The organism is Kitasatospora sp. Root107 (assembly GCF_001424875.1).
GTDB lineage: Bacteria > Actinomycetota > Actinomycetes > Streptomycetales > Streptomycetaceae > Kitasatospora.
The window spans coordinates 56,957-172,299 of sequence record NZ_LMCT01000001.1 but is presented as its reverse complement, the minus strand read 5'-3'; the positions used below and the strand labels follow the sequence as shown (position 1 = coordinate 172,299).

At 71.1% G+C, this 115,343-nt stretch carries 97 protein-coding genes and 1 tRNA gene (1 of these 98 cut by a window edge); 58 read left to right on the top strand and 40 right to left on the bottom strand.

Going from position 1 to position 115,343, the window contains the following annotated elements; all coding sequences use genetic code 11:
* From mctP to ASC99_RS00730, 3 genes are all read right to left on the bottom strand, one after another.
* A protein-coding gene (gene mctP, locus ASC99_RS00740; RefSeq protein WP_057227005.1) for a monocarboxylate uptake permease MctP crosses the window boundary here: on the bottom strand, positions 1–996 show its 5' portion. The gene continues 636 nt to the left of window position 1, outside the view; only the first 996 of its 1,632 coding nucleotides appear in the window; its start codon is at positions 994–996; its stop codon lies off the left edge, out of view.
* On the bottom strand, positions 993–1,262 hold the full coding sequence (locus ASC99_RS00735) for a DUF3311 domain-containing protein (protein WP_057227003.1): 270 nt from the start codon (positions 1,260–1,262) through the stop codon (positions 993–995). The genes mctP and ASC99_RS00735 overlap by 4 nt, the downstream gene beginning before the upstream one ends.
* Before the next feature lie 176 nt (positions 1,263–1,438).
* A complete protein-coding gene (locus ASC99_RS00730; RefSeq protein ID WP_057227001.1) occupies positions 1,439–2,233 on the bottom strand; it encodes a GntR family transcriptional regulator in 795 nt (264 codons plus the stop codon).
* Positions 2,234–2,566: 333 nt separating this feature from the next.
* On the opposite strand from ASC99_RS00730, the gene ASC99_RS00725 reads away from it, so the two are divergent.
* From ASC99_RS00725 to ASC99_RS00695, 7 genes are all read left to right on the top strand, one after another.
* Positions 2,567–3,853 carry an extracellular solute-binding protein gene (locus ASC99_RS00725; protein ID WP_057226999.1) on the top strand — a complete coding sequence of 429 codons (1,287 nt, stop codon included), beginning with the start codon at positions 2,567–2,569 and terminating at the stop codon, positions 3,851–3,853.
* A gap of 102 nt (positions 3,854–3,955) precedes the next feature.
* Entirely contained in the window at positions 3,956–4,951 is a 996-nt protein-coding gene (locus ASC99_RS00720) for a carbohydrate ABC transporter permease (protein ID WP_057226997.1), read from the top strand.
* A 2-nt stretch (positions 4,952–4,953) separates the two neighbouring features.
* A complete protein-coding gene (locus ASC99_RS00715; RefSeq protein WP_082597976.1) occupies positions 4,954–5,862 on the top strand; it encodes a carbohydrate ABC transporter permease in 909 nt (302 codons plus the stop codon).
* 7 nt (positions 5,863–5,869) lie between these two features.
* A complete protein-coding gene (locus ASC99_RS00710; protein ID WP_057226995.1) occupies positions 5,870–7,393 on the top strand; it encodes a glycoside hydrolase family 3 protein in 1,524 nt (507 codons plus the stop codon).
* Positions 7,394–7,758: 365 nt separating this feature from the next.
* Positions 7,759–9,072 (top strand): extracellular solute-binding protein, encoded by a 1,314-nt coding sequence (locus ASC99_RS00705; protein ID WP_057226993.1) that lies wholly within the window; start codon positions 7,759–7,761, stop codon positions 9,070–9,072.
* 129 nt (positions 9,073–9,201) lie between these two features.
* Positions 9,202–10,260, top strand: a complete 1,059-nt coding sequence (locus ASC99_RS00700; RefSeq protein WP_057226992.1) for an SIS domain-containing protein — start codon at positions 9,202–9,204, stop codon at positions 10,258–10,260.
* A gap of 475 nt (positions 10,261–10,735) precedes the next feature.
* A complete protein-coding gene (locus ASC99_RS00695) occupies positions 10,736–12,256 on the top strand; it encodes a sensor histidine kinase (protein WP_235502754.1) in 1,521 nt (506 codons plus the stop codon).
* Positions 12,257–12,524: 268 nt separating this feature from the next.
* On the opposite strand, the gene ASC99_RS00690 is transcribed toward ASC99_RS00695, so the two are convergent.
* Positions 12,525–12,776, bottom strand: coding sequence for a WhiB family transcriptional regulator (locus ASC99_RS00690; RefSeq protein ID WP_014138019.1), 252 nt, complete (start codon positions 12,774–12,776; stop codon positions 12,525–12,527).
* Positions 12,777–13,126: 350 nt separating this feature from the next.
* On the bottom strand, positions 13,127–14,095 hold the full coding sequence (locus ASC99_RS00685) for a diacylglycerol kinase family protein (protein ID WP_057226990.1): 969 nt from the start codon (positions 14,093–14,095) through the stop codon (positions 13,127–13,129).
* 51 nt (positions 14,096–14,146) lie between these two features.
* Between ASC99_RS00685 and ASC99_RS00680 the strand changes: the two genes are divergently transcribed.
* A complete protein-coding gene (locus ASC99_RS00680) occupies positions 14,147–14,563 on the top strand; it encodes a hypothetical protein (protein ID WP_057226989.1) in 417 nt (138 codons plus the stop codon).
* A 72-nt stretch (positions 14,564–14,635) separates the two neighbouring features.
* Here the strand turns inward: ASC99_RS00680 and ASC99_RS00675 are convergent, their stop codons facing one another.
* From ASC99_RS00675 to sodN, 4 genes are all read right to left on the bottom strand, one after another.
* Positions 14,636–15,508 carry an RNA polymerase sigma factor SigF gene (locus ASC99_RS00675; protein WP_063856958.1) on the bottom strand — a complete coding sequence of 291 codons (873 nt, stop codon included), beginning with the start codon at positions 15,506–15,508 and terminating at the stop codon, positions 14,636–14,638.
* A gap of 271 nt (positions 15,509–15,779) precedes the next feature.
* Entirely contained in the window at positions 15,780–16,193 is a 414-nt protein-coding gene (locus ASC99_RS00670; protein ID WP_057226987.1) for an anti-sigma regulatory factor, read from the bottom strand.
* A 248-nt stretch (positions 16,194–16,441) separates the two neighbouring features.
* The gene (locus tag ASC99_RS00665; protein ID WP_057226986.1) at positions 16,442–16,918 is read right to left on the bottom strand and encodes a GNAT family N-acetyltransferase; all 477 of its coding nucleotides are present in this window, start codon (positions 16,916–16,918) and stop codon (positions 16,442–16,444) included.
* Positions 16,919–17,015: 97 nt separating this feature from the next.
* Positions 17,016–17,411: a superoxide dismutase, Ni gene (gene sodN, locus ASC99_RS00660; protein ID WP_057226984.1), complete on the bottom strand. Its 396-nt coding sequence runs from the start codon at positions 17,409–17,411 to the stop codon at positions 17,016–17,018.
* Between the two features lie 83 nt (positions 17,412–17,494).
* On the opposite strand from sodN, the gene sodX reads away from it, so the two are divergent.
* Complete coding sequence (sodX, locus tag ASC99_RS00655; protein WP_063856946.1) at positions 17,495–17,857, top strand: nickel-type superoxide dismutase maturation protease; 363 nt, start codon at positions 17,495–17,497, stop codon at positions 17,855–17,857.
* A gap of 43 nt (positions 17,858–17,900) precedes the next feature.
* Here the strand turns inward: sodX and ASC99_RS00650 are convergent, their stop codons facing one another.
* The 5 genes from ASC99_RS00650 to ASC99_RS00630 form a co-directional block, all read right to left on the bottom strand.
* Positions 17,901–18,485, bottom strand: coding sequence for a CGNR zinc finger domain-containing protein (locus ASC99_RS00650; protein WP_057226982.1), 585 nt, complete (start codon positions 18,483–18,485; stop codon positions 17,901–17,903).
* 121 nt (positions 18,486–18,606) lie between these two features.
* Positions 18,607–19,359 carry an amino acid ABC transporter ATP-binding protein gene (locus ASC99_RS00645; RefSeq protein WP_057227943.1) on the bottom strand — a complete coding sequence of 251 codons (753 nt, stop codon included), beginning with the start codon at positions 19,357–19,359 and terminating at the stop codon, positions 18,607–18,609.
* A gap of 35 nt (positions 19,360–19,394) precedes the next feature.
* The gene (locus ASC99_RS00640) at positions 19,395–20,375 is read right to left on the bottom strand and encodes an amino acid ABC transporter permease (protein WP_057226980.1); all 981 of its coding nucleotides are present in this window, start codon (positions 20,373–20,375) and stop codon (positions 19,395–19,397) included.
* 34 nt (positions 20,376–20,409) lie between these two features.
* Positions 20,410–21,339: an ABC transporter substrate-binding protein gene (locus tag ASC99_RS00635; RefSeq protein ID WP_057226978.1), complete on the bottom strand. Its 930-nt coding sequence runs from the start codon at positions 21,337–21,339 to the stop codon at positions 20,410–20,412.
* 261 nt (positions 21,340–21,600) lie between these two features.
* Complete coding sequence (locus ASC99_RS00630) at positions 21,601–22,521, bottom strand: ABC transporter substrate-binding protein (RefSeq protein WP_057226976.1); 921 nt, start codon at positions 22,519–22,521, stop codon at positions 21,601–21,603.
* A 660-nt stretch (positions 22,522–23,181) separates the two neighbouring features.
* On the opposite strand from ASC99_RS00630, the gene ASC99_RS00625 reads away from it, so the two are divergent.
* Entirely contained in the window at positions 23,182–24,378 is a 1,197-nt protein-coding gene (locus ASC99_RS00625) for an NADP-dependent malic enzyme (protein ID WP_057227941.1), read from the top strand.
* Between the two features lie 105 nt (positions 24,379–24,483).
* On the top strand, positions 24,484–25,446 hold the full coding sequence (locus tag ASC99_RS00620; protein WP_057226974.1) for a zinc-binding dehydrogenase: 963 nt from the start codon (positions 24,484–24,486) through the stop codon (positions 25,444–25,446).
* 49 nt (positions 25,447–25,495) lie between these two features.
* On the opposite strand, the gene ASC99_RS00615 is transcribed toward ASC99_RS00620, so the two are convergent.
* The 7 genes from ASC99_RS00615 to ASC99_RS00585 form a co-directional block, all read right to left on the bottom strand.
* Complete coding sequence (locus ASC99_RS00615; protein WP_057226971.1) at positions 25,496–26,530, bottom strand: PadR family transcriptional regulator; 1,035 nt, start codon at positions 26,528–26,530, stop codon at positions 25,496–25,498.
* 1 nt (position 26,531) lies between these two features.
* Complete coding sequence (locus ASC99_RS00610; protein WP_057226969.1) at positions 26,532–27,440, bottom strand: DUF4097 family beta strand repeat-containing protein; 909 nt, start codon at positions 27,438–27,440, stop codon at positions 26,532–26,534.
* Between the two features lie 136 nt (positions 27,441–27,576).
* Complete coding sequence (locus tag ASC99_RS00605; RefSeq protein WP_057226968.1) at positions 27,577–27,756, bottom strand: DUF6104 family protein; 180 nt, start codon at positions 27,754–27,756, stop codon at positions 27,577–27,579.
* A gap of 53 nt (positions 27,757–27,809) precedes the next feature.
* Positions 27,810–29,363: a serine/threonine-protein kinase gene (locus tag ASC99_RS00600; RefSeq protein ID WP_057226965.1), complete on the bottom strand. Its 1,554-nt coding sequence runs from the start codon at positions 29,361–29,363 to the stop codon at positions 27,810–27,812.
* A 291-nt stretch (positions 29,364–29,654) separates the two neighbouring features.
* Positions 29,655–33,404, bottom strand: a complete 3,750-nt coding sequence (locus ASC99_RS00595) for a multifunctional oxoglutarate decarboxylase/oxoglutarate dehydrogenase thiamine pyrophosphate-binding subunit/dihydrolipoyllysine-residue succinyltransferase subunit (RefSeq protein WP_057226964.1) — start codon at positions 33,402–33,404, stop codon at positions 29,655–29,657.
* Positions 33,405–33,627: 223 nt separating this feature from the next.
* On the bottom strand, positions 33,628–34,842 hold the full coding sequence (locus tag ASC99_RS00590; RefSeq protein WP_082597974.1) for a cell wall metabolism sensor histidine kinase WalK: 1,215 nt from the start codon (positions 34,840–34,842) through the stop codon (positions 33,628–33,630).
* Positions 34,843–34,926: 84 nt separating this feature from the next.
* Positions 34,927–35,664 carry a response regulator transcription factor gene (locus ASC99_RS00585; RefSeq protein ID WP_057227938.1) on the bottom strand — a complete coding sequence of 246 codons (738 nt, stop codon included), beginning with the start codon at positions 35,662–35,664 and terminating at the stop codon, positions 34,927–34,929.
* 540 nt (positions 35,665–36,204) lie between these two features.
* Here ASC99_RS00585 and ASC99_RS00580 point away from each other — a divergent pair.
* From ASC99_RS00580 to ASC99_RS00565, 4 genes are all read left to right on the top strand, one after another.
* Positions 36,205–36,843, top strand: coding sequence for a rhomboid-like protein (locus ASC99_RS00580; protein WP_057226962.1), 639 nt, complete (start codon positions 36,205–36,207; stop codon positions 36,841–36,843).
* A 128-nt stretch (positions 36,844–36,971) separates the two neighbouring features.
* Positions 36,972–39,365, top strand: a complete 2,394-nt coding sequence (lon, locus tag ASC99_RS00575) for an endopeptidase La (protein WP_057226960.1) — start codon at positions 36,972–36,974, stop codon at positions 39,363–39,365.
* Positions 39,366–39,748: 383 nt separating this feature from the next.
* Complete coding sequence (locus ASC99_RS00570) at positions 39,749–41,182, top strand: hypothetical protein (protein ID WP_057226957.1); 1,434 nt, start codon at positions 39,749–39,751, stop codon at positions 41,180–41,182.
* A gap of 46 nt (positions 41,183–41,228) precedes the next feature.
* On the top strand, positions 41,229–41,741 hold the full coding sequence (locus ASC99_RS00565) for a GtrA family protein (protein ID WP_057226955.1): 513 nt from the start codon (positions 41,229–41,231) through the stop codon (positions 41,739–41,741).
* A 105-nt stretch (positions 41,742–41,846) separates the two neighbouring features.
* Here ASC99_RS00565 and xylA read toward each other — a convergent pair whose 3' ends face one another.
* The gene (xylA, locus tag ASC99_RS00560) at positions 41,847–43,004 is read right to left on the bottom strand and encodes a xylose isomerase (protein ID WP_235502777.1); all 1,158 of its coding nucleotides are present in this window, start codon (positions 43,002–43,004) and stop codon (positions 41,847–41,849) included.
* A gap of 104 nt (positions 43,005–43,108) precedes the next feature.
* Here xylA and xylB point away from each other — a divergent pair, with 104 nt between their 5' ends.
* Together xylB and ASC99_RS00550 are read left to right on the top strand one after the other, a co-directional pair.
* A complete protein-coding gene (gene xylB / locus ASC99_RS00555) occupies positions 43,109–44,530 on the top strand; it encodes a xylulokinase (RefSeq protein WP_057226952.1) in 1,422 nt (473 codons plus the stop codon).
* 91 nt (positions 44,531–44,621) lie between these two features.
* The gene (locus ASC99_RS00550; protein WP_082598045.1) at positions 44,622–45,791 is read left to right on the top strand and encodes an ROK family protein; all 1,170 of its coding nucleotides are present in this window, start codon (positions 44,622–44,624) and stop codon (positions 45,789–45,791) included.
* A gap of 167 nt (positions 45,792–45,958) precedes the next feature.
* On the opposite strand, the gene ASC99_RS00545 is transcribed toward ASC99_RS00550, so the two are convergent.
* A complete protein-coding gene (locus ASC99_RS00545; protein WP_057226949.1) occupies positions 45,959–46,993 on the bottom strand; it encodes a hypothetical protein in 1,035 nt (344 codons plus the stop codon).
* Positions 46,994–47,091: 98 nt separating this feature from the next.
* On the opposite strand from ASC99_RS00545, the gene ASC99_RS00540 reads away from it, so the two are divergent.
* Both ASC99_RS00540 and ASC99_RS00535 read left to right on the top strand, forming a co-directional pair.
* Positions 47,092–47,565 (top strand): MarR family winged helix-turn-helix transcriptional regulator, encoded by a 474-nt coding sequence (locus tag ASC99_RS00540; RefSeq protein ID WP_057226947.1) that lies wholly within the window; start codon positions 47,092–47,094, stop codon positions 47,563–47,565.
* 83 nt (positions 47,566–47,648) lie between these two features.
* Entirely contained in the window at positions 47,649–49,202 is a 1,554-nt protein-coding gene (locus tag ASC99_RS00535; RefSeq protein ID WP_235502755.1) for an MDR family MFS transporter, read from the top strand.
* Positions 49,203–49,267: 65 nt separating this feature from the next.
* Here ASC99_RS00535 and ASC99_RS00530 read toward each other — a convergent pair whose 3' ends face one another.
* Both ASC99_RS00530 and ASC99_RS00525 read right to left on the bottom strand, forming a co-directional pair.
* Positions 49,268–49,516, bottom strand: coding sequence for a hypothetical protein (locus ASC99_RS00530; RefSeq protein ID WP_369824294.1), 249 nt, complete (start codon positions 49,514–49,516; stop codon positions 49,268–49,270).
* A gap of 19 nt (positions 49,517–49,535) precedes the next feature.
* Positions 49,536–50,705 carry an inorganic phosphate transporter gene (locus ASC99_RS00525; RefSeq protein WP_082597972.1) on the bottom strand — a complete coding sequence of 390 codons (1,170 nt, stop codon included), beginning with the start codon at positions 50,703–50,705 and terminating at the stop codon, positions 49,536–49,538.
* A gap of 361 nt (positions 50,706–51,066) precedes the next feature.
* Between ASC99_RS00525 and ASC99_RS00520 the strand changes: the two genes are divergently transcribed.
* Positions 51,067–52,542 (top strand): C40 family peptidase, encoded by a 1,476-nt coding sequence (locus ASC99_RS00520; protein ID WP_235502756.1) that lies wholly within the window; start codon positions 51,067–51,069, stop codon positions 52,540–52,542.
* A 27-nt stretch (positions 52,543–52,569) separates the two neighbouring features.
* On the opposite strand, the gene ASC99_RS00515 is transcribed toward ASC99_RS00520, so the two are convergent.
* The 4 genes from ASC99_RS00515 to ASC99_RS00500 all read right to left on the bottom strand — a co-directional run bounded on the left by ASC99_RS00515 (position 52,570) and on the right by ASC99_RS00500 (position 59,152).
* Complete coding sequence (locus tag ASC99_RS00515; RefSeq protein ID WP_082597971.1) at positions 52,570–53,883, bottom strand: ion channel protein; 1,314 nt, start codon at positions 53,881–53,883, stop codon at positions 52,570–52,572.
* 105 nt (positions 53,884–53,988) lie between these two features.
* Positions 53,989–56,280 carry an FdhF/YdeP family oxidoreductase gene (locus ASC99_RS00510; RefSeq protein ID WP_057226942.1) on the bottom strand — a complete coding sequence of 764 codons (2,292 nt, stop codon included), beginning with the start codon at positions 56,278–56,280 and terminating at the stop codon, positions 53,989–53,991.
* Positions 56,281–56,312: 32 nt separating this feature from the next.
* Positions 56,313–58,226 carry an FAD/NAD(P)-binding domain-containing protein gene (locus ASC99_RS00505; RefSeq protein ID WP_057226940.1) on the bottom strand — a complete coding sequence of 638 codons (1,914 nt, stop codon included), beginning with the start codon at positions 58,224–58,226 and terminating at the stop codon, positions 56,313–56,315.
* Positions 58,223–59,152: an amino acid ABC transporter permease gene (locus ASC99_RS00500; protein WP_057226938.1), complete on the bottom strand. Its 930-nt coding sequence runs from the start codon at positions 59,150–59,152 to the stop codon at positions 58,223–58,225. The genes ASC99_RS00505 and ASC99_RS00500 overlap by 4 nt, the downstream gene beginning before the upstream one ends.
* 453 nt (positions 59,153–59,605) lie before the next feature.
* On the opposite strand from ASC99_RS00500, the gene ASC99_RS00495 reads away from it, so the two are divergent.
* From ASC99_RS00495 to ASC99_RS00465, 7 genes are read left to right on the top strand one after another with little or no spacing between them, the layout of a single operon-like run.
* Positions 59,606–60,757 carry an LLM class flavin-dependent oxidoreductase gene (locus ASC99_RS00495; RefSeq protein ID WP_057226936.1) on the top strand — a complete coding sequence of 384 codons (1,152 nt, stop codon included), beginning with the start codon at positions 59,606–59,608 and terminating at the stop codon, positions 60,755–60,757.
* Positions 60,754–61,260: a GNAT family N-acetyltransferase gene (locus tag ASC99_RS00490; protein ID WP_057226934.1), complete on the top strand. Its 507-nt coding sequence runs from the start codon at positions 60,754–60,756 to the stop codon at positions 61,258–61,260. The genes ASC99_RS00495 and ASC99_RS00490 overlap by 4 nt, the downstream gene beginning before the upstream one ends.
* A complete protein-coding gene (locus tag ASC99_RS00485) occupies positions 61,257–62,186 on the top strand; it encodes an ABC transporter substrate-binding protein (protein ID WP_057226932.1) in 930 nt (309 codons plus the stop codon). Before ASC99_RS00490 ends, ASC99_RS00485 begins: the two co-directional genes overlap by 4 nt.
* A gap of 8 nt (positions 62,187–62,194) precedes the next feature.
* The gene (locus ASC99_RS00480; RefSeq protein ID WP_057226930.1) at positions 62,195–63,163 is read left to right on the top strand and encodes an amino acid ABC transporter permease; all 969 of its coding nucleotides are present in this window, start codon (positions 62,195–62,197) and stop codon (positions 63,161–63,163) included.
* Between the two features lie 11 nt (positions 63,164–63,174).
* Positions 63,175–63,927: an amino acid ABC transporter ATP-binding protein gene (locus ASC99_RS00475; RefSeq protein ID WP_057227931.1), complete on the top strand. Its 753-nt coding sequence runs from the start codon at positions 63,175–63,177 to the stop codon at positions 63,925–63,927.
* A 32-nt stretch (positions 63,928–63,959) separates the two neighbouring features.
* Entirely contained in the window at positions 63,960–64,943 is a 984-nt protein-coding gene (locus tag ASC99_RS00470; RefSeq protein ID WP_057226928.1) for an ABC transporter substrate-binding protein, read from the top strand.
* A gap of 48 nt (positions 64,944–64,991) precedes the next feature.
* Positions 64,992–66,182: a serine/threonine-protein kinase gene (locus ASC99_RS00465; protein WP_082597970.1), complete on the top strand. Its 1,191-nt coding sequence runs from the start codon at positions 64,992–64,994 to the stop codon at positions 66,180–66,182.
* On the opposite strand, the gene ASC99_RS00460 is transcribed toward ASC99_RS00465, so the two are convergent.
* The 5 genes from ASC99_RS00460 to ASC99_RS00440 are packed head-to-tail and all read right to left on the bottom strand — an operon-like array spanning position 66,151 to position 71,252.
* Positions 66,151–67,080 (bottom strand): STM4011 family radical SAM protein, encoded by a 930-nt coding sequence (locus ASC99_RS00460; RefSeq protein ID WP_057226924.1) that lies wholly within the window; start codon positions 67,078–67,080, stop codon positions 66,151–66,153. The two genes, ASC99_RS00465 and ASC99_RS00460, sit on opposite strands and share 32 nt — an antisense overlap.
* The gene (locus tag ASC99_RS00455) at positions 67,077–68,393 is read right to left on the bottom strand and encodes an STM4012 family radical SAM protein (RefSeq protein WP_057226922.1); all 1,317 of its coding nucleotides are present in this window, start codon (positions 68,391–68,393) and stop codon (positions 67,077–67,079) included. The genes ASC99_RS00460 and ASC99_RS00455 overlap by 4 nt, the downstream gene beginning before the upstream one ends.
* Positions 68,390–69,214, bottom strand: coding sequence for an STM4013/SEN3800 family hydrolase (locus ASC99_RS00450; protein WP_057227929.1), 825 nt, complete (start codon positions 69,212–69,214; stop codon positions 68,390–68,392). The genes ASC99_RS00455 and ASC99_RS00450 overlap by 4 nt, the downstream gene beginning before the upstream one ends.
* Positions 69,215–69,228: 14 nt before the next feature.
* The gene (locus tag ASC99_RS00445) at positions 69,229–70,311 is read right to left on the bottom strand and encodes an STM4014 family protein (protein WP_235502758.1); all 1,083 of its coding nucleotides are present in this window, start codon (positions 70,309–70,311) and stop codon (positions 69,229–69,231) included.
* The gene (locus ASC99_RS00440; RefSeq protein WP_057226918.1) at positions 70,308–71,252 is read right to left on the bottom strand and encodes an STM4015 family protein; all 945 of its coding nucleotides are present in this window, start codon (positions 71,250–71,252) and stop codon (positions 70,308–70,310) included. Before ASC99_RS00440 ends, ASC99_RS00445 begins: the two co-directional genes overlap by 4 nt.
* A 223-nt stretch (positions 71,253–71,475) precedes the next feature.
* Between ASC99_RS00440 and ASC99_RS00435 the strand changes: the two genes are divergently transcribed.
* Entirely contained in the window at positions 71,476–72,327 is an 852-nt protein-coding gene (locus ASC99_RS00435) for a fumarylacetoacetate hydrolase family protein (RefSeq protein WP_057226916.1), read from the top strand.
* 165 nt (positions 72,328–72,492) lie between these two features.
* Here the strand turns inward: ASC99_RS00435 and ASC99_RS00430 are convergent, their stop codons facing one another.
* Positions 72,493–73,182, bottom strand: a complete 690-nt coding sequence (locus tag ASC99_RS00430; RefSeq protein WP_057226914.1) for a DJ-1/PfpI family protein — start codon at positions 73,180–73,182, stop codon at positions 72,493–72,495.
* A gap of 99 nt (positions 73,183–73,281) precedes the next feature.
* Between ASC99_RS00430 and ASC99_RS00425 the strand changes: the two genes are divergently transcribed.
* On the top strand, positions 73,282–74,238 hold the full coding sequence (locus ASC99_RS00425) for a GlxA family transcriptional regulator (RefSeq protein WP_057226912.1): 957 nt from the start codon (positions 73,282–73,284) through the stop codon (positions 74,236–74,238).
* 117 nt (positions 74,239–74,355) lie between these two features.
* On the opposite strand, the gene ASC99_RS00420 is transcribed toward ASC99_RS00425, so the two are convergent.
* Positions 74,356–75,099, bottom strand: a complete 744-nt coding sequence (locus tag ASC99_RS00420) for a TetR/AcrR family transcriptional regulator (RefSeq protein ID WP_057227927.1) — start codon at positions 75,097–75,099, stop codon at positions 74,356–74,358.
* Positions 75,100–75,215: 116 nt separating this feature from the next.
* Between ASC99_RS00420 and ASC99_RS00415 the strand changes: the two genes are divergently transcribed.
* From ASC99_RS00415 to ASC99_RS00400, 4 genes are all read left to right on the top strand, one after another.
* Complete coding sequence (locus ASC99_RS00415) at positions 75,216–75,911, top strand: rhomboid-like protein (protein ID WP_057226910.1); 696 nt, start codon at positions 75,216–75,218, stop codon at positions 75,909–75,911.
* 66 nt (positions 75,912–75,977) lie between these two features.
* On the top strand, positions 75,978–77,693 hold the full coding sequence (locus ASC99_RS00410; protein WP_057226908.1) for a DUF885 domain-containing protein: 1,716 nt from the start codon (positions 75,978–75,980) through the stop codon (positions 77,691–77,693).
* Between the two features lie 120 nt (positions 77,694–77,813).
* Positions 77,814–79,304, top strand: coding sequence for an MFS transporter (locus ASC99_RS00405; RefSeq protein WP_255359216.1), 1,491 nt, complete (start codon positions 77,814–77,816; stop codon positions 79,302–79,304).
* A gap of 72 nt (positions 79,305–79,376) precedes the next feature.
* Positions 79,377–80,276 carry a carbohydrate kinase family protein gene (locus ASC99_RS00400; protein ID WP_057226906.1) on the top strand — a complete coding sequence of 300 codons (900 nt, stop codon included), beginning with the start codon at positions 79,377–79,379 and terminating at the stop codon, positions 80,274–80,276.
* Here ASC99_RS00400 and ASC99_RS00395 read toward each other — a convergent pair whose 3' ends face one another.
* The 3 genes from ASC99_RS00395 to ASC99_RS00385 are packed head-to-tail and all read right to left on the bottom strand — an operon-like array spanning position 80,277 to position 87,156.
* The gene (locus tag ASC99_RS00395) at positions 80,277–81,227 is read right to left on the bottom strand and encodes an ABC transporter ATP-binding protein (RefSeq protein ID WP_057226904.1); all 951 of its coding nucleotides are present in this window, start codon (positions 81,225–81,227) and stop codon (positions 80,277–80,279) included.
* The gene (locus ASC99_RS00390) at positions 81,224–83,938 is read right to left on the bottom strand and encodes a hypothetical protein (protein WP_057226902.1); all 2,715 of its coding nucleotides are present in this window, start codon (positions 83,936–83,938) and stop codon (positions 81,224–81,226) included. Before ASC99_RS00390 ends, ASC99_RS00395 begins: the two co-directional genes overlap by 4 nt.
* Entirely contained in the window at positions 83,935–87,156 is a 3,222-nt protein-coding gene (locus ASC99_RS00385; RefSeq protein ID WP_057226900.1) for an FtsX-like permease family protein, read from the bottom strand. The genes ASC99_RS00390 and ASC99_RS00385 overlap by 4 nt, the downstream gene beginning before the upstream one ends.
* A gap of 150 nt (positions 87,157–87,306) precedes the next feature.
* On the opposite strand from ASC99_RS00385, the gene ASC99_RS00380 reads away from it, so the two are divergent.
* Both ASC99_RS00380 and ASC99_RS00375 read left to right on the top strand, forming a co-directional pair.
* Positions 87,307–87,999: an ABC transporter ATP-binding protein gene (locus tag ASC99_RS00380; RefSeq protein ID WP_057226899.1), complete on the top strand. Its 693-nt coding sequence runs from the start codon at positions 87,307–87,309 to the stop codon at positions 87,997–87,999.
* A 153-nt stretch (positions 88,000–88,152) separates the two neighbouring features.
* A complete protein-coding gene (locus tag ASC99_RS00375; protein WP_057226896.1) occupies positions 88,153–89,166 on the top strand; it encodes a serine protease in 1,014 nt (337 codons plus the stop codon).
* Between the two features lie 121 nt (positions 89,167–89,287).
* Here the strand turns inward: ASC99_RS00375 and ASC99_RS00370 are convergent.
* Positions 89,288–89,359 (bottom strand) — tRNA-Arg (locus ASC99_RS00370).
* Positions 89,360–89,508: 149 nt separating this feature from the next.
* Here ASC99_RS00370 and ASC99_RS00365 point away from each other — a divergent pair.
* From ASC99_RS00365 to atpD, 23 genes are all read left to right on the top strand, one after another.
* The gene (locus tag ASC99_RS00365) at positions 89,509–89,997 is read left to right on the top strand and encodes a response regulator (RefSeq protein WP_057226894.1); all 489 of its coding nucleotides are present in this window, start codon (positions 89,509–89,511) and stop codon (positions 89,995–89,997) included.
* A gap of 103 nt (positions 89,998–90,100) precedes the next feature.
* A complete protein-coding gene (gene argS / locus ASC99_RS00360; protein WP_057226891.1) occupies positions 90,101–91,756 on the top strand; it encodes an arginine--tRNA ligase in 1,656 nt (551 codons plus the stop codon).
* A 78-nt stretch (positions 91,757–91,834) separates the two neighbouring features.
* On the top strand, positions 91,835–93,226 hold the full coding sequence (gene lysA, locus ASC99_RS00355; protein ID WP_057226889.1) for a diaminopimelate decarboxylase: 1,392 nt from the start codon (positions 91,835–91,837) through the stop codon (positions 93,224–93,226).
* A gap of 143 nt (positions 93,227–93,369) precedes the next feature.
* Positions 93,370–94,662, top strand: coding sequence for a homoserine dehydrogenase (locus ASC99_RS00350; protein WP_057226887.1), 1,293 nt, complete (start codon positions 93,370–93,372; stop codon positions 94,660–94,662).
* 8 nt (positions 94,663–94,670) lie between these two features.
* The gene (gene thrC, locus ASC99_RS00345; RefSeq protein ID WP_369824295.1) at positions 94,671–95,756 is read left to right on the top strand and encodes a threonine synthase; all 1,086 of its coding nucleotides are present in this window, start codon (positions 94,671–94,673) and stop codon (positions 95,754–95,756) included.
* A 333-nt stretch (positions 95,757–96,089) separates the two neighbouring features.
* Positions 96,090–97,007, top strand: coding sequence for a homoserine kinase (gene thrB / locus ASC99_RS00340; protein ID WP_057226885.1), 918 nt, complete (start codon positions 96,090–96,092; stop codon positions 97,005–97,007).
* 533 nt (positions 97,008–97,540) lie between these two features.
* Complete coding sequence (gene rho, locus ASC99_RS00335) at positions 97,541–99,643, top strand: transcription termination factor Rho (protein ID WP_057226883.1); 2,103 nt, start codon at positions 97,541–97,543, stop codon at positions 99,641–99,643.
* A gap of 161 nt (positions 99,644–99,804) precedes the next feature.
* Positions 99,805–100,920, top strand: coding sequence for an LCP family protein (locus ASC99_RS00330; RefSeq protein WP_057226881.1), 1,116 nt, complete (start codon positions 99,805–99,807; stop codon positions 100,918–100,920).
* Between the two features lie 130 nt (positions 100,921–101,050).
* A complete protein-coding gene (rpmE, locus tag ASC99_RS00325; RefSeq protein ID WP_057226879.1) occupies positions 101,051–101,275 on the top strand; it encodes a 50S ribosomal protein L31 in 225 nt (74 codons plus the stop codon).
* Positions 101,276–101,402: 127 nt separating this feature from the next.
* The gene (prfA, locus tag ASC99_RS00320) at positions 101,403–102,482 is read left to right on the top strand and encodes a peptide chain release factor 1 (RefSeq protein WP_057226877.1); all 1,080 of its coding nucleotides are present in this window, start codon (positions 101,403–101,405) and stop codon (positions 102,480–102,482) included.
* A gap of 20 nt (positions 102,483–102,502) precedes the next feature.
* Positions 102,503–103,369 (top strand): peptide chain release factor N(5)-glutamine methyltransferase, encoded by an 867-nt coding sequence (gene prmC / locus ASC99_RS00315; protein WP_057226874.1) that lies wholly within the window; start codon positions 102,503–102,505, stop codon positions 103,367–103,369.
* A gap of 156 nt (positions 103,370–103,525) precedes the next feature.
* Entirely contained in the window at positions 103,526–104,173 is a 648-nt protein-coding gene (locus ASC99_RS00310) for an L-threonylcarbamoyladenylate synthase (protein ID WP_057226870.1), read from the top strand.
* 38 nt (positions 104,174–104,211) lie between these two features.
* On the top strand, positions 104,212–104,844 hold the full coding sequence (locus ASC99_RS00305; RefSeq protein WP_057227921.1) for a protein-tyrosine-phosphatase: 633 nt from the start codon (positions 104,212–104,214) through the stop codon (positions 104,842–104,844).
* Between the two features lie 101 nt (positions 104,845–104,945).
* On the top strand, positions 104,946–106,205 hold the full coding sequence (glyA, locus tag ASC99_RS00300; protein ID WP_057226869.1) for a serine hydroxymethyltransferase: 1,260 nt from the start codon (positions 104,946–104,948) through the stop codon (positions 106,203–106,205).
* Positions 106,206–106,357: 152 nt separating this feature from the next.
* Positions 106,358–107,656: an MraY family glycosyltransferase gene (locus ASC99_RS00295; RefSeq protein ID WP_057226866.1), complete on the top strand. Its 1,299-nt coding sequence runs from the start codon at positions 106,358–106,360 to the stop codon at positions 107,654–107,656.
* A 286-nt stretch (positions 107,657–107,942) separates the two neighbouring features.
* Complete coding sequence (locus tag ASC99_RS00290) at positions 107,943–108,368, top strand: hypothetical protein (protein WP_057226862.1); 426 nt, start codon at positions 107,943–107,945, stop codon at positions 108,366–108,368.
* Between the two features lie 264 nt (positions 108,369–108,632).
* Complete coding sequence (atpB, locus tag ASC99_RS00285) at positions 108,633–109,463, top strand: F0F1 ATP synthase subunit A (protein WP_057226859.1); 831 nt, start codon at positions 108,633–108,635, stop codon at positions 109,461–109,463.
* Between the two features lie 83 nt (positions 109,464–109,546).
* The gene (atpE, locus tag ASC99_RS00280; protein WP_057226856.1) at positions 109,547–109,780 is read left to right on the top strand and encodes an ATP synthase F0 subunit C; all 234 of its coding nucleotides are present in this window, start codon (positions 109,547–109,549) and stop codon (positions 109,778–109,780) included.
* Positions 109,781–109,817: 37 nt separating this feature from the next.
* A complete protein-coding gene (locus tag ASC99_RS00275) occupies positions 109,818–110,384 on the top strand; it encodes a F0F1 ATP synthase subunit B (RefSeq protein ID WP_057226853.1) in 567 nt (188 codons plus the stop codon).
* Positions 110,381–111,196: a F0F1 ATP synthase subunit delta gene (locus ASC99_RS00270; protein ID WP_057226850.1), complete on the top strand. Its 816-nt coding sequence runs from the start codon at positions 110,381–110,383 to the stop codon at positions 111,194–111,196. The genes ASC99_RS00275 and ASC99_RS00270 overlap by 4 nt, the downstream gene beginning before the upstream one ends.
* Positions 111,197–111,373: 177 nt before the next feature.
* The gene (atpA, locus tag ASC99_RS00265; RefSeq protein ID WP_057226847.1) at positions 111,374–112,948 is read left to right on the top strand and encodes a F0F1 ATP synthase subunit alpha; all 1,575 of its coding nucleotides are present in this window, start codon (positions 111,374–111,376) and stop codon (positions 112,946–112,948) included.
* A gap of 32 nt (positions 112,949–112,980) precedes the next feature.
* Positions 112,981–113,895: a F0F1 ATP synthase subunit gamma gene (locus ASC99_RS00260; protein ID WP_057226844.1), complete on the top strand. Its 915-nt coding sequence runs from the start codon at positions 112,981–112,983 to the stop codon at positions 113,893–113,895.
* Between the two features lie 2 nt (positions 113,896–113,897).
* Positions 113,898–115,343, top strand: coding sequence for a F0F1 ATP synthase subunit beta (gene atpD / locus ASC99_RS00255; RefSeq protein WP_057226842.1), 1,446 nt, complete (start codon positions 113,898–113,900; stop codon positions 115,341–115,343).

Genomic DNA, 115,343 nt, shown 5'->3' with positions numbered 1-115,343 from the left:
GTTCTCGAACAGCTGGGGCACCGAGAGCTGCGGGTTGAAGCCCTTCACGCCGGTGCCGACACCGGCCGCGATGGCCATGAAGCCGAGCAGCGCGAGCAGACCGAGCATCAGCGAGTACGCGGGCATGATGGCCATGTTCCGGCGCACCGTGTTGCGGGACCTGGAGGCCAGTACGCCGGTCACCGAGTGCGGGTACATGAAGAGCGCCAGCGCCGAGCCGAACGCCAGCGTGGCGTACCCCCACTGCGCCTTCGGACCGGTGATCAGCGACCCCTTGGAGCCCGGGGCGCTGAACTTCTGCGCGGCCGAGTCGAAGATCGCGCCGTAGCCGCCGAGCCGCATCGGGATGTAGATCACCGCGACGATGATCACCAGGTACACCAGGGTGTCCTTGACGAAGGCGATCAGCGCCGGGGCCCGCAGGCCGGAGGAGTAGGTGTAGGCGGCCAGCACCGCGAAGGCCAGGAACAGCGGCAGGTCCTTGACGAACCAGTTGCTGTCCGCGCTGCCGCCGACCCCGAGCACGTCCAGCACGGCCTGGATGCCGACCAGTTGGAGCGCGATGTACGGCATGGTGGCCAGGATGCCGGTGAGCGCGACCACCAGCGCGAGCGGCCTGGAGCCGTACCGCCCGCGGACGAAGTCGGCCGGGGTGACGTAGCCGTGCACCCGGGAGACCGACCACAGGCGCGGCAGGAAGAGGAAGACCAGCGGGTACGCGATGATCGTGTACGGCACCGCGAAGAAGCCCGCCGCGCCCGCCCCGTAGACCAGGGCCGGGACGGCGACGAAGGTGTACGCGGTGTAGAGGTCGCCGCCGAGCAGGAACCAGGTGACCCAGGTGCCGAAGCTGCGGCCGCCGAGGCCCCACTCGTCCAGGTGCTGGGCGTTGTCCGCCCGGCGCCAGCGCGAGGCCAGGAAGCCCATCACGGTGACCAGGACGAAGAACACCAGGAAGACCGTCAGCGCGGTCCAGTTGACGCCGGAGTGGCTCATGCGGACGCACCGCCCGCCGCGGCCTTGCGGGCCTGCTCGTCCCGGCGCAGCAGCAGGTACGCCGCCACCGTGAAGATCGCCGAGGCCGGCACCCAGGCCAGCTGGTACCAGTAGAAGAAGGGCAGTCCGCCCAGTTCGGGGGTGGCCTTGGTGTACGAGGACACCCAGAGCATCGCGACGACCGGGAGCAGCAGACTCAGCCCGGCGAGCACCCGCGCGGGGGTGACCACCGGGAGCTGCGCTCCGGCCGGGGTTTCTGACGACATGTGAACGGCTCCGCTGGTGAGGGCTCACCTCAACGCGCCGCAACGCACAGGATCGTGCGTCCGCCGAGCAGCACCCGTGGTGATCGACTTGTCACTACGGCAGCGAAATCTAGGTCACCTGGTGACCTGTGTCACTACTCCGTGCAGAACTTCCCGGATAGCGGACTATCGCCTCGTCAGGAGGCGGGCCGCTGCAGGCGGGTGATGAACTTGTAGCGGTCGCCCCGGTAGATCGAGCGGACCCACTCGACCGGTGTGTCGTCGGCGTCGAAGGAGTGCCGGGAGAGCTGGAGCATCGGCAGCCCGAGGTCGGAGCCGAGCAGCCCGGCCTCGCGCGGGTTGGCCAGCGTGGTCTCGATGGTCTCCTCGGCCTCCGCCACGGTCACCCCGTACACCTCGCGCAGCGCGGTGTAGAGGGAGTTGTGCTTGACCAGGTTGCGGCGCAGCGCGGGGAAGCGCTTGGCGGAGAGGTGCGCGACCTCGATCGCCATCGGGTCGCCGTTGGCGAGCCGCAGCCGCTCGATCCGGAGCACCCGGCCGCCGGGCTTGATGTCCAGCAGCGGGGCCAGCCGGTCGTCGGCGGTGATGTAGCCGACCTCGATCAGCCGGGAGGTGGGCTCCAGGCCCTGCGCCCTCATGTCCTCGGTGTAGGAGGTGAGTTGGAGCGCCTGGGCGACCTTGGGCTTGGCCACGAAGGTGCCCTTGCCCTGGATCCGCTCCAGCCGGCCCTCGACCACCAGCTCCTGCAACGCCTGCCGGACGGTGGTCCGGGAGGTGTCGAACTGGGCGGCCAGCGCCCGCTCCGGCGGCACCGGAGTGCCGGCCGGCTGGGTCTCGGTGAGCTGGAGCAGGTGGCGCTTCAGTCCGTAGTACTTAGGCACACGGGCGGTCGGGTCGGCCGCGCTCTGTGTCGGCAGGTTCTTGGCCTGGGGGTGGTTCACCTGGGCAGTGGTGCCCCCGTCGCTGCTCATCCGCCGCATCTCCCGGTGCTCGCGAAGCCTTCCGGGGCCCCGCTTCATCGTTAACGGCACACATCGTTGCACGTATGAGCCGTGAACGGGGCCCTCATCACGCGATGAACGATGAGCGGTGTCGGCTTGATAACGGGTGGTCCTGATTGGTTCTGGAGCCGTTGACACACCCATTGGTCTAGGCCAAGCTCCAGGCATCTGGTCTACACCACTGCAGACCAAACATGAATTTCCCAACCCCGTTCCAAGGGTTCGCGACAGGCTTTCCACCGATATATGTCGGTACGTCGCTGCCCAGGTGGGGGCAACCCGGGCATCCCTCAGGAGGATGGCGTGAAGCGTCAGCTCATCGCGGCGGTCGGCGTCGCAGCAATGGTCGTCGGTCTTGCCGCTTGTGGTTCGGACGCGAAGAGCGGCGGTGACGCGAAGGAGGCCGCCCCCACCGCCCTCACCGTGTGGCTGACCGTCGACGCCCAGCAGAACTGGCCGGACCTGGTGAAGTCGGCGGACGACGCCATCACCGCCAAGTACCCGGGCATCAAGATCAACCACGAGTACTACGGCTGGAAGGACAAGAACACCAAGCTCGACTCCGTTCTTGCCACCGACGCCGTGCCGGACGTGGTCGAGATGGGCAACACGGAGATGCTGCCCTACATGATCAAGGGTGCGCTGGCCCCGCTGGACACCGCGAAGTTCGAGAACAGCAGTGCGTGGCTGGACGGCCTCAAGGCCTCCGCCACCTACAACGGCAAGACCTACGGTGTCCCCTACTACGCCGGTGCCCGCGTGGCCACCTGGCGCAAGGACATCGCCGCGGGCGCCGGCGTCACCGCCGTGCCGACCACCTACGCCGACCTGACCGCTGCCCTGGACAAGATCCAGGCCAAGCAGGGCGACAAGTTCTCGGCCTGGTACCAGCCGTCGCGTGACTGGTACACCGCGATGTCCTTCGTCACCGACGCGGGCGGCTCGATCGCCAAGCAGGACGGCGACAAGTGGAAGGCCTCGCTCTCCACCCCGGAGTCCATCAAGGGCCTGACCGCCTGGAAGGACGCCCTCGGCAAGTACATGAAGGGTGACCTGACCAAGGACGACGCGGACCGCTACATCGTCTACGGCCTGGGCAGCTCCAACATGATCTACGGCTCGGGCTGGGAGGGTGGCTCCGCCGCCGACCCGAAGTTCGACAAGACCGGTGGCACGCTCAAGGACAACCTCGTGTCCTTCGTGATGCCCGGCCCGTCCGGCAAGAACCTCTCCACCTTCCTCGGTGGTTCGGACCTCGCCGTGCCGGTGAAGTCGAAGGCCAAGACCGCCGCTTCCGAGTGGATCAACGCCTTCACCAACACCAAGGCCCAGGAAGTCCTGATCAAGGCGGGCAACCTGCCGAACAACAAGACCCAGCTGGCCCCGCTCAAGGCGGACCCGAAGACCGCGCCCACCGCGACCGCGGCCGAGATCAGCTGGTTCGTCCCGACCGCGCCGGGCTGGCTGCAGGTCGAGAAGGCGAACATCCTGCAGAACGCCCTGCAGGACATCGCCCAGGGCAAGAAGACGGTCGAGGAGGCCGCCAAGGCCGCCGACACCGCCATCGACGCCGTGATCAACAAGGCCTGATCAACCGTCAGCCCGTCGGCCCCCTCGCTGTGAGAGGGGGCCGGCGGGCCCCGGTCGTGAGGCCCCTGAAGTATGCAAGCGCCAGGCGTAGCTGAGGAGCACGTGATGAGTGCCGACACATCCACCGCGAAGGTGCCGCCGCAGCGGCCCTCATCATCTGCGGCAGCCCCCGCTCCAGGCAGAGCGCCCCGCCGTTCGCTGGGCAACCGGCTGTCCGGCACAGCCACCCCGTGGCTGCTGCTGGCGCCGACCATGGTCGTGCTGGCCGTGGTGCTCGGCTACCCGCTGGTCCGCCTGGCCACGCTGTCGTTCCAGAACTTCGGCCAGTCCCAGCTGTGGGGCTTCCAGCCCACCGAGTGGCTCGGCTTCGACAACTTCTCCGCGGTGCTGAGCGACAGCGTCTTCTGGGACGTGGTCGTCCGCACCATCATCTTCACCCTCGGTGCCGTGGCCTTCACCATGGTGCTGGGCCTGTTGATCGCGATGCTGCTGATCCGGGTCTCCAGCTGGGTGAAGACGCTGATGAACATCGCCCTGGTGGCGAGCTGGGCGATGCCGATCGTGGTCGCCGTCACCGTCTTCAAGTGGATGTTCGACACCGACTACGGCGTCATCAACTGGCTGCTGACCAAGGTCGGTCTGGACTTCGACCGGCACAACTGGTTCATCGACTCCACCCAGGGCTTCGCCATCATCATGGTGCTGGTGGTCTGGGGTGCGGTCCCGTTCGTGGCGATCACCCTGCACGCCGGTCTGACCCAGGTCCCCAAGGAGCTGGAGGAGGCGGCCCGGATGGACGGGGCCGGCGCCTTCAAGGTCTTCCGCTACGTCACCATCCCGGTGCTGAAGCCGATCATCGTCATGCTGGCCACCCTCTCGGTGATCTGGGACATGGGTGTCTTCGCCCAGGTCTTCCTGATGCGCGGCGGCCACCCCGAGCCCGAGTACCAGTTGCTCACCACGTACTCGTACGACAAGGCGTTCGTGGTGAACGACTACTCCATGGGTTCGGCCATCGCCCTGCTGACCGTTCTGCTGCTGCTCGGCGTGATCGCCGTCTACATGCGCCAGATGCTGAAGATTGGAGAGGTGGAGTGACGATGACCGACTCGGCCGCACCTCGCGAGACCGCCGTGACCGAGCTGCCGGCGAAGGCCGCTCCCGCTCCGAAGATCAAGGCCAAGGCACCGCGCCCGAAGGGCCGCAGCCTCTACAACCTGATCGGTGTCGCGGTCGCCGCGATCCTCGGCTTCCCGGTGTACTGGATGGTCAACACCGCGCTGAAGCCCGACAAGTACGCGATCTCGAACGACCCGAAGTTCCTGCCGTTCCCGATCACGCTGGACAACTTCAAGCGCGCGCTCGAGGTCTCCGACTTCTGGGGTCCGGTGTTCCGCAGCCTGATCATCGCGGGCACCACGGTGGCGATCGGCCTGGTGGTCGGCCTGCTGGCCGCGCTGGCGATCTCCCGGTTCGCGTTCCGCGGCCGCAAGGTGGTCATCGTCGGCATCCTGACGGTGCAGATGGTCCCGCTGGTCGCGATGATCATCCCGGTCTTCCTGCTGCTGAACGACCTGGGCCAGTACAACAAGCTCTCCGGCATCATCCTGACCTACCTCACCTTCGTGCTGCCGTTCACGGTGTGGACCCTGCGCGGCTTCATCGTGAACATCCCGAAGGAGCTCGAGGAGTCGGCCATGGTCGACGGCTGCACCAGGACCGGGGCGTTCGTCCGGGTGGTCTTCCCGCTGCTCGCGCCCGGCATGGTGGCCACCGCGATCTACGGCTTCATCCAGGCCTGGAACGAGTACCTGTACGCCCTGCAGCTGCTCAGCCAGACCAACACCACCGCGACCGTGTGGCTCGGCAACTTCACCACGACGCGTGGCACCGAGTACGCGCCGATGATGGCCGGCTCCACGATGATGGCCATCCCCGTGGTGATCTTCTTCCTGCTCGTCCAGCGCCGTATCGCCTCCGGTCTCACCGCCGGTGCCGTGAAGGGATGACCCGATCATGAGCATCCTCACCCCCGCCGTGACCGACAGCGACCAGCTGCACCGCGATGCGCTGACGGTCCTTCAGCCCGGGTTCGTCGGCACCACCATGCCGGAGTGGGTCCGCCGTCACCTGGCCGCCGGGCTCGGGTCGGTCGCGCTGTTCGCCCGCAACGTGGTGAACCCGGAGCAGCTGGCGGCGCTCACCGCCGAGCTGCGTTCGGAGAACCCCGACCTGCTGATCGCGATCGACGAGGAGGGCGGCGACGTCACCCGCCTGGAGGTCGGCTCCGGCTCCTCCTGGCCGGGCAACCTCGCGCTCGGCGCGGTGGACGACACCACGCTCACCCGGGACGTGGCCCGCGAGCTCGGCCGGGCGCTGGCCACCTGCGGCATCAACTACAACTGGGCGCCCGCGGCGGACGTCAACTCCAACCCGCGCAACCCGGTGATCGGCGTCCGCTCGTTCGGCGCCGACCCCGAGCTGTGCGCCCGGCACACCGCCGCCTGGGTGGAGGGCCTGCAGCAGGTCGGCGTCGCCGCCTGCGCCAAGCACTTCCCCGGCCACGGCGACACCGCGGTCGACTCGCACCTCGGCCTGCCGATGGTGGACGTGGACGTCGACCTGCTCCGCTCGCGCGACCTGGTGCCGTTCCTGGCGGCGATCGAGGCCGGCGCCAAGGCCGTGATGACCGCTCACATCATGGTCCCGGTGCTGGACCCGAAGCTGCCCGCGACGCTCAGCCGCGCGGTGCTCACCGACCTGCTCCGGGATCAGCTGGGCTACCAGGGCCTGATCGTCACCGACGGCATCGAGATGGGCGCCATCGCGGACACCTACGGCATGGGCCCGGGCACCGTGATGGCGCTGGCCGCCGGTGCCGACGCGATCTGTGTCGGCGGCGGCTCCACCGAGGAGGAGACCGTCCTGGAGCTCCGGGACGCCATCGTCGAGGGCGTCCGCTCCGGCGCGCTCCCGGCGGAGCGGCTGGCCGACGCGGCCCAGCGGGTCCGCACCCTCGGCAGCTGGGCCCGGATCGAGTCGCAGGCCCAGCTGGGCGAGCCGGACCTGGCGATCGGCCTGCGGGCCGCCCGCCGCGCGCTGCGCGTGGTCCGCGCCCCGGGCCGGGCCTTCCCACCGGTGACCGAGCGCCCGTACGTGGTCTCGCTCTCCGACCAGCCCAACTTCGCGGTCGGCGACGACACCCCCTGGGGCCTCTCCGGCCTGCTGGCGGCCCGGTTCCCGGGCACCCGGACGGCCAAGGTCGACTCGGCGGAGGCCGCCCCCGGGACGCTGGACGCCACGGTGGCCCGGCTGCTGGCCGAGGCCGAGGGCCGCAGCCTGGTCCTGGTGGTCCGTGACGCGCACCGCTACGAGTGGATGACGGCAGTCCTGGAGCGGGTCCTGACGGCCCGTCCGGACGGCGCCGTGGTCGAGATGGGGGTCCCGCAGGCCGCGCCCGCCGGAGCCCTGTACATCGCCACCCACGGGGCCGCACGGGTCCTCGGGCTCGCCGCCGTCGAGGTGCTCACCGGCCAGTAGGCCGAGCACGCTCCGAGCAACCCGGAAGCCCACCTGCGCCGGCAGGTGGGCTTCCGGGTTTTCCGGGGTCAATTCCGTCCCGCTGCAGCTGAATGACGGTGCGCCAGTCATGTCATGTCCCGGCATTTTCCGGACTCGAACAATTCCGGACCGGAAATGACGATGCTCTCTCAAGCAGAGCTTAAGAGAGCCTTAACAGAACCCTTAGTGCCGGAACGGCCACAGGGCGCACACAACTCACAACGGGTCTGCAACGTCCGGCACTTGATGCACGCGAATCGTTGACACCAGCTTTGGTCTAGGCCAGTCTCCAGCAATCCGGTCTAAACCACAGTTGGACCGGACCAAGCAACCGGGAGGATGGCGTGAACCGTCGGCTCATAGCGACGTTCGGCGTCGCGGCACTGCTCGCCAGCACAGCGGCCTGCGGGGGCAGCGCCGGCCCCGGCAGCGCGGGCAGCGGTCCGAGCACCACCGACCCGAAGACGCTCACCGGCTCGGTCACCATCTGGCTGATGAACGAGGCCCAGGCGAACTGGCCCGAACTGGTCCAGCAGGTCAATGACGAATTCGCGGCGAAGTACCCGAAGGTCGACCTCAAACTCAGCTACCAGACCTGGGCCGACAAGATCGCCAAGCTGGACGCGGCACTGGCCGGCGGCTCGGCGCCCGACGTGGTCGAACTCGGCAACACCGAGACCATGAAGTACATCCTGAACGGTTCGCTGGCACCGGTCGACAAGGCCGGCTTCGAGAATTCGGACAGCTGGATCCAGGGCCTGGTCAACACCTGCAAGTACCAGGACAAGCTCTACTGCGTGCCGTACTACGCGGGCGCCCGGGTCGGCCTCTACAACGCCGCGGCCTTCCAGGAGGCCACCGGCAGCGCCGAGTTCCCGAAGAACGAGGACGAGCTGCGCGCCGCGCTCGACAAGGTGGCAGCCAAGCACAAGGGCGACAAGAGCTACTCCGCGCTCTACCTCCCGGGCCCGTACTGGTACGCCGCGATGTCCTACGTGACCGCGTACGGCGGCAGCATCGCCCGGTTCGACAGCGCCGGCAAGTGGCACGGCACGCTGCACGACGCCAAGTCCCAGCAGGGCATCCAGCACTTCGTCGACCTGGTGAAGACGTACAACAAGGGTGACCTGGCTGTGAACGAGCTCAACCAGGCCACCGTGCTGGGCCGTTCGAAGACCGCGATGCTCTACGGCAACGGCTGGGAGACCTCCGTCGCCACCGCGCCGGTCGGCGGCGACCCCAAGCTCAAGGACGTCCTCAAAGTGGCCGGTATGCCGGGCCCGAACGGCAAGCCGCTGCCCTCCTTCATCGGCGGCTCCGACCTCGCGGTGACCGCCAAGTCGCAGTCCCAGGAGGCGGCCAAGGACTGGATCCGGATGTTCACCAGCGCAAAGTCGCAGCAGGTGCTGGTCGACAAGGACACCCTGCCGAACAACCTGACCCAGCTCAGCCCGCTGAAGTCCAAGCCCGCCACCGCCGCCGCGGCGAACGCGGTACCCGACGCCTGGTTCACCCCGATCGCCCCCGGCTGGGGCGCGATCGAGAAGCAGAACGTCCTGGTGAACCTGCTGAACGAGATCCTCAAGGGGAAGTCGGTCGACCAGGCCACCCAGGAGGCCGACGCGAAGATCGACGAGTTGATCAACAATCCGTCCTGACGCTCCGTCCACTCCCCGGCGCCGCGGTGCGCCGTCCCGCTCGGACGGCGCACCGCGGGGTGCCCGGGGGCGGCCGCGCTCGTAGCATCACGGATGGAGAGCGACCGTCCCGAGCGGAGGCACCGTCAGATGACCGACCCGCAGAACCCGCCCGCCCCCGGCCGGATCATGGCGGCGGAGATGGCCGAGCAGCCCGCCGTCCTGCGGCGCATCCTCGACCAGGGCGGCCCGAAGATCCGTGAGGTCGCCGCCGGGATCGCCGCCCGCAAGCCGCGCTTCGTGCTGCTGACCGCACGCGGCACCTCGGACAACGCGGCGCTCTACGCCAAGTACCTGATCGAGATCCTGCTCGGCAAGCCGGCCGGTCTCACCTCGATGTCCACCACCACCGCGTACGGGGCCAGGCCCGACCTGACCGACGTGCTGGTGGTCACGGTCAGCCAGTCCGGCGGCTCACCCGACCTGGTGGCCTCGACCAAGGCCGCCCGGGAGGCCGGCGCGACCACCCTGTCGGTCACCAACAACGCCGACTCGCCGCTGGCCGAGGTCTCCGAGTTCCACATCGACCTGCTGGCCGGTCCGGAGAAGGCACTGCCCGCCACCAAGACCTACACCGCCGAGCTGCTCGCCCTCTACCTGCTGGTCGAGGGCCTGCGCGGCGGGGACGGCTCGGCCGCCGAGGTGCTGCCCGAGCTGGCCGAGGAGGTGCTCGGACGGCAGGCCGAGGTCAAGGCGCTGGCCGAGCGGTACCGGTTCGCCCAGCGGCTGGTGCTCACCTCGCGCGGCTACGGCTACCCGACCGCGCGGGAGGCCGCGCTCAAGCTGATGGAGACCACCTACATCCCGGCCTCGCCGTTCTCCGGGGCGGATCTGCTGCACGGGCCGCTGGCGATGGTCGACAACGTCTCGCCGGTGATCGCGGTGGTGCCGGACGGCAAGGGCGGGGAGGCCCTCCAGCCGGTGCTGGACCGGCTGCGGGGGCGCGGTGCGGACCTGGTGGTGATCGGGCAGCAGGAGCAGGTGGACGCCGCCTCCGCGGGCTTCGCGCTGCCGCCCGGGGTTCCCGAGGAGATCCAGCCCGTCCTGGAGATCCTGCCGCTCCAGCAACTCGCCTACGAGGTCGCCATCGCCCGCGGCCAGGACCCGGACGCACCTCGCGCCCTCGCCAAGATCACCGAGACGCACTGATTTCGCGGTCGGGCAAGATGGCACACGCCAGGGGCTCGGGGAACTGCGAGGAGATCTGGCGCCGGGGTCACTGCGAAAGTGCCTGACCATCTACGCAGGTGCAACGCTCCACAGGTCGGCGTCGCAGTTCCCCGAGCCCCTGGTGGTGCATGGCTGAGCGCCTGCAAGAGGCTGAGCGCAGCGGGGAAAGCACTACGGGCCACGGCGCCGACACAGGACCCTCAGCCTGTGCGGCACCGCAGCCCGGAGCTGTCGTCGGGCGCCTCTACCGGCCGTCGGCTGTGCGGGGCCGACGGGGTGTGGGGCGTCCGACCGAGGAGCTGCCTCGCGCGGTCAGGGCAGTTGCGCGGGGGGCGGCTCCTTGGTGCTCTTTCATTGTGGACTAGACCAATCCGGCTTGTCCAGAGAGCTTCCGAGATTGGTCCGGGCCACAGTGGAGAAGCAGTCCGGGGCCTGCTGCGGATACCCTCGCCCTGTGCCCTCGCTGAACGAACTCGTCCGCCGCCACACCACCCTGACCGGTGCCGATGTGGATTGGCTGCACATGCTGGTCTCGGAGTGGCAGCTGCTCTCCGACCTGTCCTTCGCCGACCTGGTGCTGTGGATCCCCACCTGGGACGGCATCCGGTACGTCTCGGTGGCCCAGATGCGGCCCAACACGGGCCCTACGTCGTACCAGGACGACATGGTCGGCCACCTGGTGCCGCGCGGCCGCCGCCCGCTGCTGGACGCCGCTTACGACGAGGGGCGGATCGTCCGGGAGGGTGATCCGGAGTGGCGGGAGGAGGTGCCGGTCCGGGTCGAGTCGATCCCGGTCCGGCGCGAGGGCAAGGTGCTCGGGGTGATCGCCAGGAACACCAACCTGCTCACCGTCCGGACCCCGAGCCGGCTGGAGCTCACGTACCTGCAGAGCGCCTCCGACCTGGCCCAGATGATCGCCGCAGGAACGTTCCCGTACCACGGGGTCGAGCAGACCGACATGGATGCGGCACCCCGGGTCGGCGACGGGCTGATCAGGCTCGACGCGGACGGCGTCGTCACCTACGCCAGCCCGAACGCGCTCTCGGCGTACCACCGGATCGGGCTCAGTACCGATCTGGTGGGCAGTCACCTCGGCCGCACCACCGCCGAGTTGGCGCCCCCGGCGCGGGCCGCGGTGCACGAGGCGCTGGTCAAGCTGGCCAGCGGCTGGGCGCCCCGGCAGACCGAGGTGGAGGCGCAGGGCGGGGTGGTGACCCTGCGGGCGATCCCGCTGAAGCCCAAGGGGGTCCTGACCGGTTCGCTGGTGCTGGCCCGGGACGTCACCGAACTGCGCCGTCGTGACCGTGAGTTGATGACCAAGGACGCGACCATCCGGGAGATCCACCACCGGGTGAAGAACAACCTGCAGACGGTAGCGGCGCTGCTCCGGCTGCAGGCCCGCCGGATGGACTCGGAGACCGGCCGGGCCGCGCTGGACGAGGCGGTCCGCCGGGTCGGCTCGATCGCGATCGTGCACGAGACGCTCTCGCAGACCCTGGACGAGCGGGTCGCCTTCGACGAGATCGCCGACCGGGTGCTGGCGATGGTGATGGAGCTGTCCCAGGACGGCAAGGTCGCCACTCGGCGGACCGGCAGCTTCGGCATCCTGTCGGCCGAGGTGGCCACCCCGCTGGCGATGGTGCTGACCGAGGTGCTGCAGAACGCGCTGGAGCACGCCTTCGGCCCGAAGGACGGCGGAAACGTCGAGGTCAGCGCCCTGCGCGGGCGCGCGCCCGCCACCGGTACGGGCTGGTCGGAGAGCTGGAACGGCGGTGCCAAGCCGGAGGAGTACCTGCTGATCACGGTGCAGGACAACGGCAAGGGCATGCCGGAGGGCTTCGACCCGCAGACGGCGGGCAACCTGGGTCTGCAGATCGTCCGGACCCTGGCCACCAACGAACTCGGCGGTAGCTTCGACATGGTGGCCAACCCCGAGGGCGGCACCAAGGTGGTCCTGGAGATCCCCGTCCCGTAGGCGCGGGAGGAAAGCAACGAGGCCCTGTCGACCGGGGGGGTGGGTCGACAGGGCCTCTCAACCCGTTCCGGCCGTCGGGGGGAGTCGGCCGGAACGGGGGCTCTGTGGTGTTGCTCGACGCTCGCCTCACGTGTTGCACACGGTGAGCGTCACAGCTCCACGGTATTGCTCTCAGTGAACACTATCAAGTGTCCGTGCCGTGGAAGGCTCGGCCGAAAGTGCGGCCAAGCCCTTGATCATGTGTTGATCAGGCGGTGCTGACGGAATGTCAGGCGGTGCGGGCCCGGTTGCGGGCGGCGCGGCGCTTCATCGCACGACGCTCGTCCTCGCTCATGCCGCCCCAGACGCCGGCGTCCTGGCCGGTCTCCAGTGCCCACTGCAGGCACTGCTCCATGACGGGGCAGCGGCGGCACACGGCCTTGGCTTCCTCGATCTGCAGCAGAGCAGGACCGGTGTTCCCGATCGGGAAGAACAGCTCCGGGTCCTCTTCGCGACAGACAGCGCGGTGGCGCCAGTCCATGTTCGTCCAACTCCTCCGGTCGGCGGACTGTGGTCCGGCCGACGCAATCGTGGTGGCTTGTGAATGTGAACGCTTTCACGAATCCCGCAACAGCAAAAGGGACCAAAGGCCCATGAGGCCCGGGTGGTCTGTGCAGAAGTGGGGTTCGGGCGGATCAAGGGAACTGTCGCGGTATGTCCCGCTGCGACGTGTCCCGATCGCCATGTAGAGGTTCGCAAACCTCGGGCTCGGATACAACCCCCTTCGGCTAGGAATTTTTGATTCTTCGGTGTCGCCTAGCTCACAGCCCGTACTTCTATGGGGTGAAGGGGGCTTGTGCGTTCGAGAAGAAGGGTAAGGGGCCCTTCTGGTCACACAATCACACGCAGTGCCCGCCGAACGCCTGTGAAACTGACGCGACTCCTGTCTCCAAGGTGGTCCCCATCGACCTGAAACGGGGCCGGTTCCTGGGAAACCAAGGTGAAGTGCCGGACGTCGTGATAGGAGACGAGGTGCTTCCCGGTAGGGCCGACCGGCCCTGTGGCACTGTCCGCAGGCATGTGCGAACGCAGAATCTGACGCACCGTTCGAGCCGTGCCGAACGCGGTCATTCGAGTGATGCCGAAGATGTCGAGGTCGCTGTCGAAGGACGCGGAGGGGGACGGGAAGACCGGCCGGTTGCCCAGAAAGGTCCACGGCGAGGTGTTGGAGATTATCGCCAGCACCAGTCCCGGCACGGATTCCTGGCCGTTCAGCTCCAGGGTGATGGGGCCGTTTCTGCGGTGCTCACGCTCTGTCACGTAGTGCCGGAGGGCCTGGCTCACGTAGAGCCCGTGGGTGGACTTCCGCCCGGCCCGGCGCTGGGCCTCCACCCGGCCGACCACCCCCGCGTCGAAGCCCAGGCCGGCCGTGAAGGTGAACCAGCGGTCCGGCAGGCCCTCGGTCATCGCCTTGCCCAGGCTGACCGCCCGCTCGCGCCGGTGCTCCAAGGCGTCCAGAAGTGCGCCGGTCGCCTCCACCGGGTCGTTCGGCAGGCCGAGGGTGCGGGCGAACACGTTGGTCGAGCCGCCGGGGACGACGGCCAGCCGGGGCACCCGGTCGGACGGGCCGTGCGTGAGCAGCCCGTTGACGATCTCGTTCACCGTGCCGTCGCCGCCGAGCGAGACCACCAGGTCGAGACCCCGCTCGGCCGCGTCACGGGCCAGGTCACGGGCGTGGCCGCGGTACTCGGTGTGCGCGACTTCCAGGGCCAGGTCACTGCGCAGGGCGTGGGTCAGCACGTCGCGGGTGCGTCCACTCGTGGTGGTCGCCTTCGGGTTCACGACCAGGAGAGCGCGCATGGCGCTCAGCCTACGGGTCGGTGATCCAAGCACGGCGGCTACCCTGCTGGAGTGACCGCAGAATCCATCACCCCAAGCCCTGCCCGGCCCACCGCGCTGCTCGTCGGTGCCGCCATCACCGCGCTGCAGGGCACTGCGCTGGCCGGCTGGGGCCTCTACGACATCGTGGCCGGCTTCCTCTGGGACGCCCCGGCGCAGGGCCGCAGCGAGCTCGGCGGCGTGATCCTGTTGCTGATGGGGGCGCTTCCGATCCTTGCGGGGCGCGCGCTGCTCAAGGCGCGCCGGTGGGGGCGCAGCCCGGCGGTGCTGACCAACTCGATCTGCCTGCCGGTGGCCTACTACATGTGGCAGAACGGCGGCGCGATGCAGGCCGCCGGGGTGGCCGTCGGGCTGCTCGGCCTGGTCGGGATCGGCTCGCTGCTGACCCCGAAGGTGACCGAGGCGCTCTACGGGACCACCGCCGACTAGCTGGCGGAGACAGCACGGCCCGGTCCGGATACCCCGTCGAAGCGGGGCGCCCGGACCGGGCCGTGGTCGTTCCTACTCCTCGACCAGCAGCTTCTCCCGGAGCTGGGCCAGCGTCCGGGCCAGCAGCCGGGAGACGTGCATCTGGGAGATGCCCACCTCGGCCGCGATCTGCGACTGGGTCATGTTCCGGAAGAACCGGAGCACCAGGATCTTCTGCTCCCGGGGCGGGAGTTGGGCCAGCAGCGGCTTCAGCGACTCCCGGTACTCGACGCCCTCCAGCGCCAGGTCGGTGGAGCCAAGGGTGTCCGCGACGGCGGGCGACTCGTCGTCGCTGTCCGGGACGTCCAGGGAGAGGGTGGAGTAGGCGTTGGCCGACTCCAGGCCCTCCAGCACGTCCTCCTCGGAGATGCCGAGATGCTCGGCCAGCTCGTGCACGGTGGGGGAGCGGCCGTGCCGCTGGGAGAGCTCGCTGGTCGCCGTGGTGAGCGAGAGCCGCAGTTCCTGGAGGCGGCGGGGCACCCGGACCGCCCAGCCCTTGTCCCGGAAGTGCCGCTTGATCTCACCGACGATGGTCGGGGTCGCGTAGGTGGAGAACTCGACCCCGCGCTCGTGGTCGAAGCGGTCCACCGACTTGATCAGGCCGATGGTGGCGACCTGGGTCAGGTCGTCCAGCGGCTCACCACGGTTGCGGAACCGCCGGGCCAGGTGCTCGACCAGCGGGATGTGCATCCGGACCAGCTGGTTGCGCAGCTCGACCCGCTCGGGCGAACCCTCCGGCAGCCCGGCCAGCTTGACGAACAGCGCCCGCGCGGCCTCCCGGTCCGGCGCGCCTGAGCGGTGCACCTGGACGGGGACCGCGGGGCGCACCTCCTCGGCACCGGCCGCAGCCGGCTGCTGCTCCGGAGTCGGCGACGGATCGGTCGGCGGATCGGTCGGCTGGCTCATCCGATGGGTGTCCTTCGGGTGCACGTCGGCGGTGTCGGTTCGGGCAAGGTGCGGGGAGGTGACGCCCGCCTGGGGCGGCAGCGTCACGTCGGCGGTGGCGGCCGGGCTTCCGGCAACGCCTGTGCGGTCGAGATCACTCACGGCGGTCACCCGTTCCGTTCCGGGAGCACTTCACATGGGGTGTACCGCGGTGCGGTACGGGGGAGCCGTACGCGCGGCACGTGAGGTGCCGGGCGTACGGCTGCGCGGGTGGGTCTCACACCGACGGCTGTCACACCGGTGCCGGTGCTCCGCCGCGCTTCTTGTGCAGACTGATGGTCACCGTGTTGTCGGCACCCACCGAGGACTCCACCTCGCCGGCCAGTGCGGAGAGCACCGTCCAGGCGAAGGTGTCCCGCTCGGGTGCCCGGCCGTCCGTGGTGGGGGCCGCGACGGTGACCCGCAGCGAGTCGCCCACCAGCCGGAACTCGCAGGTCAGTACGGAGCCCGGGACCGCCTGCTGGAGCAGGATGGCGCAGGCCTCGTCCACCGCGATCCGAAGGTCCTCGATCTCGTCCAGGGTGAAGTCCAACCGGGCCGCGAGACCGGCGGTCGCCGTTCGCAGTACCGAGAGGTACGCCCCTGCCGCGGGCAGCCGGACTTCGACGAAGTCCTTCACGCCGGGATCGCCGTCGATCTGGGACACCCTCACCTCCTGGGTGACGCAAGGTGCTTGCGGCTCGAAAGCCGCGGCACTTCCTGTTGCTCGGTTCAACTGCTTCGCCCCAACTGTCCAGAGGGGTGGTGCGGTACGTACCGGTCATACCCATACCGGAGAGGTCGGAACGCCGCGCATCCGCCCGTGACGTTACCGCTATCGACCGACGCTTGTCGCGATCCAGGACCGTCGTCACGGGAACGAGCTAACCTGTTCGAACTCCGGTGGGCGGTGCGCTACTCGGAGCCGAGCGCGGTCAGGGCCGCGTCGGTCAGCCGGTAGACCGACCAGCCGTCCATCGGGACGGCGCCGAGCGAGCGGTAGAAACCGATCGAAGGCTCGTTCCAGTCCAGCACCGACCACTCCAGTCTGGAGTAGCCGTTGCGCACGCAGACCCTGGCCAGCTCGGTCAGCAGCGCCTTGCCGTGGCCGCCGCCGCGCGCGCTCGGGCGGACGTACAGGTCCTCCAGGTAGACCCCGTGGGTGCCGCGCCAGGTGGAGAAGTTCCGGAACCAGAGCGCGAAGCCGACCGCCTCGCCGCTCTCGTCGTCCTCGGCGATCAGACCGAAGACGGCCGGGTTAGCCCCGAACAGCACCTCGTTCAGCTGTTCCAGAGTGGCCACGGCCTCCTGCGGGGCCTTCTCGTAGTCCGCGAGCTCGCGGATCAGGTCGAGGATCAGGGGGACGTCGCTGGCTTCGGCGGTGCGGATCATACGGCGAGCCTACTCGGGCGCCCCGTCGAACCGGCGGGGAAGCACGCGTGCCCGGCCGCTCGGGGAGCGGCCGGGCACAGGAGCGTGGGCTCCGGGATCAGGCAGCGGCCTTCTTGGTCTCCCAGAAGATGCTGTCGATCTCGGCGATCAGGTCGAGCAGCGCCTGGCCGGAAGCCGGGTCGGTGGACGCCTTGGCGGCCGAGGCGGCCTTGCCCGCGTTGTTGAACAGCACGTGCAGCTGCGGGTACTTCTCGAAGTGCGGGGCCTTGAAGTAGTCGGTGTGCAGCACCGAGAGGTGGTGCTTGACCAGCTCGGCCCGCTCCTCCTTGATGACGATGGCCCGGGCCCGGAAGACCGGGTCCTCGTTGGCCTGGTACTTCTCCTGAGTGGCCTTCACCGACTCGGCCTCGATGCGGGCCTGGGCCGGGTCGTACACGCCGCAGGGCAGGTCGCAGTGAGCGTGCGCGGTGACGCGCGAAGCAAACAGACGCATTGGGAGTCCTTCCTTAGATCGTCTTCCCGCGCCTGAGATTACCCTCAGAGAGTTGGTTTGGGTGTGCGGAGGGGGGAGTCGGGGTGACGGGGCGACAGCAGGGCGGTGGGCTGCTGCCGTTCGGGGTGGTCACGGTGGCCGGGCCCTCGATGCGGCCGAGGCTGCGCGACGGCGATCGGGTGCTGGTCCGGTACGGGGGGCGGCTGCGGCCGGAGGCGGTGGCGCTGTTCCGGCATCCCCGCCGGCCGGAGCTGCTGGTGCTCAAGCGGGCGGCCGAGCGGCGTCCGGCCGGGTGGTGGATGCTCTCCGACAACCAGGGTGTGCGCAGCGACAGCCGCGAGTACGGGCCGGTGGCCGAGGAGTTGGTGCTCGGTCAGGTCGTGTGCAGACTGTGGCCCCGGCAGGGGCGGCTCGGCCCGTACCGCCCGATCGACCTGGAGCTGTGACGGTCGGTCAGCCGGGTCAGCCGGGTCAGCCGGGTCAGCCGGGTCAGGCCGCGGCAGCCGCCCGGCGGGCCTCCTCGCGCTTGCGGGCGCGGTAGGCCGCGACGTTGGCGCGGGTGGCACAGCGGTCGGAGCAGTAGCGGCGGGAGCGGTTGGTGGAGGTGTCCAGGTAGGCGTTCCGGCAGGGGGCGGCCTGGCAGATGCCGAGCCGGTCGGCGCCCAGCTCGGTGAGGTGGATGGCCAGGCCCATGCAGGCGACCGCGGTGAAGTTGGCGGCGGCGGTGGGGGCGTTGTCGGCCAGGTGCAGGTGCCAGCGCGGCCGGCCGGCGTCGTCCAGGTAGTCGTGCCCGGAGACCAGCGGGCTGACCGGGTACTCGATCATCAGGCTGTTCAGCAGGTCGACGCCACGGACCTCGTCGCCCTCGGCGGCGGCCTCGAACACGCCGCGCAGCCTGGTCCTGACCGCCCGCAGTCGGGGCAGGTCGGCCTCGTCGGCCAGCCCGGCGGCCCGGCCCGAGGGCCCGAACAGCGCCCGCACCGCCTCGACCGAGGTGAGCGAGTCGGTGCCTCGCTCGGGCTCCTCGCTGTTCACCAGCCGAACGGCGAAGTTGGCGTATGCGGCGAGCTCCACGGGGGTCCTTCCAGGGGCGTAACGGGTGAGCTGCCCCCAGGGTATTACCTTCGGCGGAAACGCGGCAGGCGCCCGTGCGATCCGGGGATCGTACGGGCGCCTGCGCGGTGAAGCGCGGGGGTCAGAGCACCTTGGAGAGGAAGGCCCTGGTCCGCTCGTGCTGCGGGTTGGTGAGCACCTCGCGCGGGTGGCCGGACTCGACCACCACGCCGCCGTCCATGAAGACCAGCGCGTCACCGACCTCGCGGGCGAAGCCCATCTCGTGGGTGACCACGATCATCGTCATGCCCTCCCGGGCCAGGTCGCGCATGACGTCGAGGACGTCACCGACCAGCTCCGGGTCGAGTGCCGAGGTGGGCTCGTCGAAGAGCATCAGCTTGGGCTTCATGGCGAGCGCCCGGGCGATCGCCACCCGCTGCTGCTGGCCGCCGGAGAGCTGCGAGGGGTAGCTGTCGGCCTTGTCGGCCAGCCCCACCCGCTCCAGCAGGGCCATACCGCGCTGCTTGGCCTCGGCCCGGCTCTCGCCCTTGACCTGGACCGGCGCCTCGACGATGTTCTGCAGCGCGGTCATGTGCGGGAAGAGGTTGAAGCGCTGGAACACCATGCCGATGTCCTGGCGCTTGACCGCGACCTCACGGTCCTTCAGCTCGTAGAGCCGGTCGCCCTTCTGGCGGTAGCCGACGAGTTCGCCGTCCACCGACAGGAAGCCACCGTTGATCTTCTCCAGGTGGTTGATGCAGCGCAGGAAGGTGGACTTGCCCGAGCCGGACGGACCGATCAGGCAGAACACCTCGCCCTGCCTGACCTCCAGGTCGATGCCCTTGAGCACCTCGACCTGCCCGTACGACTTCCGGACGCCCTCGGCCTTGACCATCGGGTGGCCGGGCCGGTCCTGCTTGGTCAGCTCGGTCATGAGAAGTTACCTCCGCCGTGCACCCCGGGGTTGACCACCGGCGGGGCCGGCGGGGTGTGCCGACCCTGGAACAGTGCCCTGATCCGCTGGATCGGGGTCGGCGGCAGGGCCCGGTTGCTGCCCCGCGCGTAGTACCGCTCGACGTAGTACTGACCGATGGTCAGCACCGAGGTCAGGAAGAGGTACCAGAGGCTGACGGTGATCAGCAGCGGGATGGTCTCGAAGGTCCGCGAGTAGATGTTCTGGCCGGCCCGGAAGAGCTCCTCCAGCGCGATCACCGAGACCAGCGAGGTGGTCTTGAGCATCGAGATGGTCTCGTTGCCGGTCGGCGGGATGATCACCCGCATCGCCTGCGGCAGCACGATCCGGCGCATGGTGGTGAACCGGCTCATACCCAGCGCGTGCGAGGCCTCGGACTGGCCCTCGTCCACCGACTGGATGCCGCCGCGGACGATCTCCGCCATGTAGGCGGCCTCGTTCAGGCCGAGCCCGAGCAGGGCCGCGGTGAAGACCGGGATCAGCGTGTTGGTCGACTCGGACCAGAACTCCGGGCCGAACGGGATGCCGATCGACAGCGTCGGCCAGAGCGCGCCGAGGAAGTTCCAGAACACCAGCTGGACCAGGACCGGGGTGCCCCGGAAGATCCAGATGTAGAGCCATGCGGTGCCGGAGAGCAGCGGGTTGGGCGAGAGCCGCATGACGGCCAGCAGCACCCCGCCGACCAGGCCCATCACCATCGAGAGCGCGGTCAGCTCCAGCGTCACGACCAGGCCGTGCGTGATGCTGGAGTCGAAGAGGTACTTGCCGACGACATCCCATTGGAATGCCTTGTTGTAGAACAGGGCGTGGAGCAGCATCGCCAGCAGTACCGCGATGACGACTGCTCCGGCCCAGCGTCCGGGGTGGCGGACCGGCACGGCCTTGATGTTCTCGGGCCGGGCCGGCTGCTCCACCACCCCTTGGTCGGGAGAATTCACAGGGGACCTTCGGTGGGTGAGGTCAGACGACAGGTCAGCTGGTGGCGCCGTTGGTCACGGCCTTGTCGATCGCACCGGCCTCGACGCCCCACTTCGTCAGGATCGCCTTGTAGGTACCGTCCGCGATCAGCGCCTGGATCGCGCCCTGCACGGCCTTGGTCAGCTCGGAACCCTTTGCCACCACGACGCCGTACGGCGCGCTGTCGGTGGTGCCGCCGAGCTTCTCCAGCTGGCCGTTGGTCTGCTTGATCGCGTAGTCGATGACCGGCGAGTCGGCCATCATGACCTGGTCGCGGCCGGAGACCAGCGCGGTGGTCACGTCGGTCTGCAGGTCGAACTTGTCGCCGTCGTTCGGGACGGCGGGCTTGCCGGCCTTGGCGCAGGCCGGGTTGATGACGTCCTTGATCGCGTCGGCCTGGGTGGTGCCGGTCTGCACGGCGATCTTCTTGCCGCACAGGTCGTCGGCGCTGACCTTCTCCGGGTTGCCCTTCTTCACGGCGGACGAGGTGCCCGCGGTGAAGTAGGTGACCATGTCGACGGTCTGCTCGCGCTCCTTGGTGTCCGTGAAGGAGCTCATGCCGAGCTGGAACTTCTTCGCGGTGATGCCCGGGATGATCGCGGTGAACGGGGAGTTCTGGACGTCGGCGGTCAGGCCGAGCTTCTGCGCGATGGCGTTGGCCAGGTCGACGTCCATGCCGACGATGTTGCCCTTGTCGTCCTTGAACTCGTTCGGCGCGTAGGAGGCGTCGGCCCCGACCACCAGCTTGCCGGAGGACTTCACGTCGGCCGGGACGAGCGCGGCCAGCGAGGCGTCGGCGGTGACGGCCTTGACGGATGCACTCGGGGTCGCGGCGCCGCTCGGCGAGGAGCTGGTGCTGCTGCCGCAGGCGGTGAGCAGCAGCGAACCGGTCGCGAGGACGGCACCGGCGGCGAAGAGGCGGGTACGCGGGTTACGGACGGTCATGGGGGGAGTCTCCTCCTGTGGGAGAGGCTGGGCGGAGCGCGCCGCGGGGGCGGCGTACGGGTGCCGGGGCTTGTCGCCACCCTCCGCCGAGGTGGGCTGAAGCGATCCGAGTTGGTGGGAATCCTGCCATCAGGGGTCAGGGATCGGGTCACTATTCAGATCAAAATCGGATAACGAGGGGCCGGAGTGTCCGCTATCCGGACTAATTCCGTTCCCCTGTCACTCCGCGTATAAGTATGCAGACCAGAGGGCCGTAGGCGGTCAGAACCCGCCGTTGGCGACCGCGTTCTGCACGGCGCCGTCCGTGACGTTCCACTTCGCCAGGATCTTGTCGTACTCGCCGCTGCGGATGATCCGGTTGAGCGCCTTCAGCAGGACGTCCCGCAGGGCGGTGCTCTCCTTGGTCAGCGCGATCCCGTACGGGCCGGGCTGCAGTTGGGCGCCGGCGATCTGGAAGGTCTTGCCGCCGTCCCGCTGCTGCGCCACGTAGGCGGCCACCGGGTAGTCGTTCAGGTCGGCGTCCGCCCGGCCGGCGGCCAGCTCGGCGAGGGCCAGGTCGTCGTTCTCGAAGAGCTTCACCTTGAGCGGCTTGCCGGCCTTGGTGCAGGCGACGGTCTGCCGGTCGATCACGGTCGCCTGGGTGGTGCCGCGCTGCAGGGCGACGGTGTGCCCGCACAGGTCGTCCAGGCCGGCGATCGCCTTCGGGTTGCCCTTGCGCACCAGGATCGAGGTCCCGGCGATGAAGTAGTCGGCGAAGTCCAGGCCGGGCCCGGCCGGGCCGTCCGCGTCGTCGGTGCCCTCGCGGCGCTGACGGTTGTCGCTCATCGCGGACATCACCACGTCGTACTGCTTCGCGTGCAGGCCGGGGATCAGCTTGTCGAAGGCGGTGTCGATGAACTCGACCCGCAGACCGAGCTCCCGGCCGACCGCCTCGGCGATCTCCGGGTCGAGGCCGACCGCCTGCTGGTCGGGTCCCTTGAACTCGACCGGTGCGTAGTTCAGGTCGGAGCCGATTCGGAGCACACCGGCGGCCTTCACCCCGGCCGGGACCAGCGTGCTCAGGTCATCGGTGGAGTGCTTCTGCTCCGGCTTGCCGCCGCACGCGGTGAGCAGCAGGGCCCCCGCCGCCACGGCCGCTCCGCAGCGGCCGATCTGACGAGGTATGAGGGTGGTTCGCTGCATGGTGGAGCTCCTCCTGTGGGAGAGGGTGGTGCCCGGGCCACCGAGCCGAGCGCGGGTCTGCGACGGACCGGAGGGGTCGCGCTCACGTGGTGCGCGGACGGTCCTGGTCGGTGGCCGGAACTGGGATCCTGCCATCCGCCCTGCCGAATCGGGTCTCGGGTATGTCAGAATCGGGTATCGGGTGACCCCCGATCAGAACTCAGACCGCCAGGTCGCGACAGGCCTGGGGCGCGCAGAACCGGAAGTCAAGACGCCGACTCCGGATTCGAGGCGCCAACTCCCCTCCGTGTCTGGTGTTCACTCCTGCGGGTGTGCGTGCATGTCTGCCGTTGTCGGTGCAGGACCCCCGGAACTTCCGAAATTCAGGGGTCGTCAACTGCCCCTACCGGCGAGTGACATGCGCGTTAAAAGGACAAGAAGGCATAGGTGCGATGCCTGAGTCCGACCTAGGCTCAAGATCCGGTACCGACCGGACGAGCCTCGGCAGACCGGAAGCACAGCGCAGAGACACCCAAAAACCCTCATACGAGGGCGTTGCCCGACGGCAGTGCCCCGACCCCGTTCCGGGTCCGCCTTCGGCGGTCCCGGGATTTTCGGTATCCCCGAGCGGGTCGGATGTCCGTCGGTCCCGCCCTCGCTGATCATGACGAAGAGGTCATCGTGGCAGCGGAGATCATCCACACCAGCACACAAGACACAGACGACCCGGTCGACGCCGTTTTCGCGCTCCACCGCGGCGGCAAGATGGAGATCCGGGCGACCGTGCCGGTGCGCGATGCGGACGACCTGTCCCTCGCCTACACCCCCGGTGTCGCCAAGGTCTGTACGGCCATCGCCGAGCAGCCCGAGCTGGTGAACGACTACACCTGGAAGTCCAACGTGGTCGCGGTCGTCACCGACGGCACCGCGGTGCTCGGACTCGGCGACATCGGCCCGGAGGCCTCGCTGCCCGTCATGGAGGGCAAGGCGATCCTGTTCAAGCAGTTCGGCGGCGTGGACGCGGTGCCGATCGCGCTGGCCTGCACCGGGGTGGACGAGATCGTCGAGACCGTGGTCCGGATGGCGCCCTCCTTCGGTGGCGTCAACCTGGAGGACATCTCCGCCCCGCGCTGCTTCGAGATCGAGCGCCGGCTCCAGGAGGCCCTGGACATCCCGATCTTCCACGACGACCAGCACGGCACCGCGATCGTCTCCACGGCCGCGCTGTGGAATGCCGCCAAGGTGACCGGCCGGGAGATCGGCGAGTTCCGCGCGGTCATCTCCGGCGCCGGTGCGGCCGGCATCGCGATCGCCAAGATGCTGGTCGCGGCCGGCATCGGCGACGTGGCCGTCTGCGACCGTCGCGGCGTGGTGTACGAGGGCCGGGGCGACCTGACCGACGTCAAGGCGGAGATCGCCGCCGTCACCAACAGGACCGGGCAGAAGGGCTCGCTGGCCGACGCTCTGGCCGGGGCGGACGTCTTCATCGGCGTCTCCGGCGGTACCGTCCCCGAGGACGTCGTCGCCACCATGGCGGAGGGCTGCTTCATCTTCGCGATGGCCAACCCCACCCCGGAGATCCACCCCGAGGTCGCGCACCGCTACGCCGCGGTCGTCGCCACCGGGCGCTCCGACTTCCCGAACCAGATCAACAACGTGCTGGCCTTCCCGGGGATCTTCGCCGGTGCCCTTCAGGTCCGGGCCACCCGGATCACCGAGGGCATGAAGCTGGCTGCCGCGAAGGCGCTGGCCGCGGTGGTCGCCGACGAGCTGACGCCGCAGAAGGTGATCCCCTCGCCGTTCGACGAGCGGGTCGCGCCGGCGGTCACCAAGGCGGTCGCGGAGGCTGCCCGCCGTGAGGGCGTTGCCCGGCTGTAGCGCTTCGAGGACCGTTCGGGCCACGGGTGTGACGGTGGGTTGGTTACCGCCGTCACACCCGTGTCCCGTTCCGGTCGGTGGGCGTTCACCGCTATCGTCCGGGGCATGTTCGCCGCCTACGCAGCCCGTATCGACGCCGATGATCCGCTCAGTGCACTGGAGTTGGGCGAGCTGCCCGAGCCGGAGGACAGGCCGGGGTGGAGTGTGGTGACGGTGAAGGCCGCCACGCTCAACCACCATGACCTGTGGTCGCTGCGCGGGGTGGGGCTGCCCGCCGAGCGGCTGCCGATGATCCTCGGTTGCGACGCGGCCGGGGTCGACGAGCACGGCAACGAGGTGGTCATCCACTCGGTGATCGGCCAGAGCGGGCACGGGGTCGGCCCGGACGAGCCGCGGTCGATCCTGACCGAGCGCTACCAGGGGACGTTCGCCGAGCGGGTCGCCGTCCCGACCTGGAACCTGCTGCCCAAGCCCGCCGAGCTCTCGTTCGCCGAGGCAGCCTGCCTGCCCACCGCGTGGCTGACGGCCTATCGGATGCTGTTCACCAAGGCGGCCGCCCGGCCCGGCCAGACCGTACTGATCCAGGGGGCCGGCGGTGGGGTGGCCACCGCGCTGATCGTCCTCGGCAAGGCGGCCGGTCTGCGGGTCTGGGTCACCGGCCGGGACGAGGCCAAGCGGGCCCGGGCTCTCGAACTCGGCGCCGACGCCGCCTTCGAGAGCGGCGCCAGGCTGCCCGAGCGGGTCGACGCGGTGATGGAGACGGTCGGCGCCGCCACCTGGTCCCACTCGGTCAAGGCACTGCGGCCCGGCGGCACCATCGTGATCTCCGGGGCCACCTCGGGCCCGAGCCCGAAGGCCGCCGAGCTGAACCGGATCTTCTTCCTCGAACTCAACGTCCAGGGCTCCACGATGGGGACCAAGGACGAACTGGCCGCGCTGTTGGCCCTCTGCGCCAACTCCGGCGTCCGCCCGGTGGTCGACACCGTGCTGCCGCTCACCGAGGCCAGGGACGCGTTCGCCCGGCTCGCCAAGGGGGACGTCTTCGGCAAGCTGGTCCTGACGCCCTGACACGTCGGAGGGGTCGGTACCCGGTTCGGGTACCGACCCCTCCGTCCGGCTAGCGGCTCAGCGCGCGGCGGAGCTGCTCGGCCGCCGCGGCCAGCACCTGCTGGGCGGAGCCGAGTTGAGCGGGCGTCACGCCGGTGTCCCGGGCGGTGTCGCGGACCTGGTCGCGGAGGCGGTCGAGCAGACGCTCCAGCTCGCGGGCCGGGTCGGCGTCGGGGTCGACGGCGGCCCAGGCCGGGAGGTCGGCCGGGGGCTGGTCCAGGTCGATCTTCTCGAGGTCGATGTCGATCCGGTCGAGGGTGATCTCCTCGGCCGGGGCGTCGGGCGCATGGCCCCACTTCGCGGCGTCGGCCAGGCCCGCCAGCGAGCGGGTGAGCTCGGAGATGCCCTCGGCGAGTCCGGCGGACCAGTCGCCGCCGGCCGCGGCGTCCTTGACCTGCTGCTCGATCCGGCGCTTGATCCGCAGGGCCTCCTGCTGGGCGGCCGTCCGGGAGGCCTTGGCCTCCGCCCGCAGCCGGCGGGCCTCGTCCTCGGCGGTCTTGGCCTTCTGCTTGGCCGCCCGCTCCTGCTCCTTGGCCCGCTTGGCCTGCTCCTTGGCCTGCGCCTTGAACTGGGTGAACTCGTCCTTGGCGCGCTGCCAGGACTCCTTGTCGCCCCACGGCCCGGCCCACGGGTCGCCGCCGCTGCCGCCCGCGGGGCGCGGCGCCTCCTTGGCGGCGCCCCAGAGCTCGGCCCGCAGGTCCTTGGCGCTGTCCCGGACGTCCTCCCGGATCGCGCCGGCGAGCTGCGCCAGCGACTCCCGGATCTCCACCTCCAGCTCGGCCAACTCGCTCTGTCGGGACGCGAGTTCCGTACGGCCGGCGTCGGTGAGCCGGTAGACCTTGCGCCCGCCCTCGGTGCTGTGTGCGACCAGGCCCTCCTGCTCCAGCTTGGCCAGCCGCGGGTACACGGTGCCGGCCGAGGGGGCGTACAGGCCCTGGAAGCGCTCCTCCAGCAGGCGGATCACCTCGTAGCCGTGCCGGGGGGACTCGTCCAGCAGCTTGAGCAGGTACAGGCGGAGTCGGCCGTGGCCGAAGACGGGGGTCATGTCAGCTCTCCTGGGTGGTGGTGTCGGTGGGGGCGGCCGGAAGCTCCTTGACCAGGTCGATCCGCTCGGCCTCGGCCTCCGGGCGGCGCTGCACGGTCACCGCACCGGAGACGGTGGAGACCTGGAGCCGGCCGGTGCCGGAGCCCAGCTGGCCGGAGAGCTTCCTGGTGCCCCAGCCGCCGCTGACCGTCAACTCCTCGAAGGTGCTGGAGAGCTCGCCGCCGGTGCTGCCCAGCTCGACCTTGGCGTCGGCCTGCGAGGGCAGCCGGACGGCGACCGGGCCGCTGACCGTGTTCACGTGCAGGTCGGTGGGCGTGGCGGTGTCCACATCGAGGGTGACCGAGCCGCTGACCGACTTGGCGACCAGCTTGTCGCCCGTACCGGCGACCACGGTGAGGTGGCCGGAGACCGTGTTGACCCGGAGCTCCCCGGCCACCGACTGGGCGTTCACGTCGCCGGACACGGTCTTCACCTCGGTGCGGCCGGTCAGGCCGACCAGGGTGGTCTCGCCGCTCGCGCCGTACACCGTGACCTGGCCGGTGACGCCGGAGACGGTGGTGTCGGCGGAGGCCGAGCCGATCTTGACCTCGGAGCCGGCCGGCACGGTCAGCGAGACCTCGGCCACCGCCTCGCGCTTGCGGCGCAGCCCGCTGAAGAAGCTCTTCACGGTCTCCAAGGACTTGATGGAGTCGGTGAGTTCGCTCCAGGCGAGGTCCGGGTAGGTCACGGTCAGGACGCCGTTCTCCAGGGTGACCTGGAGCGGGTCGCCCTTGAGCTCGCTGATCTCCAGCCGGGCCGGCCCCTCGGCGGTGACGACGTTGACCGCACCCGCGATCACCCGCACGTTCAGGGTGCCGACCGGCTCGTCGAAGGTGATGCTGTCAGGCTCGCTGACCGTCCACTTGCCCATGATCTGTCCCGCCTCCCGTTCGTCGGATCGCGATGTATCGCGTCCCCCTGAACAACACGATATATCGCGTGACGGCGAAGTCAAGGTGCCCTCGGGGGAACCTCAGGGTCGTCTCAGGGAAAGCCGAGGGCTGAGCTCAGTCCTCGTCCTCGTCGTCGAGCCGGGCCAGCCAGGTGGCCAGCCGCTCGACCGGGATCTCGAAGTCCGGGTTCAGGTCGACGAACTCGCGCAGGCGCTCGGCCAGCCACTCGAAGGTGACCTCCTCGTCGCCGCGCCGGCTCGCCAGCTCCTCGATGCCGCGGTCGGTGAAGTACACGGTGTGCTCCGGTCGGTTGGGGTGTGACCGGCCCAGGATAGTCGGGGCGGCGGTCAGCCCTGGTAGCGGTAGTAGCTCAGCGAGCAGGTCGCCCGGCCGTCGCTGTCGCCCAGCTTCACCACCCGCAGCACCGCCACCGAACCGGTGCCCCGGGACCGTACGCAGAACGACCGCCCGGGCGGCACCTGGTCGAACTTGACCGAGCCGGAGGCGGGTTCGCTCTCCACCCCGAGGGCGCAGGCAAGCGGGCTCAGCCGGCCCCCGTCCTTGCCCACGAAGACGTCCGAGTCGCCGCGCACCCGGAACTCGGGGCCCAGGGTGGTGACGTTCCAGGACGACTCGCCGCTCGGCACCACCTTGCCGTCGTCCAGATCGAAGTCGTACTCGGCGGCGGCCGGGATGGTCAGCTCCCGGTCGAGGTAGACCGCGGCGTACGGGCCGTCGTCCTCCGACTCCGGCCAGAGTGCCACGCCGGCGGTGACGACGGCGGCCAGTGCCAGCCCGCCTGCCAGCAGCGGGCGGCTCCACCGCCGGGCAGCCGGCGGGGTGGCCGGCGGCGACGGTGGCGGCCCGTACCCGGGCGGCGGTGGTGCGACGGGCCGGGGCGGGGCGGCGGCGGGCGCCGTGGCCGGAGCGGTCGGCGTTGGGGCGGGTGCGGCCGGCGGGGCCTGCGGCCGGGGTGGGGTGGTCGGCGGCGGGGGCTTCAGCAGCGCGGACCGGCGGGCGATCTCCAGCGTCACCGGATCCGGCAGCCAGTGCTCGGTGAACCTCAACTCGCCGCCCACCAGCGGGTGTTCGCGAGCGGCCCGGATCAGCTCGGCCGGGAGCGGCCGGTTCTCCGGCCGCTTGGCCAGGCAGGCGGCCAGCAACGGCCGCAGGCTCTCCGGCAGTTGGCCGAGCTCGGGCTCCTCGTGCACCACCCGGTAGAGCACCGCGGTGTCAGGCCCCTCGCCGAACGGCAGTGCGCCGCTCAGCACGTACGCCGCCAGTGCGCCCAGCGCGAAGACGTCGGTGGCGGGGGTCACCGGCAGGCCGCGGACCTGTTCCGGGGCCATGAACGGCGGCGAGCCGATCATCGACCCGGAGTCGGTCAGCACGGTGGAGTCGGCGGCCCTGGCGATCCCGAAGTCGATCACCCGGGGCCCGTCCGAGGCCATCAGCACATTGGCCGGCTTGAGGTCCCGGTGCACCACCTCGACGCCGTGGATCGCCTGCAGCGCCTCGGCGATCCCGCCGATCAGCAGCAGCACGGTGCGCAGCGGCAGCGGTCCGTGCTCCCGCACCACCTGCTGGAGCGAGGGCCCCGGCACGTACGCGGTGGCCAGCCAGGGGGTCGGGTCGTCCGGCCCGGCGTCGATCACCAGCGCGGTGTACAGGCCGTGGATCCGCCGGGCGTTGGCCACCTCGTGCCGGAACCGGCGGCGGAACTCCGGGTCGGCGGCGAACTTCCGCCGGACCACCTTCACCGCCACCGGCCGCCCGCCCGGCGTGTACGACAGGTAGACCCGCCCCATCCCGCCGGCGCCGAGCCGGGCCGCCAGCCGGTACCCGCCGACCTCGCGCGGGTCGTCCGCGGAGAGCGGCTGGAACACCGAATCCGTGGTCATGCGAAGGCTCCCCCGAAGAATCGCTCAGCAGTGTCACGAACATACGGCAGCGGCAGGCGACTTAGGGCCTCTCTTCCGGATCACGCCGGGCGGTCGCCGCCGGGGCACGCACCTCGACGGCTTCTCGTCGGTCGCCGATGCTCCGCATGGACTCCCTCCTCGGCGCCGCCGAGGCACGCACTCCAACGGCGCCCACTATCCGACGTGACCCGGAAGAGAGGCCCCGGAAACGACCATGGGCCCCGCCCGCCGCCGAAGCGGAGAACGGGGCCCATGGCCACCGACGGAGCGTCAGATGGTGAAGATCTCGTCCAGCAGGCCCTGCTGCTCGGCAGCGTGCCGCTTGGCCGAACCGACCGCCGGGGCGGACGAGGCGTTCCGGGCGACCCGACGCAGTCGGGCGGCGTTGGCGCTGCGGCCCACGACGACCTGGAGGTGGTCCACCAGGTTCATCGCGATGAACGGCCAGGCACCCTGGTTGGCCGGCTCCTCCTGCGCCCAGACGAACTGGACGTCCTCGCCGTACTTGGCCAGCTCCTCCTGGAGCTCGGCCACCGGCAGCGGGTAGAGCCGCTCGACCCGGACGATCGCGGTGTCGGTGACCCCGCGCTCGGTACGGGCCGCCTCGACGTCGTAGTAGAACTTGCCCGCGGTGATGACCACCTTGCGGACGTTCGCCGGGTCGACGGTGGTGTCACCGATGACCGGGCGGAACGAGCCGGAGGTGAACTCCGCCGCCGCACTCGCCGCCGCCTTCAGACGCAGCATCGACTTCGGGGTGAAGACGATCAGCGGCTTGTGGTGCGGGTTGTGCGCCTGCCAGCGCAGCAGGTGGAAGTAGTTCGACGGCAGGGTCGGCATCGCGACCGTCATGTTGTCCTGCGCGCACATCTGCAGGAAACGCTCCGGACGCGCGGACGAGTGGTCCGGGCCCTGGCCCTCGTAGCCGTGCGGCAGCAGCAGGGTGACGCCGGAGTGCTGGCCCCACTTCTGCTCGGCGGAGGCGATGTACTCGTCCACCATGGTCTGCGCGCCGTTGACGAAGTCGCCGAACTGCGCCTCCCACATGACCAGCGCGTTCGGGCGGGTCAGCGAGTAGCCATACTCGAAGCCCATCGCCGCGTACTCGCTGAGCAGCGAGTCGTAGACGGTGTAACGGGCCTGGTCCTCGGTCAGGTACAGCAGCGGGGTGTAGTCCTCGCCGGTGACCCGGTCGATCAGCACCGCGTGGCGCTGGCCGAAGGTGCCACGACGGCTGTCCTGGCCGGCCAGGCGGACGGGGTGACCCTCCATCAGCAGCGAGCCGATGGCGAGCGTCTCGCCCATCGCCCAGTCGATGGTGTTGTCCTCGACCGAGGCAGTGCGGCGCTGCAGCTGCGGCAGCAGGCGCGGGTGCACCGTCAGCCACTCCGGCAGGTTGCTCTGCGAGGCGGCGATCCGCTTGACCATCTCGGCGGAGATGCCGGTCTGGATGTTGACCGGGAAGTCCGCCTGCGGCTTGCCGCCCGAGGTCGGGGCCTGCGCCGAGGCGGCGTCCCTGACCTCGGAGAACACCTTCTCCAGCTGACCCTGGAAGTCCTGGAGCGCCTGCTCCGCCTCTTCCATGGTGATGTCGCCGCGACCGATCAGACCCTCGGTGTAGAGCTTGCGCACCGAGCGCTTCTTGTCGATCAGGTCGTACATCAGCGGCTGGGTGAACGACGGGTTGTCGGCCTCGTTGTGACCGCGACGGCGGTAGCAGATGAGGTCGATCACGACGTCCTTGTGGAACTCCTGACGGAACTCGAAGGCCAGCCGCGCGACGCGGACCACGGCCTCCGGGTCGTCGCCGTTCACGTGGAAGATCGGCGCCTCGATCATCCGCGCCACGTCGGTGCAGTACATCGACGAGCGGCTGCTGGCCGGGGCGGCGGTGAAGCCGACCTGGTTGTTGACCACCAGGTGGATGGTGCCACCGGTGCGGTAGCCGCGCAGCTGCGACATGTTCAGGGTCTCCGCGACGACGCCCTGGCCGGCGAAGGCCGCGTCACCGTGGATCTGGATCGGCAGCACCGGGAAGGTGGTGCCGCCCTGGTCCAGCACGTCCTGCTTGGCGCGGACGATGCCCTCGACCACCGGGTCGACGGCCTCCAGGTGCGAGGGGTTGGCGGCCAGCGAGACCTTGATGGTCTCCCCGTCCAGACCGGTGAAGGTCCCCTCGGAGCCCAGGTGGTACTTCACGTCGCCGGAGCCGTGCATCGACTTCGGGTCGAGGTTGCCCTCGAACTCGCCGAAGATCTTGCCGTACGGCTTGCCGACGATGTTCGCCAGCACGTTCAGCCGGCCGCGGTGGGCCATGCCGATCACGGCCTCGTCGAGACGGTGCTCGGCCGCCGCGTCGATGGTCGCGTCCAGCAGCGGGATGAGCGACTCGCCGCCCTCCAGCGAGAAGCGCTTCTGGCCGACGTACTTGGTCTGCAGGAAGGTCTCGAAGGCCTCGGCCGAGTTCAGCCGGCGCAGGATGCGCAGCTGCTCCTCGCGCTCCGGCTTCGCGTACGGCTTCTCCAGGCGCTCCTGGATCCACTTGCGCTGCTTCGGGTCCTGGATGTGCATGTACTCGATGCCGACGGTGCGGCAGTACGAGTTGCGCAGCAGGCCGAGGATGTCGCGGAGCTTCATCATCTTCTGGCCGCCGAAGCCGCCGACCGCGAACTCGCGCTCCAGGTCCCACAGCGTCAGCCCGTGCTGGACCACGTCCAGGTCGGGGTGCTTGCGCTGCTTGTACTCCAGCGGGTCGGTGTCGGCCATCAGGTGACCGCGGACCCGGTAGGAGTGGATCAGCTCCATGACGCGCGCGGTCTTGTTGACCTCGTCGTCGTGGGTGGTGGCGACGTCGGTGGCCCAGCGGACCGGCTCGTACGGGATCCGGAGCGACTCGAAGACGTCGTCGTAGAAGTTGTGCTCACCGAGCAGCAGCTGGTGGATGGTGCGCAGGAACTCGCCCGAGGCCGCGCCCTGGATGACCCGGTGGTCATAGGTCGAGGTCAGGGTCATGATCTTGGAGATGCCCAGCTTGGCCAGGGTGTCCGGGGACGAGCCCTGGAACTCGGCCGGGTACTCCATCGCGCCGACGCCGACGATGGTGCCCTGGTTCTGCATCAGGCGCGGCACGGAGTGCACGGTGCCGATGCCGCCCGGGTTGGTCAGCGAGACGGTGACGCCGGTGAAGTCGTCCATCGTCAGCTTGTTGGCACGGGCCCGGCGGACGATGTCCTCGTAGGCCATCCAGAAGCCGAGGAAGTCGAGCGTCTCGGCCTTCTTGATGGCCGCGACGACCAGCTGGCGGTCGCCGTTCGGCTTCACCAGGTCGATGGCCAGGCCGAGGTTCACGTGCGCGGGCTTGACCAGGTAGGACTTGCCGTCCTCCACCTTGTAGCTGTAGTTCATGCCCGGGCTGGCCTTGATGGCCTGGACCAGGGCGTAACCGATCAGGTGGGTGAAGGAGACCTTGCCGCCACGGGCGCGCTGCAGGTGGTTGTTGATGACGATGCGGTTGTCGATCAACAGCTTGGCCGGCACGGCACGCACCGACGTCGCCGTCGGGACCTCCAGGGAGGCGTCCATGTTGGTGGCCACGGCCTTGGAGGGGCCGCGCAGCGGGATCAGCTCAGGGCCCGACCCTGCGGCCGGCGCGGCAGCGGCCGGGGCCGCCTTCGGCGCGGGCGGCGCGGCCGGAGCTGCGGCCAGTGGCGCGGGCGCCGGCGCGGCGACCGGCGCGGCCACGGGGGCAGCAGCCGGTGCAGCGGGGGCGGGCGCCGCCTGAACAGCAGCAGGGGCAGGGGCGGCAACGGCGGTCGGCGTGGGGCCGACCTGGGTCGCGGCCTGGGTCACTGGAGTCACCTCGGTACCGGGCTTGTAGTCGGCGAAAAAGTCCCACCAGGCTCGGTCAACCGAGTTCGGGTCCTGGAGGTACTGCTGGTAGATCTCGTCGACGAGCCACTCGTTGGGGCCGAAGCCAGTGGAGCTTGCCGAGCTGACGGGGGTTTCAGGGTGTGGCGACACGGGGCAAACCGCCCTCTTCCGCTTCCTTTTTGGATGGTGGACAGCGGGGATTAAGGCTACGCCTACGATCACTGATCGCGCAGTCCCCCTGGGCCAGGCGTCGCCCAGATCACATGCAGACCCGTAATTTGGCCGAAACTGTGCGTTAGAAAGTTCCAACGGCGGGGAAGCGATCGCCTCCCAGAACGGTGAAAATCCCCTCAAGTAAGGACATTACCGCAGGTCAGTGCAGGCGCGCCGGATCTGCTGGAGTCCCCGCCGCGGGAATGTCCCAGTTCGGTGACAACTCCTGCTCGGACGGTACCCCGCCGGGCAGCGCGACCACGATCCGGCAGCCCCTGGCGGTCTCGGCCACCCCGATCCGGCCGCCGTGCAGATCGACCGCCCAGCGGGCGATGGCCAGGCCGAGACCGGTGCCGCCGTCGCTGCCCGGGCCCAGCGCGGTGGCGGTGCCGCTGCGGCCGAACCGCTCGAAGACCCGCCCGCGGTCCTGCTCGGGGATGCCGGGGCCCTCGTCCTCCACCTCCAGCAGCAGGGCGCCCGGCCCCTCGCCGGCCGTCGCCCGGACGGTCACCGTGCCACCGGTGGGGGAGTGCTTGCAGGCGTTGTCGACCAGGTTGGCCACCACCTGGTGCAGCCGCTCCGGGTCGGCCACGGCGGCCAGTGCGGGCGGGCGGACCTCCAGGGCCAGTCGTACGTCCTCCCGGCGCCCGTACGCGCCGCCGGCCGTCGCGCCGTCCACGGTGAGACCGCGCAGCACGCCGTCCAGGAACGGCCTGACCTCGAAGAGGCGGGCGTCCAGCGGCACCACGCCGTCGTCCAGCTTGGACAGGTCGAGCAGGTGGCTGACCAGGCGGCCGAGCCGCTCGGTCTGCTCCAGCGCGGCGCCGAGGGTTCTCGGGTCGGGCTGGACCACGCCGTCCACGACGTTCTCCAGGACGGCGCGCAGGGCGGCGATCGGCGTCCGCAGTTCGTGCGAGACGTTGGCGATCAGCTCTCTGCGGTGGCGGTCGGCGGCCTCCAGGTCGCCGGCCATCTTGTTGAAGGTGGCGGCCAGCTCGCCGATCTCGTCGCGGGAGTTGACGTCGACCCGGCTGCTGTAGTCGCCCTCGGCCATCGCCCTGGCCGCGGCGGTCATGTCGCGCAGTGGCGCGGTCAGGCCGTGGGCGAGGAACTGCATGAAGAGCAGGGAGGCGATCATCGAGAAGATCATGATGATCCGGATCTGGGTCTCGGACCGGATCGCGACCACCACCATCAGGCTGGCCAGGAAGACCGAGACGATCACCAGCAGGGTCAGCTTGCCCTTGATCGACCGGACCGGGTCCAGCGGTCTGATGTCGGCCCAGAGCCGACTGCCGGCCCGGCTCAGAAGGCCGCGGCGGGCCGGATCGCCGGTACCGCGCGGTGCGCCGTTGCGTTGCTGTGGAAAGGTCATGTCGCCTCTGCGTCGTCCCCCCGCGAGACTCGCCGGCCGAGCTGACGAAGCGTGGGCCCCCCGGAGGCCCGGCTTCGTACTCGACTAGGAGAGCGGTGCTTCCAGGGCGTACCCGACGCCGTGGACGGTGCGGATCCAGCTGGCGCCGATCTTCCGGCGCAGCGCCTTCACGTGGCTGTCCACCGTGCGGGTGCCGGACGCGTCGGTCCAGTCCCAGACCTCGGCGAGCAGCTGCTCGCGGGTGAGCACCGCACGCGGCTGGGCGGCCAGGCAGGCCAGCAGGTCGAACTCGGTCGGCGTCAGGTGGACGTCACCACTGCCGATCCGGACCCGGCGCTGGACGTGGTCGATCTCCAGCTCGCCGAACCGCAGGCTGCCCAGAGCCGGCGTACGGGCGGCCTGTTGGGCCCGCTCGACCCGGCGCAGCAGCACGTTCACTCTCGCCGCGAGCTCGCGCATCGAGAACGGCTTGGTCATGTAGTCGTCGGCACCGACCCCGAGGCCGACCAGCAGGTCGGTCTCGTCGTCCCGGGCCGTCAGCATCAGTACCGGCACCGGGCGCTGGGCCTGGATCCGACGGCAGACCTCCAGGCCGTCGAAGCCGGGCAGCATCACGTCCAGCACCACCAGGTCGGGCTGCCAGGTGTGGAAGCCGTCGACCGCGCCGGGGCCGTCGTGCGCCACCGCCACCTTGAATCCCTCGGCACCGAGCCGGGCCGCGATGGACTCCGCGATGGTGGGTTCGTCCTCGACGACGAGCACTCGTCGCTGAGTGCTCACCGCAGTGCTGCTGTTGATGGTCTCTTGCTGAATGTCAGTCACGGTCACGCCACCGCCCCCAGGGCTGCGGCCCGGCTGCCTGTGGGGACAGCGGGGTCCGCTCGTAGTCGTCTTGTTTCCGTCGTGACGGACCTGTGTCAGGCCCGTCGAGGTCACCCGGACCGTCCGCCGAGGTCTCGGGTTCCGAAGGGGCACACGGGTGTGGTCCGTGTACCGCTCGGCTCTGTTCGCAGCGTACGGACACCGCGAGCAACCCGGCAGGTGAACCGGTCACAACCGGCCGGTGGGCCGGTGCCGACCCTGCCGGGGTGAGGCACGGGGCGATACCTTACCCGGCGAAAATATCGCCCGTAACGGTGCGTATGCCGTCGAAGGGATGGCAGACTCCTCAGCACAACGGCTACTTGTCCGTAAACAAAGGGATGGTCCGGACCAACGGGTGTGCTGGTTCGAACCAAGTTCACAGAGGATTCACAGCGGGCTCCCAGGACTGCGAAGTACCGTGAGCACGACAAGTCACATGGTGGCATGGATCAGGTGGTGGGTGGAATGGCAGATCTCCGTTCGCGGTTGCGGAGATTCGTGCCCACGCCCCGCCGCAACCCCCTCGCACTCGGCTACCTCGCCGTGCTGCTGGCCACCACGCTGTTCGCGCGCTTCGGGGATGCCGACTTGGTCGACCGCCTGCAGGCGTTCTCCAGCTCGGACGGTCACAACCTGCTGGACCATCCCGTCCAGGCGCTGGTGCTGAGCGGGCTCTGGGTGGCCGGGCCGATCTGGATGCCGTACTTCTGGGCCTTCGCCCTCACCGTCGCGCCGTTGGAGCGCCGGATCGGCGCCCGGCGCACGATCGGCGTACTGGCCGCCGGGCACGTGCTGGCCACCCTGCTCTCGCAGGCGGCGGTCGGCCTCGAGGTCTCCACCGGCCGGCTCGCCCCCGAGGCGCTGGACAGCGTCGACATCGGTGTCAGCTACGGAGTGCTGGCCAGTTTGGGCGCGCTGGCGGCGGTGCTCCCCGGGCGTGGGCGCCCGGTGTTGCTGGCCGGTGCGGTCGCGATGACGGGCTATCAGTTCCTCTCCGAGTCCGAGCTCGTCAGCCGGGTCGGCCACCCGTCCGCGCTGCTGGTCGGGGTGGCCGTCGGCCACTGGCTGCGCGGGGGCTCCGGCGGGGGTCTGCCGGTGCGGCGCCTGGCCGAGCGGCTGGTCCCGTCGCGGGTCTGATCGCAGGTCAGGGCCCTGGCTGGGGTGGCCTCGGCGGCGATCGCTCAGAGCGAACAGGGCCCGGGGAACAATCGGCCTCCGCCAATCCTTAGTCAGGTCGACTCAACTTCACTGACTGGGGAGAGATCATGGCATCGACGTCCACACCGCTCACTCTGCCCGTGCTGCCGCTCGACGACGAGGTGGTCCTGCCCGGCATGGTGGTCCCGCTGGACCTGTCGGACACCGAGGTGCGAGCCGCCGTCGAGGCGGCCAGGTCCGGTGTCGGCGGCGGGGCCAAGCCCCAGGTCCTGCTGGTGCCGAGGCTGGACGGCTCGTACGCCGCCGTCGGCACGCTGGCCACCGTCGAACAGGTCGGCCGGCTGGCCGACGGCGACCCGGCCGCGCTGGTCCGGGCGGTCCGCCGGGTGCGGATCGGCGCCGGGACGACCGGCCCCGGCGCGGCGCTCTGGGTGGAGACCAGCCCGTTCCGGGAGTCCGACCCCGGGCTGCCGGTGGCCGGGCGGGCCGCCGAGCTGGTGAAGGAGTACAAGGCGCTCTCCACCCAGTGGCTGCGCAAGCGCGGCGCCTGGCAGATCGTCGACCGGGTGGCCCAGATCGAGGGCGTCGGCGAGCTCGCCGACAACATCGGCTACGCCCCGTTCGCCACTGCCGAGCAGAAGCTCAAGGTGCTGCTGGAGGCCGACCAGCTGGCCCGGCTCGAGTACGCGCTCACCCTGCTCCGCGACCACCTGGCCGAGGAGGAGGTCAACGACACCATCCGCAAGGACGTCGAGGAGGGCGTGGCCAAGCAGCAGAAGGAGTTCCTGCTGCGCCGTCAGCTGGACGCCGTCCGCAAGGAGCTGGCCGAGCTGAACGGCGACCCGGCCGACGAGGAGGGCGACTACCGGGCCCGGGTCGAGGCGGCCGAGCTGCCCGAGAAGGTCCGCGAGGCGGCGCTCAAGGAGGTCGACAAGCTGGAGCGGTCCTCCGACCAGTCGCCCGAGGGTTCCTGGATCCGCACCTGGCTGGACACCGTGCTCGAACTGCCGTGGAACGAGCGGACCGAGGACGCGTACGACATCGCGGGCGCGCGGGCGGTGCTGGACGCCGACCATGCCGGTCTGAGCGACGTGAAGGACCGGATCGTCGAGTACCTGGCGGTCCGGAAGCGGCGGGCCGACCAGGGCTTGGGGTCGGTGGGCGGCCGTCGTGGCGGTGCGGTGCTGGCGCTGGTCGGCCCGCCCGGGGTGGGCAAGACCTCGCTCGGCGAGTCGGTGGCGCGGGCGATGGGGCGCGAGTTCGTCCGGGTGGCGCTCGGCGGCGTGCGGGACGAGGCCGAGATCCGTGGGCACCGGCGCACGTACGTCGGGGCGCTCCCGGGGCGGATCGTCCGGGCGATCAAGGAAGCCGGTTCGATGAACCCGGTGGTGCTGCTGGACGAGATCGACAAGGTCGGCTCCGACTACCGGGGCGACCCGGCGGCCGCCCTGCTCGAGGTGCTCGACCCGGCGCAGAACCACACCTTCCGGGACCACTACCTGGAGGTCGAACTCGACCTCTCCGACGTGGTCTTCCTCGCCACGGCGAACGTGCTGGAGTCCATCCCCGAGCCGTTGCTCGACCGGATGGAGCTGGTCCGGCTGGACGGTTACACCGAGGACGAGAAGGTCGTCATCGCCCGGGACCACCTGCTGCCGCGTCAGCTGGAGCGGGCCGGGCTGACGGTGGGTGAGGTGTCGGTCGAGGAGAGCGCGCTGCGGCTGCTCGCGGGGGAGTACACCCGGGAGGCCGGCGTCCGGAACCTGGAGCGGTCGATCGCCCGGGTGCTGCGGAAGGTAGCGGCGCAGAGCGAACTCGGGGAGCGCGAGCTGCCCGCCGCGATCGGTCCGGACGAGCTGCGCGCGCTGATCGGGCGCCCGCACCACACCCCCGAGTCGGCCCAGGAGCCCGGCGAGCGCCGCACCGCGGTGCCCGGCGTGGCGACGGGGCTGGCCGTGACCGGTGCCGGCGGGGACGTGCTCTACATCGAGGCCTCGCTGGCGGACGCGGAGACCGGTTCCACCGGGCTGACGCTGACCGGGCAGCTGGGTGACGTGATGAAGGAGTCGGCGCACATCGCGCTCTCCTACCTGCGGTCGCGCGGCGCGGAGTTGGAGCTGCCGGTGACCGGGCTGCGGGAGCGCGGCATCCACCTGCACGTCCCGGCCGGGGCCGTGCCCAAGGACGGGCCGAGCGCGGGCATCACCATGACCACCGCACTGGCCTCGCTGCTCTCCGGCCGGAAGGTGCGGACGGATGTCGCGATGACGGGTGAGGTGTCGCTGACCGGGCGGGTGCTGCCGATCGGTGGCGTGAAGCAGAAGCTGCTCGCGGCCGACCGGGCCGGGGTCACCACGGTGATCATCCCCAAGCGCAACGAACCCGACCTGGACGATGTGCCGGCGGAGGTGCTGGCGCGGCTCACGGTGCACCCGGTGGCGGATGTCCGGGAGGTGCTGCGGCTGGCGTTGGAGCCGGCGGAGGTGCTGGTGGCTGCGTAGGCGCACCCATAGGGGCTCGGGGAACGGCGACGAGATCTGGCGTGCGGGTCACTGCGAAAGTGCCTGACCATGCACGTGGGTGAGACCTTGTACGAGGTCGGCGTCGCAGTTCCCCGAGCCCCTGGTGGTGCAGCCTGGGGCAGCTGCCTTCCGTACCGTGAGACGGTGGTTGTGTGACGGGCTGTCAGGGCGGGAGCATGGGGTCATGACCCGTCACGCACACCTGAGCCGTCGACTTGATGTCGACCTGGCCCGTGCGTGTTCGGCGATCTGTTGCCGCGCCTGTTGAGCGCGGTGCCTCCTGCCCGGGTGTTTGCCGGGCTGTTTCTCGTCCTGCCGGGCGGAGTGCACCTCTGTGTCCACACTCCTCCGACGGGACTCCCATGCGCCTGCGCACTCGCGCTGCCGTGCTCTCCACGGCTGCCCTCCTGCTGACCGCCCTGACCCCGGCGCATGCCGCCGACTCGTACGCCCCGCTGCCGCCCGCCAACCCGTTCGCGGGCCCGGTCGGTACGGCCACCATGCACGGGGACACCGGTTCGTCCGACGCGACCCCGCTGCCGGGGCCGGGTGTGGGCAGCATCCGTTCGCACCGGACGGCGTTGGCCTCCGCCTGCCCGACCGTGCTGGTCGGGGCCGACGGCTATCCGGTCGCGCTCTGCACGGAGATCTTCGGGCTGGCCCCGACCGTGCATCTGCTCGATCCGGCGACCGGTGAATCGGTGGCCGAACTGACCCTGGCCAAGGGCTCGTTGCTCGGCGGGGTGTACGCCTACCTGGACCACCGGGACCGGCTGGTCGCGGTGGACGGCAACCGGGAGCTGCTGCGGATCGGGCACCGGCGTACCGCCGCCGGCGGCTGGGAGCTGTACGTCGACTCCCGGCTGCCGCTCGCGGGGGCGGTCCCGGACGGGGACGCCGTCACGGGGCTGTCGCCCGACTGGCAGGGCCGGGTCTGGTTCGCCACCGGTGCCGGGGTGGTCGGCACCGCCGACGACCGGACCGGCGTGGTCCGGACGCTCGCGCTGCCGGCCGGTGAGCGGGTGGCCAACTCGATCTCCACCGCCCCGGCGGGGACGGCCGTCGCCACCACGCACGCCACCTACCTGCTGACCGCCGGAGCGGACGGCACACCGCAGGTGAGCTGGCGTCAGCCGTACGACCGGGGCCCGGGCCGGAAGCCGGGGCAGCTGAGCTGGGGGACCGGCTCGACCCCCACCTTCTTCGGGCCCGGCACCGGCACCGACTACCTGACGGTGGTGGACAACGCCGCGCCCACGGTGAACCTGCTGGTCTACCGGACCGGCAGCGGGGAGCGGGTCTGCTCGGTGCCGGTGCTCAGGGCGGGCGGCAGCGGCAGCGAGAACTCGCCGGTGGCGGTCGGCAACGCGGTCTTCGTGGCCAGTACCTACGGCTACCCGTACCCGAAGCTGCCGGAGGACGCGGGGCCGAGCGTGCCCTCCTCGGACAGCTACCGGGGCGGGCTGAGTCGGGTGGACGTCAGGGCGGACGGGTCGGGCTGCGACCTGAAGTGGGACAACCGGACCAGGTCGGCCGCGGTGCCGAGGCTGTCCACCGCGGACGGGTTGCTCCGGACGGTGCTGCGCAACCCGGTGATCCCGGGCACCGACAGCACCTCGGCGGTGGACCCGTACTCGTACGCCGAGATCGACCCGGCCACCGGACGGACGGTGCGGACGGCCTATCTCGGGGCCGGCTTCATCTTCGACACGCTGCAGATGGTGGGCAGCATCGCGTCCGGCCGGGTGGTGCTGCAGGGCACCACGACGGGCGTGCTGCGGATCACGGCGGGCTAGGGTCTGTCGGGCGTCGAATCAGAAATACCCGTGCGAAACTGCCGAAATGCCGTCACCTACTCAACGGGTGCTGTCCCGAGTCCCGCATCGGCTTCGGCCGTTCCTGGTCCGGCACCGCAGGCCGGTGAAGTTCCTGCTGGTGGGCGGGACGTGTTTCCTGCTCACGACGGTCCTCAACTTCGGGTTGCGGCACACCGTCTTCGCGGCGAAGCCGGTGGTCGCGCTGACCGTCGCGACCGTGCTGGCGACGGCGGTCTCGTACGTGCTGAACCGGCAGTGGTCGTTCCGGGCGCACGGGCGGCAGCGTGAGGCGGTGCTGTACCTGGTGGTCAGCGGGCTGGCCGTGCTGGTGAACGATGCGCCGCTGGTGGTCTCCCGCTACCTGCTGGACCTGCGGGAGCCGCATGTCACCGCGTTCGCCGAGGAGGCCGCCGACTTCTTCAGCGGGATGATCGTCGGGACGTTCCTGGCGATGCTCTTCCGGTACTGGGCGATGAACCGGTGGGTCTTCACCCACCGGGCCGACCCGGCACGCACGCTCGCCGCACGGCCGCCGTGACACCAGCGGCTCCGCCGCGGGGCCCAAGTAGCTCCGCTACGAGGGCGCCCCGGCCGCACGCCGATCGCACGCACCGAACGACCCGGCCTGATCCGACGCGAATGGTCAGACAGACCCCATCAGGTGGTCCAGCGCGAGCTGGTCGAGCAGCTCGAAGCCCATGCCCCGGCGGCCCGCCGCCGCCGGGTCGAAGTCCTCGAAGGCGGCCCGGTCGGCGAGCAGTCCGGCCAGGCCGTCCTCGGCGGTCGGCCGGGCCAGCTGGTCCAGCCGGGATGCGGTCAGGGCGGCCCGGACGGCGGGGTCGGCCCGGAAGGCCAGGGCCTTCTGCTTGAGCGCGAGGTAGTTGCGCATGCAGGCGGCGGCCGAGACCCAGACGCCGTCGAAGTCCTCGGTGCGCGGCGGCTTGAAGTCGAAGTGCCGGGGGCCGTCGTAGCCCGCGCTCTCCAGCAGGTCCACCAGCCAGAACGCCTGGCGCAGGTCGCCCGCGCCGAAGCGGAGGTCCTGGTCGTACTTGATGCCGGACTGGCCGTTCAGGTCGATGTGGAAGAGCTTGCCGTGCCACAGCGCCTGGGCGATGCCGTGGGGGAAGTTGAGCCCGGCCATCTGCTCGTGGCCGACCTCGGGGTTGAGGCCGACGAGGTCCGCGTACTGCAGTTCGTTGATGAAGGCCAGCGCATGGCCGATGGTGGGCAGCAGGATGTCGCCGCGCGGCTCGTTCGGCTTGGGCTCGATCGCGAACCGAATGTCGTACCCCTGCTCGGTGACGTACTCGCCGAGCAGGTCGAACGCCTCCTTCAGTCGGTCCAGCGCGACCCGGACGTCCTTGGCGGCGCCGTGCTCGGAGCCCTCGCGGCCGCCCCAGGCGACATAGGTGGTGGCGCCGAGCTCGGCCGCGAGGTCGATGTTGCGGAGGGTCTTGCGCAGCGCGTACCGGCGCACGTCGCGGTCGTTGGCGGTGAAGGCGCCGTCCTTGAAGACCGGGTGCGAGAACAGGTTGGTGGTGGCCATCGGGACCTTCAGCCCGGTGGCGTCCAGCGCCTGCCGGAACCGCTTCACCGCCGTGTCCCGCTCGCCCTCGGCCGCGCCGAACGGGATCAGGTCGTCGTCGTGGAAGGTCACGCCGTACGCGCCCAGTTCGGCCAGGCGGTGGACGGTCTCCACCGGGTCCAGGGCCGGGCGGGTGGCGTCGCCGAACGGGTCGCGGCCCTGCCAGCCGACGGTCCACAGTCCGAAGGTGAACTTGTCCGAGGGGGTGGGGGTCAGAGTGCTCAAGGCGGCCTCTCCTCTATTCGTCATGGCAGAAAACAAACTAGTATCCGGGCGCGCCGCCGGGAAGAGGTGGCGGAGGACGAAGAAGGGCGGGCGGCATGGCGGCACGGCAGATCGTGATCGGAATCGACAGCTCCACCCAGGCGACCAAGGCGCTGGCCGTGGATGTCGGGACCGGTGAGGTGCTGGGCGAGGGCCGGGCCCCGCACACCGTCCGGGGCACCGGCGGCGCCCGGGAGAGCGATCCGGAGCAGTGGTGGCAGGCCCTGTGCGCGGCGGTGGCCGCAACCGGCCAGGCGGACCGGGCCGACGCCGTCTCGGTGGCGGGGCAGCAGCACGGGCTGGTCGCTCTCGACGGTGCGGGCTCCGCCGTGCATCCCGCGCTGCTCTGGAACGACACCCGGTCGGCGCCCGAAGTGGCCGCACTGGTCCGGGAGTTGGGGCGGGAGGAGTGGGCCCGGCGGGTCGGCAGTGTGCCCGGTGCCTCCTTCACCGTTGCGAAGTGGGCCTGGCTGCACGGGCGGGGGCTGGCCTCCCGGGTCGCGGCGGTGCGGCTGCCGCACGAGTACCTCACGGAACGGCTCACGGGGCAGGCTGTGTCGGAGCCTTCGGACGCCTCGGGGACGGGGTGGTGGGGGCCGTCAGGGTACGACGCCGAGATCCTCGAACTTGTCGGGCTGCCGGTTGAGTTCCTGCCGCCGGCCGCACTGTTCAGGGAGGCGGGGAAGGGCGCGGAGATCTCGAAGTCCCTGGCGGGGGTGCGGCCGGGCACGTTGGTAGCGGTGGGGGCCGGGGACAATGCCGCCGCTGCGCTCGGGCTCGGGCTGATGCCCGGTCAGCCGGTGGTCTCGCTCGGGACCTCCGGGACCGCCTATGCGCTCACCCGGGGCCGCCCCGCCGACCCGACCGGCGTGGTCGCGGGGTTCGCGGCGGCGGACGGCACCCACTGGCTGCCGCTCGCCTGCACGCTCAACTGCACCCTGGCCGTGGACCGCCTGGCCACCCTGCTCGGCCGGGACCGGGAGGCCGTCGAACCCGGCGGCAGCGCCGTCGTCCTGCCGTTCCTGGACGGTGAGCGCACGCCCGATCTCCCGTACGCCTCCGGCCTGTTGCACGGTCTGCGCCACGACACCACCGCCGGCCAACTGCTCCAGGCCGGGTACGACGGCGCCGCGTACGCCCTGCTGGCCGCACTCGACCAGGTCCTGGCGGCCGGGGCCGAACCGCCCTCCGACGCGCCCCTGTTGCTGATCGGCGGTGGCGCGCGGGGCCGGGCCTGGCAGCAGACCGTCCGCCGCCTCTCCGGCCGGCCGGTCCAACTCCCCGCCACCACCGAGCTGGTGGCGCTCGGCGCCGCCGCCCAGGCCGCCGCCCTGCTGACCGGCGAGGAGCCGGCCGCCGTCGCCCGCCGCTGGCGGACTTCGGCCGGCCCGGTGCTCGACCCCGTCCCGCGGGACCAGGCCACGCTCGACCGGATCGGTGCGACCCTGGCGGCCGCCGGGGGGTTGCTCGGGGCGTGAGCGCCCGGGCCGTTACGCTGCCGGGACTGGCGCGGGGCCAGCACGAACAGGAGGTGAGCCGGTGCGGGCCGGACCGGCGAGTCAGCAGGGGATGCGGTGGGCCAACCTGGCCCTGGTGCTCGGGGAGATCGCGGCCGGGCCGTGCTCCCGTGCGGCGGTGGCCGGTGCCACCGGGCTGACCAGGGCGGCGGTCTCCTCGTTGGTCGAGGAGCTGTTGGCAGCCGGGCTGCTGGCCGAGGCCGGGCCGACCGCGCCGAACGGCCGGGTCGGGCGGCCCGGCAGCGAGCTGACGCTCAGTCCGGACGGGCCGGCCGGGATCGGTGGCGAGATCGGAGTCGAGCACCTGGCCGCGTGCGTGGTCGATCTCCGTGGCGAGGTGCGGAGTTGGCACCGGCTGGAGATCGGCAACCGGGGCCGTACCCCGGCCGCCGTGCTGGCCGACCTGGCCGAACTGCTCCGCCGGGCCGCCGCCGAGGCCGGACTGCGGCCCGCCGGACTCACGCTGGCGGTGCCCGGCCTGGTCGGTGCGGCGAGCGGGGTGATCGCGGGCGCGGCCAACCTGGGGTGGAGCGATGTGTCCGCCGCTGCCGAACTGCGCTCCGCACTCCGGGCGGCCGGGGCCGCCGAGCTGGCGGCCCTGCCGATCGGGGTCGACAACGAGGCCAACCTGGGCGGCCTGGCCGAACTCTGGCTGGCGGGCCGTCCCGACGACTTCTGCCACCTCTCGGCCGAGGCCGGGATCGGCTCGGCGATCGTGATCGGCGGTCAACTGCTGCGCGGCGCCCGGGGCTTCGCGGGCGAACTGGGCCACCTGACCGTCTGGCCGGACGGCCCGCCCTGCGCCTGCGGCTCCCGGGGCTGCCTGGAGCAGTACGCCGGTGAGACCGCTGTCCTGCGGGCGGCCGGTCTGGAGGGCATCCGGGGCGACTGGGTCGCCCTGCTCGCCGAACGGGCGGCCGCCGGGGATCCGAAGGTGCTGGCCGCCCTGGCGGGCGCCGGATCGGCGCTCGGCATCGCGGCGGCGGGGGCGGTGAACCTGCTCGACCCGCAGGCCGTGGTGCTCGGTGGGGGCTACGCCGAGCTGGGCGACTGGCTGCTCCCCAGCATGCGAGCCGAACTCACCGCCCGGGTCACCGTCCGCCCCTGGAACGAGAGTTGGCTCTCCGTCTCCCCACTCGGCCGCCGGGGCCCGCTGCTCGGTGCCGCAGTCGGCGTGGTCCGCCGCATCATCGCCGACCCGGGTGCGTACGCGGGCTCTTGACGCGACGCAAGGTTGCACCACCAGGGGCTCGGGGAACTGCGACGCCGACCTCGAAAAAGGTGATCCGTACGTAGGCGGCCAGGCACTTTCGCAGGTGACCCCGGCGCCAGATCTCCTCGCAGTTCCCCGAGCCCCTGGGTAGTAGACGGCTGAGCGCCTGCCAAAGGTCAAGCCTTCACGTGCTCGCGCCCGTAGCGGGGCCGTCGGATCACCGCTGCCATGGTGACGCCGACGCCGATGACCGCCCAGACGGCCAGTACGAGCAGCGGGACCAGGATGTTTGTTGCCCCGAAGTACGCGATGGAGCGGGCCACTTCGGTGCCGGCCCCGTTCGGGATCCAGGAGCCGATCGCGCGCCAGAACGCGGGCATCATCGGCGGCGGGAACACCCCACCCGCACTCGGATTGCCGAGCACCACGAAGATCAGCACCGCCAGCCCGATCCCGACCACGTCGAAGAGGCACTGCAGTGCCATGGTGATCGCCCCGACCGCGAACACCACCAGACTGCCGAGTGCGATCAGCCCCCAGCTGGAACCGGGCAGCGCGCCCAGGACGGGACCGATGATGATCGCGCCGCCGATCCCCGCCGCGACGGAGTAGAGCGCCAGCGCGCCGAGCCGGATCACGGCGCGGCTCGGGTTGGCGGGCCGGGAGCCGGCGCTGATGCCGAGGATGGAGGCGACCAGGTAGCCGCCGACGCACCAGCCGACCACCAGGTAGAAGGAGGACAGGCCCTCCGCGTCGCCCTTGGCGAGCGGTACGACGTCCTCGACCACGACCGTCCGACCCTGGCTCCGGTCGACGGCGGTGACGATGGTCTCAGCGGCCGTCGCGGCGGCCGGGCCACGGGCGTCGGCGACCAGCAGGGTGTCCTGGGTGCCCGTCGGGTCGAACAGCCAGGCGGCGTAGATCTTCTGGTCCTTGATCCTGGCGACGGCGTCCTCGCGGTCGGTCGCGGTGGTGGCGCGGACCGCGTCGTCCGGTACGGACTCCAGGGCGCCGACCAGCTTGGGGCTCACCTGGGGTGGGGCGACCACGGCGATCGACAGCTCGTGCGGGGTCGGGTGGTGCAGGGCGCCCACGTACGAGGTGATGAATCCGAGCTGCAGCAGCAGCACCGCGATCACCAACAGGGCGGCGCGCGGGGTGACCGCGTCCTTGAGTTCCGCGAGGAATCCCTGGCGGCCCGGGTCGGCCATCGAAGCTCTCCTTAGAACACAAACAAGGGCAAAACGGATACTTCATATCATGAAACAGTTGTCGATCACCGAAGGCTCGGCTGCGGGATACTGGCGCCATGACTGAGCGGGCAGCTGACCACCGGACCGCCGAGCAGGCGTTGATCGCCGTGGAGCGCGAGGTCTCGGTGCTGTTCCGGCGCGGGCGGGCCCGGGCGGCCGAGATGTCCCGGCAGGTGCACCCGGCGCTGGAGGGTGTGGCCTACAGCATGCTGGGCTTCATCCAGGAGCGCGGGCAGGTCCGGCTGACCGACATCGGCCTGCACTTCGGGGTGGGCAAGGCCACCATCAGCCGGCAGGTGAAGGTGCTGGAGGAGCTGGAGCTGGTCACCCGGGAGACCGATCCGCTGGACCGGCGCTCCTCGCTGGTCTCGCTCACCCCGGACGGCGAGGCCCGCTACCTGGCCGCCCGGAGCGGCCGGCTGGGCCGGTTTCGGGACATGCTGGGCGGCTGGGACAGTGCCGATGTGGCCCAACTTGCCGATCTTCTCCAGCGGTTCAACGACGCGATCGGTGAGCCCAAGCCGAGCTGAGGCCTCGCCCTGATTGTTGCCTATGTCAACCATCTCGTCTTATGGTTGCTGAAGGCAACAAAAATCCAGGCCGAAGGACCCGCATGACCACAACTTCAGACCCCGCCCCGATGACCCACCGTCAGGTCCTCGAAGCCCTCTCCGGGCTGCTGCTCGGCCTCTTCGTGGCGGTGCTCTCCTCGACCGTCGTCGCCAACGCGCTGCCGCACATCCTGACCGACCTGCACGGCGGCCAGACCGCGTACACCTGGGTGGTCACCGCCGCGCTGCTCTCGCTCACCGCGGCCACCCCGATCTGGGGCAAGCTCTCGGACCTGGTCAGCAAGAAGCTGCTGGTGCAGATCGCCCTGGTGATCTACATCGTCTCCTCCGCGCTGGCCGGGCTCTCCCAGAACACCGGCCAGCTGATCGCCTGCCGGGTGCTCCAGGGCATCGGGGCGGGCGGCGTCACCGCGCTCGCGCAGATCTGCCTGGCCGCGATGGTGCCGCCACGCGAACGCGGCCGGTACAGCGGCTACTTCGGGGCGGTCTTCGCGCTGGCCACCATCGGCGGGCCGCTGATCGGCGGGGTGGTGGTGGACACCAGTTGGCTCGGCTGGCGGTGGTGTTTCTACCTCGGCATCCCGTTCTCGCTGGTCGCCATCGTGGTGCTGCAGCGGACCCTGCGGCTGCCAGTGGTGCGCCGCAAGGTGGAGATCGACTACCTCGGCGCGGTGCTGATCACCGCCTCGGTCAGCCTGCTGATGATCTGGATCTCACTGGCCGGCGACAGCTACCCGTGGCTCTCCTGGCAGACCGCGGTGATGGTCGGCGGCGGGCTCGCGCTGGCCGTGCTCTTCGTGCTCGCCGAGCGCCGGGCGGCCGAACCGATCGTCCCGCTCGACCTGTTCCGCCACCGCACCGTGACGCTGGCCGCGATCGCCAGCGTGCTGGTCGGCGTCGGGATGTACGGCGCGACCACCTTCCTCAGCCAGTACTTCCAGCTGGCCCGGCGGGAGTCGCCGACCATGGCCGGGCTGCTCACCCTGCCGATGATCATCGGCCTGGCGGTCTCCTCCACCGTCGCGGGCCGGCTGATCACCCGGTACGGCCGCTGGAAGGCGTACCTGGTGGCCGGTACGGGCCTGCTCGCGGTCGGCTTCACCCTGCTCGGCACGGTCAGGGACGACACCCCGTACGGGCTGCTGGCGGTGGCCATGGCGGTCACCGGCGTCGGCCTCGGGCTGACCATGCAGAACCTGGTGCTGGCCGTGCAGAACACCGTGCCCCGGCACGAACTCGGCACCGCCAGCTCGACGGTGACCTTCTTCCGCACGATGGGCGGGGCGATGGGCGTCTCCGCGCTCGGCGCGCTGCTCTCGCACCAGGTCACCCGGCACCTGACGGACAGTCTGGCCGCCGCCCACCTGCCGACCGCCGCAGCTGGTGGGGGCATCCCGGACCTGAAGACGCTGCCCGCCCAGGTGGTCCCGATGGTCACCGACGCCTTCGGCCACGGCGTCGCCACGGTCTTCCTGATCGCCGCGCCGCTCGCGCTGCTGGCCTTCCTGGTGGTGCTGCTGATCCGCGAGGTGCCGTTGCGCACCACCCAGGACGACGCTCAGGCCGAGCAGCCGCGCGAACTCGCGCTGGACTGAGAGCAGAGACGCCGCTGCCCTCCCCGTTGGCGGACGGGGAGGGCAGCGGTATGTCCGGGTGGGTGCTAGCCGGCGATCAGGAAGAGGCCGTAGCCGACCACCGAGGCGCAGGCGGCGAAACAGACCGAGGCCCCGGCGAGCGCGAGGTTGGCGGTACCCGATCCGGTGGTGCCGGTCGCGGCGGCCTCCTGGGCGGCCTCGCGGCGCGACAGGGCCAGGATGCCGAGCGCGAAGACGGCGACGGTGGCGACGGTGACCACGAAGCTGACGCCGGCGGTCTCGGCCAGCGCGGCCCACTTGATGCTCATGCTCATGAGAGGAAGCCTTCCGGGATCAGGCCGCGACCGTGGTCGTGGCGGGGGTGGGGATCGGGGCCTGCGGGACCTCGACCGGGGTGACGTCGGTGTCGTTGACGTTGTCGGCGTGCACCGGCTGGCGGCGGGACAGCATCCACATCGCGCCGGAACCGATCACCAGCGCGGCGCCGACCAGCACCACGCCCCAGGTGCCCTGGTCCGCGACGAAGGCGGCCAGACCGGCCACGGTGGCGGCGGCGGGCAGCGTCAGGCCCCAGGTGTAGAGCATCCGGCGGGCCATGCTCCAGTGCACCTTGGCCTTCGGGCCGCCGAGGCCGGCGCCCATGATGCCGCCCGAGCAGACCTGGGTGGTCGACAGGCCGTAGCCCATGTGCGAGGAGGTGAGGATCACGGTGGCGGCCGCGGCCTCGGAGGAGAAGCCCTGCGGGGGCTGGATGTCGGTGAGGCCCTTGCCCATCGAGCGGATGATCCGCCAGCCGCCCATGTAGGTGCCGATCGCGATCGCCGCACCGGCGCTGACGATGACCCAGGTGGGGGGCAGCGCGCCCTTGGGCAGGGCGCCGACCGAGACCAGGGTCAGAGTGATGATGCCCATCGTCTTCTGGGCGTCGTTGGTGCCGTGGGCGAGCGAGATCAGGGAGGCCGAGAAGATCTGGCCGGTCTTGAACCCCTTGTTGGTGGTGGTCTCGCGGCCGCCGCGGGTGATCCGGTACGCCAGCTTGGTGGCGCCCCAGGCGGCCAGGCCGGCCACGATCGGGGAGGCGACGGCCGGGATGAGGATCTTGGAGACGACGACGCCGAAGTTCACGCCGTTCAGGCCGACGCCGACGATGGTGGCGCCGATCAGGCCGCCGTACAGCGCGTGGGAGGAGCTGGAGGGCAGACCCCTCAGCCAGGTCAGCAGGTTCCACAGGATCGCGCCGACCAGGGCGGCGAAGATGATCGAGGGCTGGAGGCCGACCTTCTCGTTGACGATGCCGCCGGAGATCGTGGTGGCGACCTTCACGGAGAGGAAGGCACCGGCGAAGTTGAGGACCGCAGCGATGGTGACCGCGACCTTCGGGCGGAGGGCTCCCGTGGCGATGGAGGTGGCCATCGCGTTGGCGGTGTCGTGGAAGCCGTTGGTGAAGTCGAAGGCGAGCGCCGTGATGATCACAACGGCCACCAGGAACGTGATGTGTTCCATAACCCAAACAATCGTCGTAGTTGTCGGACTGACGCTGGTGTCATCGGCGACGGTAGGGAGGGTTGGTGAACGGAAGGTGAACTGGAGCGGGAGCTGTGGTTCCGAGAGTGTCGCCAAGGTTGCCGGTACGCTTCAGAATCATGGAGCGGGCGCCGCTGACCAGGCGATTTGATGGGTAAGGTCCGGTTTGGTGGTGGTTTGTTGAGAGCTGTCTCACATCCAACCTGAACCGGAGCTGAGAATTCATCAGGGTGCCCGGTAACCCTCTGTCTTGAGCCGGGGGGCGCGTGGCAGGATCGAGGACGAATTGCCAGGCCGAACGGCCTGGCAGGGGCCGGGGACTACGGGGAGGGGCGAGCTGATGCGCGCTGGGGTGCGGACGACGGAGAACGGCGTGCGGCCCTGGGTGCGAGCCGCCCTGCGCTGCGGGGCGGTGCTGGCGCTGGCCTCGCTCGCGTTCGGCACGGCGGGCACGGCGTTCGCCGCTCCCTCGCCGCCCGTCACGGTCGCCCCCGCGGCGGACCCGCTGGCCCAGGCCAAGGCCACTCTCGGCCCGATGCTGGACCGGCTGCACGAGCTGTACCGGGAGGCCGAGGCGGCCACCGAGCAGTACAACGGGACGGTCGCCAAGCTCGCCACCCAGCAGACCACCGTCACCGACCTGAAGGCCCGGCTGGAGCGTCAGCAGACCGCCGTGGACGCCGGCAGTGACCTGGCCTCCCAGCTGGCCGCCGCCCAGTACCGGAACGGCAACACGTCCGACCTCGCCGAGCTGCTGCTCACCGACTCTCCGTACGAAGCGGTGGTGGTGGCTGAGCTGCTGAACGCCGCGAGCCACTCGCAGAGCGAGTTCCTGGACCGGCTGAAGGGCGACCGGGCCACCCTGACGGTGCTTCAGCAGCTGGCCGAGGCGACCCTCGTACAGGCCCAGGCGCTGGCCGTCCAGCAGGAGGCCGCCAAGGCCGACGTGGCGCGGCGGCTGACCGAGGTCGAGCAGATGGTCAGCTCGCTCACCGGGGCCCAGCGCAGTGAGCTGGAGCAGCTGGAGAAGACCCGGGCGAACGAGGCGCAGCTGGCCTTCCTCGCCTCGGGTGCGCTGGGCAAGGGGGAGCGCACGCCCTCGCAGGCCGGGCGCAGGGCGGTCGCCTTCGCGCTGGCCCAGCTCGGCAAGGACTACCTCTGGGGCGGCACCGGGCCGGACAAGTTCGACTGCTCCGGGCTCACCTCGCAGGCCTGGCTGGCCGCCGGGGTGAACATCCCCCGGGTCAGCCAGGACCAGTGGTCCGAGCTGGCCAAGGTGCCGCTGAACCAGCTCCGCCCCGGCGACCTGGTGGTCTACTACGCCGGTGCGACCCACATCGCGATGTACATCGGCGGCGGCCTGGTGGTGCAGGCGCCGCGTACCGGTGCGGTGATCAAGGTCTCGCCGATCGGCGCGATGCCGATCCTCGGCGCGGTCCGGCCCGACCCGCAGTCGGTGTCGGACGAGCCGGGCGGCAGCTGGACGGTGCCCGAGCTGCCCAAGGGCGCGGACGCGGCGACGCCGATTCAGCCGGCCAAGCCGGAGAACCTGCCGACGCCGCCGGTCACCGCCCCGCCGACCACCCCGACCGCGCCGCCGGTCACCACCTCGCCCACCGGCACGCCGCCGGTCACCCCGTCGCCCACCGACACGCCGTCCGGTACGTCCTCCCCGAGCACGGGGACGGGGACGCCCTCGGGCTCCACCTCGCCGACCGGGACGCCGAGCGGTACGGAGTCGGCCTCCGCGTCCGCCTCCGTCTCCGCGTCGACGAACCCGAAGGACAACGAGGGCTCTCCGAGCACGACCGGATGACCGGGGCGCCCGGCGGGGCCGCAGCGGTCACGCCGGTGCGGCCCCGGCCTCTGGCTCGGTGGGCTTGATCAGCATCTCGGGGCGGCCGGTGACGATCAGCCAGGCCGGCAGGGCCGCGACACAGAGCAGCGGCAGCAGTGTCAGGTCGGGCACGATGACCGCGGCGGTGAACAGGCTGAGCCAGCCCTGCCGGGTGACCGCGAGCAGTACGCCCAGGATGGCGCAGGCCACCGCGAGCGCTGGTGGCACCGAGGGGATCAGCGTGCTGACCGCGAAGCCGAGCGCCGCCCCGGCGAAGACGGACGGGAAGATCCGGCCGCCCCGGAAGCCGGAGCCGGCCGCGATCACCACCGCGACCAGCTTCAGCACCGCCATCCCGAGCAGCTCCCAGAACCCGTAGCGCGTGTAGTCCAGGGCCAGGTCCTTGACCTGGTCCAGGCCCTTGAACAGGGTGAGCTCGCCACCGAGGGCACCCAGGGCGCCGAGCACCAGCCCGCCGACGGTGAGCATCGCGACCGGGTGCGGGATCTGCTGGAACGTCCGGTACACCAGGGGGAAGGCGTACACCGCCGCCAGGCCGATCAGGGCTCCGACGGCACCGACCAGCAGCGCCCACACCACGTCGACCACCCGGGCGCCCGGGAAGCCGGGCACCTTGACCACGAAGTCGTTGCCGACCAGCAGCAGTGTGGTCATCGAGCCGGTGACGGCGGCGGTCAGCGGGGCGAACAGCCGGTCCCAGAGCGCACCGGGCCCGGGCATCTCGGAGAGGATCAGCGCCGCCGCGAGCGGGGTGCCGAAGAGCGCGCCGATGGTGCCGGCGGCGGCCAGTGCGATCCAGAGCACCGGGCCGGCCGAGGGCATGAAACGCCGTCCGAGCCAGTACGCCAGTGCGATGTTGACCATCGTGATCGGATTCTCCGGCCCCAGGCTGACACCCCCGGCCAGCGCGAGGATGCTGGCCACGATCAGCCCGGGCAGCACGTACGGCGACACCGGCGGGCCGACCAGGTCGGTGGTGGCCGGGTCGGGCCCGGCGTGGCCGGGCGCCTGCCACACCGTGAGGCCGACGGCGGCGCCGGTGACGGTGAGGACCAGGATGATCCACCAGGGGTTGAATCCGTCGATGTCCAGGCCGTCCGGGATGATCTCCCAGAGCAGGTTCTCCAGTCGCCCGGCCACCGAGCTGATCGCGATCAGCGTGAGGCTGGCACCGAAGCCGGTGAGGATCGCCGGAGCGATCAGCGGAATCAGCCGGGCGGCCGGAGCGGGCGGTCCCTTGGTGAGGTCGCCCGGGGCCCCCGGGTCGGCACTGTCGGGCTGCGGGACGGTGTCGGCCATGGCGCGGGTTACCTCCGGCAGTGGGGGTGAGCTGATGTCAGATTAGGTGCGAATCAGACAAATCAGTCACTCGTGGGCCGGAGTGTCGGCCGACGGACCTGACGGTCAGTCGGTGCTGTCGGTGCTGTCGGGCTCGAACCGGATCAGCACCGCCTTGGAGGTCGGGGTGTTGCTGATCTCGGCGGTGGAGTCCAGCGGCACCAGCACGTTGGTCTCCGGGTAGTACGCGGCCGCCCCGCCCCGGGCCACCGGGTAGTGCACCACCTGGAAGTGCGGCGCCCGGCGTTCGCTGCCGTCCACCCACTCGCTGACCAGGTCGACGTAGCCGCCCTCGGTCAGGCCCAGTTCGGCGGCGTCGGCCGGGTTGACCATGACCACCCGGCGGCCGCCGGTGATGCCCCGGTAGCGGTCGTCCAGGCCGTAGATGGTGGTGTTGTACTGGTCGTGCGAGCGCAGCGTCTGGAGCAGCAGCCGCCCGGCGGGGACCTCCGGGGCGGTCAGCGGGTTGACCGTGAAGTTGGCCTTGCCGGTGCTGGTCGGGAAGGTCCGGCTGTCGCGCGGACCGTGCGGCAGGGCGAAGCCGCCGGGGCGGCGGACCTTGGCGTTGAAGTCCTCGAAGCCCGGCACCACCCGGGAGATCCGGTCGCGGACGGTGTCGTACGACTCGGCGAACTGCTCCCACGGCACGTCGTTCGCCTCGCCGAGGGCGGCCCGGGCCAGCCGGCAGACGATGGCCACCTCGGAGAGCAGCTGCTCGGACGGGGGCTGCAGGCCGCCGCGCGAGGAGTGCACGATGCCCATCGAGTCCTCGACGCTGACGAACTGGGCGCCGGCTGCGGTCCAGTCCCGGTCGGTCCGGCCCAAGGTGGGCAGGATCAGCGCCCGGGCGCCGGTGATCACGTGCGAGCGGTTCAGCTTGGTGGAGACGTGCACGGTCAGCGCGCAGCGGCGCATCGCGGCCTCGGTCACCTCGGTGTCCGGGGTGGCCGCGACGAAGTTGCCGCCCATCGCGAAGAAGACCTTCACCTTGCCGTCGCGCATCGCCCGGATGGTGTCGACCGAGTCCAGCCCGTGGTCACGCGGCGGCTCGAAGCCGAACTCCCTGCCCAGTGCCTCCAGGAAGGCCGGTGCGGGGCGCTCGAAGATGCCCATCGTGCGGTCGCCCTGCACGTTGCTGTGCCCGCGCACCGGGCAGACACCCGCGCCCGGGCGGCCGACGTTGCCGCGCAGCAGCAGGAAGTTGACCACCTCGCGGATGGTCGGCACCGAGTGCCTGTGCTGGGTCAGGCCCATCGCCCAACAGACGATCACCTTCTGCGAGGAGAGGGTGAGTTCGGCCAGCTGCTCGATCTGCTCCCACGGCAGGCCGGTGGCGGCGAGCACCTCCGCCCGGCTGGTGGCGGCCGCCTCGGCGGCGAACTCCTCGAAGCCCAGGCAGTGTTCGGCGACGAACTCGTGGTCGACGCCGTCCTTCGCGTTCAGGATCAGCTGGTTCAGCGCCCGGAACAGCGCGAGGTCGCCACCGAGCCTGATCTGCAGGAACAGGTCGGTCAGCTTGGTGCCGACCCCGGCCAGGCCACGGGCGTTCTGCGGGTTCTTGAACCGCTCGAGACCGGCCTCGGGCAGCGGGTTGACGCTGACGATCTTCGCGCCCGCCCGCTTGGCCCGCTCCAGCGCGGAGAGCATCCGGGGGTGGTTGGTGCCCGGGTTCTGTCCGGCCACGATGATCAGGTCGGCCTGGTACAGGTCCTTCAGGCTGACGCTGCCCTTGCCGACCCCGAGGGTCTCCACCAGCGCCGAGCCGGAGGACTCGTGGCACATGTTGGAGCAGTCCGGCAGGTTGTTGGTGCCGAGCTGACGGGCGAACAGCTGGTAGGCGAAGGCGGCCTCGTTGCTGGTCCGGCCCGAGGTGTAGAAGGCGGCGGCGTCGGGGGTGGGGAGCGCGGCCAGCTCCTCGGCGACGATCGCGAAGGCACGCTCCCAGGAGACCGGGGTGTAGTGCGTCGCGCCCGCTTCGAGCAGCATCGGCTCGGTGAGGCGGCCCTGCTGGCCCAGCCAGTACCCGGACCGCTCGGCGAGCTCGGCGACCGGGTGCTCGGCGAAGAACGCGGAGGTGATCCGCCGCTCGGTGGCCTCCTCGGCGACGGCCTTGGCGCCGTTCTCGCAGAATTCGGCGGTGTGCGTCTTCCCCGGCTCGGGCCAGGCGCAGCCGGGGCAGTCGAATCCGTCCGGCTGGTTCACCTTCAGCAGGGTGGCCAGCGCCCGCTTGGGGCTCATCTGGTCGTTCGCCATCCGCAGGCTGTGGGCCACGGCCGGGAGGCCGGCCGCCGCGTGCTGCGGCTCGGTGACCTTGGCCCGGTCCTGCGCCGGATCGCTCTGCGGCGCCTGCTTCGCCATGACAGCCCTACTTCCTTGTACGGGGTGTGGCCTCACCTTACGCAGGGGTCGGGGCTCGGCTCTGGCAGGGCGCAAGGTTGCACAGGTCTGCTCTGGCTGAGTCGTGTGAGCAGGCTGCGGGCCGCCGCGTCGTTCTGGCGGAAGCCGGGGGCGTTGGTGCGGGGGCGGGCGAAGGCTGTGTAGGCGCGGCCGTTGGTGTGCGGGCCGAGAGCGGTGCGGCGCGGGTGCGGGGCGTTGGCGAGGGTCGGGTCGAGGAGGCGGCCGTCGTCCAGGGACACGGTCAGCAGGCCGGACTCCTCCAGCAACTCGCCGTTGCGGGCGAGGCCGCGCAGGACGGGGTCCTCGGTGCGGGAGAGCACGTGCTTGGGCAGGTAGGCCTCGATCAGGGCGGTGGCGTGCACCCGGTGGCCAGGGGTGGTCGGGCTGGTGGCGACGAAGGTGCCGGTGCGCTCGTCCGGTTCGATCCGCAGGTCGGCGCCGAGGAAGCGGACGACCCCGGCCTCGGAGAGGGCGAGCAGTTGGCGCAGCCGGAAGCCGGGCGGCCCTGAGGCGAGGAAGCTGAAGAAGCCGAACCACCAGCCGTCGAGTTCGGTGGCGACCGAGCGGGCGGTGAGCCGGCCGGTGGCCATGATCCGGGGCAGCTGGCCGAAGAGCGAGAGCAGGGCGAGGAAGGCGCCGAGGTCGGCGCTGTGCGCCGGGTCGGCGCGGCGGTCGTGGTCCGCCCCGATGTGGTCGCGCAGGTGCTGCTGGAGCTGGTCGGGGGTGAGCCGGAGGCCGGTGAGCGGGTGGTCGAGGGCCTCGAAGTCGAGCCGGTCGGCCGGGTCGGGGACGGCCCGTGCCACCAGGGCGGCCAGCTCCGGTGCGTACCAGTCCAGCCGGTCGTAGTGGTCCAGGAACTCGGACCAGGGCAGGGACACCCGTTCGCGGTGCGCGTGGAACAGCTCGTGGTAGTGCCCGAAGCCGATCTCCTTGGCCATCAACGGCCAGAAGTCCCGGCGCAGTTCGAGCGGACCGGGGTCGGCCAGCACCCGGTCGACGGCGGCGGCATCGAAGTACCGGGGCAGTGGGGCGGGCGGCCCCTGCAGTCGGTAGCCGGTCTTGGAGTGGTACGGAACGCCTCGCCGGGACCCGACGTGGATCACCGGTTCGCGGCCGGACGGCTGGTAGGTCAGTCCGCCCGGGGTCGGTACGAACCGCCCGCCCCGGCCTTCGGTGAGCATCGCGACCAGGTCCACGAAGGCCAGCCCGAAGCCGCGCAGCACCAGCTGCTCGCCCGGGGCGACGCCGGAGAGGTCGACGTCCGAGGAGAACGCGGGGGGCAGGTGGAACCGGCCGTGCCGGGCGGCGAAGCCGGCCAGTTCGCGTTGGCAGGGGTCGGGGGAGGAGCCGAGGTGACCGAGGGTCAGTACCACCTGGTCGGCGATCAGGACGCCGTCGGAGAGCTGGACCAGCTGTGCCCCGTCCGGCGAGCCGCTGACCGAGCGGGCGGTGTCCCGGTGCACGGTGACCGTGACGTGCGCCGGCAGGTCGGCGACCGCGCGGCGGAACACCCAGTCCAGGTAGGCGCTCTGGGCCCGGCGGGTGGGGAAGTCGGTCGGGGCGAGAGAGGCCAGCTCGGCCTGTACGGCGGGGTCGGCGACCGGCCGGTACGGGGCGAACTCCTCGGGGTGGGTGGCCCATTCGGCGAGCGAGGGGCCGGGGCGGACCGGTCCCTCGATGGTGGCGGAGGCGTCGGTGAACATCGTCACGTCCTCCGCCATCGAGTTCATCCGCAGCAGCGGGGACTGGTCGTACCGCCAGATCCGGCCGCCGCCCGGCGGGTGGGGGTCGACCAGGTGGATCTCCAACGGCCGGTCGGATGGCAGCAGTTCGGCCGCATTGGCGGCGATCCGCTCCAGCAGTCCGGTGCCGCGCGGCCCGGCTCCGACGATCGCCAGGGTGCTCAACCCGCCACCGCCGTACGGGAGAGGAGGCCCCGGGCGCGCTGCAGCGGGGTGGGCGGCAGCGGGCCCCGGGTGGCACCCCTGGCGTAGTACCGCTCCAGGTAGTACTGGCCGACCGAGAGCACGCTGGTCACCGCGATGTACCAGACGGTGGCGACCAGCAGCAGCGGGATCACCTGATAGGTCTGGTTGTAGATCAACTGGGCCGAGTACAGCAGGTCCTGGACGGCCAGCACGCTGACGATGCTGGTGCCCTTGAGGGTGCCGATCAGCATGTTCCCCGCCGTCGGCACGATCGAGCGCATCGCCTGCGGCACCACGATCCGGCGCAGCACCCGGGCCCGGCCGAGGCCGAGCGACTGGGCCGCCTCCAGCTGGCCCTGGTCCACCGAGAGGATGCCGCCGCGGACCACCTCGGCGGCGTACGCGGCCTCGTGCAGGGTGAGGCCGATCACGGCGGTCAGAGTCGGGCCGAACAGGTCGACCGTCCGGACGGTCAGGAACTCCGGGCCGAACGGGAGGCCCAGGCCGAGGGTCGGGTAGAGCGCGCCGATGTTGAACCAGAACAGCAGCTGGACCAGCAGCGGGGTGGACCGGAAGATCCAGACGAAACCCCAACTGATGCTCCGCAGCACCGGGTTGTCGGAGAGCCTGCAGACCGCGAAAACGGTGCCGAGGGCGAAGCCGAGCACCATCACGGCGGCGGTCAGCCAGAGCGTGAGCAGCAGGCCCTGCACGATCGCGGTGGTGGTGAAGTACTGCGCGACCACGTCCCACTCGAAGGCCCGGTTGCGCAGGACGGAGTTGAGCACCATCGCCAGGGCCAGCAGGGCGAGCACCGAGGCGATCACCCGGCCGGGCCGACGGCGGGCCACGATCGGTGCCTCGTCGGTCTGTGGGGGTGCGGGGGCGGACAGGACAGTGGCCATTGGCCGGCTCCAGACGTGGCTGGGCCGTCACGGCGGGCGGCGCCCCTCAACGCGCCCTGACCCGATCGTAGGCGTGAACGAACAGCACCTGTCAAGAGCGGTCCGTTCCTACTGATAACAGAACATGAAGGAATCCCGGAGAGGTTGACGCCCCGTGAGATCCGCTGTTCAACTTCCTCCATGGACCCCGAGCAGCAGCGCCTGGTGACGCGCGGCCACATCGACTTCGGTCGAGTGTGGTCGGCGGCGTGTTGCGCCTGACCCGGTAGTCGCGGCCGGCCGACCGGCCCCCCGTCCTGCTCTCGTTCCCCCTTCGCGCCGTCACGCGCCCAGCGCCCCTCGCGCTTCTCTCGTACTCCCTCACCCCGCCGCACCCTCCGCGCCCCGCCGCTCCGTCGGCCTGCCCCGGCGCCGCCACCCCTTGCTTTCCGCACGACCGAAAGGCCCTTCGCCATGCCCGTCGAATTCCTCGGCATCGCCGCCACCGGTGACGGTTCGGAGACCACGCCCCGGAGCACCGCCGCCTTCGACCGCGACTACACCCTGCGGCTGGCCCGCGCCCACGAGGAGCACGGCTGGGACCGGGTGCTGTTCGCCTACGGCTCCGGCTCGCCCGACCCGGCGCCCGCCGCCGCGTTCCTGGCGAGCAGGCTGGACACCCTGCAGATCCTGCTGGCCCACCGGCCGAACGTCTCCTACCCGACCTTCGCCGCCAAGACCTTCGCCACCCTGGACCAGATCAGCGACGGCCGGCTGACCGTGCACTTCATCACCGGCGGCAGCGACCAGGAGCAGGGCAGGGAGGGCGACTTCCTGACCAAGGACCAGCGCTACGCCCGCACCCGGGAGTACATCGCGCTGGTGAAGAAGATCTGGACCACCCGGGAGCGGTTCGACCACGAGGGCGAGTACTACCGCTTCCAGGACTTCGTCTCGGACGTCTTCCCGGTCCAGCAGCCGCGCCCGGACGTCTCGTTCGGCGGCTCCTCGCCCGCCGCCTACGCGGCGGGCGGCGCCGAGGCGGACATCTACTGCCTCTGGGGCGAGCCGCTGGCCCGGACCGCCGAGCAGATCGAGCGGGTCCGGCAGGCGGCCAGGGACGCCGGGCGGACCGACACCCCGCGGATCCAGGTGGCGTTCCGGCCGATCATCGCGGCCACCGAGGAGCTGGCCTGGGAGAAGGCGCACCGCACCGTGGACCTGATCAAGTCCCGTACGGCGGCAGGCTCGTTGCTGCCCCGGGCGAAGGGCGCGGACGGCGGCTGGGCGCCCGAGAACACCGGCTCGCAGCGGCTGCTGGAGATCGCCGCCGCCGGGGAGCGCTACGACCGCGCGCTGTGGACCCCGACCGCCGCCGCGACCGGCGGCGCGGGCAACTCCAACGCGCTGGTCGGTACGCCGGAGACGGTGGCCCAGGCACTGCTGGACTACTACGACCTCGGCGTCGACATCCTCTCCGCCCGGGGCTACCACCTGCTGGACGACGCCATCGACTTCGGCCGCTACGTGATCCCGATCGTCCGCGAGGAGGTCGCCAAGCGGGACGCCGCCAAGGCGGCCGCCCGGGAGCGGGACCGGCACCAGCTGATCGCGCTGCAGGCATGAGCTCGCTGCTGGAGGTCCGTCGGGTCACCCTGGCCGACCCGCTGACGGAGCCGCTGGTGCGGGAGCTCACCCACGAGTACGTCACCCGCTACGGCCCGGGCGGCCACCAGGAGATGAGCCGGTTCCCGGACAGCGAGTTCGAGGCTCCGGACGGTGCGCTGCTGCTCCTGCTGGCGGACGGCGAGCCGGTGGCGGGCGGCGCGTACCGCAGGTACGACGGGCGGACCGCCGAGCTCAAGCGGATGTGGACGCACTCGGCACACCGCCGGCGCGGCCTGGCCCGCCGGGTGCTGGCCGAGCTGGAGCTCGCCGCCGAGGCGGCCGGCTACCGGCGGATCTTCCTCACCACGGGTCCGCGCCAGCCCGAGGCCAAGGGGCTCTACCTGGCCACCGGTTACACCCCGCTGTTCGACCTCGACCGTGACCCGGCGGTCTTCGCCCCGCTCCCGTTCGAGAAGCACCTCCCGTTCCTGCACCTCCCCCGAAAGGCCCCGACCCCGTGAGACGCGCATCCGTCACGCTGACCGCCACCGCCCTGCTGGTGCTCACCGCCTGCGGCTCCGGCGCGGGCAAGTCGCCGGCCCCGGCCGGGAGTTCCGCACTGGCGGCGGCGGCCAAGGACGTCGTCTCGACGGTCGCCAAGGTGGACCGGGTGGCCGCACTGCTGCCCGAGGAGACCCGGAAGGCCGGTGCGTTGAAGCTCGGCGGCTCCTCCGGCACCCCGCCGAGCGCCTTCTACCCGGACCCGGCGGTGAAGAGGGCGGCCGGGATCGACGTGGACTTCACCGACGCGGTGGCCAAGGTGCTCGGCCTCACCATCGAGCGCGAGGAGGCCGCCTTCGAGACCATCCTGCCCGCACTCGGCAGCGGCAAGTACGACCTCGGCACCGGCAACTTCGGGGTCACCACCGCCCGGTTGAAGACCATCGACTTCGTCACCTACATCAACGACGGCCAGGGCTTCGCGGTGAAGCAGGACAACACCGCCCAGCAGCCGGTCAAGGAGATCGCCCAGCTCTGTGGCCTGACCATCGGCACCGGGGTCGGCACCACCTTCGAGACCACCCTGAACTCGAAGAAGAGCGTCTGCACCGACGCCGGGAAGAAGCCGTACGAGGTGCGGGCCTTCTCGGACACAGGGGCCACCCTGACCAGCCTTCAGCAGGGCAAGGTCGATCTGGTGATGTCCACCATCAACGGCCTGCGGTACCAGGAGTCGCAGCCGGCCTCCGGCACCCGCTTCCTGAGCGAGTTCCGCCGGCTGGACGTGGGCTTCGCGTTCAAGAAGGGCTCGCCGCTCACCCCGGCCTTCCAGGCGGCGGTCAACCAGCTGATCCAGGACGGTACCTATCGGAAGATCCTGGAGAAGTGGGGCACCACCGGGTCGGCCCTGACCACGTCCGAGATCAGTCCGCCCGAGCGTCCGTGAGGTCCGTCATGAGCACCGTCGCCACCGAGAGACCCGTGGCCGCCGCCGGGGCGGACGACCTGGCCGCCCTGCCGGTGGTCCCGGCCCGGCACCCCTGGCGCTGGCTGGCCGGAGCGGCCGCCGTCGTCGTGGTGGCCCAGTTCCTGCACGGGCTGGCCACCAACCCGGGCTGGGACTGGCCCACCTTCCGGGCCTTCCTGACCACCGAGACGATCCTGCGTTCGGTCGGGGTCACCCTCCAACTCACCCTGTACGGAACCGTGCTGGGATTCGCCGTGGGCGCGGTGGTGGCCTTCCTGCGGCTGTCCAGGAGCCCGATCCTGCAGACCATCGCCTGGGTCTACGTCTGGGCCTTCCGGTCGATCCCACTGATCGTCCAGCTGGTCTTCTGGTTCAACCTCTCCTATCTCTACAAGCGCTTCGGGATCGGGATCCCGTTCGGTCCGACGGTGCTGAGTTTCGAGACCATGGACCTGCTCGGGGCGCTCGGCGCCGCCGTGCTCGGGCTGGCGCTGCACCAGGCCGCGTACGCCGCCGAGATCATCCGGGCCGGGGTGATCTCGGTGGACGCCGGCCAGCTGGAGGCGGCCGCCGCACTCGGCATCCCCCGGCTGCGGCAGATCCGCCGGATCGTGCTGCCGCAGGCGATGCGCTCGATCCTGCCGAACGCGGGCAACGAGGTGATCTCGCTGTTCAAGGGCTCCTCGATCGTCTACGTGATGGCGATCGGCGAACTCTTCTACCAGGTCCAGGTGATCTACGGCCGGACCGGCCGGGTGGTGCCGCTGCTGATGGTGGCCACCGTCTGGTACGTGGTGCTCACCACGCTGCTCTCGTTCGGCCAGTACTACCTGGAGCGGTACTTCGCCCGCGGCTCGCAGCGCACCCCGCCGCCGACCCCGCTGCAACGGGCCCGCGGCCTGGTCCGGCAGATCCAGGCCACCCGACTCACCGCGCCCACAGGAGGCACCAGTTGACCGGCACGACGATGGTGGAGATCCGGGGCCTGCACAAGAGCTTCGGTCAGCTGGAGGTGCTGCGCGGGGTGGATCTGCAGGTCGCCGCCGGGGCGGTGACGGTGGTGCTCGGCCCTTCGGGGTCCGGCAAGTCCACCCTGCTGCGGGCGATCAACCATCTGGAGAAGCTCGACCGGGGCTACGTCTCGATCGACGGCGAGCTGATCGGCTACCGCCGCTCCGGCGGCAGGCTCCACGAACTGACGGAGCGTGAGGTGCTGCGCCAGCGCACCCACATCGGCTTCGTGTTCCAGAACTTCAACCTCTTCCCGCACCTCACCGTGCTGGAGAACGTCACCGAGGCACCGATCAGCGCGCTCCGCCGGCCCAAGACCGTCGCCCGGAAGCAGGCGCTGGAGCTGCTGGACCGGGTCGGTCTGGCCGACAAGGCCGAGGTCTACCCGCGGCAGCTCTCCGGCGGCCAGCAGCAACGGGTGGCGATCGCCCGGGCGCTCGCGCTGGAGCCCAAGGTGCTGCTCTTCGACGAGCCGACCTCGGCCCTGGACCCGGAGCTGGTCGGCGAGGTGCTGGACGTCATCAAGGACCTGGCCCGCGCCGGCACCACGATGATCGTGGTCACCCACGAGATCGGCTTCGCCCGCGAGGTGGCCGACACGGTGGTCTTCATGGACGGCGGTGTGGTGGTCGAACAGGGCCCACCGGACGCCGTGCTGGACGCACCGCAGCACGAGCGCACCCGCGCCTTCCTCTCCAAGGTCCTCTGACCCTCTCCCTTCCACACCCCTGGAGCAACGCCATGTCCCTACCCCGTCGCGCCCTCGTCGCCGCTGCCGCCGGTCTGACCGCCACCCTGCTGCTCACCGCCTGCGGCGGCGAGGCCGCCGCCGACCTGGCCGCCGGGAAGGGCAACACCGCGCCGGACGGGACCAGGGTGAACCTGACGGCCGACCAGAAGCGGGTGACCACCGCCAAGGTGGACGCGATCGCCGCACTGGTGCCGGAGGAGATCCGCAGGCGCGGCACGTTGCGGGTGGTCGACTCGCTCGGCACCACCCCGCCGCTGGACTTCTACGCCGACGACAACAAGACCGTCATCGGCGCCGAGCCGGACATCGCGTACCTGGTCGGCAACGTGCTCGGGCTCAAGGTCGAGCTCAACCCGGTCTCCTGGGAGAACATCTTCGTCGGCCTGGACTCCGACAAGTACGACGTGGGTTTCTCCAACATCACCGTGACGGAGGCGCGGAAGGAGAAGTACGACTTCGCCACCTACCGGCTGGACATCCTCGGCTTCGAGGCGAAGAAGGGGACCGACTGGAAGGTCACCGGGCCCAAGGACGTGGCCGGGCACACCATCGCGGTGGCCTCCGGCACCAACCAGGAGAAGCTGCTGATCGCCTGGAACGAGGAGAACCTGAAGAACGGGCTGAAGCCGGTCGACATCAAGTACTTCCAGAACTCCGCCGACTACTACCTGGCGCTCGGCTCGGGCCGGATCGACGCCTACCTCGGCCCCAACCCGACCGCCGCCTTCCACGTCGCGCAGACCGGCGAGACCCGGATCATCGGCACCTACTCGGGCGCCGGAGCGGAGGTGCTCGGCAAGATCGCGGCCACCACGAAGAAGGACAACGGACTGGCCAGGGCGGTGCACGAGGCGATCGGCGAGATCGTCAAGAACGGTACGTACGGTCAGGTGCTCAAGCGCTGGGGGCTGGAGAACGAGGCCGTGCAGAGCTCCGAGCTGAACCCGCCCGGCCTGCCGAAGACCAAGCCGTAGCCCACCGTTCCCCTCCCGGTTGCCGCCGTGTGGTGAACTCTCCCCGACATGGCGGTACTCGGGGGGAGCGGGCAGATGCGGGCCGGGGACATTTTGGACGGCAAGTACCAGCTGGTCGAGGAGATCGGCCGGGGTGGCTTCGGGGTGGTCTGGCGATCCGTCGACACCCGGCTCGGCCGGGAGATCGCGGTCAAGGTGATCTCCGACTCGGCGGAGCTCGGGGCCGGGGACATCGCCCGGTTCAGCCATGAGGCGCGGGCGGTGGCCAAGTTGAACCACCCGCACATCGTCACCCTGCACGACATCGGCGAGACCGCGACCGGCCGCCCCTACCTGGTGATGGAGCTGGTGCCGGGCCGCTCGCTGGCGGCGGTGGCCAAGCAGGCCAGGCCCGGGCTGCCGCAGGTGCTGGACTGGCTGGGCCAGGTCTGCGTGGCGCTGGCCGCCGCCCACCGGGCCGACGTGGTGCACCGGGACATCAAGCCCGAGAACATCATGATCACCGACGCCGGCAGCGCCAAGGTGCTGGACTTCGGCATCGCCCGGCTGGACGGCCGCCCGGGCGGCCTGACCACCGTCGGGTCGGTGATCGGCAGCCCGATCTACCTGGCGCCCGAGCGCTGGGCGGACGGGCCGGTGGACGGACGGGTCGACCTGTACGCGGTCGGCTGCATGCTCTACGAACTGTGCGTCGGACAGCGGCCGTTCAACGCCGGGACGGTGGTCGGGCTGATGCGCCAGCACGTCGACGTCCAGCCGCCGAGGCCCCGTCAGCTCGCCCCGGAGCTGCCGCTGCTGCTGGAGCGGCTGATCCTCGACCTGCTCGCCAAGGACCCGGCGCACCGCCCGGCCGACGGGCTCGAGGTGGCCCGTCGGCTGGCCGAGATCAAGCCGGGCCGGGGCGACGAACTCCGGGCCGGGGCCGACGCCGCCTGGGCCCTCGGGGCGGCCGGTTCACCCGCGGAGGCGGCCCGTCGGCTCTGGCCGCTGATCGGCGAGTTCGCCCGCGAGTGCGGCCCCCACGACCCGCGCACCCTGCGGACCTGCCACGACCTGGCGATCTGGTTCGCCGCCGACGGACGGGTGCCCGAGGCGGTCGGGCTGCTCGGCGAGGTGCTGGGCACCGGCATCGGCGGCCGGCAGGCCGAGGACGCCGCCCGCGACCTGGCCCGGCTGACCGCACAGCTGCCGCCGAGGACCGCCCCGGTCACCGGCCAACTGGCGCTGCTGGTCGGCTGATCCCGTACGGATCGAGCCCGTACGGAATGCGCTCCAGCACTCCTTCGGTGAACACGTCGTACAGCGGCAGCGTCTCCAGGTGCACATAGCCGATGTGGCAGTCGCAGACCGGCAGCGGGCACGGCCGCTCGGCCAGGCCGGTGCGGTACGAGCCGTCGTAGATGTTGCCGAGCGGGGCCCGGACGAAGTGGCAGCGCTGGACCGAGCCGTCGCCGAAGACCGAGATCACCGAGGAGCCCGTCCGGCAGCGGCGGCCCTCGCTCGGGTGCGGCTCGCGGCTCCAGCCGAACAGCGGGTCCAGTGCCGTCCACTCGGCGGCCTCGGTGTCGGTGTAGCGGCGGCCCTCGGCGGCGTTGACCCAGAGGTAGACCTCGGGGCGCAGCGCGGCCCGGAACTCCCGGGCCGCCGCCAGGTGTTCGGGCTGCCCGACCACACCGACGCTGTACCGGACGCCGAGCGCGTCCAGCTCCTGGCACTTGGTCAGCAGCCGGTGCCGGGCGACCTGGCCCGGGTGGTACGTCACCCAGAGCGCGAGGCTCGCCGGGTCGCCCTCGGCCAGCCAGTCGGTGCGGCAACTCAGGTTGGTCTGGATCGCCACCCGGCGGACGTTCGGCAGCAGGCTGAGCCGCACCATCGCCCGGCGGTACCAGGACCGCACCAGCCCCTCGCCCCAGGGTGTGAACAGGACGGAGACGGCGGGCTGTTCGGCCACCCAGTCGCAGAACCGCTCCAGCGCGGCCCGGTCCTCCCGCAGGGTGGCCGGGCTGTCCCGGCGCTTGGCGAACGGGCAGTAGGGGCAGTCGTAGTCGCAGGAGGCCAGCGGGCCCCGGTAGAGGACGGTCAACTCCTGTGGCTCACGCGGTGGTTCGAGTCCGGGAAGTCCGAGGAAGGTGGTCATCGGGCCTGGTGCCCGGCCATCCGGTGCCGCACGGCAGGGGAGAACAGCGCCGGTCCGACCGCGTCCGAGTACGCCAGCCCCTCGGCCGTCAGTGCCAGCCGGCCGGGGCCGTCCGCCAGCCAGCCGCGCTCGGCGAAGCCGGCCAGTTCGGCCGGGAAGTCCTCGGCCGGGGTGGAGTGGAACCGGCGGTGGTAGTCGGCGAGTTCGAGTCCGTCGGCCTGCAGCAGCGACTGCAGCAGGTGCCGTCGGCGGGCCTCGTCCTGGTCCATCGGCCAGCCCCGCTCGGCGTGCCCGAAGTCGGTGGTGGCCACGTAGTCGTCGATGATGCCGCGCACCTCGGTGGCGTTCACCGCGTAGTCGAAGGAGTAGTGCAGTCCGGCGGTGTACGAGCGGGCGCCGCAGCCCAGGCCGACCATGCCGTCGGTCTGGCAGCTGTACTCGCCCGCCACCTCGGCCGCCGCGTCGGCCCGGCGGAACATCCGCATCGACACCTGCCGGTAGCCGTGCGCCAGCAGGTGGTCCCGGCCGGAGCGGTAGAGCGCCAGCCGCTGGGTGTCCCAGTCCTGCGGCATGGACCGGTCCGGTGGGTCGGAGCGGCGGGCCAGCCCGGTCAGCGGGCGGACGTAGAGCGGGTAGAGGTAGAGCTCCTCCGGCCGCCAGGCCAGCGCGGCGTCGAGCGAGCGCAGCCAGCTCGCCCCGGTCTGCCCGTCGATGCCGTAGATCAGGTCGATGTTCAGCACCGGGAAGCCGGCCGCCCTGATCCGACCGAGCGCCGCCTCCACCGCCGCCCGCTTCTGCGGGCGGACGGCCGACTTGGCCTCCTCGTCCAGGAAGGACTGCACCCCGAGGCTGAGCCGGGTGGTGCCCCGGTCCGCCAGCACCTCCAGCCGGTCGGCGGTGGCGGTGTCCGGGGACGCCTCGACCGAGAGCGGCACGGCTCGCAGGTCCACCCCCATCCGCTGCTCCGTCAGATCGCAGAGCCGCTCCAGCTCCCGCGCCGTCAGATAGGTGGGTGTGCCGCCGCCGAAGGCCGCCACCTCGAACCGGGCCCCCTCGTCCAGCGCCGCCCGGACGGCGACGGCCTGCCGCTCCAGCGCGTCCAGGTAGGCGGTGGTCAGCCCGTCCGGGCTGCCGATCCGGGTGAACAGGTTGCAGAAACCGCAGCGCACCTCGCAGAACGGGATGTGCAGGTAGAGCGAGAGGGCGTCCTGTGGCTCGCCCGCCCAGAGCTCCGCCAGCTGCGGCCGGGGCTCCAACTGCCGGTACGCCGTCTTGTGCGGGTAGGCGTAGACGTAGGACTGATAGGGCCTCATGAGTCGTTCCCATGGCTTCCGGTCGGCAGGGTGAAGTGGGCGTACGGGACCGTCCAGACCACCTCGTGGCCGATCCGGTGCCCGGTCCAGCCGTCCTCGCCGTAGGCGGTGCCGTGGTCGGAGCAGACGATCGCGAAGCACGGCCGGCGGCGGCTCATCGCCGCGAACAGCCGCCCGATGTGCGCGTCCACGTACTCCAGTGCGGCGGCGTGGCTGGCCCGGGTGTCGCCGTCGGCCCGGGTGGCGCCCGGCAGGTGGAACCAGTTCGGCTGGTGCAGCGCGGAGACGTTCAGCAGCAGGAACAGCGGCTGCCCGGGCGGCTGTTCGGCCGTCACCTGCTCGACCCTGGCCACCTGCGCCTCGAAGGAGGTGGGCGAGGGGACGCCGAACTCCGGCTCCCAGTGGCTCTGCTGGAACATGCCCGGCAGTACCGAGCCGAGCGGGCCCTGCTTGTTGAAGAAGCCGACCCCGCCGACGCAGACCGTCCGGTACCCGGCGGCGGCCAGCGCGGAGGGCAGGTCGGGGGTGTCGAAGACCCAGGTCCGGGCCTCGGTGGTCTCCGAGCCGCCGAACCGGGCCGCGAACAGCCTCGGATGCGGCCCGTCCGGCGTGGCGGGGGTGGGCAGGAACCCGGCCAGGATCGCCTGGTGGGCGGCGTACGTGAAGCTGCCGGGGGAGTGCCGGCGCTCCCACCGGCCGCCGGGCAGGACGGCGGCGAGGTTGGGCAGCCGCCCGGCGGCGGCCAGCTCCTCGGCCACGTCGAAGCGGAGGGTGTCCAGGGTGACCAGCAGCAGGTCGTGGCTGCCGATGACTTGATGCATGTCGGGAATCGCGGTCATCGTTCCGTTCCGAGTTCCGTTCCGAGCAGGGCTTGGACCTGTGCGCCGTAGGTGTCCAGGCCGGCGGCCGGACCCTCGGGCAGGCCGGGGAGCTTGGGGAGCAGGTCGCCGAAGGCGTTCACCTCGCCGACGTACCAGCGGCGCCAGCCGGCGCCGGGCAGCACGTCGATGCCCACCATCGGGGAGCCGGGGAAGCAGGCGGCCACTCGCTCGCCCAGCTCCAGCAGCCCGGCCCAGTGCGGACCGGCCGCCGCCCGGACCAGCGCCAGATCGCCTCGGGCGCCGCCCAGATGAAGATTGGTCAGTGGGCCCGCGCCGGTGCGGACCACCGCGTGGGTGACCCTGCCGTGCACCGCGACCACCCGCAGGTCGGCCGAGCGGCCGTGCTGGGACGCCTTCGGAATCCACTGCTCCACGTGCAGCCCGTCGGGGGCCAGTGCGTCCACGACGGCGGCGATCTCCGGTTCGGTGGTGTAGCTGCGGACCCGGAGCGAGTTGTGCAGGCCGGTGGGGGTCAGCTCGACCGAGGTGGTCGCCCGGAGCCTGCCGTCGGGGCCGAACTCCAGCGCCAGCACCCCGGACGCCGAGGAGGCGTGCGCGGGTTTGACGAACACCCGGCGCAGCCCGGCGGCGGCCAGCAGCTCACGCAACTCCGGCCAGCTGCCGACCGGTTGACCGAGCGCCGTCGGTACGGGGAGCCCGGCGGCGGTGAGCCGGGCGTGGGTGCGGCGCTTGTCGAACATCACCGCGGTCTCCGCCGGATCGGCCAACAGCCGGGCGTCGGGGGCCTGTCCGACCGCCGCCGCCAGGGTGGCGAGCCCGCCGAGCAGCCCGGCGTACCAGACGGCCGAGCCCTCCACCCGGGTCGGCTGACAGTCAGGACCGCGCAGCAGCGTGTCCACGGCCGGGTCCTCGCCGGGGGAGTCCACCCGGACCAGCGCACCGGCCGGGACGGTGACCTGGCCGCGCAGCACCTCCGCCCAGGGCAGCACGGTCGGCTCCGGCAGCCCGAACGACCGCACCGCCGCCGCGAACAGCTCCACCCGGCGGTGGCCCGGGTGACCGACGACGGCGATCACTCGCCGTTCGCCACGTAACGCCAGTTATCGTCGGGCTTCTCCGCGTCCGAGAGGTCCAGCTCCACCCCGGCCGCGCCCAGGGTGTCGCGCAGGCGCTGCTGCATCGCGTCGGTGAGGTAGTGGTGGTGCAGGTCCAGCCGGCGGAGGTGGGTCAGGCCGAGCAGGGCCTCCGCACCGGCGTCGGTGAGGGCGCCGAGCGCCAGGCTCAGGCTCTCCAGCTGCCCGACCACGACGGATTCGGCCGCCGCCTTGGCCAGCTCGTCCTGCAGCGCGCTGTTCTCCAGGCCGAGGCGGCGCAGCGCGGGCAGCCGCTCGCCGCTCAGCACCGGCGCCAGGTCGGCCACCCCGGCGTCGCCGCCGTACTCGTCCACCCCGAGCCACAGTTCCAGGCTCTCCAGGGCAGGGAAGTCGGACTCGCCGACCGCCCGGACCACCGCGACCGGCAGGCCGCCGGCCTCGAACCGGAGCGCCCGCAGGTTCTCGTGGCGCACGGCCCGCAGGGCGAGCCCACCCTTGCCGTCGTAGTCGGCGGAGGCGCCGCGCACCACCAGCTCCTCCAGCTCGGGGAAGGACTCCAGCAGCGGGGTCACGTCGTCGAGCTGGAGCCAGGAGAGCTCGCACTCCTCGTAGACGACCTCACCGAGGAACAGTGCCCGCAGGCCGCCGAGCCGGGTGGCACTGCCGGTCAGCGCGGCGATGACGGGCCCGACCAGCTCGTAGTCCTCCTCCCACCACGGCCCGATCACCAGGGCCCGGACCTGCTCGACCGCCACCCCGGCCAGGAACTCGGCCCAGACCGCGGCGAAGTCGCTGCCGCCGTCGTACTCGACCTGCACCCGCCAGGCCACCGACTCCGGGGCAGGCAGCTCGGTGCCCTCCGGGCCAGGGAAGTCGAAGACGGGGAGGCCGTGGAATTCCTCGATGTGCTCGCTGATCGCCATGCCGGACTGTCTATCAGTTCGACCCGACAACAGCTGACGGCCGGGGTGTCAACCGTGCGGGACGCTGATTCGGGCCTTCGGCGGGTTGGAGGAATTGATAGGAACTGGCCGAGCTGTCCCCTCTGGTTCGCAGGCCCGACCGGTTGATATACCTCGGATGCATAGGACGGGAGAGGTGTGCGGCCTCCTCGATGGCATGCGACGAACCAGGTGGTGATGGGCAGTGAAGCTCCTCCGTGTCGGCCCTCAGGGCGCCGAACGCCCCGTGGTGCTGGGTCAGGACGGCACCGCTTTCGACCTCTCCGGCCGGACCCCGGACATCGACGGGGCCTTCCTGGCCGCGCTCGACCCGGCCGAGCTGGCCCGCGCGGTGGCGGCCGGTGAACTCCCGGAGACCGACCTCGCCGGGGAGCGGATCGGCGCGCCCGTCGTGCGCCCGGGCAAGGTGGTCGGGATCGGTCTCAACTACCGGGACCACGCCGAGGAGGCGGGCGCCGCGATCCCGGCCGAGCCGGTGGTCTTCCTCAAGCCCAGCAACACCGTGGTCGGCCCGTACGACGAGGTGCTGATCCCGCGCGGCGGCGAGAAGACCGACTACGAGGTCGAGCTGGCCATCGTGATCGGGCGGACCGCCCGCTACCTGGAGAGCGAGGCCGAGGCGGCGGCGGTGATCGCCGGGTACGCCACGGTCAACGACGTGACCGAGCGGGCCTTCCAGTTCGAGCGCGGCGGGCAGTGGGACAAGGGCAAGTCGGCGGAGACCTTCACCCCGCTCGGCCCCTGGCTGGTGACGCCCGACGAGGTCGGCGACCCGCAGCGGCTCGGGCTCCGGCTCTGGGTCAACGGCGAGCTCCGGCAGGACGGCAGCACCGCGGCGATGATCTTCCCGGTGTACGAGGTGGTCCGCTACCTCAGCCAGTTCATGGTGCTCGAACCGGGCGACGTGATCGTCACCGGCACCCCCGCCGGCGTCACCCTCGGCCGACCGGGCACGCCGTTCCTGCGGCCCAACGACCTGGTCGAGCTGGAGGTCGACGGGCTCGGGCGGCAGCGCCAGGTGCTGGGCAAGGCCTGACCCTTTCGCAGGTCCCCGAGCATCTACGGTCAGGGGCTCGGGGACCTGCGAGGAGATCTGGCGCCGGGGTCACTGCGAAAGTGCCTGACCCTCTATGTACGGATCACCTTGTACGAGGTCGGCGTCGCAGTTCCCCGGGCCCCTGGTGGCTGATGTCGGGAGGGGTCAGCTGAGCAGGCGGGCGAGCAGGTCCGGATGGTCGGCCAGGCCGGTGGTGAGCATGCGGCGGGCGTGCGGTTCGAAGGCCGGGTAGTCCACCGACCCCCAGTCGATGCCACCGAGCGGCGGCTGGGGGTCGTACTCGATGAACAGCTGGACGGTGCGGGCGAGTTCGGCGCCCACCAGCTGCTCGACCAGGTGCAGGGCCAGGTCGATCCCGGCCGAGACCCCGGCTCCGGTGAGGAACGGCCCGTCCGAGACCCAGCGTTCGGCCACCGGGATCGCGCCGAACTTGGGGAGCAGCCCGCGCATGCCCCAGTGCGTGGTGGCCCGCCGTCCCTCCAGCAGGCCCGCCGCGCCGAGCAGCAGTGAGCCGGTGCAGACCGAGGCGACCGTTTCGGCGGTGGTGGCCGCCTGCCGCAGCCAGTCCAGCAGGTGCTGGTCCGTCAGCGCGGTCATCGTGGGTGCGGCGCCGCCCGGGACCAGCACCACGTCCGGTGCCGTCACCTGGGCGAAGGTGTGACTCGGGGCCAGCCGCAGCGGGGTGTCCGTCCCGACCGGGGAGAGGTCGCGGCCGACCACCACCACCCGGTAGGACGGGTCGAGCGAGGCCAGCGCCGAGAGCACCTGGAGCGGTCCGACCAGGTCGAGCGGAGTGAGGCCGGGGTAGACGACGAAAGCGATGGTCTTGGTCATGCCGTCACCCTCCGCCGGACCCGGGCGGTCGGGCCAGCACCGGTCGGCGGCAGGTCCGGAATCCTGGGGTGCAGGTCGGTCCGCCATAGGGTGGGCGCCATGACGGAGCGACAGATCGTGGTGGTCGGCTACGACGCGGCGGAGCTGCTGGACATCGCCTGCGTCACGACCACCCTCGCGACGGCCAACCGCCTTGGCGCGGAACCGCGTTACGCGATCGCGGTGGCCACCCCCGGCGGTCGTCCGATCGGCTGCGGCTCCGGGCTCTCGCTGGACGGTGGCCACAGTCTGGAGCGACTCCGGGGGCCGCTGGACACCCTGGTGGTCACCGGCGGGTTCGGCCACGAGGCGGCCGCAGCCAACCCGTTGATCGTCGGCCACGTCCGCAGGCTGGCCAGGGAGAGCCGCCGGGTGGCCTCGGTCTGCACCGGCGCCAGTGTGCTGGCGGCCGCCGGGCTGCTGGACGGCAGGCGGGCCACCACGCACTGGAGCTACGCGGCCCAACTCGCCGCCGGCTACCCGGCGGTGGAGGTCGACCCGGCGCCGATCTTCATCCGGGACGGCGAGGTCGCGACGGCGGCGGGCGTCACCAGCGCGCTCGACCTGACGCTCGCCTTCGTCGCCGAGGATCACGGCCCCGGGTTGGCCAGGTCGGTGGCCCGGGCCCTGGTCACCTATCTGCAACGGCCGGGCAACCAGGCGCAGATGAGCATGTACGTGAGCACCGGCGCGCCCTGGCACGACGCGGTCCGCCGGGCGGTCGACCACGTCGCGGGCCATCTGACGGCGGACCTCGGTTCGGCAGCGCTGGCCGAAGTCGCGGGGATCGGCGAGCGGCAGCTGACCCGGCTGTTCGCCGAGCAGCTCGGCCGGACGCCGGGACGGTTTGTCCGGGACGCCCGGCTGGAGGCGGCGGCGCAGCTGCTGACCACCACCTCGCTGCCGGTCGCCAGGGTGGCGGCGCACTGCGGCTTCCGCTCCGCGGAGGCGCTTCGGCAGGCGTTCACCGCCCGCTACGGCGTGCCGCCCTCGCGCTTCCGCCAATCCATGGCGTAGCCAGGGGCTCGGGGAACGGCGACGGTTCGTGGCGACTGGGGCAAAATGCGAAAGTCCTGACCTGGTACGCACGTCGAACGCTTCTGAGGCCGGCGTCGCAGTTCCCCGAGCCCCTGGTCAGCTCTGGTTGAGCGTGAGCATCGTCCGGAGCCTCGCCGCCAAGGCGGTGGCGCGGCCGGTGGGGCCCTCCTGTCCGAGGAGGCGGGTGAGGACCTCGGCGGTCTGGGGATCGTGCAGGGCGGTGGCGGCGGTCATCACGACGAACTCGTCGAGCAGCCACTCGCGGAGCGACTCGGGCGGGATCTGCCGGCCCTCGTCGAGCCAGCTGAGGGCGGAGGCCTCGACCACCGAGATCCAGGAGCGGACCAGCAGGGTCAGCCGGGGCCCGGCGGCCTCCCGGACGCCGAGGTGACGGACCGTCCGGCGGAGGGCGGCTCGCCGGACCTCGTCCACGATCGCCCCGGTCCGGGCGGTCTCGACCACCGAGCCGCCGCGGAGCAGTGCGCCGTAGCCGGTGTGGTGCTCGGAGACGAAGTCGAAGTAGCGGTCCAGGACCGCCGAGAGCTGTTCGGTGGGGGTGCCGTCCGGCGGGACGGTGAACCGGCTCGCGAGCTCCTCGGCGGCGCTGCGCAGGGCGGCCTCGTACAGCTGCTGCTTCCCGGCGAAGTAGCGGTAGACCAGCGGACGGGAGGCGCCGGCCGCCTCGGCCACGTCGTCCAGGCTCACCTCCTCCGGCGGGCGGGAGGCGAAGAGCTCCAGGGCGACGGCGATCAGCTGCTCGCGCCGTTGCTGCACCGGAAGTCGCCGGTAGCCGGGCCGCCGGGCTGCCGGATCGGACGAGGTCGTTGCGCTGACTGCCATGGCGGCCAGGGTAGCCGTCCGGTCGCCGTTTGCCGCCGTGCTCGGCGGGTCCATCCGTCGAATCGGGCATATCAGACCATCATGTGACCAGATGTCAGCGGCATTCGGGAGCACAGATGCAGGAGACCGTGCAGGAGCCGGTGGCCACGAGCCTTCCGGTCAGGGCGCTGCGGGCGGTCTGGAAGTACGTCCGGGCGGCGCCGGGTACGTACTGCTGGCTGCTGCTGCTGGCCTTCACCAGCTTCGTGGTGGCCAGGATCGACCCGGCCAACCTGGACTGGTTCCTGGGCAAGCGCAGCACCAACATCGACCAGCTCCGCTCGCACCCCGTGCACGCGCTGCTGGCCAGCGCGATCTGGACCGAGCAGTCGGCGTTCTTCTTCTACTTCGTGATCTTCAACATCTTCCACGTGCCGGTCGAACGCTGGCTGGGCACCTGGCGCTGGCTCACGGTCGCGCTCACCGCCCACGTGCTGGCCACCTTCGTCAGCGAGGGCCTCGTCGCCTGGGGCGTGGACGCGGGGCGGCTGCCGGAGAACATGGCGAACACCGTGGACGTCGGCGTCAGTTACGCGCTGGCCGGGGTGGAGGGCGTGCTGACCTACCGGTTCGCCGGGCGCTGGCGCTGGCTCTACGGCGGCGGGCTGCTGTTCTTCTACCTGCTGCCGCTGGTCACCTCGCACACCTTCACCGACCTCGGGCACTTCTGCTCGGTGCTGATCGGCCTGAGCTTCTACCGGTTCGCCCGGGGGCGGCCGACCTGGGACCCGGTGGCCGCCTGGCGGAGCAGGCCGTGGCGGCAGGCGATCTGACGGTACATCGGCACAAGCCTAGGCAAAGGGGCTTGCAAACCCGGCCGCCTGCGGAAGGATGGCCGAATGGTTGAAGCACTGATCAACTCCCCTGCCGACGGCACCACCCCCCGCCGTATCGCCGATGCTTACGTCCACGCGCTGGCCGCCCTCGACCCGGTGACCGCGGTCTACCTGGGTCTCGGTCCGGACGACGACGACCGACTGCCCGACCTCTCGCCGACCGGCATCGAGGCGGTGGCCGAGCTGGCCCGCCGCACCCTGGCCGAGCTGGACGCGGCCGAGGCGGCCGGGGCCGCGGCGGACGACGCCGAGCTGCGCTGTGCCCGGCTGCTCCGCGAGCGCCTGACCGCCGAACTCGCCGTGCACGACGCGGGCGAGAACTTCCGGGCGGTCCGCAACCTGGGCTCGCCGCTGCACGGTGTGCGCGAGGTCTTCACCATCGTGCCCACCGAGACGCCGGAGCACTGGACGCTGATCGGCCGCCGGATGGGCCGGCTGCCGGTCGCGGTGGCCCAGTACCGTGAGCTGCTCACCGAGGGCATCGAGCGCGGACTGCTCTCGGGCCCGCGCCAGGTGGTCACGGTGGTCGGCCAGATCGAGGAGTGGCTGACCGGCGATCAGCCGGGGGGCTGGTTCGGTGAGTTCGTTCAGGACGCGCCCCAGGACCAGCGCGCGGAGCTGACCGCGATCGCGGTCACGGCGGCCGAGTCGTTCGGCGAGCTGCGGGACTGGCTGCGGGACGTCTACGGTGCGGCGGCCGCCGGGCAGCCCGACACCACGGGCCGGGAGCGGTACGCCCGCTGGGTGCGCTACTGGACCGGCTCCGACCTGGATCTGGATGAGGCGTACGGCTGGGCGTGGGAGCAGTTCCACGAGCTGGACGCGCAGATGCGGGCCGAGGCCGGGAAGGTGCTCCCCGGCAGCACGCCGATGGCGGCGATGGCCTGGCTGGAGAGCGACGGCCCGGCGATCAAGGGCGAGGAGAACGTCCGCGCCTACCTGCAGAACCTGATGGACACCGCGATCGCCGACCTCCAGGGCGTGCACTTCGACCTCGCGGACCCACTGCTCAACGTGGAGTCCAAAATCGCCCCGAGCGGCAGCGCCGCGGCCCCCTACTACACCGCCCCTTCACTGGACTTCTCCCGCCCCGGCCGGACCTGGCTGCCGGTGCTCGGACGGGAGAGCTTCCCGGTCTGGGACCTGGTCTCCACCTGGTACCACGAGGGCGTGCCCGGCCACCATCTCCAGCTGGCCCAGTGGACGTACGTCGCGGACCGGCTCTCCACCTACCAGGTCACCCTCGGCGGGGTCAGCGCCAACCTGGAGGGCTGGGCGCTGTACGCCGAGCGCCTGATGGACGAGCTGGGCTACCTGACCGACCCCGGGCAGCGGCTCGGCTACCTGAACGCCCAGATGATGCGGGCGCTGCGGGTGATCGTGGACATCGGCATGCACGTCGGCCTGGAGTTCCCGGCCGACTCCCCGTTCATGCCCGGCGAGCCGATGCTGCCGGACGACGCCAGGGAGTTCTTCGGCCGGTACTGCGGGCTGTCGGCCGACTTCCTGGACAGCGAGCTGATCCGCTACCTCGGGCTGCCCGGCCAGGCGATCGGCTACAAGCTCGGCGAGCGGGCCTGGCTGCGCGGCCGGGCGGCGGCCCGGGCGGCGGCCGAGGCCAGGGGCGAGGTCTTCGACCAGAAGGCCTGGCACATGGCGGCACTGTCCCAGGGATCGCTGGGACTGGACGACCTGGTCGAGGTGCTGGCCGCGCTCTGATCTGTCCAAATCTGGACATAAACCACTAAAAGCTGTTGCTTGTCGCCCTTTCGAGGGATCTCCTGGAGAGAGTGTTGCCCCAAACAGCTCTCCCGGAGTCTCTCGGAAGGCGGCAAAACGGTGTCCCAGCAACCCGCTCCCGCAGACCAGACGGTGGATCCCCGGCGCTGGTGGGCGCTGGCCGTGATCGCCATCGCCCAGCTGATGATCGTGCTGGACGCGACCATCGTGAACATCGCCCTCCCCTCCGCCCAGAAGGCACTGGGGATCTCGGACGCCAACCGGCAGTGGGTGATCACCGCCTACACGCTGGCGTTCGGCGGTCTGCTGCTGCTCGGCGGCCGGATCGGCGACCTGTTCGGCCGCAAGCGCACCTTCACCGTCGGCCTGCTCGGCTTCGCGGTCGCCTCCGCCATCGGCGGGTTCGCCACCGAGGGCTGGATGCTGTTCGCGGCCCGCGCGCTCCAGGGGGCCTTCGGCGCGCTGCTCGCCCCCTCGGCCCTGTCGCTGCTCTCCAACACCTTCACCGATGCCAAGGAGCGGGCCACCGCCTTCGGCATCTTCGGCGCCATCGCGGGCGGCGGCGCCGCGATCGGGCTGATCTCCGGTGGGCTGCTCACCGAGTACCTGAACTGGCGCTGGTGCCTGTTCGTCAACATCCCGATCGCCATCGGTGCGGCGATCGGCGCGTACTACCTGCTCGCGCGCGACCACATCGAGAAGGGTCACCGGGTCAAGCTCGACCTGCCCGGCGCGGTGCTCGGCTGCGGCGGCCTGCTCGCCATCGTGTTCGGCACCTCGCAGGCGACCAGCCGGGGCTGGGACGACTGGGTGGTGATCGGCTGCCTGCTGCTCGGCGCCGCCCTGCTGGCGGCCTTCGCCCTGTTCGAGCGCCGGACCACGCACCCGCTGATGCCGCCGCACATCGTCGGCGACCGGAACCGGGGCGGCGCCGCGATCGCGGTCGGCATGGCGATGATCGGGATGTTCGGCCTGTTCCTCTTCCTCACCTACTACCTCCAGGCCGTCAAGGGCTACTCCCCGGTGATGGCCGGTGTCGCCTTCCTGCCGATGACCGCCGCGATCATCATCAGCGCGACCGGTATCGCCGCCCGGCTGATGACCCGGGTGCCGTCCCGAAACCTGGTGGTGCCCGGCCTGCTGCTGGCCGCCGCCGGTATGGCCTGGCTGATCCAGATGAAGGTCGACAGCTCCTACGCGACCGTGGTGCTGCCCAGTGAGCTCCTGCTCGGCTTCGGCATGGGCATGGTCTTCATGCCGACCATGAGCCTGGCCACCCTCGGGGTGGCACCGTACGAGACCGGCGCGGCCTCCGCCATCATCAACACCGCCCAGCAGGTGGGCGGTTCGATCGGCACCGCGCTGCTCAACACCATCGCGGCCAGCGTCACGGCCACCTACCTGGCGACCCGGAACGCGAGCAGTCCGGAGGTCCGGTCGGCCGGCGCGGTGCACGGCTACGTGGTGGCGACCGTGGTGGCGATGTGCATCCTGCTGACGGCGGCGCTGATCACCTTCCTGATGATCGACCACAAGCCGAAGCAGGGTGAGTCGGAGTCCGCCGAGGCCACGGCGCAGATGCTGGCCTGAGCGTCTGCAATCCCTTGCGGAATCTTTCCGCAAGGGATTGCCCATGCCCCGGCACCCTGGTTGACTCCGGCCATGACCGACTACGACCTGCTGGTGGCCGGCGGCACCGGCGTGGACACCATCGTCCGGCTGGACCGCCTCGAACTGCCGGACGCCGACTCCCAGTCCGTCCCGCCGATCCGCGACTACGTGGCGCACACCGGCAACGGCGTGGCGCTCGGGGCGCACCTGCTCGGGCTGCGCACCCACTTCCTGGACTTCCTCGGCGAAGACCCGCAGGCCGAGCTGATCCTGGCCGAGTACCGGCGCCGGGGGCTGCCGTTCAGTCACCTGCTCTCGCCCGCCGGCACCCCGCGCTCGGTCAACCTGGTGGACGCCCAGGGCCGCCGGTTCTCGTTCTACGACGGCCGCCACCCGGCCGAACTCCGGCTGCCCGCCGAGTTCTACCTGCCGTACCTGGAGCGCAGCCGCCACGTGCACCTGTCCATCACCGGTGTGAACCGGGACATGTACGCCGACATCCGGCGGCTCGGCCTGACCAGCTCCACCGACCTGCACGACTGGGACGGCGTCAACCCGCACCACCGGCACTACGCGGTCAACTCCGACCTGGTGTTCCTGTCGGTGGCGGGCTGCCGGGGCCGGCACGAGCAGGTGATGCGGCAGATCCTCGCCGAGGGCCGGGCCACCCTGGTCTCCGCCACCGACGGCGCCAACGGGAGCTACCTGCTGACGCGGGATCAGCCGGACACCATCCACCACCTGCCGGCGGTGGACCCGGGCCGGCCGGTCGTGGACACCAACGGCGCGGGCGACGCCTACGTGACCGGCTTCCTGTACGGCCGGTTGGCCGGGCGCCCGGTGCTGGACTGTGCCCGGGCCGGGGCGGTCGCCGGGGCGTACGCCTGCACCTCGGTGGGCACTCACACCGACTTCGTCTCACCGGCGGGGCTGGCCGCCGGGCTCGGCTGATCAGTCGGTGTCGTCCGGGTGCAGCGCGATGTGATCGGCCGCCAGATCGGCCGCCACCCGGTGCTGCATGCCCAGCGCGGCCAGGAACTTGGCGGGCAGCTGGACCCGGCCGGTGCGGTCCAGCATCACGTACTCGCGCTCGCTGACCGTCTCCTGGCCGTGCTCGTCGGTCACGGTGCGGCGGAGCACCTCGCTGCTGGTGCGGCCGTCCCGGATCGCCACCGTACGACGCACCTCACCGGCCACCATCGGGTCGTGGGTGACCACCACCACGGTGGTGCCGAGTTCGCGGTTGACGGTGCGGAAGGCCTCGAAGATCCCGGTGGCGGTCTCCGAGTCCAGCTCGCCGGTGGGCTCGTCGGCGAGCAGCACCGCCGGTTCGTTGGCCAGTGCGACCGCGATCGCCACCCGCTGCTGCTGGCCGCCGGAGAGCTCGGCCGGGCGGCGGTGGCCCAACTCGCCGATGTCCAGCGCCTCCAGGAGCTCGGTCACCCGGGCGCGCTGCCGCTTGGCGGCCCGGTGGCCCGAGCGCAGCTCCATCGGCAGGGCGATGTTCTGAGCGGCCGTCAGGAACGGCAGCAGGTTGCGCGCGGTCTGCTGCCAGATGAAGCCGACCACCTCGCGGCGGTAGCGCAGCCGGTCCTTGGCGGTCATCGTCAGCAGGTCGCAGCCCGCCACGGTGGCCGCGCCCGCGGTCGGGGTGTCAAGACCGGCCAGCACGTTCAGCAGGGTGGACTTGCCGCTGCCGGAGGCGCCGACCAGGGCCACCAGGTCGCCCTGGTCCACCGTCAGGTCGAGTCCCTGGAGCGCCTGGACCTCGATCCCGTCCGCGTTGAAGATCCGGACCAGCCGCTCGCAGCTGATCGCCAGGCCGGGCCGGACGCTCTGCGGGGCGGCGGCGGCCAGCGCCTTGCGCTGGAGCTCGGCCAGGCTCGGGGGCGGAGTGCTCATCGGGTGTCTCCCGCTCGTAGCTCGGTGGTGATCTGCCGGCGGGCGGTGACGGCGGCCTCGGCCAGCACCGCGAGGGCGGCCAACAGCGCCAGCCCGAGGGTCTGTTCGACGATCGGTGCGGCGGTGAGCCGAAGCCCGGAGGGGACCTCGGCGCCGACCAGGGGGGAGAGGTCGACGGCCGGGCCGAGCAGCAGGATGCAGCCGACCGCCGTCAGCGCCCCGCCGAGGGCGGCGAACAGCGCCTGCGGCAGTGCCTCGGCCAGGATCAGCGCCAGCCCCTGCCGGGGTCGCAGACCCATGGTGCGCAGGCGGGCCAGCATCGCGGCCCGCTCGGGCCCGGCCCGGAACAGCGTCAGCAGGACGGAGAGCAGTGCGAACAGCGCCGTGGCGCCGACCGTGACCCAGAACAGCCGCTCGGCGGAGTTCTGCAGCGGGTCGCTGCCGAGCTCCGCGACCATCCCGGCGCTGGTCCGCACCAGGTGGCCCGGCCGGGTGCCGACGGCCGGGGCCCCGAGGAACTCCTCGGCCAGCGCGCGCAGTCGGGCGTCGTCCAGGTGCCCGTCGGCCAGCCACCTGTCCGGGCCGCCGAGCCGGGGCAGCAGTTCGGCCGCCGGACCGACCGGCAGCACCACGTTGGTGGCGGCCGCCCCGCTCAGGGCCGGGGTGCCGTCGGCGATGCCGACGGTGCGGATCGGGACCGCCTCGCCGCCGCCCAGCCGGAGGGTGAACTCGCCCTCCGGCAGGTCACTGCTGATCAGGGCGGGCAGCGGCCGGCCCGGTACCGGGGTGAGCAGGGCCGGGTCGAACCGGCCCCGCCCGGCGACCTCGGCCAGCCTGGCGTACCCGACCGGGTCGGCCAGCACCACGTTGACCCGGACCGAACCGCCACTGCCGGTCGACATGGTGACGTCGTCCTCGGTCCAGACCGGCAGTGCCGTCTCCACCCCGGGCAGTTGGCCGGCCGCCGTGACGAACCCCGCCGGCAGCGAGCCGCTCAGCTGGGCGCTGACCACGGCGTCAGCGCCGATGGTGTGCCGGGCCACCGTAGTCCGGTTGGCGGCGACCGAGCTCAGCACGGTGGCGCCGACCGCGCCGCAGGTCACCGCGAGCACCAGGGCGAGCAGTGGCAGCACCGAGGGCCGTGAGCGCGGGCCGCTGCCCCGGGCGGCCCTGGCCAGACCGAGGAAGGCGATCGCGCCGGGCCGGGGCCTGGCCCAGCGGGCCAGCAGCCCGATCAGGGCGGGCTGGAGCCGGGCCAGCAGCAGCGCGCCGGTCAGTGCGAGCAGCAGGGGGGCGGCCACCAGCAGGGGGTCCACCCCTTCGCCGAGCGGGGCCACCCCGCGTCGGGCGACCTGGGTGGCGGCCGCCACCGTGGCGGCCAGCACGGCGAGTTCGGCCATCAGGCGGCGGCGTCCTGACCTGGCCTCGCCGGCCGGGTTGCGGAGCAGCAGGGCGGTCCGGACCGGGAAGGCCAGCAGAGCGAGCAGGGTGACCGAGCCCGCCGCGACGGTGGCGGTCAGCCAGCGCGGGGTGGGCAGCAGGGTGAAGGCGAGCAGCGCGCCGAGCCCGGCGGCGGGGAGCACGGTCAGCGCCCCCTCGCCGAGCAGCCGTCGGCAGATCCCGCCGGTCCTGGCACCGCGGGCCCGGAGCAGCCGCAGCTCAGCCGTCCGCCGTTCGGCGGTCAGCGCCGCCGCGAGGCAGAGCACCACGGCGGCCACACCGGCGGCGCCGGCCGGGCCGATCGCGGTGAGCGAGTCGATCGCGGACTGCCGCTTCCGGGCGGTGTCGATCAGGGTCCGCAGGTCGGAGTTGATCCGCAGGCCGGGCCGGTCGGTTCCGATGGCCATCCGGGCGGCGATCGGTCCTGCGGTGACTGCCGAGAGGTCGAAGGAGTTCTGCCGGAGCTTGTCCGCCCGCAGCGCGTCCACGTGCACCGGCAGCCGCCAGAAGTCCTCGTCCCCGTTGCCCCAGCCGGCCAGGCGGGACAACGCCTCCGGGCCGGTCAGCGCGATGGTGTACCAGTACGCCACCGGGGGCTCCCACGGACCCATGTAGCGCAGGTTCTTGCACGCCTTGAGGGCACACCCCTCCCCGGCCCAGAACACGTCGGCCGGGTCCTGGACCGCGTACAGGCCGGCCACCTGGACCTGCTCCGGGCCCAGCCCCACGGCACTGCCGTCGAGCACCGAGCCGAGCTTGATCCCGATGGTCTCGGCGGCGCTCGCCTCCAGCGCGATCCGGACCGGCTCCCCGTCCGCAGCGCCGCCCGGCCACTGACCGGCCGTCAGCCGGAGGTGGTCCTGCGCCCCGTGCAGGTACAGCAGGGCGAGCTCGGGCGGGAGGCCCTCCGGGCGGTCCAGCCCGGGATCCCGCAGCTCACGCGTCTTGTTGCCCCGGCGTCCGTACACCGGACCGCTCGGGTCGAGCGGGAGCACCGCGCCGACGGCGCCGGTGAGTTCGGCCAGGGTGGTGTCCAGCTTCTTCGCCGGGTCGCCACCGCCCGAGGCCGGGCCCGAGGTGACCCGCACGCTGGTGGTGAGCGGACCGTGCGAGCCCAGGAAGCTGTGCAGCGCGTCGTTCGCACCCCGGTCCAGTGCCCGGGGCAGTGCGGCCGCCAGGAAGACCATGGCCAGTGCCAGGGCGGCGGTGAGCAGGGCGGCCAGCGGCGCGGTGCGCAGCCGGGTACGGACCCAGGGGGCCGGGGTGCTCATTTCTCCTCCACGAACCGGAGCCGGGCGGCCACGTCCCGGCGGCGTCCGCCGACCAGGAAGGCGGACAGCAGCGGCAGGGCGGCGGTCCCGGCCGCCAGGGCCAGCACCTGACCGAGCGGCAGCCCGACCAGGACCTCGGGAACCGGCGGGCGGGCCGCCGGGGTGAGCACCACCAGGGGCACCACCAGGTGGACCAGTACGGCTCCGAGCAGCAGCCCGACCGCGGTGCCGATCGCGACCAGCACCACCTGCTCGGCGGCGGCGGTCCGGTTCAGCAGCCGTCGGGACGCGCCCAGCGCGAGCAGTACGGCCGACTCGCCGGCCCGCTCGCTCGCCGAGGCGGCCGAGGCGGCGGTGAAGCCGATGGCGGCCAGCACCGCGGCGGCCAGCGCCAGCGCGGCCAGTGCACTCTGCGGGGCGGCGCTCAGCGGGTCACCGACCCGGGCGGCGGCGTCCTCCTCACGGAGCGTCAGCTGCTGGGCGGTCGGTCCGGCCCGCAGGGCGGCGGCGGCCTCGGCCGGGGTGCGGTCGCCGGGGCCGGAGGCGGGCAGCCACCACTCGTTGACGGCCGGGATGTCGGAGCCGCGGTCGCTCAGCCACCGGTCGGTGCTGGGCAGGTCGAGCAGCAGGGCGGTGGTGCCGTACACCGGCAGCGCCTCGACCGCGCCGGTGATCCGGACCGGCAGGCTGGCGTTGCCGACCTGGACCTTGATCAGGTCGCCGACCTTGGCGCCGACGGCCGTCAGGTAGGCGTGGGTGGCCAGGCCCTTGACGTCCGGGCCCGACTTGGTGCCGCCGGGGGCGAGCAGCATGCTGCGGTGGCTGGTGGACTGCGTGTAACCGACGGTCAGCACCGAGTCCGCCGCGGCGCCGACGCGCACGTCCACCGGGGGGCCGACCTCGGCCGTCGCGGTCCAGGCGCCGACGGGCGCCGGGACGGCGGTGGCGGGTCCGGTCGCGGTGTCGGAGACGGCGAGGTGGCGGACCGTCAGCTCGCCGCCGCCCTCACGCGAACCGGTGGGGTGGGTCAGCTCGAAGCCGGTCAGGGTCAGCGGCGCGGCGACCGCGCCGAGCGGTGCGGCGGTCAGCGCGCCCAGGTCCACCGAGACGGTCAGCTCGCTCCGGGGCGGCAGCTGCGGAACCAGGATGCGGTGGGACACCCCGAAGCCGTCCCGCAGCTGGAGCCAGAGGTCGGGCGAGTGCAACGGGTCGGACGCTGTGCCGGGGAAGTACTGGGCCCAGTCCCCGATGGGGGCGTCGGCGACCTGGACCGCCACGGTCAGGTCGATCCGGGCCGGCTTCCCGGGCAGCCGGAGCCCGGCCGGCTGCGGCTCGGACAGCGGCGCGAACAGCTCCCCGGCCGCCCGGTCGTCGAACAGGTCGGGCCTGACGACCAGTTCGCCGGCCGCGCGGGCGGTGTCGGTCAGCAGCACCCGGCCCGGCACGTCGCCCGGCAGGGACTGGTCGATCCGGGCCACCGGCAGCAGCCGGTCGCCGCCGGGCAGGGCCGCGTACCGGCCGCCCTGGCCCAGCGCCGGCAGCGCCGAGCCCCAGATCCGCAGACCGCCCGCCGTGGCAAAGGCGGCCTGGTCGTGCTGCGAGTCGCGCCAGGCGGCGTGCTGGCCGAGGGCCAGGACGCCGGTGGCGACCGCCAGCACCAGCAGCAGCACCGGACCGTTCGCCCGGCCCGGGCGGCGGGCCAGCTGCCAGCCGCCCAGCGCCGGGCCGAGGCCACGGCCCCGGGCGGCCAGCCGGGCCCCGAGCCGGGCGGCGAACGGCAGCAGCCGGAGCACCAGCAGGGTCCCGGCGCAGAGCGCCAGGGTGGGCGCCGCGACCAGCACCGGGTCGATGCCCAACTGCCCGTCGGCGTCCACCGAGAGGCCGCCGGTGCGGGCACCGAGCTGCTGGTACGCGACCACGGCCAGCGCGAGCAGCGCCAGGTCGGCGCCGGAGCGGGCGACGGTGCTGACCACGGCCTGCCGGCGGGACACCACCCGGCCGCCGTCGCCCCGGAGCACGGTGGGCAGCGCGGTGAGCGCGACACAGACCAGCGCGCAGGCCCCGGCCACCGGCCAGCGGACGGCGGTGTCGGCGTGGTCCAGCGGCATCCCGGTCAGCGGGCCGTAGCTGGTCAGCAGCCGCAGCAGCGGCCCGGTCAGCAGCGGGGCGAGCAGGGCGGCGGGCAGCGCGAGCAGCAGTGCCTCGACGGCCGTCCAGGCCGCCAGCCTGCGCCGGGTCGCGCCCCGGGCGGTGAGCAGGGCGTTCTCCCGGACCTGACGCTCCGACACCAGGTGCACCACCAGCAGCAGCGCGGCTCCGGCCAGCACCGCCAGCTGGAGCGCCCCGATCAGCAGGGTGGACTTGGTGACCAGCGTCGCCGAGTGCAACTCGGCCAGCAGAGCGGGCAGTTCGGTCTGCACCTGGGTGCCGGGGAGGTGCTGCTTGAGCAGTTCGGGCAACTGGGCGGTCCGGGCCCTGAGCTGCTCGACCCGTTCCGGGTCGGCGGTGGTGAAGTCGGCGGTCAGCAGCGAGCCCCGGCTGCCCTGCGGCAGCAGGCCGGCCCGGAACACGCCGTCGTCGACCAGCATCGGCCCGTACGTGGTGAAGCCCATGACCTGGATCTCGCGGCCACCGAGCGGGTCCAGCCGCCAGTAGGGCGCATCGCGGTCGGCGGCCTGGTAGACCCCGGTGACCCTGATGGTGAGCGGGGAGCCGCCGTACCGGTCGGACAGGGTGACCTGGGCGGGCAGCGCGGCCTCGGTCAGGCCGAGCCGGGAGAGCGTGCTCTGCGGGACGGCGGTCTGGACGGTTCCGTCGGCGGTCGGCCACTGACCGGCCGTCAGCCGCAGCCGGCTCCGGTCCAGCGCGGCCAGCACGGTCAGATCCACCTCGCGGCTGGGGCCCGGTGCACCCGGCAGTCCGTACGAGCGGCTGCGGGCGAGACTCTGCACGGTGACCGGCAGCCCGTCGAAGAGGTGCGCGCCGAAGGCGGTGGCCCCGGCGTCGTCCGCGGCCCTGGCGTCCAGCGCGTGGTCGGCACTCAGCAGCACGCCGACCCTGGTGCCGCCGTCCAGATTTCGCCGTAGACCGGCCTCGGCCACGGTGCGGTTGAACGCCACCAGCGTGGTCAGCACGGTCGTGGTGATCAGTACGGTGAACAGCACCGCAGCTGCGAGTGGCAGCCGACCGCGCAGCCGACGCAGGACAAAGCCGAGCATGTGTCTTCCCCCCGTTCCGGCCGCCCTGTACCGGATAGCGGACGACTCTGTCAGATTCGAACAGCAAGTGGAAGGGCCTTGCGCGAACCATGTCCGAGCTGCGCAGAATCGAGCATCTTCACACCGGATCGTCCACGGGGGGCAGCACTGATGACCGACACCCAATCGCCGATGGTCGTGGTCGAGGATCTTCGCCGCAGTTTCGGTACCGAACCGCGCACGGTGCACGCGCTGCGCGGGGTCTCCTTCACCGCCGCGAGGGGTGAACTCACCGCGCTCAAGGGCCGGTCGGGCTCCGGCAAGACCACCCTGCTCAACCTGGTCGGCGGCCTGGACGCCCCCACCAGTGGCCGGATCTCGCTGGACGGCAACGACCTCTCCGAGCTCGACGAGGCAGGCCGGCTCGCGCTGCGCCGGGACCGGATCGGTTTCGTCTTCCAGTCCTTCGGCCTGCTGCCGGTGCTCACCGCCGCCGAGAACGTCGGCGTCCCGATGCGGCTGCGCAAGCTCCCCGCCGCCGAACGCGAGGAGCGGGTCCGCACCCTGCTCGCCCTGGTCGGCCTGGCCGACCACGCCGAGCAGCGGCCCGCCGAACTCTCCGGCGGCCAGCAGCAGCGGGTCGCGATCGCCCGCGCGCTGGCCAACGACCCCGCGCTGATCATCGCCGACGAACCCACCGGGCAGCTCGACTCCGAGACCGGCCTCGCCGTGATGGAACTGCTCCGCGCCGTGGTCCACTCCCAGGGCGTCACCGCCCTGGTCGCCACCCACGACCCGACCCTGATGGCCCAGGCCGACCGGGTGGTCTCGCTGCACGACGGGCAGATCGTGGAGGCGGACTGACCCGCCGTCGGCAGGCGGTCCGACGGGGCGTCAGGCGGGCAACGTTCCCGGAACTCTCACCGCACTCCCAGCGAACGATCACCCGATCTCCAGCTCGGCGGCCCATAGTCGTACCGAACCGTACGGGGTGACCGCGACGTTGGGAGCACCTGCATGACCACCGCGCACCGACTCGCGATCGTGACCGTGATCGCCGCCCTGGTGGCCGTCTCGCCGGCCACCGCCCGGCCCACCGCCCCGGCCTCGGCCGAGACGGCCGGGCCGACTGCCGTCCCCGCCGCGGTCCCCCCGGTGGCCGAGAGCGTGGTCGCCACCGTCCCCACGGCCGATCCGACCCCCTCGGTCACCGCCCCGCCCGCTGCCCCGGTGCCTGTGGACGCCCCGGCCGAACCCGCCCCGACCGCCGTCGCCTCCCCCTCGGCCACCGCGTCGGCCGCCGCCCCGTCCGCCACCAGGAAGACCCCGACCGCCACTCCGCCCCCCGTCCCGACCCCGTTGCCCGCGCCCTCCCCGTCGGCCTCCCGCTCGTCCGGCCCCGGCACCACCGCCACCGCCCCGGCGAGCACCGAATCCGCCCGGGTCGGCGCCCTGTTCTCCGACGGACAGCACTTCTGCACGGCGAGCGTCGTGGCCAGCCCGAGTGGCACCTTCGTCCTCACCGCCGCGCACTGCCTGTCCACCGCGAGCGGCGTCACCTTCGTCCCCGGCTATCGCAACGGGACCCGCCCGTACGGGACTTGGCAGGTCACCGCCGTCCACACCACCGAGGGCTGGCAGCAGGACCAGGATCCGGACGAGGACTACGCCCTGTTGGAGATCGCCCCCGACACCACCGGCCGCACCGTCCAGGCGGTGGTCGGCGGTAACCCGATCGCCTACAACACCTCCCTCACCACCACCGCCCGCCTGTACGGCTACCCCAGTCGCAGCGACGCCCCCATCGTCTGCACCAACGCCACCACCGCCCAGTCGGCCCACCAACGCCGGATCGCCTGCCCCGACTTCCCGGGTGGCACCAGCGGTGGCCCCTTCCTCGAAGCAGCCACCGGCCGCGTCATCGGCGTGATCGGCGGCTTCGAGGAGGGCGGCGCCACCGAGGACATCTCCTACGGCGCCCACTTCGACGACACCCTGGCCGCCCTCTTCACGGACGTGACCACCGGCTGACCACCCGGCCCCGGACCCGACCGCACGGACCCGACCGCACCGACTCGACCGCACCCCGGACATGACGAAGGCCCAAGCTGACCAGTGGTCAACTTGGGCCTCTTCAGCACCTCTTGCGAAGTGCCCCCGGCAGGATTCGAACCTGCGCACCCGCCTCCGGAGGGCGGTGCTCTATCCCCTGAGCTACGGGGGCCTGCATGGTGTCCCGTGGTGGCGACGTGGAGAACATTACCAGGCCGGGGGAGTGGTCCGTGCACGGGTTTCGGGGGTGGGTCGGGCCGGTGCGAACGGAAGTGGGGAAAGGCCGGACGGGTGGGTGGGAGCGCGGCTACCCTCGGTGAGGTGTCCGGAGCGCCCGGGCGGGTCCTCGTGGTGGACGACAGCGAGGTGATCCGCCAGCTGATCAGAGTCAACCTGGAGCTCGAGGGCTTCGAGGTGGTGACGGCTGCCGACGGCGCGGAGTGCCTGGAGGTGGTCCGCCGGGTGGCTCCTGACGTGGTGACACTCGACGTGATGATGCCGAGGCTCGACGGCCTGCGGACGGCGGCCCGGCTGCGGGCGGCCCCGGCGACCAGGCGGCTGCCGATCGCGATCGTGAGCGCGTGTGCGCCGGCCGAGCTGCGGCAGGGCGAGTCGGTCGGGGTGGACGGGTACCTCGGGAAGCCGTTCGACCCGGCGGAGTTGGTGGCGCTGGTCCGGCGGATGATGCTGCTGAGCGGGCGGGACGCGCCACGGCAGCGCTTCGCCTACGGGTTCGGCGGTGGGTTCGGTTCGGGGTTCGGCGGCGGGTTCAGTGGCGGCTTCGGTTCGGAGCTGGGGGAGAGCGGCTGAGGTTCGCCCAGAGCGAACATTGGCGCCGGAAAGCCGCGGCACGCCCGTCTCAACGGGTAAACCAGGTGCGGCCGCGTACCGCCTCTCGCCTAGGCTGGGGCCCGTGACACCCGCAGAGCTTTCCCAGGCAGTCCAGGCCGCAGTGAGCGCCGCCGTAGAGGCGGGCGAGCTGACCGTCGCCGTGCCCGAGCACGTGACGATCGAGCGGCCCAAGAACAGGGACCACGGCGACTACGCCACCAACGTGGCCCTCCAGCTCGCGAAGGCGGCCGGCAAGCCGCCGCGAGCCATCGCGGAGATCCTGTCCGCGCGCCTGCGAGAGATCGCCGGGGTGTCGAAGGTGGACATCGCCGGTCCGGGCTTCCTGAACATCACGCTGGACGCCGCCACCCAGGGTGAGTTGGCCCGCACCATCGTCGAGGCCGGCCCGGCGTACGGCCGGAACGAGGCGCTCAAGGGTCTCAAGATCAACCTCGAGTTCGTCTCGGCGAACCCGACCGGCCCGATCCACATCGGCGGCGTCCGCTGGGCGGCCGTCGGCGACTCGCTGGCCCGGGTGCTCCGGGCCACCGGCGCCGAGGTCACCACCGAGTACTACCTGAACGACGCCGGCGTGCAGATCGGCAAGTTCGCCGCCTCCCTGCAGGCCGCCGCGAACGGCCGGCCCGCGCCCGCCGACGGTTACGTGGGCGAGTACATCGTCGACATCGCCAAGGCGCTGGTGGCCGGCGTCCCGGGCGTGCTCGACCTGCCCGAGGCCGAGCAGCTGGAGGTCTTCCGGGTCGAGGGCCTCAAGCTGATGGTCGCCGAGATCAAGCGCTCGATGGACGAGTTCGGCACCCACTTCGACGTCTGGTTCTCGGAGAAGTCGCTGCACGACTCCGGCGTCGTCGAGAAGGCGATCGGGCGGCTGCGCGAGCAGGGTCACGTCTTCGACCAGGAGGGTGCGATCTGGCTGCGCACCACCGACTTCGGCGACGACAAGGACCGGGTGCTGGTCAAGGCCGACGGCGAGACCACCTACTTCGCCGCCGACGCCGCCTACTACCTGAGCAAGCGGGACCGGGGCAGCGAGGTCTCGGTCTACATGCTCGGCGCGGACCACCACGGCTACGTCAACCGGCTGAAGGCCATCGCGGCCTGCGCGGGCGACGACATGGACCGCAACATCGAGGTGAAGATCGGCCAGTTCGTGAAGATGCTTCGCGACGGCGAAGAGGTCCGGATGTCGAAGCGGGCCGGCAACATCATCACGATCGACGACGTGGTCGACTGGATCGGCGTGGACGCGGCCCGGTACTCCCTGGTGCGCTACCCGACCGACTCCACGATCATGCTCGACATCAACGTGCTGACCAGCCAGACCAACGAGAACCCGGTCTTCTACGTCCAGTACGCGCACACCCGGATGTGCGGTGTGCAGCGCAAGGCCAACGAGCTGGGCATCACCAAGTCCGAGGACTTCAAGCCGGAGCTGCTCAGCACCGAGTGGGAGTCCGCGCTGCTCGGCCAGCTCGGCGAGTTCCCCCGGGTGCTCACCGCGGCGGGCGAGCTGCGCGAGCCGCACCGGGTCGCGCGCTACCTCGAAGAGGTCGCCCGGGAGTACCACCGGTTCTACGACCACTGCCAGATCCTGCCCAAGGGCGAGGAGCCGGTCACCGACCTGACGCACGCCCGGCTCTGGCTGGCCGACGCCACGCGCACGGTCATCGCCAACGGGCTCACGCTGCTGGGCGTATCGACGCCCGAGCGGATGTAGCACTCAACCCCCAAGCGCCCCGGGGGCGGTGACGGTCCGTCAGGACACGTCACCGCCCCTACTCGTAAGGACACCACGATGAGCCGCTCCGCCCACCCCGCAGGCCCCCGCCACGGTGACGTGCTGCCCGAGGGCCACTACCTGGCCCCGCCGAGCGACCTGAACGCGCTCGACCCCAAGGTCTGGTCCCGTACGGTCGCCCGCGACGCCGACGGCGTGGCCACCGTCGGCGGCATCGACGTCAAGGCGCTGGCCGCCGAGTACGGCACCCCGGCGTACGTCATGGACGAGGCCGACTTCCGTGCCCGGGCCCGCGCCTGGCGGGACGCCTTCGGCGACGGCGCGGACGTCTACTACGCGGGCAAGGCGTTCCTCTCCAAGGCGATCGTCCGCTGGCTGCACGAGGAGGGGCTCAACCTCGACGTGTGCAGCGCGGGCGAGCTGGCCGTGGCGCTGGCCGCCGGGATGCCGGGCGAGCGGATCGCGCTGCACGGCAACAACAAGTCGCCGGACGAGCTGGAGCAGGCGGTCAAGGCAGGCGTCGGGCACATCGTGGTCGACTCCTACCAGGAGATCGACCGGCTGGCCGCGATCGCGGCCGCCCAGGGTGTCCGGCAGCCGGTGCTGATCCGGGTGACGGTCGGCGTCGAGGCGCACACCCACGAGTTCATCGCCACAGCGCACGAGGACCAGAAGTTCGGACTGTCGCTGAGCGGCGGCCGGGCGGCCGAGGCGGTCCGCCGCACCCTCGCGCACCCGAGCCTCGAACTGCGCGGCATCCACTCGCACATCGGCTCGCAGATCTTCGACACGGCCGGCTTCGAGGTGGCCGCCCGCCGGGTGGTCGGGCTGCTGGTGCAGGTCAGGGACGAGCACGGGGTCGAGCTGCCGGAGATCGACCTCGGCGGCGGCCTGGGCATCGCGTACACCAGCGAGGACGACCCGCGCGAGCCCGCCGAGATCGCCGCCTCGCTGGCCGAGATCGTCCGCCGGGAGTGCGCCGCCGCCAGCCTGAACGTGCCGCGCCTGAGCGTCGAGCCCGGCCGGGCGATCGTCGGCCCGACCGCGTTCACGCTGTACGAGGTCGGTACGATCAAGCCGCTCGACGGACTGCGCACCTATGTCAGCGTCGACGGCGGGATGTCGGACAACATCCGCACCGCGCTCTACGACGCCGAGTACTCCGTCGCCCTCGTCTCGCGCACCAGCGAGGCCGAGCCGATGCTGGTCCGGGTGGTCGGCAAGCACTGCGAGTCCGGCGACATCGTGGTCCGGGACGCCTTCCTGCCCGCCGACCTGACGCCGGGTGACCTGATCGCGGTCCCGGCGACCGGCGCGTACTGCCGCTCGATGGCGAGCAACTACAACCACGCCCTCAAGCCTCCCGTGCTCGCCGTCCTGGACGGTGCGGCCCGGGTGATCGTCCGCCGTGAGACGGAGCAGGATCTCCTGCGCCTCGATCTCGGATGAGGAAATTCTCGTCTCAGATGATGGACCAGCCATAGATTCGTGCGGCTGGTCCCGGAGACTGGTACAGACCGAATACCCTGCGGGCGGCGAAGACCGCCGACCAATCAGCCCGCGGAAAACCCGAGAAAGCAGAGCGGAGTCGGATGATGCGTACGCGCCCGCTGAAGGTGGCGTTGCTGGGCTGTGGTGTGGTGGGCTCCGAGGTGGCGCGCATCATGACGACGGACGCCGCCGACCTCGCCGCGCGGATCGGCGCTCCGGTCGAGCTCGTCGGCGTCGCGGTCCGCCGGGCCGGCCGGGCCCGCGCCGGAGTGCCCGAGCACCTGATCACCACCGATGCCGAGGCGCTGGTGAACCGCGGTGACATCGACGTGGTGATCGAGGTCGTCGGCGGTATCGAGCCGTCCAAACACCTCATCCTGAGCGCCTTCGCGAACGGCGCCTCGGTGGTCTCCGCCAACAAGGCGCTGCTGGCCAAGGACGGTGCCGAGCTGCACGCCGCCGCCGCCAAGGCGGGCGTGGACCTGTACTACGAGGCCGCCGTCGCCGGTGCCATCCCGCTGCTCCGCCCGCTCCGCGAGTCGCTCGCCGGGGACAAGGTGAACCGGGTGCTCGGCATCGTCAACGGCACCACCAACTTCATCATGGACAAGATGGACTCCACCGGCGCCGGGTACTCCGAGGCGCTCGAGGAGGCCACCGCGCTCGGCTACGCCGAGGCCGACCCGACCGCCGACGTGGAGGGCTTCGACGCCGCCGCCAAGGCCGCCATCCTGGCCGGGATCGCCTTCCACACCAAGGTCACCGCCGCGGACGTCTACCGCGAGGGCATCACCGAGGTGACCGCCGCCGACATCGCCTCCGCCAAGGAGATGGGCTGCGTGGTCAAGCTGCTGGCGATCTGCGAGCGGGCCGCCGACGGCGAGTCGGTCACCGCCCGCGTGCACCCCGCGATGCTGCCGCTGAGCCACCCGCTGGCCTCGGTCCGCGAGGCGTACAACGCGGTCTTCGTGGAGGCCGAGGCGGCCGGCCGGCTGATGTTCTACGGCCCCGGCGCCGGTGGCGCGCCGACCGCCTCCGCGGTGCTCGGCGACCTGGTCGCGGTCTGCCGCAACAAGGTCAACGGCACCACCGGGCCCGGCGACTCGGTGTACACCCAGCTCCCGGCCAAGCCGATGGACCAGGTGATCACCCGGTACCACGTCAGCCTGGACGTGGACGACCGCGCGGGCGTGCTGGCCCAGGTGGCCTCCGTCTTCGCCGAGCACGGCGTGTCCATCGACACCGTGCGCCAGCAGGGCCGCGACGGCGACGCCTCGCTCGTCGTGGTCACCCACCGTGCCACCGACGCCGCGCTGTCGGCGACGGTCGACAAGCTCCGCGCGCTGGACAGCGTGCGGGACGTGGCCAGCATCATGCGGGTTGAAGGGGAGTAGGAAGCACCATGAACGCCGTCATCCAGAGCGGTCGTACCCACCAGTGGCGCGGCCTCATCGAGGAGTACCGGGACCGGCTGCCGGTCTCCGCCTCCACTCCCGTGGTCTCCCTGCTCGAGGGCGGCACGCCGCTCGTCCCCGCCCAGGTGCTCTCCGAGCGCACCGGCTGCGAGGTCTACCTCAAGGTCGAGGGCGCCAACCCGACCGGGTCCTTCAAGGACCGCGGTATGACGATGGCGATCTCCAAGGCCAAGGAGGACGGCGCCCAGGCCGTCATCTGCGCCTCCACCGGCAACACCTCGGCCTCCGCCGCGGCGTACGCGGTGCGCGCGGGCATGGTCTGCGCCGTGCTGGTGCCGCAGGGCAAGATCGCGCTCGGCAAGATGGGCCAGGCGCTGGTGCACGGCGCGAAGATCCTCCAGGTGGACGGGAACTTCGACGACTGCCTCACCCTTGCGCGTGAACTCTCCGAGAAGTACCCGGTGGCCCTGGTCAACTCGGTGAACCCGGTCCGGATCGAGGGCCAGAAGACCGCCGCCTTCGAGATCGTCGACATGCTCGGCGACGCCCCCGACATCCACGTCCTCCCGGTCGGCAACGCGGGCAACATCACCGCCTACTGGAAGGGCTACACCGAGTACGCCAAGGACGGTCTGGCCGACCGCACCCCGCGGATGTGGGGCTTCCAGGCGTCCGGCTCGGCCCCGATCGTGGACGGCGCCCCGGTGCTCAACCCGCAGACCATCGCCACCGCGATCCGGATCGGCAACCCGGCCTCCTGGGACTACGCGATCGCCGCGCGGGACGACTCGGGCGGCCTGATCGACAAGGTGACGGACCGTCAGATCCTGTCCGCCTACCGCCTGCTGGCCGCGCAGGAGGGCGTCTTCGTGGAGCCCGCCTCGGCCGCCTCGGTGGCCGGCCTGCTGGCCAAGGCGGAGGCCGGTCTGGTCGACCCGGGCCAGCGGATCGTCTGCACCGTGACCGGCAACGGCCTCAAGGACCCGGACTGGGCGGTGGCCGGTGCGCCGCAGCCGCAGATCGTGCCGATCGACCCGGAGGCGGCCGCCCGCCGGCTCGGGCTGCTGGACTGACGAGCTGTCAACAAGCGGGCCGACTCTTTCGGGGGTCGGCCCGCCGTGTTTGCCGGGGCACACCTTTCTGCCCGACTTGTCGCCGGCCGCGCCGACTTCCGGGCGGAATCGGTGCCCGCTTTCGCGCATTTTCCGGCCAGATCCGGCAACACGGCAGATCGGAGGGGTGCGGGGTGTACCGCTGTGGAACCTCTCTTCGATAGTCTGGTCAGCAGTGGGCCGCGCCGTGCGCCGCGCCCACCCCGCCGGGGAGCTGTCGCGAAAACCCCGCACACGTACCACCGCAGGCCCGACCCCAACCGGGCCGTCACCTCCCAGGAGAGTCCCACCACCATGGCTGGTCCCGCGTTCCGTGCTGCCGCCGTCCGGGTCCGGGTCCCCGCGACCAGTGCCAACCTCGGCCCCGGCTTCGACGCCTTCGGACTCGCCCTGGGCCTGTACGACGACGTGGTGGTCCGGGTCGCCGACTCCGGTCTCTCGGTGGACATCGCCGGTGAGGGTGCGGCCACCCTGCCGCGCGACGAACGGCATCTGATGATCCGTTCGATGCGGGCCGCCTTCGACCGCCTCGGCGGTCAGCCGCGCGGCCTGGAGGTGGTCTGCGCCAACCGGATACCGCACGGCCGGGGCCTGGGCTCCTCCTCCGCCGCGATCTGCGCCGGCATCGTCGCCGCCCGCGCCGTCACCATCGGCGGCCCGAGCACGCTGGACGACGCCGCCCTGCTGGCCCTCGCCTCCGAGCTGGAGGGCCACCCCGACAACGTCGCCGCCTGTCTGCGCGGCGGGTTCACCATCGCCTGGACGGACGAGGACTCCGCCAAGGCGGTCCGGCTGGAGCCGTCCGAGCTGGTCGTCCCGGTGGTCTTCATCCCGTCCACCGAGGTGCTCACCGAGACCGCCCGGGGCCTGCTGCCGAAGACCGTCCCGCTCTCCGACGCCGCCGTCAACGCCGGTCGGGCCGCCCTGCTGGTCGAGGCCCTGACGAACCGTCCGGAACTGCTGCTGGCCGCCACCGAGGACCGGCTGCACCAGGACTACCGGGCCTCCGCGATGCCCGAGAGCGCCGGTCTGGTGGGCGCCCTGCGGGCCGAGGGCATCCCGGCCGTGATCTCCGGCGCGGGCCCCACCGTGCTCGCCCTCGCGGACGAGGCGAACGCCGAGAAACTGCTCACCTTCGCAGGTGACGGCTTTGCCGCGCACCGTCTCCGGCTCGACGGCACCGGCGCCTCGGTGCTGCCGCTGGACGGCTGAGCAAGACGGTCGCACGGACACGATTGACGAGAACGGGGCCGGGGAATGTCTCAGGGGGTCGGTAGTGTTAACCTCAATGCTGCACCAGGTGCCCTCCGGGGTTCGGTGCGCCACGTCCCGATCCCGAGCCTCCGCTGTTGCGGCCAGTCCGCACGAGTGGGGCCGTGGACGAGCGGGACCACGATTCTCCGGGAGCCCTCCGCAGCGCGTACGCAGCCTGCCTGCGCAAAGGCGGCCGTTTCCCGAAGCCGTGACGGCACCTGACTCCCTCCCGCGGCCTCTCACCTAGAGGCACGCCCGGATGGGGCCCGGCCACCGTCACGCGACGGGGGCCCGGGTATCGCAGGCAGCGGGGTCGGCACGAGACCGATCCGCGCCACTTCGCACCACCGTGCACATCTCAGCTCTTCCCCGACTGGCAGCGCCATTCGGGGGATCACCGCCTCGGACCGACGCAGTCAAGCGTTGGTCAGGACAGCACAACCGGTCGCCGAGCCAGACAGGCCGACGTCCGCTCCAGGGAAGGACCCTTAGTGAGCGACTCCACCGATCTGATGGGCGCGCGCCCCGACGCCGACGCGTCAGACACCGCCGCCCCGGCGGCTCCGGCCAAGCGCCGCCGTACCGCTGCCGCGGGCCTCGACGGCCTGGTCCTGGCCGAGCTGCAGAAGCTCGCCTCGACCCTCGGGATCAGCGGTACCGGACGCCTTCGCAAGAGCCAGCTGATTGACGCCATCAAGGAGAAGAGCGGCGGTGACCCGCTGCTGGCCGGCGCCGCCGCCCCGGCCGCTCCCGCCAAGCGGGCCACCAAGGCCGCGGCTCCGGCCGCCGCCGAGGCCCCCGCGGCCGAGGTGAAGGCCGAGGAGAAGCCTGCCCGCCGGACCAAGGCCGCCGCTGCTGCGGCCGCCCCGGCTGCCGAGCCGCAGGCCCAGATCGAGATCCCGGTCCAGGCTGCCGCCGAGACCGCTGCCCCGGCCCGTGCCGAGCGCACCCGCCGTCGGGCCACCTCGGCCGCCGGTGCGCCGACCGCCGAGGCTGCGGCCGCGACCGCCGCCGAGACGACCGCCACCGTGGTCGCCGAGGCCCGTACCGACGCCCGGACGCTCGACGCCGACGGCCGGACCGAGACCCGCCGGGACCGCCGGGACCGGCGCGACCGTCGCGAGGGCGGCGAGCGCACCGAGACCACCGAGAGCCAGGCCGGTCAGGACGACAGCCGCGAGTCCCGCCGGGACCGCCGCAACCGTCGGGACCGTACCGACCGTCCGGAGCGCGGCGAGCGCCAGCAGGGTCAGCAGACCCAGCAGGGCGGCGCCCAGGACAGTGCCCCGCAGCAGAGCCGTCAGCAGAGCGTGAGCCAGCAGCCGCAGGCCGGTGGCTACGACGACGACGAGTTCGGCGACGGCCGTCGGGGCCGTCGGGGCCGCTACCGCGACCGCCGGGGCCGTGGCACCCGGGGCGAGCGTTTCGAGGCCGGCCCGGCCGAGGTGCAGGTCAACGACGACGATGTGCTGATCCCGGTCGCGGGCATCCTGGACATCCTCGACAACTACGCCTTCGTGCGGACCTCCGGCTACCTGCCGGGTTCGAACGACGTCTACGTCTCGCTGGCCCAGGTCCGCAAGAACGGCCTGCGCAAGGGTGACGCGATCACCGGTGCGGTGCGCCAGCCCAAGGACGGCGAGCGCCGCGAGAAGTTCAACGCCATGGTGCGGCTGGACTCGGTCAACGGCATGGACCCGGAGAGCGGCCGCAACCGCCCCGAGTTCGGCAAGCTGACCCCGCTCTACCCGCAGGAGCGCCTGCGGCTGGAGACCGACCCGGGCATCCTGACCACCCGCATCATCGACCTGGTCGCCCCGATCGGTAAGGGCCAGCGTGGTCTGATCGTCGCCCCGCCGAAGACCGGCAAGACGATGATCATGCAGGCGATCGCCAACGCGATCACCACCAACAACCCCGAGTGCCACCTGATGGTCGTCCTGGTCGACGAGCGTCCGGAAGAGGTCACCGACATGCAGCGGTCGGTGAAGGGCGAGGTCATCTCCTCGACCTTCGACCGCCCGGCCGAGGACCACACCGTCGTCGCCGAGCTGGCCATCGAGCGCGCCAAGCGCCTGGTCGAGCTGGGCCACGACGTGGTCATCCTGCTGGACTCGATCACCCGCCTGGGCCGTGCCTACAACCTGGCGGCGCCGGCCTCCGGCCGCATCCTGTCCGGTGGTGTCGACTCGACCGCGCTCTACCCGCCGAAGAAGTTCTTCGGTGCGGCGCGCAACATCGAGAACGGCGGCTCGCTGACCATCCTCGCCACCGCACTGGTGGAGACCGGCTCGCGGGCCGACGAGGTCGTCTTCGAGGAGTTCAAGGGCACCGGCAACATGGAGCTCCGGCTCGACCGCAAGCTCTCCGACAAGCGGATCTTCCCGGCCGTCGACGTCGACGCGTCGAGCACCCGTAAGGACGAGATCCTGCTGGGCGCCGAGGAGTTGGCCATCACCTGGAAGCTCCGCCGGGTGCTGCACGCGCTCGACTCGCAGCAGGCGATGGAGCTGCTGCTGGACAAGCTGAAGCAGACCAAGAGCAACGCCGAGTTCTTGATGCAGATCGCCAAGAACACCCCCGGCCAGGACTGACCTCCCGGCTGAACCCGAAAGCCCCGGACCGCAACCGCGGTCCGGGGCTTTCGCGTCTTCTCAGCACGACTTAAGAAACGGACTTATCGGTATCTGATTCCCTTATGCTCAGAATGAAGGTCATACCGACCAAGCCCCCAGAGAGCTGAGGACGAGACGCTATGGCCGAACACCGACGCAAGACCCTGAGCCGGCGGATACGCCTGCGCAGGACCGTCGTCTGCACGGTGGCCGGGCTGCTGGTGATCGGCGGCGGCGCGGCCGGGTACGCGTACTGGAAGCTCAACGGGAACATCAAGAGCGTCGACATCAACGGCCAGCTGGGCACCGCCCGGCCGCCCGCCTCGACCAACGGCTCGTTCAACGTGCTGGTGCTCGGCTCGGACTCGCGCAACGGCAAGAACGGCGACCTGGCCGGGGGCCAGACCGACGGCACCGCCCGCTCGGACACCGCGATGGTGGTGCACGTCAACCAGGCGCACACGCGGGCCGACGTGGTCTCGATCCCCCGGGACACCCTGGTCGCCCGGCCCGCCTGCAGCGCCGTCGGCACCGGCGCGGCGGTGCCGGCCGCGAAGGGCGTGATGTTCAACACCGCGTACGAGGTCGGCGGTCCGGCCTGTGCGGTGAAGACCACCGAGCAGCTCACCGGGATGCGGATGGACCACTTCGTCGAAATCGACTTCGCCGGTTTCGCGGACTTCGTGAACGCCATCGGCGGGGTCGGCGTGACCACCACGGTGGCCATCGACGACAAGGACAGCGGGCTGCACCTGGCCGCCGGTACACACCGGTTGAACGGTGACCAGGCGCTGGCCTTCGTCCGCACCAGGCACGGCGTCGGCGACGGCAGCGACCTGGGCCGGATCGAGCTGCAGAAGCAGATGGTCAAGTCGATGCTGGGGCAGGTGAAGAGCATCGGGCTGGCCTCCAACCCGGCCAAGCTCTGGTCGGTGGGGGACAAGCTCACCAAGAGCATCACCACCGACTCCGACCTGGCCTCGGTGAGCGCCCTGGTCGGCCTCGCCGACGTCCTCAAGCCGATCGGCCCGGAGAACCTCAGCATGGTCACCCTGCCGGTGGTGACCGCACCGAGCGACCTGAATCGGGTGATCCCGGCCGAACCCCGGGCCGCCGAGCTGTGGCGGGCGCTGGCCGCCGACCGGGTGGTGCCCGAGTCGGTGCTCAGCAGCCAGCCGGCCAACCCGGCCGAGGCGGCCCCGTCGGCGACGGCGAAGCCCACCAGGAGCGGGGCTGCGGGAGCCACCAGCCGGTAGTCGGAATATCGGTGGCCGCCACTCGGTTTGGGAAGAAGCGGTCAGTCCTGGCAGACTGGTCCGTCGGTCCCGGTTCACGTGCGGCTGTCAGCTGCCGACCCGGTGCCCTCCCGAACACTAGGAGAACCCCTTGAAGCCCAACGTTCACCCCGAGTACGTGGTCACCAACGTGACCTGCACCTGCGGCGCCGAGTTCCAGACCCGCTCGACCGAGACCAGTGGCGTCATTCGCGCCGAGGTCTGCTCGCAGTGCCACCCGTTCTACACCGGCAAGCAGAAGATTCTGGACACCGGTGGCCGCGTTGCCCGCTTCGAGGCCCGCTTCGGCAAGAAGCTCTCCGCGAAGCAGGACTAGCGTCCGTACGGCGCCGGTTCGGGCGTACCCATGTACTCGTGGGTGCGAACGGATCGGCGCCGTTCGCGTCTTCCCCCACCAGCCCCAAGCCCTGTCAAACAGCTCTCAGCGGAAGTAGGCCCACCCGATGTTCGAGGCAGTCGAAGAGCTCCTCACCGAGCACGCCGACCTCGAGACGAGGCTGGCCGACCCCTCGGTCCACGCCGACCAGGCGAACGCTCGCAAGCTGGCCAAGCGCTATGCCGAGCTGACCCCGATCACGCGTACCTACCGGGCCTGGAAGCTGGCCGGTGAGGACATCGAGGCGGCACGTGAACTCGCGCTCGAGGACTCGGACTTCATCGCGGAGATGAAGTCCTCGGAGGCCCGGCGCGACGAGCTGACCGAAGAGCTGCGGGTGCTGCTGGTGCCGCGCGACCCCAACGACGAGAAGGACGTCATCCTGGAGGTCAAGGCGGGTGAGGGCGGCGAGGAGTCCGCGCTGTTCGCCGGCGACCTGCTCCGGATGTACCTGCGGTTCGCCGAGCGGGTGGGCTGGAAGACCGAGATCATCGACGCCAACGAGTCCGACCTCGGCGGCTACAAGGACGTCTCGGTCGCCGTGAAGACCAAGGGCACCCCCGAGCCCGGCCTGGGCGTCTGGGCCCGGCTCAAGTACGAGGGCGGCGTGCACCGCGTGCAGCGCGTCCCGGCGACCGAGTCGCAGGGCCGGATCCACACCTCCGCGGCCGGTGTGCTGGTCACGCCGGAGGCCGAGGAGGTCGAGGTCGAGATCATCGCCAACGAGCTGCGGATCGACGTCTACCGCTCCTCGGGCCCGGGCGGACAGTCCGTCAACACCACCGACTCGGCGGTCCGGATCACCCACCTGCCGACCGGTATCGTGGCGTCCTGCCAGAACGAGAAGAGCCAGCTGCAGAACAAGGAGCAGGCCATGCGCATCCTGCGTTCGCGGCTGCTCGCCGCCGCGCAGGAGGCGGCCGACCTGGAGGCGTCGGACGCCCGGCGCAGCCAGGTCCGCACCGTGGACCGCTCCGAGCGCATCCGGACGTACAACTTCCCGGAGAACCGCATCTCGGACCACCGCACCGGGTTCAAGTCGTACAACCTGGACCAGGTGCTGGACGGCGAGCTCAACGCGGTGATCCAGTCCTGCGTGGACGCCGACGCGGCGGCCAAGCTGGCCGCCGCCGCCCAGGAGAACTGACCCGGACAAGGGGTGTACGGATGAACCTGCTGCTCGCCGAGGTGGCCCAGGCCACCCAGCGGTTGGCCGCGGCCGGGGTGCCGTCGCCGCGCTTCGACGCGGAGGAACTCGCCGCACACGTCCACGGCGTCAAGCGCAGCCAGCTGCACACGGTGAAGGACAGCGAGTTCGACGCCCGGTACTGGGAGGCGATCTCCCGCCGCGAGGCGCGCGAGCCGCTCCAGCACATCACCGGCCGGGCGTTCTTCCGCTACCTGGAGCTGGAGGTCGGCCCCGGGGTCTTCGTGCCCCGGCCCGAGACCGAGTCGGTGGTCGAGTGGGCCATAGACGCCGTCCGCGACATGGACGTCGCCGAGCCGCTGGTGGTCGACCTGTGCACCGGCTCCGGCGCGATCGCGCTGGCGCTGGCCCAGGAGCTGCCGCGCTCCACCGTGCACGCCTTCGAGCTGGACGAGGGCGCGATGAAGTACACCCGGCGCAACATCGAGGCCAGCTCGGACCGGGCCCGGGTCACCCTGCACGCGGGCGACGCCACCCGGGCCTTCGAGGACGACCGCTCCTGGGACGGCCGCTTCGACCTGGTGATCAGCAACCCGCCGTACATCCCGCTCACCGAGTGGGAGTACGTGGCACCCGAGGCCCGCGACCACGATCCGCAGATGTCGCTGTTCTCCGGCGAGGACGGCCTGGACGCGATCCGCGGCATCGAGCGGGTCGCCGCCCGGCTGCTGCGGCCCGGGGGAGTCGTGGTGATCGAGCACGCCGACACCCAGGGCGGGCAGGTGCCGTGGGTGTTCCGCGAGGAGAGCGGCTGGACGGACGCCGCCGACCACCGGGACCTGAACAACCGGCCGCGCTTCACAACAGCCCGAAGGGCGTCGTTGTGAACATCGAGCACAGCACAACAGCCCGAAGGGCGTCGTTGTGACATCGAGCAGAGCACAACAGCCCGAAGGGCGTCGTTGTGAACATCGAGCAGAGCACGACCGCGCGGAAGGCTTCGCTCTGATGACCAGTCAGCTTTCCGAGAGGGGACCGCACCGATGAGCCGCCGCTACGACTGCGCCGACGCAGGCGACCGTGAGACCGGGCTGCGCGAGGCCGCCTCGGCGATCCGCAGGGGCGAGCTGGTCGTGCTGCCGACCGACACCCTGTACGGGATCGGTGCGGACGCGTTCAGCCCGGAGGCGGTCGGCGCCCTGCTGGACGCCAAGGGCCGCGGCCGCAACATGCCCTCCCCGGTGCTGGTCGGCTCGCCGACCACGTTGCACGGTCTGGTCACGGACTTCTCCGAGCAGGCCTGGGAGCTGGTGGACGCGTTCTGGCCGGGTGGGCTGACCCTGGTCGCCAAGCACCAGCCGTCGCTGCGCTGGGACCTCGGCGACACCCGGGGCACCGTCGCGGTCCGGATGCCGCTGCACCCCGTCGCGCTCGAACTGCTCAACAACGTCGGCCCGATGGCGGTCTCCAGCGCCAACCGGACCGGCGGCCCCTCGCCGTCCACCTGCGACGACGCCTTCGCCCAGCTCGGCGACTCGGTCTCGGTCTACCTGGACGGCGGCAACGCCGACTTCGGGCAGGCCTCGTCCATCGTCGACGTCACGGGCAAGGTGCCGGTCCTGCTGCGGGCCGGCGCGATCAGCGCCGAGCAGCTGAGGGAGGTCGTACCGGACCTGGAGGCCGGCAGTTGACAGCGGCCTCGCTGCACGGCGCCTCCTCCGGCCTCGGCATACCCGGGTACGTCACGGTCTCGCCGCGGCCCCTCGACTCGTTCCGCATCCTCTTCGTCTGCACCGGCAACGTCTGCCGGTCGCCGATCGCGGAGCGGCTGACCCGGCACGAGCTGGACACCCGGCTGGCGGACTTCGCCGGCCGGATCGTGGTGGAGAGCGCGGGCACCTGGGGGCACGAGGGCGCCCCGATGGAGGCCCATGCCGCCACCGTGCTCGGCGAGTACGGCGTCGGCGCCGACGGCTTCGCCGGGCGTGAGCTGCTCGACGAGCACGTGATCGACGCCGACCTGGTGCTCACCGCGACGCTCGACCACCGGGCACAGGTGATCTCGATGGGTCACGCGGCCGGTCTGCGGACCTTCACGCTCAAGGAGTTCACCCGGCTGGTCCGGCGGATCGACCCCTCCACCCTGCCCGACCCCCGGGGCGGCGCCCACGTCACCGAGCGGGCCCGCGCCCTGGTCCGGGCCGCCGCCGCGCTGCGCGGCTGGCTGCTCGCCGCGACCCCGGAGTCCGACGAGGTGGACGACCCGTACGGCGCCCCGATCGGCATGTTCCGCAACTGCGGCGAGGAGATATTCGACGCCCTCGACCCGGTCGTGACGGCCCTGACGGGTACCTCTCGCTGACGAACCGTCTGCTCGGGTGGGTGTATGGACGGGCCGGAGGGCAGGTGGCGGCCTACGCTGGGTGATGCCGCCCGAAATGTCCGCTGCCCGGGAGCTTTGCCATGACCGTCACCCATGATGTGCAACTCTCCTGGACCGCCCCCGCCGCGCTGCGGGAGGCGGATCCGCAACTCGCCGACCTGCTCGCCGCCGAGGCCGGCCGCCGAGCGGAGAGCCTGCAGCTGCTGGCGGGGGAGAACCTCACCACCCCGGCGGTGCTGGCCGCGCTGGGCGGCCCGCTGGTGGACAAGTACGCCGAGGGCTATCCGGGCCACCGCCATCACAGTGGCTGCACCCTCGCCGATGCCGCCGAGCTGCTCGCGGTCGACCGGGCGAAGCGGCTGTTCGCCGCCGAACACGCCAACGTCCAGCCCCGGTCCGGGACTTCGGCGATGCTGGCGGCGTACGCGGCGCTGCTGCGACCTGGTGACCTGGTGCTGGCGATGTCGCTGGAGCACGGCGGGCACCTGAGCTGCGGCTCGCGGGCGAACTTCTCCGGCCGCTGGTTCGACTTCGTCGGCTACGGCGTGCGCGAGCAGGACCAGCTGCTGGACTACGACCAGGTCCGCGAGCTGGCCAAACTGCACCGGCCGAAGGCGATCGTCGCGGGCGGGATCTCCTACCCCCGGCACCTGGACTGGGCCGCCTTCCGGGAGATCGCCGACGAGGTGGACGCCTACCTGATCGCCGACACCGCGCAGACCACCGGACTGGTCGCGGCGGGCCTGGCGCCGAGCCCGGTGCCGTACGCGGACGTCACGGTGGCGGCCACCCACAAGCTGCTGCGTGGGCCGCGTGGCGGGCTGCTGCTCTGTTCCGAGGAGTTGGCGGGACGGGTGGACCGGGCGGTGTTCCCGTTCAGCCAGGGCGGGGCGGCGATGAACGAGGTGGCGGGCAAGGCGGTGGCGTTCGCGCAGGCGGGTACGCCGGAGTTCGTTGCGTACCTCCAGCGCGCGGTGGACGGTGCACGCTCCCTGGCCGGGGCGCTCGAGGCAGCCGGCGCGCCCCCGCAGACCGGTGGCACCGACACCCAGCTGGTGACGGCGGACGTCGGAGCGCTCGGTCTGACGGGTGTCGAGGCCGAGCGCCGCTGCGCGGCGGCCGGACTGATGCTCGGCAAGTGCGCACTCCCGTTCGATCCGGCTCCGCCCGCCGAGACCTCCGGTATCCGTTTGGGCACAGGTGCGGTGGCGGCCCAGGGGATGACCGTCGAGCGGATGGCGGAGGTCGGTGAACTGATCGGACGCCTGCTCAGCGGTGGTGCGCCGGCCGAGATCGGTGCCCGGGTCAGGGAGCTGGCGGCCTCGCTCGGCGAAAACTGACGGACCGGATTACCCGGGAAGGCGAACCGCGATGCACACGCGGCGCGTCCGACTCAATAAGGTGTGCTCCGTGGCGACGCACCTCGAATCCCGGGCAATCACGGGGGTACCTTCGGTACCCACCGGTCGGACCGTCGCGCAGGAGGTCAGTGGTGCGTGAGTATCTGCTGGTCCTGTTCGTGACGGCGGCCGTCACCTACCTGTTGACCGGTCCGGTCCGGAAGTTCGCGATCGTGGCCGGCGCGATGCCGCCGGTCCGGGCCCGCGACGTGCACCGGGAGCCGACGCCCCGGCTGGGCGGGATCGCGATGTTCGGCGGTCTGTGCGCCGGTCTGATGGTCGCCTCGCAGCTGACCCACCTGGGCAACCTGTTCATCCAGAGCGCGGACATCCGGGCGCTGCTGGCCGGGGCCGGGATCATGTGGCTGCTCGGCGTGCTGGACGACAAGTGGGGCGTGGACGCCCTGGTGAAGCTCGGCGGGCAGATGATCGCCGCCGGTGTGATGGTCTGGCAGGGCGTCACGGTGATCTCGATCCCGGTGCCCGGCGTAGGACCGGTCTCGGTCACCCCGACCATGGGCATGGTCATCTCGGTCACCCTGGTGGTCGTGATGGTCAACGCGGTGAACTTCATCGACGGCCTGGACGGTCTGGCCGGCGGCATGGTCTGCATCGCCGCGATGGCGTTCTTCCTCTACTCGTACCGGCTCTGGTACGGCTACGGCATCAACGACGCGGCCCCCGCAGTGCTGTTCAGCGCGGTGCTGATCGGGATGTGCCTGGGCTTCCTGCCGCACAACCTGCACCCGGCCCGGATCTTCATGGGCGACTCCGGTTCGATGATGCTCGGCCTGATGCTCGCGGTCGCCGCGATCTCGATCACCGGCCGGGTGGACCCGGACCTGATCACCGATCAGACCGGTTCGCAGACCGCCACGGTGCACGAGTTGGTGCCGATCTACATCCCGCTGCTGCTCCCGCTCACCGTGATCGCGCTGCCGCTGGCCGACCTGCTGCTCGCGGTGGTCCGCCGGACCTGGGCGGGCAAGTCCCCGTTCACGGCGGACAAGCAGCACCTGCACCACCGGCTGCTGGAGGTCGGGCACTCGCACAGCCGGGCCGTGCTGATCATGTACTTCTGGGCCGCGCTGATCGCCTTCGGCACGGTGGCCTTCTCGGTGCCGGGCCGGGGCCGGACGCTGGTGCTCGGGCTGGCTGGGCTCTGCCTGCTCGGCATCGTGGTGCTGATGATGCCCCGGTTCCGCCCGAGCGCCCCCCGGGTCGTGCAGGCCTTTGTGCCGCCGCGCTACCGCAAGGAGGGCCCGGCTCCGGCCGCGGCACCCGCCGAGGCGCCGGCGATGGCGGAGCTCTCGGCCGACGACAAGGAGCTGCTCGGCCGGCTCGGCACCGGCGCCACCGCGGTCAGCGCGAGGGGCGAGCAGCGGAGCTGACCGGTCGTCAACTGTCGTCACCCGTACGGCGGCACTGTTGGGCTGTCGGTGTGACAGGTACCACACGTGCATGGTAAAGCTCTCATCAAATAGTTTGTGATACCGTTCACGAGTACCGAGAACACGCCGAAAGACCTGACAGGTGAAGGACTTCCGTCCCTGATCGGTCTCCATCGACGGTCCTGCCGCAGAGCGGTGGGCCCACGGCTGGTGTCCTCGGTGCGGTGCCATCACCGCGTCCCAAGCGCCGTCCCCCGTTTCTCGACATGCCGCCGGAGCTGCCGACATGCCGTCCCACGACGCCCGGATCCCGTTCCGCGGCGCCGCAATCTCCACTGCGGTTGCCGGAGTTGTCGCCGTCGCGATCTCGGCTGCGGTCGTGGGGACGAAGGGCCTGATCGGTGCTCTCGCTGCGACGCTGCTGGTGCTGGCCTTCTTCATCTCCGGTCAGATCGCGCTCGACCGGCTGACCAGGAACAACCCGCACATGTTGATGGCCGGCGCGCTGCTGGTCTACACCACGCAGATCCTGCTGGTGGGCATCGTGCTCGCAGTGTTCAAAGACACCACACTCTTCGACACCAAAGTGTTCGCCTTCACGCTGCTCGGCTGCGTTCTGATCTTCACTGGATTCCAGGTCCGCGCGGGCATGAAGGCCAAGCTCTACTACGTGCAGAACGACTCCTCGGACCAGAAGGACAGCAAGCCGTGACCGGCTCCGGCTGTCCCTCGCACGAGGGGGGCGGTGTTTATGCCGTCCTGACGGACTGCTATCGTCCGTCGCGACGAACGAGTACGGGACGTGGCCAGGTCTCTCCGCCGAGCGGACGGATCGCCCCCCGGACTCACAGAGTCTTCAAGGATCCCGCGGCGTCGGACGACGCCGCGCAGGGTCGGCGAGATATCCATCAAGTTCCAGTGCCGCACCGTGGCCCCAGGCCGCGCCGACACACCGAGGTTGCCGTAACCATGCGTCATGACGAAGGAGTCTGTGGTGGGTGCTGACGTAACGCAGCTCGCCTCTGAGGCCGGATGCCACCTGTTCTCCGGTTGCGGCTTCCCCGCCCCTGGCCTCAACGAGTTCGAGTTCGAGCCGATCTTCACCATCGGCAGCATCGAGTTCAACAAGCCGATGCTGCTGGCGTTCCTCTGCGCCTTCCTGGTGATCGCCTTCTTCTGGGCGGCGTTCGCCAAGCCGAAGCTGCTCCCCGGCAAGCTCCAGCTGGTCGGTGAGATCGGTTACGACTTCGTCAAGCGGTCCATCGTGCTGGAGACGATCGGCAAAAAGGGCGAGAAGTACGTCCCGATGCTGGTCTCGATGTTCTTCTTCATCTGGATCATGAACATCATGTCGATCATCCCGTTCGCACAGTTCCCTGTGATGGCGGCGATCGCGTTCCCGGCCGGCCTGGCGGCCGTGGTCTGGTTCACCTACATGTTCCTGACCTTCAAGACGCACGGCTTCGTCGGCGGCTTCAAGAACCTCTGCTGGCCGTCGGGCATCCCCGGCTGGGTCATGTTCATCCTGGTGCCGATCGAGTTCTTCTCGAACATCTTCGTGCGTCCCTTCACGCTCGCGGTCCGAGCCTTCGCGAACATGTTCGCCGGCCACCTGCTGATCGTGATGTTCTCCATCGCCTCCTGGTACCTGCTCAGCCCGAGCCTGGGCGCGGCGTACGGCTCGGTCTCCTTCGTGGTGACCCTCGCGCTGACCGCCTTCGAGCTGCTGGTCCAGTTCCTGCAGGCCTACATCTTCGTGATGCTGGCCAGCAGCTACATCGCCGGTGCGCTCGAAGAAGCGCACTGACCCGCTGTAGCACCCGCCAGATCCCCCCGTACTGCCGGTGGCCAACCACCCCCGGTTAACACCCCTGAAAAGGACAAGCTGAAATGGCACAGCTCGCTGAGCTCACCGGTTCCATCGCCTCCGTCGGTTACGGCCTTGCCGCGATCGGCCCCGGCATCGGTGTTGGTCTGATCTTCGGCAACGGTGTCCAGGCCATGGCCCGTCAGCCCGAGGCTGCCGGCCTGATCCGTTCCAACATGTTCATCGGCTTCGCGCTGACCGAGGCGCTCGCCCTCATCGGCATCGTCATGCCGTTCGTCTTCGGCACCGGCAGCTAATTACCTGTCGTAGCCCTTTTCGACGAAAGGTTCAGATATGAGCGCCTCTGTGGCACTCCTCCTCGCGGAGGAGGGGGAGAAGATGAACCCCCTGCTCCCCGAGTGGCCCGAGATCATCATCGGCCTGCTCTGCTTCTTCATCGTCTTCGGCATCCTCGGCAAGAAGCTCCTGCCCAGCATCGAAAAGGTGCTGGCGGACCGCCGGGACGCGATCGAGGGCGGCATGGAGCGTGCGGAAGCCGCTCAGGCCGAGGCCCAGGCCCTGCTTGAGCAGTACCGTGCCGAGCTCTCCGAGGCGCGTCACGAGGCCGCTCGTATCAACGAGCAGGCTCGTGAGCAGGGCGCTGCCCTGGTCGCCGAGATGCGCGAGGAGGGCCAGCGTCAGCGCGAGTCCATCGTCGCCGCCGGCCACGCGCAGATCGAGGCCGACAAGAAGCAGGCAACTGCCGTCCTGCGTCAGGACGTCGGCTCGCTCGCCTCGCAGCTCGCCTCCCGCATCGTCGGCGAGTCCCTCGAGGACTCCGCCCGGCAGAGTGGCGTGATCGACCGCTTCCTGGACGACCTGGAGGCCAAGGCCTCTGCGGCCCAGGGTGCGTCCAAGTGATCGGCGCCAGCCGTGAGGCCCTGGCCGCCGGCCGGGAGAACCTCGAGAGCCTGACCGACAACACCTCGGTGGACGCGGCCAAGCTCGCCCAGGAACTCACCGCCGTGACGGCGCTGCTGGACCGCGAGGTCTCGCTCCGCCGGGTGCTGACCGACCCCTCGCGGTCCGGTCAGGACAAGGCCCAGCTGGTCGGCACGCTGCTGGCCGGTCAGGTCTCCGGCGAGGTCGTCGACCTGGTCTCCGGCCTGGTCCGGTCCCGCTGGTCCGGTGGCCGTGACTTCGCGGACGCGGTCGAGGAACTCGCCGCGTACGCCGAGATCATCGCGGCCGACAGGGCCGGTCAGCTGGACGACGTCGAGGACGAGCTGTTCCGTTTCGGACGGATCGTCAGCGGCTCGCACGAGCTGCGCAGCGCCCTCACCGAGCCGAAGGCCGGTCCCGCCGCCAAGGCGGAGCTGGTCAAGAAGCTGCTCGGTGGCCGGGTGAACGCGGGCACCGCCCGTCTGGTCAGCACGTTGGTCACCGACCCGCGTGGTCGTAGCCTGGAGCACGGCCTGGAGTCCTACTCCAAGCTCGCCGCTGCCCGGCGTGGTCGCGTGGTGGCCCTGGTCACCACCGCCGTTCCGCTGTCGGACGGTCAGAAGGACCGCCTGGGCAGTGCGCTCGGCCGGCTCTACGGCCGCCAGGTGCACCTGAACATCGACGTGGACCCCACGGTCCAGGGTGGTGTCCGGGTGCAGATCGGTGACGAGATCATCGACGGCACCGTGTCGAGCCGCCTCGAAGGCGCTCGCCAGGCCCTCGAAGGCTGACGACCCACCAGCACCATCCGACCCTCGGTCGGGAACCGGCTCCGCCGGGAAGTCGCGCAGCGGCTCCTCGGAGCCGGCAAATCGTACGGCCGGTTCGCATGACCCGGCCGAGAGTCGAATACTTGCGGCCCTCAATGGCGGGCCGAGGATCGCAAACTAGGAGAGCAGGGAAGCCTGATGGCGGAGCTTACGATCCGTCCGGAGGAAATCCGGGACGCGCTGGCCGACTTTGTCCAGTCGTACCAGCCGGACGCCGCCTCGCGTGAAGAGGTCGGTACGGTCACCGAGGCCATGGACGGTATTGCCAAGGTCGAGGGTCTTCCCTCGGTCATGGCCAACGAGCTGCTGAAGTTCGAGGACGGCACCCTCGGCCTCGCGCTGAACCTCGACACCCGCGAGATCGGTGTCGTCGTCCTCGGCGAGTTCAGCGGCATCGAAGAGGGTCAGACGGTGCACCGCACCGGCGAGGTCCTCTCCGTTCCGGTCGGCGAGGGCTACCTCGGCCGTGTCGTGGACCCGCTGGGCAACCCGATCGACGGCCTGGGCGACATCGCCTCCAGCGGCCGTCGTGCCCTGGAGCTGCAGGCTCCGGGTGTCATGGTCCGCAAGTCGGTGCACGAGCCGATGCAGACCGGCATCAAGGCCATCGACGCGATGACCCCGATCGGCCGTGGCCAGCGTCAGCTGATCATCGGCGACCGCCAGACCGGCAAGACCGCGGTGGCGATCGACACGATCATCAACCAGCGTGACAACTGGCACTCGGGCGACCCGAAGAAGCAGGTTCGCTGCATCTACGTCGCCGTGGGCCAGAAGGGCTCCACCATCGCGTCCGTCCGTGGCGCCCTGGAGGAGGCCGGCGCGCTGGAGTACACCACCATCGTGGCCGCTCCCGCCTCGGACCCGGCCGGCTTCAAGTACCTCGCCCCGTACACCGGTTCGGCCATCGGCCAGGAGTGGATGTACGACGGCAAGCACGTCCTCATCATCTTCGACGACCTGTCGAAGCAGGCCGAGGCGTACCGCTCCGTGTCGCTGCTGCTCCGTCGTCCGCCGGGCCGCGAGGCCTACCCGGGTGACGTCTTCTACCTGCACTCCCGTCTGCTGGAGCGTTGCGCGAAGCTCGGCGACGCGCTGGGCGCGGGCTCGATGACCGGTCTGCCGATCATCGAGACCAAGGCCAACGACGTGTCGGCGTACATCCCGACCAACGTCATCTCGATCACCGACGGCCAGATCTTCCTGGAGTCCGACCTGTTCAACGCCGGCATCCGCCCGGCCGTGAACGTCGGTATCTCGGTCTCCCGCGTCGGTGGCTCGGCCCAGATCAAGGCGATGAAGTCGGTCGCCGGCCGTCTGCGCCTGGACCTGGCCCAGTTCCGTGAGCTGGAGGCGTTCGCCGCCTTCGGTTCCGACCTGGACCCGGCCTCCAAGGCTCAGCTGGAGCGCGGTGCGCGCATGATCGAGCTGCTGAAGCAGGGTCAGTACCAGCCGTTCCCGGTCGAGGAGCAGGTCGTCTCGATCTGGGCCGGCACCACGGGCAAGCTGGACGACGTCCCGGTGGCGGACATCCGCCGCTTCGAGCGCGAGTTCCTCGACCACCTGCGGACCTCGAAGAAGGACCTGCTCGCGGGCATCGTCGAGACCAGCAAGCTCGAGGACGGCACGATCGACGCGCTCACCGAGGCGATCGCGGCGTTCAAGCTCGGTTTCACGACCGCCGACGGCAAGCTCCTCGGCGAGCAGGCCTGAGTCCGGTAGCGAGGGAAAGGACGTAACGACCCATGGGAGCACAGCTTCGGGTCTACAAGCGCCGGATCCGCTCTGTCACCGCGACGAAGAAGATCACCAAGGCGATGGAGATGATCTCCGCGTCGCGCATCGTCAAGGCGCAGCGCGCGGTGGCCGCCTCCACTCCGTACGCCGATGAGCTCACCCGCGCGGTGACGGCGGTGGCCACCCGGTCCAACGCCAAGCACCCGCTGACCACCGAGAACCCCAACGCCGCGCGTGCCGCGGTGCTGGTGATCGCGGCGGACCGTGGTCTCGCCGGTGGTTACTCGACCAACGCCATCAAGCAGGGTGTGGCGCTCAGCGCCAAGCTCCGTGCCGAGGGCAAGGACGTGGTGACCTACCTGGTCGGCCGGAAGAGCGTCTCGTACTACAACTTCCGCAACCTCGAGGTCGCGGGATCGTGGACGGGCTTCTCCGACAAGCCGACCTACGGTGACGCGAAGATGGTCGCGGCCGAGCTGATCGAGGCGTTCACCGCCGAGACCGGTGGGGTGGACGAGCTCCACCTGGTGTCCACCAAGTTCGAGTCGATGCTGACTCAGACCGCCGTGGACGCCCGGCTGCTGCCGCTGAAGCTGGACGAGGTCCAGCTCAGCGACGACAGGCCGGCCAAGGCCGAGATCTTCCCGCTGTACGACTTCGAGCCGTCGGCCGAGGGCGTCCTCGACGCCCTGCTGCCGCGGTACGTCGAGAGCCGGATCTACAACGCGCTGCTGCAGTCGGCCGCTTCGGAGCACGCCGCCCGTCGGCGCGCGATGAAGTCCGCGACCGACAATGCGGGAGAGCTCATCAAGTCGCTCACGCGGCTTGCCAACTCGGCCCGTCAGGCCGAGATCACCCAGGAAATCAGCGAGATCGTCGGCGGTGCCAACGCCCTCGCCGACGCTAGCCGCGGGAGCGAATGAGAATGACCACCACAGTTGAGCCGACCACGGCGACGGGCCGCGTCGCGCGGGTCATCGGCCCGGTCGTCGACGTGGAGTTCCCCGTCGACGCGATTCCGAGCATGTACAACGCCCTGCACGTCGAGGTGGACAACCCCGACGGCACCGGCATCAAGATCCTGACCCTCGAGGTTGCGCAGCACCTCGGCGACGGCCTGATCCGCGGCATCTCGATGCAGCCGACCGACGGCCTGGTCCGTGGCGCGGTGGTCACCGACACCGGTTCGGCGATCTCCGTCCCGGTCGGCCAGATCACCAAGGGCAAGGTCTTCAACGCCCTCGGTGAGGTGCTGAACGTCGACAAGGCCGAGTTCGAGAAGCAGGTCGAGGTCCGGTGGCCCATCCACCGCAAGGCCCCGAACTTCTCCGAGCTCGAGTCGAAGACCGAGATGTTCGAGACCGGCATCAAGGTCATCGACCTGCTCACCCCGTACGTGACCGGTGGCAAGATCGGTCTGTTCGGTGGTGCGGGTGTCGGCAAGACCGTCCTCATCCAGGAGATGATCTACCGCGTCGCCGAGAACTTCGGTGGTGTGTCGGTCTTCGCCGGTGTCGGCGAGCGCACCCGTGAGGGCAACGACCTCATCCACGAGATGGTCGACTCGGGCGTTCTGGACAAGACCGCGTTGGTCTTCGGCCAGATGGACGAGCCGCCGGGCACCCGTCTGCGGGTCGCGCTCTCCGCGCTGACCATGGCGGAGTACTTCCGTGACGTCGAGAAGCAGGACGTGCTCCTCTTCATCGACAACATCTTCCGGTTCACCCAGGCCGGTTCCGAGGTGTCGACCCTGCTCGGCCGGATGCCCTCCGCGGTGGGTTACCAGCCGAACCTGGCCGACGAGATGGGTCTCCTCCAGGAGCGCATCACCTCGACCCGCGGTCACTCGATCACCTCGATGCAGGCGATCTACGTCCCCGCGGACGACCTGACCGACCCGGCGCCGGCCACCACCTTCGCCCACCTCGACGCGACGACGGTGCTCTCCCGTCCGATCTCCGAGAAGGGCATCTACCCGGCCGTCGACCCGCTGGACTCCACGTCCCGCATCCTGGACCCGCGCTACATCGCGCAGGACCACTACGACACCGCGATTCGCGTCAAGGGGATCCTGCAGAAGTACAAGGACCTCCAGGACATCATCGCGATTCTCGGTATCGACGAGCTGTCCGAGGACGACAAGATCACCGTGCACCGCGCACGTCGGATCGAGCGCTTCCTCTCCCAGAACACCTACGTGGCGAAGCAGTTCACCGGTGTCGAGGGTTCGACCGTGCCGCTGTCGGAGACCATCGAGGCCTTCAACGCGATCGCGGACGGCAAGTACGACGCGACGCCGGAGCAGGCGTTCTTCATGTGCGGTGGCATCGAGGACCTCGAGCGCAACGCCGCCGAGCTGGCCAAGAAGTAG

Bases quoted from the DNA above. Each gene is read 5' to 3' on its own strand.
- ASC99_RS00710 (WP_057226995.1), top strand. From the start codon at position 5,870: ATGAGCATCCTCACCCCCGCCGTGACCGACAGCGACCAGCTGCACCGC.
- ASC99_RS00590 (WP_082597974.1), bottom strand. From the start codon at position 34,842: ATGACCTTTCCACAGCAACGCAACGGCGCACCGCGCGGTACCGGCGAT.
- ASC99_RS00565 (WP_057226955.1), top strand. From the start codon at position 41,229: ATGCCGTCACCTACTCAACGGGTGCTGTCCCGAGTCCCGCATCGGCTT.
- ASC99_RS00545 (WP_057226949.1), bottom strand. From the start codon at position 46,993: ATGGCCGACCCGGGCCGCCAGGGATTCCTCGCGGAACTCAAGGACGCG.
- ASC99_RS00380 (WP_057226899.1), top strand. From the start codon at position 87,307: ATGACCGACACCCAATCGCCGATGGTCGTGGTCGAGGATCTTCGCCGC.
- lon (WP_057226960.1), top strand. From the start codon at position 36,972: ATGGCATCGACGTCCACACCGCTCACTCTGCCCGTGCTGCCGCTCGAC.
- lysA (WP_057226889.1), top strand. From the start codon at position 91,835: ATGAGCCGCTCCGCCCACCCCGCAGGCCCCCGCCACGGTGACGTGCTG.
- atpD (WP_057226842.1), top strand. From the start codon at position 113,898: ATGACCACCACAGTTGAGCCGACCACGGCGACGGGCCGCGTCGCGCGG.
- ASC99_RS00540 (WP_057226947.1), top strand. From the start codon at position 47,092: ATGACTGAGCGGGCAGCTGACCACCGGACCGCCGAGCAGGCGTTGATC.
- ASC99_RS00700 (WP_057226992.1), top strand. From the start codon at position 9,202: ATGACCGACCCGCAGAACCCGCCCGCCCCCGGCCGGATCATGGCGGCG.
- ASC99_RS00310 (WP_057226870.1), top strand. From the start codon at position 103,526: ATGAGCCGCCGCTACGACTGCGCCGACGCAGGCGACCGTGAGACCGGG.
- ASC99_RS00465 (WP_082597970.1), top strand. From the start codon at position 64,992: ATGGCGGTACTCGGGGGGAGCGGGCAGATGCGGGCCGGGGACATTTTG.
- sodN (WP_057226984.1), bottom strand. From the start codon at position 17,411: ATGCGTCTGTTTGCTTCGCGCGTCACCGCGCACGCTCACTGCGACCTG.
- ASC99_RS00410 (WP_057226908.1), top strand. From the start codon at position 75,978: ATGGTTGAAGCACTGATCAACTCCCCTGCCGACGGCACCACCCCCCGC.
- thrC (WP_369824295.1), top strand. From the start codon at position 94,671: ATGAACGCCGTCATCCAGAGCGGTCGTACCCACCAGTGGCGCGGCCTC.
- xylB (WP_057226952.1), top strand. From the start codon at position 43,109: ATGGCGGCACGGCAGATCGTGATCGGAATCGACAGCTCCACCCAGGCG.
- ASC99_RS00520 (WP_235502756.1), top strand. From the start codon at position 51,067: ATGCGCGCTGGGGTGCGGACGACGGAGAACGGCGTGCGGCCCTGGGTG.
- ASC99_RS00420 (WP_057227927.1), bottom strand. From the start codon at position 75,099: ATGGCAGTCAGCGCAACGACCTCGTCCGATCCGGCAGCCCGGCGGCCC.
- prfA (WP_057226877.1), top strand. From the start codon at position 101,403: ATGTTCGAGGCAGTCGAAGAGCTCCTCACCGAGCACGCCGACCTCGAG.
- ASC99_RS00735 (WP_057227003.1), bottom strand. From the start codon at position 1,262: ATGTCGTCAGAAACCCCGGCCGGAGCGCAGCTCCCGGTGGTCACCCCC.
- ASC99_RS00475 (WP_057227931.1), top strand. From the start codon at position 63,175: ATGGTGGAGATCCGGGGCCTGCACAAGAGCTTCGGTCAGCTGGAGGTG.
- ASC99_RS00350 (WP_057226887.1), top strand. From the start codon at position 93,370: ATGATGCGTACGCGCCCGCTGAAGGTGGCGTTGCTGGGCTGTGGTGTG.
- ASC99_RS00490 (WP_057226934.1), top strand. From the start codon at position 60,754: ATGAGCTCGCTGCTGGAGGTCCGTCGGGTCACCCTGGCCGACCCGCTG.
- ASC99_RS00515 (WP_082597971.1), bottom strand. From the start codon at position 53,883: ATGGCCGACACCGTCCCGCAGCCCGACAGTGCCGACCCGGGGGCCCCG.
- ASC99_RS00375 (WP_057226896.1), top strand. From the start codon at position 88,153: ATGACCACCGCGCACCGACTCGCGATCGTGACCGTGATCGCCGCCCTG.
- ASC99_RS00330 (WP_057226881.1), top strand. From the start codon at position 99,805: ATGGCCGAACACCGACGCAAGACCCTGAGCCGGCGGATACGCCTGCGC.
- ASC99_RS00415 (WP_057226910.1), top strand. From the start codon at position 75,216: ATGCAGGAGACCGTGCAGGAGCCGGTGGCCACGAGCCTTCCGGTCAGG.
- ASC99_RS00440 (WP_057226918.1), bottom strand. From the start codon at position 71,252: ATGGCGATCAGCGAGCACATCGAGGAATTCCACGGCCTCCCCGTCTTC.
- ASC99_RS00290 (WP_057226862.1), top strand. From the start codon at position 107,943: ATGCCGTCCCACGACGCCCGGATCCCGTTCCGCGGCGCCGCAATCTCC.
- ASC99_RS00430 (WP_057226914.1), bottom strand. From the start codon at position 73,182: ATGACCAAGACCATCGCTTTCGTCGTCTACCCCGGCCTCACTCCGCTC.
- ASC99_RS00550 (WP_082598045.1), top strand. From the start codon at position 44,622: ATGCGGTGGGCCAACCTGGCCCTGGTGCTCGGGGAGATCGCGGCCGGG.
- ASC99_RS00715 (WP_082597976.1), top strand. From the start codon at position 4,954: ATGACCGACTCGGCCGCACCTCGCGAGACCGCCGTGACCGAGCTGCCG.
- ASC99_RS00480 (WP_057226930.1), top strand. From the start codon at position 62,195: ATGAGCACCGTCGCCACCGAGAGACCCGTGGCCGCCGCCGGGGCGGAC.
- ASC99_RS00690 (WP_014138019.1), bottom strand. From the start codon at position 12,776: ATGGACTGGCGCCACCGCGCTGTCTGTCGCGAAGAGGACCCGGAGCTG.
- ASC99_RS00730 (WP_057227001.1), bottom strand. From the start codon at position 2,233: ATGAGCAGCGACGGGGGCACCACTGCCCAGGTGAACCACCCCCAGGCC.
- ASC99_RS00615 (WP_057226971.1), bottom strand. From the start codon at position 26,530: ATGACCCCCGTCTTCGGCCACGGCCGACTCCGCCTGTACCTGCTCAAG.
- ASC99_RS00530 (WP_369824294.1), bottom strand. From the start codon at position 49,516: ATGAGCATGAGCATCAAGTGGGCCGCGCTGGCCGAGACCGCCGGCGTC.
- ASC99_RS00685 (WP_057226990.1), bottom strand. From the start codon at position 14,095: ATGCGCGCTCTCCTGGTCGTGAACCCGAAGGCGACCACCACGAGTGGA.
- atpB (WP_057226859.1), top strand. From the start codon at position 108,633: ATGACGAAGGAGTCTGTGGTGGGTGCTGACGTAACGCAGCTCGCCTCT.
- thrB (WP_057226885.1), top strand. From the start codon at position 96,090: ATGGCTGGTCCCGCGTTCCGTGCTGCCGCCGTCCGGGTCCGGGTCCCC.
- ASC99_RS00600 (WP_057226965.1), bottom strand. From the start codon at position 29,363: ATGACCACGGATTCGGTGTTCCAGCCGCTCTCCGCGGACGACCCGCGC.
- ASC99_RS00425 (WP_057226912.1), top strand. From the start codon at position 73,282: ATGACGGAGCGACAGATCGTGGTGGTCGGCTACGACGCGGCGGAGCTG.
- ASC99_RS00455 (WP_057226922.1), bottom strand. From the start codon at position 68,393: ATGAGGCCCTATCAGTCCTACGTCTACGCCTACCCGCACAAGACGGCG.
- ASC99_RS00620 (WP_057226974.1), top strand. From the start codon at position 24,484: ATGTTCGCCGCCTACGCAGCCCGTATCGACGCCGATGATCCGCTCAGT.
- ASC99_RS00260 (WP_057226844.1), top strand. From the start codon at position 112,981: ATGGGAGCACAGCTTCGGGTCTACAAGCGCCGGATCCGCTCTGTCACC.
- ASC99_RS00500 (WP_057226938.1), bottom strand. From the start codon at position 59,152: ATGGCCACTGTCCTGTCCGCCCCCGCACCCCCACAGACCGACGAGGCA.
- ASC99_RS00495 (WP_057226936.1), top strand. From the start codon at position 59,606: ATGCCCGTCGAATTCCTCGGCATCGCCGCCACCGGTGACGGTTCGGAG.
- ASC99_RS00450 (WP_057227929.1), bottom strand. From the start codon at position 69,214: ATGCATCAAGTCATCGGCAGCCACGACCTGCTGCTGGTCACCCTGGAC.
- ASC99_RS00400 (WP_057226906.1), top strand. From the start codon at position 79,377: ATGACCGACTACGACCTGCTGGTGGCCGGCGGCACCGGCGTGGACACC.
- glyA (WP_057226869.1), top strand. From the start codon at position 104,946: ATGACCGTCACCCATGATGTGCAACTCTCCTGGACCGCCCCCGCCGCG.
- atpA (WP_057226847.1), top strand. From the start codon at position 111,374: ATGGCGGAGCTTACGATCCGTCCGGAGGAAATCCGGGACGCGCTGGCC.
- ASC99_RS00390 (WP_057226902.1), bottom strand. From the start codon at position 83,938: ATGAGCACCCCGGCCCCCTGGGTCCGTACCCGGCTGCGCACCGCGCCG.
- ASC99_RS00645 (WP_057227943.1), bottom strand. From the start codon at position 19,359: ATGGTCAAGGCCGAGGGCGTCCGGAAGTCGTACGGGCAGGTCGAGGTG.
- ASC99_RS00635 (WP_057226978.1), bottom strand. From the start codon at position 21,339: ATGACCGTCCGTAACCCGCGTACCCGCCTCTTCGCCGCCGGTGCCGTC.
- atpE (WP_057226856.1), top strand. From the start codon at position 109,547: ATGGCACAGCTCGCTGAGCTCACCGGTTCCATCGCCTCCGTCGGTTAC.
- ASC99_RS00470 (WP_057226928.1), top strand. From the start codon at position 63,960: ATGTCCCTACCCCGTCGCGCCCTCGTCGCCGCTGCCGCCGGTCTGACC.
- ASC99_RS00385 (WP_057226900.1), bottom strand. From the start codon at position 87,156: ATGCTCGGCTTTGTCCTGCGTCGGCTGCGCGGTCGGCTGCCACTCGCA.
- ASC99_RS00395 (WP_057226904.1), bottom strand. From the start codon at position 81,227: ATGAGCACTCCGCCCCCGAGCCTGGCCGAGCTCCAGCGCAAGGCGCTG.
- ASC99_RS00570 (WP_057226957.1), top strand. From the start codon at position 39,749: ATGCGCCTGCGCACTCGCGCTGCCGTGCTCTCCACGGCTGCCCTCCTG.
- ASC99_RS00610 (WP_057226969.1), bottom strand. From the start codon at position 27,440: ATGGGCAAGTGGACGGTCAGCGAGCCTGACAGCATCACCTTCGACGAG.
- ASC99_RS00665 (WP_057226986.1), bottom strand. From the start codon at position 16,918: ATGATCCGCACCGCCGAAGCCAGCGACGTCCCCCTGATCCTCGACCTG.
- ASC99_RS00535 (WP_235502755.1), top strand. From the start codon at position 47,649: ATGACCACAACTTCAGACCCCGCCCCGATGACCCACCGTCAGGTCCTC.
- ASC99_RS00510 (WP_057226942.1), bottom strand. From the start codon at position 56,280: ATGGCGAAGCAGGCGCCGCAGAGCGATCCGGCGCAGGACCGGGCCAAG.
- ASC99_RS00630 (WP_057226976.1), bottom strand. From the start codon at position 22,521: ATGCAGCGAACCACCCTCATACCTCGTCAGATCGGCCGCTGCGGAGCG.
- prmC (WP_057226874.1), top strand. From the start codon at position 102,503: ATGAACCTGCTGCTCGCCGAGGTGGCCCAGGCCACCCAGCGGTTGGCC.
- ASC99_RS00675 (WP_063856958.1), bottom strand. From the start codon at position 15,508: ATGAGCCAGCCGACCGATCCGCCGACCGATCCGTCGCCGACTCCGGAG.
- ASC99_RS00275 (WP_057226853.1), top strand. From the start codon at position 109,818: ATGAGCGCCTCTGTGGCACTCCTCCTCGCGGAGGAGGGGGAGAAGATG.
- ASC99_RS00460 (WP_057226924.1), bottom strand. From the start codon at position 67,080: ATGACCACCTTCCTCGGACTTCCCGGACTCGAACCACCGCGTGAGCCA.
- ASC99_RS00525 (WP_082597972.1), bottom strand. From the start codon at position 50,705: ATGGAACACATCACGTTCCTGGTGGCCGTTGTGATCATCACGGCGCTC.